97 protein-coding genes, 1 tRNA gene and 3 pseudogenes (1 of these 101 only partly in view) are annotated in these 115343 nt (G+C 67.2%); 40 read left to right on the top strand and 61 right to left on the bottom strand.

Translation table 11 applies throughout. The features are described from left to right. Positions 1 to 187 precede the first annotated feature (187 nt). Positions 188 to 1309, top strand: coding sequence for an alanine racemase (alr, locus tag MBR110_RS17160; protein ID WP_181709433.1), 1122 nt, complete (start codon positions 188 to 190; stop codon positions 1307 to 1309). Positions 1310 to 1462: 153 nt separating this feature from the next. Here alr and MBR110_RS17155 read toward each other — a convergent pair whose 3' ends face one another. The 6 genes from MBR110_RS17155 to MBR110_RS17130 form a co-directional block, all read right to left on the bottom strand. Beyond that, a complete protein-coding gene (locus tag MBR110_RS17155) occupies positions 1463 to 2257 on the bottom strand; it encodes an enoyl-CoA hydratase (protein WP_085954508.1) in 795 nt (264 codons plus the stop codon). 74 nt (positions 2258 to 2331) lie between these two features. Beyond that, the gene (locus tag MBR110_RS17150) at positions 2332 to 2697 is read right to left on the bottom strand and encodes a response regulator (RefSeq protein ID WP_006765703.1); all 366 of its coding nucleotides are present in this window, start codon (positions 2695 to 2697) and stop codon (positions 2332 to 2334) included. A 38-nt stretch (positions 2698 to 2735) separates the two neighbouring features. Next, positions 2736 to 3695, bottom strand: a complete 960-nt coding sequence (locus tag MBR110_RS17145; protein WP_059694853.1) for a chemotaxis protein CheX — start codon at positions 3693 to 3695, stop codon at positions 2736 to 2738. Positions 3696 to 3717: 22 nt separating this feature from the next. Beyond that, on the bottom strand, positions 3718 to 4302 hold the full coding sequence (locus MBR110_RS17140; protein ID WP_011881930.1) for a hypothetical protein: 585 nt from the start codon (positions 4300 to 4302) through the stop codon (positions 3718 to 3720). Further along, a complete protein-coding gene (locus MBR110_RS17135) occupies positions 4299 to 5039 on the bottom strand; it encodes a methyl-accepting chemotaxis protein (protein WP_081053421.1) in 741 nt (246 codons plus the stop codon). Before MBR110_RS17135 ends, MBR110_RS17140 begins: the two co-directional genes overlap by 4 nt. A gap of 2 nt (positions 5040 to 5041) precedes the next feature. Beyond that, entirely contained in the window at positions 5042 to 7432 is a 2391-nt protein-coding gene (locus tag MBR110_RS17130) for an MCP four helix bundle domain-containing protein (RefSeq protein WP_181709432.1), read from the bottom strand. A 274-nt stretch (positions 7433 to 7706) separates the two neighbouring features. Here MBR110_RS17130 and MBR110_RS17125 point away from each other — a divergent pair, with 274 nt between their 5' ends. Next, positions 7707 to 7904: a hypothetical protein gene (locus MBR110_RS17125; protein WP_014725117.1), complete on the top strand. Its 198-nt coding sequence runs from the start codon at positions 7707 to 7709 to the stop codon at positions 7902 to 7904. Between the two features lie 33 nt (positions 7905 to 7937). Beyond that, positions 7938 to 8627: an alpha/beta hydrolase gene (locus tag MBR110_RS17120; RefSeq protein ID WP_059889121.1), complete on the top strand. Its 690-nt coding sequence runs from the start codon at positions 7938 to 7940 to the stop codon at positions 8625 to 8627. 43 nt (positions 8628 to 8670) lie between these two features. Here MBR110_RS17120 and MBR110_RS17115 read toward each other — a convergent pair whose 3' ends face one another. Continuing rightward, the gene (locus MBR110_RS17115; protein WP_011881926.1) at positions 8671 to 10182 is read right to left on the bottom strand and encodes an amino acid permease; all 1512 of its coding nucleotides are present in this window, start codon (positions 10180 to 10182) and stop codon (positions 8671 to 8673) included. 99 nt (positions 10183 to 10281) lie between these two features. Next, a complete protein-coding gene (gene aspA, locus MBR110_RS17110; protein WP_181709431.1) occupies positions 10282 to 11688 on the bottom strand; it encodes an aspartate ammonia-lyase in 1407 nt (468 codons plus the stop codon). Between the two features lie 151 nt (positions 11689 to 11839). On the opposite strand from aspA, the gene MBR110_RS17105 reads away from it, so the two are divergent. Continuing rightward, a complete protein-coding gene (locus tag MBR110_RS17105; protein WP_011881924.1) occupies positions 11840 to 12814 on the top strand; it encodes a LysR family transcriptional regulator in 975 nt (324 codons plus the stop codon). 159 nt (positions 12815 to 12973) lie between these two features. Here the strand turns inward: MBR110_RS17105 and MBR110_RS17100 are convergent, their stop codons facing one another. Beyond that, positions 12974 to 14038 carry an asparaginase gene (locus tag MBR110_RS17100; RefSeq protein WP_059734798.1) on the bottom strand — a complete coding sequence of 355 codons (1065 nt, stop codon included), beginning with the start codon at positions 14036 to 14038 and terminating at the stop codon, positions 12974 to 12976. Positions 14039 to 14363: 325 nt separating this feature from the next. Between MBR110_RS17100 and MBR110_RS17095 the strand changes: the two genes are divergently transcribed. Further along, positions 14364 to 16616: a TonB-dependent receptor gene (locus MBR110_RS17095; protein WP_041494169.1), complete on the top strand. Its 2253-nt coding sequence runs from the start codon at positions 14364 to 14366 to the stop codon at positions 16614 to 16616. Between the two features lie 81 nt (positions 16617 to 16697). On the opposite strand, the gene MBR110_RS17090 is transcribed toward MBR110_RS17095, so the two are convergent. Genes MBR110_RS17090 through MBR110_RS17080 form a run of 3 tightly spaced genes read right to left on the bottom strand, consistent with a single transcriptional unit; the run spans position 16698 to position 19366 of the window. Then, complete coding sequence (locus tag MBR110_RS17090) at positions 16698 to 17720, bottom strand: DUF2891 domain-containing protein (RefSeq protein ID WP_059734795.1); 1023 nt, start codon at positions 17718 to 17720, stop codon at positions 16698 to 16700. A gap of 9 nt (positions 17721 to 17729) precedes the next feature. Then, the gene (locus MBR110_RS17085; protein WP_059622830.1) at positions 17730 to 18680 is read right to left on the bottom strand and encodes a DUF979 domain-containing protein; all 951 of its coding nucleotides are present in this window, start codon (positions 18678 to 18680) and stop codon (positions 17730 to 17732) included. Next, positions 18677 to 19366, bottom strand: a complete 690-nt coding sequence (locus tag MBR110_RS17080) for a DUF969 domain-containing protein (RefSeq protein WP_011881919.1) — start codon at positions 19364 to 19366, stop codon at positions 18677 to 18679. Before MBR110_RS17080 ends, MBR110_RS17085 begins: the two co-directional genes overlap by 4 nt. A gap of 370 nt (positions 19367 to 19736) precedes the next feature. Here MBR110_RS17080 and MBR110_RS17075 point away from each other — a divergent pair, with 370 nt between their 5' ends. Beyond that, positions 19737 to 19961 carry a hypothetical protein gene (locus MBR110_RS17075; protein WP_006399758.1) on the top strand — a complete coding sequence of 75 codons (225 nt, stop codon included), beginning with the start codon at positions 19737 to 19739 and terminating at the stop codon, positions 19959 to 19961. Between the two features lie 282 nt (positions 19962 to 20243). Then, on the top strand, positions 20244 to 21359 hold the full coding sequence (locus MBR110_RS17070) for a diguanylate cyclase domain-containing protein (protein WP_059734793.1): 1116 nt from the start codon (positions 20244 to 20246) through the stop codon (positions 21357 to 21359). On the opposite strand, the gene MBR110_RS17065 is transcribed toward MBR110_RS17070, so the two are convergent. Together MBR110_RS17065 and MBR110_RS17060 are read right to left on the bottom strand one after the other, a co-directional pair. Beyond that, entirely contained in the window at positions 21349 to 23598 is a 2250-nt protein-coding gene (locus MBR110_RS17065) for a putative bifunctional diguanylate cyclase/phosphodiesterase (protein WP_175900202.1), read from the bottom strand. The genes MBR110_RS17070 and MBR110_RS17065 overlap by 11 nt on opposite strands. Before the next feature lie 334 nt (positions 23599 to 23932). Further along, on the bottom strand, positions 23933 to 24892 hold the full coding sequence (locus tag MBR110_RS17060; RefSeq protein WP_059990929.1) for a LysR family transcriptional regulator: 960 nt from the start codon (positions 24890 to 24892) through the stop codon (positions 23933 to 23935). A gap of 164 nt (positions 24893 to 25056) precedes the next feature. On the opposite strand from MBR110_RS17060, the gene MBR110_RS17055 reads away from it, so the two are divergent. From MBR110_RS17055 to mmsB, 3 genes are all read left to right on the top strand, one after another. Further along, positions 25057 to 26382 carry an MFS transporter gene (locus MBR110_RS17055; RefSeq protein ID WP_126220800.1) on the top strand — a complete coding sequence of 442 codons (1326 nt, stop codon included), beginning with the start codon at positions 25057 to 25059 and terminating at the stop codon, positions 26380 to 26382. A 127-nt stretch (positions 26383 to 26509) separates the two neighbouring features. After that, positions 26510 to 28036 (top strand): CoA-acylating methylmalonate-semialdehyde dehydrogenase, encoded by a 1527-nt coding sequence (locus tag MBR110_RS17050; protein WP_011881914.1) that lies wholly within the window; start codon positions 26510 to 26512, stop codon positions 28034 to 28036. A gap of 14 nt (positions 28037 to 28050) precedes the next feature. Further along, the gene (gene mmsB, locus MBR110_RS17045; RefSeq protein WP_059734786.1) at positions 28051 to 28941 is read left to right on the top strand and encodes a 3-hydroxyisobutyrate dehydrogenase; all 891 of its coding nucleotides are present in this window, start codon (positions 28051 to 28053) and stop codon (positions 28939 to 28941) included. Between the two features lie 106 nt (positions 28942 to 29047). Here the strand turns inward: mmsB and MBR110_RS17040 are convergent, their stop codons facing one another. Beyond that, positions 29048 to 29380: a hypothetical protein gene (locus MBR110_RS17040; protein ID WP_034193802.1), complete on the bottom strand. Its 333-nt coding sequence runs from the start codon at positions 29378 to 29380 to the stop codon at positions 29048 to 29050. 871 nt (positions 29381 to 30251) lie between these two features. Here MBR110_RS17040 and MBR110_RS17035 point away from each other — a divergent pair. Continuing rightward, positions 30252 to 31016, top strand: a complete 765-nt coding sequence (locus tag MBR110_RS17035) for a DUF4397 domain-containing protein (RefSeq protein ID WP_011881909.1) — start codon at positions 30252 to 30254, stop codon at positions 31014 to 31016. A 51-nt stretch (positions 31017 to 31067) separates the two neighbouring features. On the opposite strand, the gene MBR110_RS17030 is transcribed toward MBR110_RS17035, so the two are convergent. From MBR110_RS17030 to MBR110_RS32145, 3 genes are all read right to left on the bottom strand, one after another. Then, entirely contained in the window at positions 31068 to 31628 is a 561-nt protein-coding gene (locus tag MBR110_RS17030; RefSeq protein WP_034193801.1) for a DUF3005 domain-containing protein, read from the bottom strand. A gap of 251 nt (positions 31629 to 31879) precedes the next feature. Continuing rightward, a complete protein-coding gene (locus tag MBR110_RS17025; RefSeq protein WP_181709520.1) occupies positions 31880 to 32170 on the bottom strand; it encodes a hypothetical protein in 291 nt (96 codons plus the stop codon). Positions 32171 to 32230: 60 nt separating this feature from the next. Next, complete coding sequence (locus MBR110_RS32145) at positions 32231 to 32728, bottom strand: hypothetical protein (RefSeq protein WP_226097736.1); 498 nt, start codon at positions 32726 to 32728, stop codon at positions 32231 to 32233. Here MBR110_RS32145 and MBR110_RS17010 point away from each other — a divergent pair. Then, a pseudogene (locus tag MBR110_RS17010) lies at positions 32727 to 33892 on the top strand (LysR family transcriptional regulator). The gene MBR110_RS32145 and the pseudogene MBR110_RS17010 sit on opposite strands and share 2 nt — an antisense overlap. Positions 33893 to 34281: 389 nt before the next feature. Here the strand turns inward: MBR110_RS17010 and MBR110_RS17005 are convergent. Beyond that, positions 34282 to 35856 carry an MFS transporter gene (locus tag MBR110_RS17005; protein ID WP_181709430.1) on the bottom strand — a complete coding sequence of 525 codons (1575 nt, stop codon included), beginning with the start codon at positions 35854 to 35856 and terminating at the stop codon, positions 34282 to 34284. Positions 35857 to 35956: 100 nt separating this feature from the next. Here MBR110_RS17005 and MBR110_RS17000 point away from each other — a divergent pair, with 100 nt between their 5' ends. Continuing rightward, positions 35957 to 36835, top strand: a complete 879-nt coding sequence (locus MBR110_RS17000; RefSeq protein ID WP_181709502.1) for a LysR family transcriptional regulator — start codon at positions 35957 to 35959, stop codon at positions 36833 to 36835. 152 nt (positions 36836 to 36987) lie between these two features. Then, a complete protein-coding gene (locus tag MBR110_RS16995) occupies positions 36988 to 37977 on the top strand; it encodes an ABC transporter substrate-binding protein (protein WP_034193799.1) in 990 nt (329 codons plus the stop codon). A gap of 16 nt (positions 37978 to 37993) precedes the next feature. On the opposite strand, the gene MBR110_RS16990 is transcribed toward MBR110_RS16995, so the two are convergent. Continuing rightward, positions 37994 to 38368 (bottom strand): phage protein NinX family protein, encoded by a 375-nt coding sequence (locus MBR110_RS16990; protein WP_046422924.1) that lies wholly within the window; start codon positions 38366 to 38368, stop codon positions 37994 to 37996. Between the two features lie 258 nt (positions 38369 to 38626). Here MBR110_RS16990 and MBR110_RS16985 point away from each other — a divergent pair. Next, positions 38627 to 39706 (top strand): annotated as a pseudogene (locus MBR110_RS16985) (glycosyltransferase family 2 protein). Between the two features lie 37 nt (positions 39707 to 39743). Then, positions 39744 to 40637: pseudogene (locus MBR110_RS16980) on the top strand (glycosyltransferase family 87 protein); the annotation flags it as partial. Positions 40638 to 40873: 236 nt separating this feature from the next. Here the strand turns inward: MBR110_RS16980 and MBR110_RS16975 are convergent. After that, a complete protein-coding gene (locus MBR110_RS16975; protein ID WP_181709429.1) occupies positions 40874 to 41053 on the bottom strand; it encodes a Flp family type IVb pilin in 180 nt (59 codons plus the stop codon). Between the two features lie 634 nt (positions 41054 to 41687). Here MBR110_RS16975 and MBR110_RS16970 point away from each other — a divergent pair. Together MBR110_RS16970 and MBR110_RS16965 are read left to right on the top strand one after the other, a co-directional pair. Beyond that, positions 41688 to 42095, top strand: a complete 408-nt coding sequence (locus MBR110_RS16970) for a DUF427 domain-containing protein (RefSeq protein ID WP_059580936.1) — start codon at positions 41688 to 41690, stop codon at positions 42093 to 42095. A 194-nt stretch (positions 42096 to 42289) separates the two neighbouring features. Next, the gene (locus MBR110_RS16965; RefSeq protein ID WP_014725143.1) at positions 42290 to 43291 is read left to right on the top strand and encodes a sulfonate ABC transporter substrate-binding protein; all 1002 of its coding nucleotides are present in this window, start codon (positions 42290 to 42292) and stop codon (positions 43289 to 43291) included. A gap of 18 nt (positions 43292 to 43309) precedes the next feature. Here MBR110_RS16965 and MBR110_RS16960 read toward each other — a convergent pair whose 3' ends face one another. The 4 genes from MBR110_RS16960 to MBR110_RS16945 form a co-directional block, all read right to left on the bottom strand. Then, complete coding sequence (locus MBR110_RS16960; RefSeq protein ID WP_034193872.1) at positions 43310 to 43897, bottom strand: putative glycolipid-binding domain-containing protein; 588 nt, start codon at positions 43895 to 43897, stop codon at positions 43310 to 43312. A 35-nt stretch (positions 43898 to 43932) separates the two neighbouring features. Then, positions 43933 to 45090 (bottom strand): iron-containing alcohol dehydrogenase, encoded by a 1158-nt coding sequence (locus MBR110_RS16955; protein WP_059559388.1) that lies wholly within the window; start codon positions 45088 to 45090, stop codon positions 43933 to 43935. Beyond that, positions 45087 to 45422 carry a putative quinol monooxygenase gene (locus MBR110_RS16950; RefSeq protein WP_059668708.1) on the bottom strand — a complete coding sequence of 112 codons (336 nt, stop codon included), beginning with the start codon at positions 45420 to 45422 and terminating at the stop codon, positions 45087 to 45089. Before MBR110_RS16950 ends, MBR110_RS16955 begins: the two co-directional genes overlap by 4 nt. A 108-nt stretch (positions 45423 to 45530) precedes the next feature. Then, complete coding sequence (locus MBR110_RS16945) at positions 45531 to 46247, bottom strand: SDR family oxidoreductase (RefSeq protein WP_045578141.1); 717 nt, start codon at positions 46245 to 46247, stop codon at positions 45531 to 45533. A gap of 132 nt (positions 46248 to 46379) precedes the next feature. On the opposite strand from MBR110_RS16945, the gene MBR110_RS16940 reads away from it, so the two are divergent. The 4 genes from MBR110_RS16940 to MBR110_RS16925 all read left to right on the top strand — a co-directional run bounded on the left by MBR110_RS16940 (position 46380) and on the right by MBR110_RS16925 (position 49779). Further along, positions 46380 to 47330: a LysR family transcriptional regulator gene (locus MBR110_RS16940; protein ID WP_059734777.1), complete on the top strand. Its 951-nt coding sequence runs from the start codon at positions 46380 to 46382 to the stop codon at positions 47328 to 47330. A 154-nt stretch (positions 47331 to 47484) separates the two neighbouring features. Next, the gene (locus tag MBR110_RS16935) at positions 47485 to 48873 is read left to right on the top strand and encodes a uracil-xanthine permease family protein (RefSeq protein WP_059734775.1); all 1389 of its coding nucleotides are present in this window, start codon (positions 47485 to 47487) and stop codon (positions 48871 to 48873) included. Positions 48874 to 48970: 97 nt separating this feature from the next. Next, complete coding sequence (locus MBR110_RS16930) at positions 48971 to 49390, top strand: NUDIX hydrolase (protein WP_011881893.1); 420 nt, start codon at positions 48971 to 48973, stop codon at positions 49388 to 49390. Positions 49391 to 49476: 86 nt separating this feature from the next. Further along, positions 49477 to 49779, top strand: a complete 303-nt coding sequence (locus MBR110_RS16925; protein ID WP_059622842.1) for a hypothetical protein — start codon at positions 49477 to 49479, stop codon at positions 49777 to 49779. Between the two features lie 11 nt (positions 49780 to 49790). Here MBR110_RS16925 and MBR110_RS16920 read toward each other — a convergent pair whose 3' ends face one another. Then, on the bottom strand, positions 49791 to 50003 hold the full coding sequence (locus MBR110_RS16920; RefSeq protein WP_059461155.1) for a hypothetical protein: 213 nt from the start codon (positions 50001 to 50003) through the stop codon (positions 49791 to 49793). Between the two features lie 361 nt (positions 50004 to 50364). On the opposite strand from MBR110_RS16920, the gene MBR110_RS16915 reads away from it, so the two are divergent. The 3 genes from MBR110_RS16915 to MBR110_RS16905 all read left to right on the top strand — a co-directional run bounded on the left by MBR110_RS16915 (position 50365) and on the right by MBR110_RS16905 (position 54264). Beyond that, on the top strand, positions 50365 to 51522 hold the full coding sequence (locus tag MBR110_RS16915; protein WP_175994271.1) for a DUF4382 domain-containing protein: 1158 nt from the start codon (positions 50365 to 50367) through the stop codon (positions 51520 to 51522). Between the two features lie 59 nt (positions 51523 to 51581). Then, positions 51582 to 51743, top strand: a complete 162-nt coding sequence (locus MBR110_RS16910; protein WP_011881889.1) for a hypothetical protein — start codon at positions 51582 to 51584, stop codon at positions 51741 to 51743. 571 nt (positions 51744 to 52314) lie between these two features. Next, on the top strand, positions 52315 to 54264 hold the full coding sequence (locus MBR110_RS16905) for a hypothetical protein (protein ID WP_181709428.1): 1950 nt from the start codon (positions 52315 to 52317) through the stop codon (positions 54262 to 54264). A 58-nt stretch (positions 54265 to 54322) separates the two neighbouring features. On the opposite strand, the gene MBR110_RS16900 is transcribed toward MBR110_RS16905, so the two are convergent. The 8 genes from MBR110_RS16900 to MBR110_RS16865 form a co-directional block, all read right to left on the bottom strand. Next, positions 54323 to 55060: a winged helix-turn-helix domain-containing protein gene (locus tag MBR110_RS16900; protein WP_011881887.1), complete on the bottom strand. Its 738-nt coding sequence runs from the start codon at positions 55058 to 55060 to the stop codon at positions 54323 to 54325. A gap of 97 nt (positions 55061 to 55157) precedes the next feature. Beyond that, the gene (locus MBR110_RS16895; protein ID WP_011881886.1) at positions 55158 to 55895 is read right to left on the bottom strand and encodes a TenA family transcriptional regulator; all 738 of its coding nucleotides are present in this window, start codon (positions 55893 to 55895) and stop codon (positions 55158 to 55160) included. A gap of 17 nt (positions 55896 to 55912) precedes the next feature. Continuing rightward, on the bottom strand, positions 55913 to 58312 hold the full coding sequence (locus tag MBR110_RS16890; protein WP_059461513.1) for a putative bifunctional diguanylate cyclase/phosphodiesterase: 2400 nt from the start codon (positions 58310 to 58312) through the stop codon (positions 55913 to 55915). 166 nt (positions 58313 to 58478) lie between these two features. Continuing rightward, the gene (locus tag MBR110_RS16885) at positions 58479 to 59243 is read right to left on the bottom strand and encodes a Crp/Fnr family transcriptional regulator (RefSeq protein ID WP_011881884.1); all 765 of its coding nucleotides are present in this window, start codon (positions 59241 to 59243) and stop codon (positions 58479 to 58481) included. Positions 59244 to 59844: 601 nt separating this feature from the next. Next, positions 59845 to 60666 carry an alpha/beta fold hydrolase gene (locus MBR110_RS16880; RefSeq protein WP_011881883.1) on the bottom strand — a complete coding sequence of 274 codons (822 nt, stop codon included), beginning with the start codon at positions 60664 to 60666 and terminating at the stop codon, positions 59845 to 59847. 103 nt (positions 60667 to 60769) lie between these two features. Beyond that, complete coding sequence (locus MBR110_RS16875) at positions 60770 to 61651, bottom strand: alpha/beta fold hydrolase (RefSeq protein ID WP_014725158.1); 882 nt, start codon at positions 61649 to 61651, stop codon at positions 60770 to 60772. Between the two features lie 51 nt (positions 61652 to 61702). After that, entirely contained in the window at positions 61703 to 62716 is a 1014-nt protein-coding gene (locus MBR110_RS16870; RefSeq protein ID WP_011881881.1) for an MBL fold metallo-hydrolase, read from the bottom strand. Between the two features lie 396 nt (positions 62717 to 63112). Continuing rightward, a complete protein-coding gene (locus MBR110_RS16865) occupies positions 63113 to 64057 on the bottom strand; it encodes a 3-hydroxyacyl-CoA dehydrogenase NAD-binding domain-containing protein (protein ID WP_011881880.1) in 945 nt (314 codons plus the stop codon). A 243-nt stretch (positions 64058 to 64300) separates the two neighbouring features. Here MBR110_RS16865 and MBR110_RS16860 point away from each other — a divergent pair, with 243 nt between their 5' ends. From MBR110_RS16860 to MBR110_RS16845, 4 genes are all read left to right on the top strand, one after another. Next, on the top strand, positions 64301 to 65185 hold the full coding sequence (locus MBR110_RS16860; RefSeq protein ID WP_011881879.1) for a LysR substrate-binding domain-containing protein: 885 nt from the start codon (positions 64301 to 64303) through the stop codon (positions 65183 to 65185). Between the two features lie 333 nt (positions 65186 to 65518). Beyond that, on the top strand, positions 65519 to 66313 hold the full coding sequence (locus tag MBR110_RS16855; RefSeq protein WP_011881878.1) for an acetoacetate decarboxylase: 795 nt from the start codon (positions 65519 to 65521) through the stop codon (positions 66311 to 66313). Between the two features lie 137 nt (positions 66314 to 66450). After that, positions 66451 to 67350 carry a LysR family transcriptional regulator gene (locus tag MBR110_RS16850; RefSeq protein WP_014725162.1) on the top strand — a complete coding sequence of 300 codons (900 nt, stop codon included), beginning with the start codon at positions 66451 to 66453 and terminating at the stop codon, positions 67348 to 67350. Between the two features lie 162 nt (positions 67351 to 67512). After that, positions 67513 to 68451, top strand: a complete 939-nt coding sequence (locus tag MBR110_RS16845; protein WP_059734765.1) for a LysR family transcriptional regulator — start codon at positions 67513 to 67515, stop codon at positions 68449 to 68451. 16 nt (positions 68452 to 68467) lie between these two features. Here MBR110_RS16845 and MBR110_RS16840 read toward each other — a convergent pair whose 3' ends face one another. The 6 genes from MBR110_RS16840 to MBR110_RS16815 all read right to left on the bottom strand — a co-directional run bounded on the left by MBR110_RS16840 (position 68468) and on the right by MBR110_RS16815 (position 76432). After that, a complete protein-coding gene (locus MBR110_RS16840; protein ID WP_014725164.1) occupies positions 68468 to 69610 on the bottom strand; it encodes an AraC family transcriptional regulator in 1143 nt (380 codons plus the stop codon). A 59-nt stretch (positions 69611 to 69669) separates the two neighbouring features. Further along, positions 69670 to 70605, bottom strand: a complete 936-nt coding sequence (locus tag MBR110_RS16835) for an electron transfer flavoprotein subunit alpha/FixB family protein (RefSeq protein ID WP_045579342.1) — start codon at positions 70603 to 70605, stop codon at positions 69670 to 69672. A 16-nt stretch (positions 70606 to 70621) separates the two neighbouring features. After that, positions 70622 to 71371 carry an electron transfer flavoprotein subunit beta/FixA family protein gene (locus MBR110_RS16830; protein WP_069222936.1) on the bottom strand — a complete coding sequence of 250 codons (750 nt, stop codon included), beginning with the start codon at positions 71369 to 71371 and terminating at the stop codon, positions 70622 to 70624. A gap of 190 nt (positions 71372 to 71561) precedes the next feature. Then, positions 71562 to 73259: an electron transfer flavoprotein-ubiquinone oxidoreductase gene (locus MBR110_RS16825; RefSeq protein WP_014725166.1), complete on the bottom strand. Its 1698-nt coding sequence runs from the start codon at positions 73257 to 73259 to the stop codon at positions 71562 to 71564. A 13-nt stretch (positions 73260 to 73272) separates the two neighbouring features. Next, positions 73273 to 75063, bottom strand: a complete 1791-nt coding sequence (locus MBR110_RS16820) for an acyl-CoA dehydrogenase (RefSeq protein ID WP_059623952.1) — start codon at positions 75061 to 75063, stop codon at positions 73273 to 73275. Between the two features lie 124 nt (positions 75064 to 75187). Then, positions 75188 to 76432, bottom strand: a complete 1245-nt coding sequence (locus MBR110_RS16815; RefSeq protein WP_011881870.1) for a CaiB/BaiF CoA transferase family protein — start codon at positions 76430 to 76432, stop codon at positions 75188 to 75190. Positions 76433 to 76786: 354 nt separating this feature from the next. Here MBR110_RS16815 and MBR110_RS16810 point away from each other — a divergent pair, with 354 nt between their 5' ends. After that, positions 76787 to 78043 (top strand): PucR family transcriptional regulator, encoded by a 1257-nt coding sequence (locus tag MBR110_RS16810; RefSeq protein WP_014725167.1) that lies wholly within the window; start codon positions 76787 to 76789, stop codon positions 78041 to 78043. A gap of 377 nt (positions 78044 to 78420) precedes the next feature. After that, positions 78421 to 79206: an enoyl-CoA hydratase-related protein gene (locus MBR110_RS16805; RefSeq protein WP_011881868.1), complete on the top strand. Its 786-nt coding sequence runs from the start codon at positions 78421 to 78423 to the stop codon at positions 79204 to 79206. A gap of 196 nt (positions 79207 to 79402) precedes the next feature. Here MBR110_RS16805 and MBR110_RS16800 read toward each other — a convergent pair. The 7 genes from MBR110_RS16800 to fdnG form a co-directional block, all read right to left on the bottom strand. Beyond that, positions 79403 to 79498 (bottom strand) — tRNA-Sec (locus MBR110_RS16800). Positions 79499 to 79530: 32 nt separating this feature from the next. After that, on the bottom strand, positions 79531 to 81459 hold the full coding sequence (gene selB, locus MBR110_RS16795) for a selenocysteine-specific translation elongation factor (RefSeq protein WP_181709427.1): 1929 nt from the start codon (positions 81457 to 81459) through the stop codon (positions 79531 to 79533). Further along, positions 81456 to 82895 (bottom strand): L-seryl-tRNA(Sec) selenium transferase, encoded by a 1440-nt coding sequence (gene selA / locus MBR110_RS16790; protein WP_011881789.1) that lies wholly within the window; start codon positions 82893 to 82895, stop codon positions 81456 to 81458. The genes selB and selA overlap by 4 nt, the downstream gene beginning before the upstream one ends. A gap of 66 nt (positions 82896 to 82961) precedes the next feature. Then, a complete protein-coding gene (gene fdhE / locus MBR110_RS16785) occupies positions 82962 to 83912 on the bottom strand; it encodes a formate dehydrogenase accessory protein FdhE (protein WP_014725170.1) in 951 nt (316 codons plus the stop codon). Positions 83913 to 84019: 107 nt separating this feature from the next. Further along, positions 84020 to 84646 (bottom strand): formate dehydrogenase subunit gamma, encoded by a 627-nt coding sequence (locus MBR110_RS16780; protein ID WP_011881787.1) that lies wholly within the window; start codon positions 84644 to 84646, stop codon positions 84020 to 84022. Further along, a complete protein-coding gene (gene fdxH, locus MBR110_RS16775) occupies positions 84643 to 85557 on the bottom strand; it encodes a formate dehydrogenase subunit beta (protein WP_059623958.1) in 915 nt (304 codons plus the stop codon). The genes MBR110_RS16780 and fdxH overlap by 4 nt, the downstream gene beginning before the upstream one ends. 10 nt (positions 85558 to 85567) lie before the next feature. After that, positions 85568 to 88639, bottom strand: coding sequence for a formate dehydrogenase-N subunit alpha (fdnG, locus tag MBR110_RS16770; RefSeq protein ID WP_080957658.1), 3072 nt, complete (start codon positions 88637 to 88639; stop codon positions 85568 to 85570). Between the two features lie 152 nt (positions 88640 to 88791). Here fdnG and MBR110_RS16765 point away from each other — a divergent pair, with 152 nt between their 5' ends. The 4 genes from MBR110_RS16765 (at position 88792) to MBR110_RS16750 (ending at position 92118) form a co-directional block, all read left to right on the top strand. Then, positions 88792 to 89724, top strand: a complete 933-nt coding sequence (locus MBR110_RS16765; RefSeq protein WP_034195030.1) for a YihY/virulence factor BrkB family protein — start codon at positions 88792 to 88794, stop codon at positions 89722 to 89724. An 82-nt stretch (positions 89725 to 89806) separates the two neighbouring features. Continuing rightward, on the top strand, positions 89807 to 90061 hold the full coding sequence (locus tag MBR110_RS16760) for a hypothetical protein (protein WP_124260004.1): 255 nt from the start codon (positions 89807 to 89809) through the stop codon (positions 90059 to 90061). A 61-nt stretch (positions 90062 to 90122) separates the two neighbouring features. After that, positions 90123 to 91289, top strand: a complete 1167-nt coding sequence (locus MBR110_RS16755) for a porin (RefSeq protein ID WP_034195029.1) — start codon at positions 90123 to 90125, stop codon at positions 91287 to 91289. A gap of 355 nt (positions 91290 to 91644) precedes the next feature. After that, the gene (locus MBR110_RS16750; protein ID WP_014725175.1) at positions 91645 to 92118 is read left to right on the top strand and encodes a VOC family protein; all 474 of its coding nucleotides are present in this window, start codon (positions 91645 to 91647) and stop codon (positions 92116 to 92118) included. A 231-nt stretch (positions 92119 to 92349) separates the two neighbouring features. Here MBR110_RS16750 and MBR110_RS16745 read toward each other — a convergent pair whose 3' ends face one another. Then, entirely contained in the window at positions 92350 to 92799 is a 450-nt protein-coding gene (locus tag MBR110_RS16745) for an HU family DNA-binding protein (RefSeq protein WP_011881780.1), read from the bottom strand. 280 nt (positions 92800 to 93079) lie between these two features. On the opposite strand from MBR110_RS16745, the gene MBR110_RS16740 reads away from it, so the two are divergent. Next, positions 93080 to 94198 (top strand): acyltransferase family protein, encoded by a 1119-nt coding sequence (locus MBR110_RS16740; RefSeq protein ID WP_181709426.1) that lies wholly within the window; start codon positions 93080 to 93082, stop codon positions 94196 to 94198. 729 nt (positions 94199 to 94927) lie between these two features. On the opposite strand, the gene galU is transcribed toward MBR110_RS16740, so the two are convergent. Together galU and MBR110_RS16730 are read right to left on the bottom strand one after the other, a co-directional pair. Further along, complete coding sequence (gene galU / locus MBR110_RS16735; protein WP_011881778.1) at positions 94928 to 95815, bottom strand: UTP--glucose-1-phosphate uridylyltransferase GalU; 888 nt, start codon at positions 95813 to 95815, stop codon at positions 94928 to 94930. Between the two features lie 227 nt (positions 95816 to 96042). Next, entirely contained in the window at positions 96043 to 96186 is a 144-nt protein-coding gene (locus MBR110_RS16730; protein ID WP_011881777.1) for a hypothetical protein, read from the bottom strand. Between the two features lie 214 nt (positions 96187 to 96400). Here MBR110_RS16730 and MBR110_RS16725 point away from each other — a divergent pair, with 214 nt between their 5' ends. Then, the gene (locus MBR110_RS16725; RefSeq protein ID WP_011881776.1) at positions 96401 to 97576 is read left to right on the top strand and encodes an acyltransferase family protein; all 1176 of its coding nucleotides are present in this window, start codon (positions 96401 to 96403) and stop codon (positions 97574 to 97576) included. A 626-nt stretch (positions 97577 to 98202) separates the two neighbouring features. On the opposite strand, the gene MBR110_RS16720 is transcribed toward MBR110_RS16725, so the two are convergent. The 4 genes from MBR110_RS16720 to MBR110_RS16705 form a co-directional block, all read right to left on the bottom strand. Then, positions 98203 to 100656, bottom strand: coding sequence for a glycosyltransferase family 4 protein (locus MBR110_RS16720; RefSeq protein ID WP_011881775.1), 2454 nt, complete (start codon positions 100654 to 100656; stop codon positions 98203 to 98205). After that, positions 100653 to 102119, bottom strand: coding sequence for a flippase (locus tag MBR110_RS16715; protein ID WP_014725181.1), 1467 nt, complete (start codon positions 102117 to 102119; stop codon positions 100653 to 100655). Before MBR110_RS16715 ends, MBR110_RS16720 begins: the two co-directional genes overlap by 4 nt. A gap of 18 nt (positions 102120 to 102137) precedes the next feature. Continuing rightward, positions 102138 to 104330, bottom strand: a complete 2193-nt coding sequence (locus tag MBR110_RS16710) for a hypothetical protein (protein WP_014725182.1) — start codon at positions 104328 to 104330, stop codon at positions 102138 to 102140. Positions 104331 to 104453: 123 nt separating this feature from the next. Continuing rightward, positions 104454 to 104744: a hypothetical protein gene (locus MBR110_RS16705; RefSeq protein WP_155630318.1), complete on the bottom strand. Its 291-nt coding sequence runs from the start codon at positions 104742 to 104744 to the stop codon at positions 104454 to 104456. A 79-nt stretch (positions 104745 to 104823) separates the two neighbouring features. Between MBR110_RS16705 and MBR110_RS16700 the strand changes: the two genes are divergently transcribed. The 3 genes from MBR110_RS16700 to MBR110_RS16690 are packed head-to-tail and all read left to right on the top strand — an operon-like array spanning position 104824 to position 107925. Continuing rightward, a complete protein-coding gene (locus MBR110_RS16700) occupies positions 104824 to 105888 on the top strand; it encodes an acyltransferase family protein (RefSeq protein ID WP_011881772.1) in 1065 nt (354 codons plus the stop codon). Positions 105889 to 105923: 35 nt separating this feature from the next. Next, positions 105924 to 106970, top strand: a complete 1047-nt coding sequence (gmd, locus tag MBR110_RS16695; protein WP_011881771.1) for a GDP-mannose 4,6-dehydratase — start codon at positions 105924 to 105926, stop codon at positions 106968 to 106970. Continuing rightward, positions 106957 to 107925 carry an NAD-dependent epimerase/dehydratase family protein gene (locus MBR110_RS16690; RefSeq protein ID WP_181709425.1) on the top strand — a complete coding sequence of 323 codons (969 nt, stop codon included), beginning with the start codon at positions 106957 to 106959 and terminating at the stop codon, positions 107923 to 107925. The genes gmd and MBR110_RS16690 overlap by 14 nt, the downstream gene beginning before the upstream one ends. Before the next feature lie 118 nt (positions 107926 to 108043). On the opposite strand, the gene MBR110_RS16685 is transcribed toward MBR110_RS16690, so the two are convergent. From MBR110_RS16685 to trpA, 7 genes are all read right to left on the bottom strand, one after another. Then, complete coding sequence (locus MBR110_RS16685; protein WP_011881769.1) at positions 108044 to 109234, bottom strand: O-succinylhomoserine sulfhydrylase; 1191 nt, start codon at positions 109232 to 109234, stop codon at positions 108044 to 108046. 243 nt (positions 109235 to 109477) lie between these two features. Then, entirely contained in the window at positions 109478 to 111010 is a 1533-nt protein-coding gene (purF, locus tag MBR110_RS16680; protein ID WP_011881768.1) for an amidophosphoribosyltransferase, read from the bottom strand. A gap of 51 nt (positions 111011 to 111061) precedes the next feature. Further along, positions 111062 to 111556, bottom strand: coding sequence for a CvpA family protein (locus tag MBR110_RS16675; RefSeq protein WP_011881767.1), 495 nt, complete (start codon positions 111554 to 111556; stop codon positions 111062 to 111064). Between the two features lie 6 nt (positions 111557 to 111562). Beyond that, a complete protein-coding gene (locus MBR110_RS16670; RefSeq protein WP_034195024.1) occupies positions 111563 to 112420 on the bottom strand; it encodes an SPOR domain-containing protein in 858 nt (285 codons plus the stop codon). Positions 112421 to 112449: 29 nt separating this feature from the next. Beyond that, positions 112450 to 113760, bottom strand: coding sequence for a bifunctional tetrahydrofolate synthase/dihydrofolate synthase (folC, locus tag MBR110_RS16665; protein ID WP_011881765.1), 1311 nt, complete (start codon positions 113758 to 113760; stop codon positions 112450 to 112452). Between the two features lie 100 nt (positions 113761 to 113860). After that, on the bottom strand, positions 113861 to 114733 hold the full coding sequence (accD, locus tag MBR110_RS16660; protein ID WP_011881764.1) for an acetyl-CoA carboxylase, carboxyltransferase subunit beta: 873 nt from the start codon (positions 114731 to 114733) through the stop codon (positions 113861 to 113863). Between the two features lie 63 nt (positions 114734 to 114796). Continuing rightward, positions 114797 to 115343 carry the 3' portion of a tryptophan synthase subunit alpha gene (gene trpA, locus MBR110_RS16655; protein ID WP_011881763.1) on the bottom strand. 272 nt of this gene lie beyond the right edge of the window, so only the last 547 of its 819 coding nucleotides appear in the window; the start codon falls outside the window, past its right edge; its stop codon occupies positions 114797 to 114799.

The following is a 115343-nucleotide window of genomic DNA, read 5'->3' as shown; positions in this document are numbered from 1 at the left end:
CGAAATCGCGACGACCCGCCCGCGAGATCGAACATTCCACCAAATCAACGCTAAATACGTTAATTAAAACTGGTCCAACATACATAAGATAGCGATCGAAACTGGCTTGGCACGTCGCCACGCCACCCTGCCGACCCCGCGCTGCACCGTCGTGCGCGCGCCGAACGACCTTCGATCCGAACCGACCATGCCCCGTCCCATCGTCGCCCATATCCGTCCCGACGCCGTCCGCCACAACCTCGACTTCATCCGCCGCACCGCCGCGCGCTCGCGCGTGTGGGCCGTGATCAAGGCCAATGCATATGGTCACGGGATCGAGCGGATCTATCCGGGCCTCGCGGCCGCCGACGGCATCGCGCTGCTCGATCTCGACGAAGCCGTGCGCGTGCGCGAGCTCGGCTGGGACAAGCCGGTGCTGCTGCTCGAAGGGATCTTCGAGCCGGTCGACGTCGAACTCGCCGACCGCCACCGGCTCACGGTAGCCGTGCACTGCGACGAGCAGCTCGATCTGCTGATCGCCGCGCAGCCGCAACGACCGATCGACATCCAGCTGAAGATGAACTCGGGGATGAACCGGCTCGGCTACCGTCCGCACCTGTTCCGCGCCGCGTGGGAACGCGCGGCGGCTGCACCGTCGATCGGCAACATCACGCTGATGATGCACTTCGCGAACGCCGACGAAGGCGAAGTCGCCTGGCAGCTCAACCAGTTCGATGCAGCCACGGCCGGGATCCCGGGCGAGCGTTCGACGTCGAATTCGGCCGCCGTGCTGTGGCATCCGCAGGCGCATCGCGACTGGGTGCGGCCCGGCACGATCCTGTACGGCGCATCGCCGACCGGCGCGTCGCGGCACATCGCCGATACGCCGCTGATGGCGGCGATGACGCTCACCAGCAAGATCATCGGCGTACAAACGCTCGCGCCGCAGGAAACGGTCGGCTACGGCCGCCGCTTCACGGCCGAGCAGCCGATGCGGATCGGCGTCGTCGCATGCGGCTATGCGGACGGCTATCCGCGCCACGCCCCGACCGGCACGCCGATCGCCGTCGACGGCGTGATGACGCGCGTGATCGGCCGCGTATCGATGGACATGCTGACCGTCGATCTGACGCCGTGCCCGAACGCCGGCATCGGCTCGAGCGTCGAGCTGTGGGGCGATCAGGTGAAGGTGGACGACGTCGCGGAAGCGAGCGGCACGATCGGCTACGAGCTGATGTGCGCACTCGCACGCCGCGTGCCGGTGGTGGTCGTGCCGCCCGGCGCGTCGGCAGCGGAGCCGGCGCTGCACACCGGCAGCTACGGACGTTGACGAGCGCGGCGGCGGCGCGTTGCAGGTGCCGTCAGCGCGCCGCATACGGTTGCGGGCCGCATTGCACGCGGCGCGTGCGCGCAGCCGCCGCGTAGAGGCGCCGCGCATCGGCGAAGGCAACGCTGGCCCCGCACCGCGCCGCTCCCCTGCCCGCTACGAACGCCAGATCGGCTCGCGCTTCTCCAGGAACGCGTCGATTCCCTCGCCCGCATCTTCTTCCATCATGTTGCGGGCCATCACGTCGCCCGCATACGCGTATGCATCGTCGAGCGGCAGCTCGCGCTGCCGGTAGAACATCTGCTTGCCGTAGCGCACCGCCGCCGGGCTCTTCGCGACGATCTCCGCGACCTTGCGCGCGACGGCAGCGTCGAGCGCATCCTCCGGCACGGCCTCGTTGACGAGCCCCCACGCGGCGGCCGTCGCCGCATCGACGAAGCGGCCGGTGACCAGCATGTCGAACGCGCGCTTGGCGCCCACGTTGCGGCTCAGCGCGACGGCCGGCGTCGAACAGAACAGCCCGACGTTGATCCCCGACACCGCGAAACGCGCGGTATCGGCCGCGATCGCGAGATCGCATGCGGCAACCAGCTGGCAGCCGGCCGCCGTCGCGATCCCCTGCACGCGCGCGATCACCGGCACCGGCAACGCGCGCATCGCGAGCATCACGCGGCTGCATTGCGCGAACAGCGCACGGTAGTAATCGAGTTCCGGCTTGCCGCGCATCTGCCGCAGGTCGTGGCCCGCGCAGAATGCGCGGCCTTCGGCGGCGAGCACCACGCAGCGCGCCTGCGGGTCGGCGGCGATCGAATCGAATGCCGCCTGCAGGCTCGCGAGCAGTTCCTCGGACAACGCGTTGAACTGCTGCGGACGGTTCAGCCGCAGCGTGACGACGCCGTCACGCACGTCGTGCAACAGGATGGGTGCTGCCGAAGCGCAATTCGTATCCATGACGTCCCCGGTTGAAATGATGTCGATGCGATCACGCATCAATATAGTCCAACGGGGAAGCCCACGCCGCGCGGTCAGCCCGCGAGTTTCTTCAGCGCGTCGAGCACCGCGTCGCCCTTGAACGGCTTGACGATCCAGCCCTTCACGCCGGCAGCCTTGCCGCGCTCCTTCATCGCCGGGCTGCTTTCGGTCGTCAGCATCACGACGTTGACCGACGTGTTCGCCAGTTCGCCGCGGATTTTCTCGACCATCGTCAGGCCGTCCATGTTCGGCATGTTGACGTCGCTGATCACGAGGCGCACGCCGGGCGTCGCCTTGAGCTTCGCGAGCCCGTCCTTGCCGTCCACCGCCGTCGCGACGTCGAGCCCGTGATTGCGCAGGAAGCCCGCGACTTCGTCGCGCACCGTGCCCGAATCGTCGACCACCAGAATCTTTGCCATGCTTTCTTCCCCTTTTGCGTCGTTGCCGACTTCAATGTTCAAAACAGTTCGAGCTCGCCCGACTCGACCATCGGCCCGACGTCGTGCACCGTTTCGCAGAAATCCTCCGGCGACCAGCTCAAGCTGAACACGAAGCGCTGATCGAGCTGCACCGCGCGGCCCGACGCGCGATCGGTCACGCGATACTTGAAGCAGAGCTGCGGGCAGTCGCCGCCGAACGAGATGAACTTCTGCTTGTGATTGACGACGAGCGGCACCTGCACCGGATGGCGCGCGAGCGCGTCGGCGTCGCCGAGATAGCGGTCCTTGAACGCGCCCCACACGAGATTCGTCAATTCGCCGAGCACGCTGTTGACGTCGCGAAAATCGGGTGCGCGGCCATCGTCGCGCGTGCCGCCGATCATGTCGAGCAGCGGCTGCTCGCTCGTCTGCAGCAGCATGTAGCCGCGGCACCACGCGCTTTCGAGCGCGATCAGGCTGAACACTTCGCCGAAGATGATCTGGTCGCGCACGATGCACGGCGTGTCGCATTCGATCGCCATCCCCGGAAACAGGCCGTCGAGGCGCGCCTCGGTGATCTCCGCGATGCCGCGCACGAGCGCGTTCGGGTAATCGCGGCCGAACAGGTATTCGTCGACGGCGCGCTTGAGCGGCGTCAGGTCATCGGCGACGTAGGCCGCGCACGCGACGCGCGCGAGCGCATCGGGCAGCCCGTCGCGCGACGCATCCGCCGCGCGGCGCAGGATGATCGGCAACTCGGGGCGCAGCGCGTCGATCTGCGTCGCGACGATCGCGCTCTCGGCCGGCGAGCCGCCGTAGTCTTCGGCGAGCAGGATCGCGCCGAGATCGATGTTCGAGCGCAGCACCTGCAACAGGCGGTTGCGGCGCACGGTCAGGCCCACGAGGTTGTGCTCGTCGCAAAAGCGCTTGATCGTCGCGGCATGCGCGCGGCTGTCGTCCAGCACGAGCACCTTGCTGACGGGTTGGTCCACGGTCATCTCGGATAATCCTCGGATTCGGTCAAAACAGTTCGAGCTCGCCGCCCGTGTCCACCGCAGCCGCTTCCGGCACGTGGAAATCCACCGGCGCGTTCGCGCACACGCAGAGCGTCGCGCCGATCCGCACGTCGCCGTCGAGCGTCACGTCGTACGCGGCCGTGTGAGCGGGATGCAGCGCGGCCAGGTAATCGACGCTCTCGCCGCTCAGCAGATAAGGCGTCGACATCCCGAGATCGGGAAATGGCGCGGTGAGCGCCTGGTTGATCGCGCCGCAGCACAGGTTCGCGACTTCCATGAACGCTTCGGCCAGCGGCCGCTGCGTGCTCGCTCCGGGCGTCGTCGCGGCGAAATGACGTTGCGTCGGCGCATCGTCGCGAAAGCGCAGCGCGAGCAGCAGACGGAAATGCAAGGCCGAGATCGTCAGCACGACGACCTGCTCGCGCGCATCGGGCTTGGCGCGCCGCTGGGTGCGCGACGGATCGTCCGGTGCGCGCCCGGCATCGTGCGCGACCGGCCGGATCTCGCATGGGCCGCCGCCCGCGAGCCGCGTGCGCGCCGCATCGAAGAAGATCCGCTCGAAGCCGGCACGCGCCTGCGCACTGATCACGCCGCCGCTCCTTCGAGCCGCGCGTGCAGCTGCGCCGCGAGCGTCTCGACGGTTGCCAGCGCGGCGGTGATCATCTTGCCGCCGGCCTGGATGTCCTGGAACGTCGCGGCCGTCACGAGGTCGTTGCGGTTCAGGCTGTCGCGATAGCTGTTCGACAATTGCTGCGAGCGCGCCGCCAGCCCGCGCACCTCGCTCGCGACGATCGAGAAGCCGCGCCCGGCCGCGCCGGCGCGCGCCGCCTCGATCGACGCGTTCAACGACACGATCGACACGTGCGCGACGATCGCCGACAGCTCCTGGTTCTTCGCGCGCATGTCCTGGTTCTGCGTGGTGAGCGAGATCATCTGCTCGTGCCAGCGCTCGAACGTGCCGGCCAGCCCGCGCAGCCGCGCGGCTTCGTCGGCGAGCTTCGTCGCGTGCTGCGACAGCGCCGCGCGCTCGGCCGCTAGTGCCTGCAGCGCGTCGCGCCGCTCGTCGGCGCCGGCCGTCTCGCGCGCCAGCGCCTGTTCGAGCTCCGCTTCCCGCTGCGTCCAGGCCTGCGCCGCCTGCGCATGCGCGGCGACGGCCGCGTCGGCACGCGCGTCGGCGGCGTTCAGCGCGTCGCGCAATGCGTGCGTTTCGCTCGCGATCGCGGCTGCGGAACGCGCGCGCAACACCCGCGCGACGATGAAGGCGATCGCCGCGGCCGCCACGCCGCCGCTCAGAGCGGCGCCGACCGGAATCATCCACGCCTGCACGTTCACTCCGCTGCGTCGACGTTCGCGATGCCGGCGCGCGCGTGCGCCTCGACGTCCCGGCCGTCGCCCTCGGCCGCGAAACGCGCCGGCAGCGACACGATCGTCTCGAACGCGCGATACGACGCGCCGGCGCGATCGTCGGTGAAGCGCAGCGCGATGTCGCCGCCGTCGCGTTTCAGGAAATTGCGCACCGCGTCCATCCCGACGCCGCGCCCCGACACTTCGGTCACCGCGCGCGCGGTCGAGAAGCCCGGCCGGAAGATCAGCTCGGCCACGGCTTCATCGGTCATCGCCGCGTCGTTGCCGGCGTCGATCCAGCCGCGCTCGCGCGCGATCGCGCGGATGCGGGCGAGCGCAAGACCGCGGCCGTCGTCGCGCAGCACGAAGCGCAGCGCGTCGCCGTCGGCGGCAACCGCGATGTCGATGGTGCCGGCCACCGGCTTGCCGGCCGCGCGCCGCTCGTCGGACGTTTCGATGCCGTGGTCGAGCGCGTTGCGCAGCAGATGCATGAACACGTTCTTCAGCGTCGCGCCGATCTCGCTGCGCACGCGCTGCCCGTTGCTGTCGATATGCACGACCGGCGCGGGCTTGCCGAGCTCGGCCGCGAGCGACGGCAGCGATTCGATCACGCCGCCCAGCACATCGCCGATCCGCTGCGTGCCGAACTGGCTCAGCAGGCGGCGCACCGAATCGCGCGCGGCGAGCCAGTCGCTCGCGTTCGCGGGATCGGCGCCGTCGAGCATGCGCAGGCTCTCGCTGATATGCGCGCGCTCAACCATCAGGTAGTCGGCGCCGTCACGCGGCACCGGCTCGCCGTCGCGGCCGAGCGTCACCGCGTTGATCGTCGCGTAATGGTCGACCGCGTCGCGCACGCGGGCCAGGTCTTCCATCAACGCATCGCGGTTCCATTCGGGGCCGCCGTCCGCGCGGCGCAGCGATTCGTACGCCTGCTCCGCCTCGTGCACGATGTTGGTCAGGTGCTGCAGGCTGTACGTGCGCGCATTGCCCTTGATCGTGTGCATGTTGCGGAACAGCGCGGCGACGATCGAATGATCGGCGCGCTCGTGCTGGCGGATCATCCGCTCGTTTTCGCTGAGGAAGCCCTTCGCGCTGTGCACGAAGTCGTGGAACTTGTCCTGGCTGATCGACAGGATCTCGCCGATCATCTCGAGCCGGCGCTGTTGTTCGCCCGCTTGCGCGGTCAGCTCGCGAATCTCGGTCACGTCGCGCACGCACAGCATCAGCCGCACGACCGTGTCGGTGTCGTCGGTGATCGCCGACCAGCTCAGGTCGAGCCATTTCTCGCGGCCGTCCGGCATCCGCTTCGCGACTTCGTTGACGAGCAGATGCTCGTTGAACGCGAAGTTCATGCTGTCCTCGCCGAGACACGCGTGCACGGCCGCTTCGACCTGCGAGCGCGCGTCGGCGCCGATGCTCGAATCGTCGAACACGAGCGCCATCAGGTCGCGACCCGCGATGTCGTCGGTCTCGAAGATGGTTTCCAGATACGCCGAATACTCGCCGTGCACGCGCGCGCCTTCGACGACGGTCAGGATCCCCTGCTGCATGTTCTGCAGCATCGCCTGGATGTCGGCCGTCTTCTGCTTCAGCTGCGCGGCGTTCTGCTGGATCTTCTCGATCATCCCGTTGAACGCGACGATCGAGTGACCGATCTCGTCCATCCGGCCGACCGGCACGCGCCGCGTGAAGTCCTGGCTCGTCGCGATCTCGCTCATCATGGTCTGCATCCGGCTCAGCGGGCGCGTGATCTGGCGGTACAGCACGAAGCCGAGCGCCGTCAGCAGCACGACGACCGTGCCCGCGACGCCCGCGATCGCGGTCGCCGTGGTCGCCAGCATGCCGTTCAGCGCGCTGATCGCGTCGTCCTTCTGGCGGTTCTTCTCGATGCGCAGCGTGTCGACGATCCCTTCGAGTTCGTCGCGATACTGCGCGACGTTCGCGAACAGGTACGCCTGCGCCATCTCCGCCTTGCCGTCGGCCTTCATCTTGACGGTGTCGTCGATCGCGGCGAAGTAGTTCGCGGCGCTGTCGCGCGCTTGCGCGACGAGCCCTTGCTGCGCCTGGCCGACCGCCGACTTCGCCTGTGCGTCGAGCGCGGCGCGCAGCGCCGCCTGCTTCGCCTTCAGCTCGTCGCGCGCCTGCGAGGCGGTTTGCGGGTCCGGTGCGTACACCAGCGTCATCGTCGCGATCTGGATGTTCTTCACGTCGGCGACGAGATCCGCCGACGCGAGCGCGCTCGGCACGATTCCCTGGGTAACCTGACGGACCTCGGCGGCGCTCTTGCGCGTCTGGTACACGGCGTACGCGCCGATCGAGGACAGCGCGATGAACGTCAGGACGACTAGCAGCGTAATGCGATGACGAATGGTCATGAGTACAGCTCCCCGCAGCGATCCGGCTTCAATCGCCCTCTGGTCTATTGAAAGAATATGAGCGGCGAATTATCGGGGATGGTGTATGACGGTCCGATGACCGGAAATCAATGGATCGTTGATGAAATTGCAATGATTAATTGCGCAGCCGAATTCCTAAAGTTCCGACGGAATCGGCCGTTAATCGTTATCCGGCAAGGGTTCGCCATCTCCTTTCAGCGCGGCGACGGGCGAATTCGGATATTCGCTTTCCATTCGTAATTCGGCAATTCAAATGGTGTCGATTCCGGCAGAACGCCTGCAAATCGTCGAGGTCGGCTGGCTGCCGGCCGGACATTTGGCGGCAGTTTTCCGGTGGCTGATTCGCAATACGCGCGACGCAGCGCCGGCCGCGATGCCGGACGGCATTCATTCCTGTCGGGAAAGGATCAATCACCATCCGGCGGTTCACTCTGCCGGCTGCGCGGCATAGACTGTCGGATCGTTTCGCTACCGGACCCACGCGATGACCGACGTTGCCCAGCTGACCACCGACCCCGAATCGGGCCTCCACTACCGGCTGCGCGCGGCCGTCGGCCGCCCGGCGGGCCGCCTGTTGCTGCTGCACGGCGTCGGCGGCAACGAAACCAATCTGCTGAACCTGGCCGATACGATCGACCCGCGCATCGAAATCGCGTTCCTGCGCGCGCCGCTGGCGTTCGGGCCAGGCCAGCATGCATGGTTTCCGGTGCGCTTCGGCCCGAACGGCCCGGAAATCGACGCGGCCCGCGCCGATGCGAGCCGCCTGAAGCTGATCGCGCTGCTGCGCGCGCTACGCGCCCGCGACGACGCGCAGCAAGCCGCCGCGTTGCCGGTCGCGATCGCCGGCTTCAGCCAGGGCGGCATCATGAGCGCGAGCGTCGCGCTCACGTCGCCGTCCGACGTCGCCGCGTTCGCGGTGCTGTGCGGGCGCATCCTGCCGGAAATCGATCCGCTGATCGCACCGCGCGACGCGTTGAAGCCGCTGCACGCGCTGGTGATGCACGGCCGCTTCGACGACAAGCTGCCGCTCGCATGGGCCGACACGGCCGACGCGAAGCTGACGGCGCTCGGCGTCGCGCACGACACGTGGCGCTACGACGCCGGCCACGAGCTCACCGCGCAGATGGCGGCCGATTTCAGCCAATGGATCGGTGCGCGGTTCGGCTTGAACTGAGCGCGGTGGGCCGGCCGGGCGCCGGCGCGCGCGGCCGGCATCGTCAGACGCTGCCCGCGGGATCGGCGGCGATGGGCGAGGCAGCCTGGGCCGCGGCCGCAGCAGCGGCATCGCGCGCCGCGCCGCGCTTCGCGAGCTTCCAGCCGACCACCAGCGCGAGTACGACGACCGGAATCATCGCGACGGTCCACGTGCCGCCGGGATAGTCGAACGCCATCAGCACCAGCACGCTGACCAGGAATCCGAGCGTGAGCCACGACGTGAACGGCGCGCCGGGCATCCGGAACGACACCGGGCTCAGCTCGCCGCGATCGACCGCGCGGCGGAACAGGATCTGGCACATCACGATGAAGCCCCAGGTCGTGATGATGCCGAGCGACGCCATGTTCAGCACGATCTCGAACGCCTGCGCCGGCACGATGTAGTTCAGCGGCACGCCGAGCGCGTTGACCGCGACCGTGACGAGGATGCCGCCGTACGGCACGCCGCGCGCATTCATCCGCGACACGAAACGCGGCGCCGAGCCGCCCATCGCGAGCGAGCGCAGCACGCGCCCGGTCGAATACAGGCCCGAGTTCAGGCTCGACAGCGCGGCGGTGAGCACGACCACGTTCATCACCGTGCCGACGTACGGCACGCCGAGCTTGCTGAAGAACGTCACGAACGGGCTTTCGTGGGCGCTGTACGCGGTCCACGGCAGCAGCATCGTCAGCAGCACGACGGAGCCGACGTAGAACAGCGCGATGCGCCACATCACGCTGTTGATCGCCTTCGGCAGCACCTTGCGCGCGTCGGCGGTCTCGCCCGCGGCGACGCCGACGAGCTCGATGCTCGCATACGCGAACACGACGCCCTGCACGATCAGCACGGCCGGCAGGATGCCGTGCGGAAAGATCCCGCCGTGATCGGCGACCAGATGCAGGCCCGGCATCTGCCCGGCGACCGGATGGCCGCTCGCGAGAAACACCGCGCCGACCGCGAGGAACAGCGCGAGCGTCCCGACCTTGACGATCGAGAACCAGAATTCCATTTCGCCGAACACCTTCACGCCGATCATGTTCATCACCGACACGATGCCCAGCGCGCCGAGCGCGAACACCCATTGCGGCACGTCGGTGAACACCGCCCAGTACTTCATGTAGATCGCGACGGCGGTGATGTCGACGATGCCGGTGGTCGCCCAGTTCAGGTAGTACATCCAGCCCGCGACGAACGACGCGCGCTCGCCCATGAACTCGCGCGCGTACGACACGAACGAGCCGCTGGTCGGCCGGTGCATCACGAGCTCGCCGAGCGCGCGCATGATCAGGAACGCGAACGCGCCGCACACCAGGTAGACGAGCGCGAGCGCGGGCCCCGCGCTCTGCAGGCGCCCGCCCGCGCCGAGAAAGAGGCCGGTGCCGATCGCACCGCCCATCGCGATCATCTGCACGTGGCGCGGCTTGAGCTTCTGTTCATAGCCGGCCTCGTGCGACGCGAACATCGCGTCGCGCTCGGCATCGCGGGGTTGCGCGCCGCCGGCCTTGGCCGGCGCGCGCTCGCTGACGTGCTTCATGGTGTGTCTCCGTTTCTTGATGTGTCGCGCCGCCGACGCGGCGCCGCGGGAACGGCGCGCGGGCGGCCGGCGGCAGGCGCCGGCGCCGCGTGGCCGAAATCAGTAAGCGCGCGGGCGAATCAGCGCTTCGGGTTGCAGCGCGTCGTCGAGTTGCGCATCGGTCATCAGCCGGTGTTCCAGCACGACCTCGCGAATCGACTTGCCGCTCTCGTGCGCCTCCTTGGCGACGGCGGTGGCGCGCTTGTAGCCGATGTACGGGTTCAGCGCGGTGGCGAGCGCGACCGAGCGCTCCATCGTGTCGCGCAGCCGCTCGGGGTTCGCGGTGATGCCGCTCACGCAGCGATCGGCGAGCGTCGTGCAGGCCGCGCTCAGATGGCCGAAGCTGCGGAACAGCGCGCTGGCGATCACCGGCTCGAACGCGTTGAGCTGCAGCTGGCCGGCCTCGGCGGCGAACGTCACGGTCAGGTCGTTGCCGAACACCTCGAATGCGACCTGGTTCACGACCTCCGGAATCACCGGGTTCACCTTGCCCGGCATGATCGACGAGCCGGCCTGCACCGGCGGCAGATTGATCTCGCCGAAGCCGGCGCGCGGGCCGCTCGACAGCAGCCGCAGGTCGTTGCAGATCTTCGACAGCTTGACGGCGATCCGCTTCAGCACGCCCGACATCTGCACGAACGCGCCGCAATCCTGCGTCGCCTCGATCAGGTTCGGCGCGGTGCTCAGGTCGAGGCCGGTGATGCGCCGCAGTGCGGCCAGCGCCTTCGCCGCATAGTCGGGATGCGCGGTGATGCCGGTGCCGATCGCGGTCGCGCCGAGGTTGATCTCGCGCATCAGCCAGCCGGCCTCCTGCAGGCGCGCGATGTCTTCGCTCACCATCACCGCATAGGTCGAGAACTCCTGGCCGAGCGTCATCGGCACCGCGTCCTGCAACTGCGTGCGGCCGAGCTTGAGCAGATCGGCGAATGCGTCGGCCTTCTGCGCGAACGCGTCGCGCAGGTGCGCCATCGCCTCGAGCAGTTGCTCGACCGCGAAGCAGGTCGCGATGCGGATCGCGGTCGGGTAGACGTCGTTGGTGCTCTGTGCGAGGTTGACGTGCTCGTTCGGATGCAGATGTTCGTACTGGCCGCGTGCATGCCCCATGATTTCGAGCGCGCGGTTGCAGATCACCTCGTTCGCGTTCATGTTGGTCGACGTGCCCGCCTCGCCCTGGATGACGTCGACCACGAACTGGTCGTGCAGGCGGCCGTCGCGGATTTCGGCGCAGGCGGCGGCGATCGCGTCGCGATACGCACGCGGCAGCAGCCCGAGCTCGCAGTTCGCGTCGGCGGCCGCTTCCTTGACCGCCGCCAGCGCGACGACGAGGTACGGCAGCGACGCGATCGTGCGCCCGGAGATGTCGAAGTTCTCCTGCGCGCGCAGCGTATGGACGCCGTAGTACGCCGAGTCGGGCACGTTTCGCTGCCCTAATAGATCCGCTTCGACGCGAAAGCCGCGTTCCGTCATGGTGTCCCTCCTGTTGTCTCGTTGCGCTGCCGAAAACGGCGGCGTGCACCGCTGTCCGACGCGCGGGATCGCATTCTATGCCTTTGCAGAGTGATGCTCGTTTCTGTATTATCGAAAGCGGTTTTGCGTGGAACGCAACAGCAGGAGACGGATGAACACCATGGCGAGAGACACCGGCATCGATCACCTCGGCGCGATGCGCGCGTTCGTGCGGGTCGTCGAAATGGGGAGCTTTTCCGCGGTGGCAAAGGAGATGCGCGTGTCGACGTCGACGGTCGCGCGCAAGATCACCGCGATCGAGGACGCGCTCGGCGTCGCGCTGCTGCATCGTTCGACGCACAGCGTGACGCTGACCGAGGCCGGCCACATCTACCTGGAGCGCGCGGTCACGCTGATCGCCGATCTCGACGACACGCTGCGCGTCGTCGCCGAGCTGAACGCGCAGCCGAGCGGGCCGCTGAAGCTCACCGCGCCGGTCGCGTTCGGCCGCCGCCATCTCGCGCCGCTGATCGCGCCGTTTCTCGCGCGCTACCCGACGATCCAGCTCGACGTGCGGCTCACCGACAACCACAACGATCTGGTCGCCGGCGGCTTCGATCTCGACATCCACGAGGGCGAGAACTATCTGGACAACCTCGTCGTCCACCGGCTGTCGCGCAACGACAGCGTGCTGTGCGCGACGCCCGGCTATCTCGACCGTTGCGGGCGGCCGGCGACGCCGCAGGATCTGCAGCAGCACAATTGCCTGCGCTACGTGCATCCGGACGGCGATCCGCGCTGGGAACTGGTGCGCGGCGACGAGCGGCACAGCGTGCTGCCGGCCGGCAACCTCGTCACCGATCACTCGGAGCTGCTGCTCGACGCGACCTGCGCGGGGCTCGGCATCGCCGAGTTCGAGATCTGGCTGGTGCGCGACCTGCTCGCGAGCGGCCGGCTCGAGGCCGTGCTGCCGCGCTACCGGCTGCACAACAAGCTGACCGGCGACTACATCTACATCGCGTATCTGGCGAACCGGCGCAGCTCGGCGAAGCTGCGCGTGCTGAAGGACTTTCTGGCCGAACATCTCGCGCACATCGGCGAGCTGTCGGAGGTCGAGCTGATGAAGATTCGCGACGCGCTCGCGTAACCGGCGCGGCGGCGGCCGTGCAATCGCATGGCCGGCGTCGCGCCGGGCATGCGCGCGTCAGGGTCAGCGGCAGCGACATCGCCATGGTCCGTTCGGATACCGGGCTCCACGGCGTGTGCAGCGGCCGAGCGCTTTCCGCGCCCGGCGCGGCGGTTCGCGTCAGGCCGGTTGCAGCTCGAACGGGAAGCGCGCGTGCCCGATCTCGACACCCTGCGTGTTCAGCATGCGCGGCCGATGGAACGCGGCGAGCTGCGCGCGCTGCGCGTCGGTGCCGATCCCCAGCCGCTCGAGCAACTCGCTGACGACCATGTACAGCACGTCGATGTTGCCGTCGCCGATCTTGACCGAGATGCCGAGCGCGCCCTGCGCGCCGAGTTCGCGCGTGCGTGCGCAGGCGCGCACGCCGATCCCGTAGCATGCATCGGCGCCGAGCTTGCCGACCACCTGCCCTTCGAACGCGTTCATCAGCACCGTGCAGTAGCGGCCATCTCCGGCGACCAGCTCCGGATGCGCCGTCATCGCCCGATGGATGCGCGCGAGCGCGCGCACGCGATCGGTGGTCGCGACGCTGCCGGCTTCGACCGCATCCGCGCTGTCGGCGAGCGACGCGTAGAGACGCGCGAGCCGGTCGAGCGGGAATGCCGGGGTCGGCAGATTGCAGCCGTCGATCGCCCAGTCGACCTCGTCTTCGCGCAGCCCGCACGCGTCGGCGAGCACCTGCTTGACGCGCAGCTGCATCGGATGCTCGGGCAGATGGTAGTCGGCGATCGCGGCGCCGAGCACGCGCGCGCCGGCCAGCATGCCGACGTGCTTGCCCGAACAGTTGCTGCACACGCCGGTGGGCGTGTAGTCGCGCTTGATCCACGAGCGGTACACCTCATCCGACAGCGGCACATGGCCGCCGCAGCGCAGGTCCGACTCGTGCGCATCGACCTTCGCCAGCATCGCGCGCGTGCGCGCGATGTGCCGCTCCTCGCTGCTGTGCGATGCGCACATGAGCGCGATGTCGGCGTCGTCGAAACCGAAGCGCTCGGGCGCGCCCGTCTCGATCACGGACAACGCCTGCGCCGGCTTCGCCGCCGAACGCGCGAGCGTCACCCGGAACGGATCGCCGAACCGGAACAACAACTTGCCGTGCGCATCCACCACCGCGATATCGGCGACGTGCGTGTTCTCGATCGCATTGCCGCGGTACGTGACGACCGCTGCGCGTTGGGTGTCCATCTTCTACTGTCTCCTTCGTCGGGGCCTGATTCGCCGGGGCCCGTGCAACCGGTACGGCAGTGTATCGACTCGCCGTTCGAGCGCAGCGCCCACCGATGGAAAGCGGCTTTGCGCGATGCGCAAAGCCGTCGCCGCGCGCCGGCCGTGAGTATGACGATTTCGTTGCGGAACAATACGATTGTTTACAGATTTCACACCGCTCCGTACAATCTCAATCGCTAATGCGAATCATACGCATTTGTATTGACGTTTTCCGACACGACGGCCGCGGCCGGCCGTGTCGCGACGACGCGTCCGATTCACGCTACTTTCGCTGCCTCTCGCCATGTCCGTCCCGTTCAAGACGCGGCCTCGTGCCGTCGTGTCCGCACTCGCCTGCTCCGTGTTCCTGACGCCGCTACTCGCGCGCGCGGAAACCGCCGCCGCTTCGGCTCCGTCCACTGCTTCGACCGATTCCTCCGGTTCCGCAGCGCCCGCGCCGTCGGCGACGCTGCCGACCATCGCGGTGCAGTCGTCCGCGCTGTCGGACATGCAGGTGAAGCGTTCGCCGTCGTACAAGTTCACCGCGCCGCTGCTCGACACGCCGCGCTCGGTCACGGTGATTCCCGAGCAGCTGATCAAGGAGAAGAACGTCACCTCGTTCGCGGACGCGCTGCGCTCGGTGCCGGGCATCACGTTCCTCGGCGGCGACGCGGCCGCGAACCCGTCGGCCGACCGTCCGGTGATCCGCGGCTTCGAATCGCGCAACTCGATCTTCGTCGACGGGATGCGTGATTCGGGCGTGCAGAACCGCGAGACGTTCGCGGTCGAGCAGATCAGCGTGATCAAGGGCCCGGACTCCGTGTACGCGGGCCGCGGCTCGGTGGGCGGCAGCATCGACATCGTCACGAAGACGCCGCAGAACGACAACTTCGTCAACGGCAGCATCGGCTTCGGCACCGACGGCTACAAGCGGGCGACGCTCGACGCGAACCGCAAGATCGGCGACACGACGGCCGTGCGGCTGAACGTGATGGGCCACGACGCGAACCAGCCCGGCCGCAACGACGTGTACAACAAGCGCTGGGGCGTCGCGCCGTCGGTCGTGTTCGGGCTGAACACGCCGACCACCGTCACGGTCAGCTACTACCACATGAACTCGTACGACATGCCCGACTTCAGCGTGCCGTTCCGCGCGTCGGGCGGCACGCCGGTGCCGACCGATCGCGGCCGGTTCTTCGGGCTGAACACGCGCGACTACCGCTACGGCCAGACCGACACCGGCGAAGTGCGCGTCGAGCACCGCCTCAACGACGCGTGGAAGCTGAAGAACACGACGATGTTCGGGCGCTCGACGCTCGACTACGTCGCGACGAACCCGCAGATCCTCGCGTCGAATCCGAACCTGATCGCGTTGCAGGCGAAGAGCGGCAAGTACGCGCTGAACAGCATCGCGAACCAGACCGAAGTGACCGGCAGCGCGCAACTGTTCGGGATGAAGCACACGATGACGGCCGGCGTCGAGTTCAGCCATGAGCAGTCGCGCTACGAGGGCTATCTGGTGTCCGATGCCGCCGGCCACAACATCCGCACCGGCGGCCCGTGCTCGGTGGCCGGCAACTGCACGCCGCTCGCGGGCGGCTGGAACCCGAACATGCCGTGGACCGGCAGCATCGTGCTGAACGGCGACAAGGGCTTCCCCGGCGCGACGACCAACACGCGCACCGACACCGTGTCGGCGTACATCTTCGATACGGTCAGGCTGTCCGAGCGCTGGCAGTTCAACACCGGGCTGCGCTTCGACCGCTACGACACGACCGGCAAGCAGGCCGGCGTCGCCGACCTGTCGAATACGTCGAACCTGTTCAGCTACCAGTTCGGCCTCGTGTTCAAGCCGGTGACGAACGTGAGCCTGTACGCGTCGTACGGCACGTCGTCGAACCCGCCGGGCTCGAACGCGGGCCTCGGCGGCGGCTCGGACCAGATCACCGCGACGAACCAGGATCTCGCGCCCGAGCGCTCGCGCAACATCGAGGTCGGCGCGAAGTGGGACGTGCTGCAGGATCAGCTGTCGCTGACGTCGGCGCTGTTTCAGACCGACAAGACCAATGCGCGCGTGAGCGACGGGCTCGGCCATACGGTCAACGCGGGCAGCCAGCGCGTGCGCGGCGTCGAGCTCGGCTTCGCGGGCAACCTGACGCGCAAGTGGCGCGTGTTCGGCGGCTACTCGTACCTGAATGCGATCACGACCGATGCGGGCCCCGGCAGCCCCGGCGCGTCGGGCCTGCCGATGGTGATGGTGCCGAAGCACAACTTCACGCTGTGGACGAGCTACGACGTGCTGCCGCAGCTGACGCTCGGCGCCGGCGCGACGGTGATGAGCAAGACCTACGCCTCGGTATCGTCGACCGTGAAGAAGTGGACGCCCGGCTACGCGCGCTTCGACGCCGCGGCAACGTGGCGCGTGAACAAGACGATGGATGTGCAGCTGAACGTGCAGAACCTGTTCGACAAGCAGTATTACGCGAGCGCGTATCCGATCTACGCGACGTGGGCGCCGGGCCGCTCGGCGATGGTCACGCTCAACTTCTATCAGTAAGCGCGAGCGGCGGGCGATGGCGCGGGGCGGCTTGCGGGCCGATTTGCGTCCCGCCGCGCCCGCCGCTCATCGCCATCGAGATTACGCTTCGACCGCGAGCAACGCGAACGTCGCGAGCCAATGTTCGCCCATGTAGTCACCGGCCACGTGCGCGAGCGCGCTCGACAGATGGCGCTCGGCCGCATCCAGCAGTTTCGCGCGCCGCACGTCATGTTCCGGCAGCGCGTGCGCCAGTGAACGCTGGCACCACGCGCGGCTCAGGTTCAAGCCGTCCAGATGCGCGATCTTGCCGTCGCTGCGATCGCTGACCGTCGCCGGCGTGAACAGCGTCGCCGGTTCGCCGCGCGCGAGATCCGGCAGGAAGCGTGCGAACCAGCCGTCGAAGTCGGCGGCCGGCAGCACGCGCCGCATCAGCTCCGCCTCCATCAGCGCGGGCGACAGGAACTCGTCGCCCGACGGCTCCCACGCCTGGCACGCGACGTCGTTCAGATGCCAGCGCTTCGCGGTATCGGCGATCAGCGCGGCGAGCCCGTCGCGCCGCGTGGCGCGCGCGAAATCATGCGCGAGCGCGAGCGCGAACGCGGTGTTGAAGTGCGTGCCGACGCGCAGCGGATAGGTCGCTTTCGGCAGGAACGTCTCGAAGCGCGACACGAACAAGTCGGCGAGCGGCGCCATCGTCTTCGCCCAGCGCGCCGCCTGCGGCACCGCGCCGGTCAGCGCGAGCCGCTCCAGTTGTCCGGACAGCGCGAGCAGCCACGCCCAACCATAGGGCCGCTCGAAACCGCTGTTGTGCGGCAGCGCGAGATACGCGCGTTCGCCGGCGACGTTGGCGTCGGTGAAATGCGCATCGACGACGGCGACGATCTGCGCGGCCTGCGGCAGCGCCGGATAGCGCTCGAGCACGCGCAGCACGAGCCAGTAGCCGTGCACGCAGGAATGCCAGTCGTAGCTGCCGTAGAAGATCGGGTGCAGCGCACGCGGCCCCTGCACGTCGTGCGGGCCGGCGAGTTCGTGCGTGAGCTTGTTCGGATATTCGCGGGTCAGGTGCGCGAGCGCGAGCGACGCGAATTTCGCGGCCAGCTCGGCAGTCAGTCGGTCGGTCATGGGGTCTCGTCAGTAGCGGAATACGAACGCGTACATCAGCAGCGTATTGACGGCCAGCAGCAGCACGGCGGTCGGCCACTGCGCCTTGATCACGCCGTTCTTGTCCTTCAGTTCCAGCAGCGCGGCCGGCACGATGTTGAAGTTCGCGGCCATCGGCGTCATCAGCGTACCGCAGAAGCCGCTCAGCATCCCGATCGCCCCGAGGATCGCCGGGTTGCCGTGAAACTGATGGACGATCAGCGGCAGGCCGATGCCGGCCGTCATCACCGGGAACGCCGCGAACCCGTTGCCCATGATCATCGTGAACAGCGCCATCCCGACCGTGTATGCGGCAACGACCGCGAACGGCGAATCGACCGGCACCCAGTCGCGCACGAGCCCCGACACCACGCCGCCGACGCCCGCGAGCGCGAACAGCGCGCCGAGCGCCGCGAGCATCTGCGGCAGGATCGCGGCCCAGCCGACGGCGTCCATCGTGTGACGCGCCTCTTTCAGCGCATGAACGGGCGAATCGCGCAGCATCGCGAGCGCGACGGCGAACGCGACGAGCGTGCCGAGCACGAGCGAGATCAGCGTCACGCTCTTCGGTTCGACGAACGGCACGAGCTTGAGCACGAACGTGCCGATCAGCGTGACGACGGGAATCAGCAGCGCGGGCAGGAACAGCCTGTTGCCGAAGCGCAGCGCGTTCGCCGCGCGCCGCGCGGCCGCCGCCTCGCCGGCTTCGTCGGACTTGCCGCGGCCGAGCTTGCCCGAGCCGGCGATCAGCGCCAGCGCGATCGCGAGACAGCCCGTCACGAAGTGCGGTAGCAGCGCGCCGAACAGGAACGTCAGCGCATAGATGGCCCAGAACGCGAAATTGACGACGCGGCGCGGGTTCGTGCGGTCCATCAGGTTGAAGCATGCGAACGCGGCGAACATCGCGCCGGCCACCGTGTACAGCGGTTCGAGGCCGATCATCGCGCGCCCTCCCGCGCGAACGCGCCGAAGCCGCGCGACAGCCGCCGGTCGAGCAGCGCGAGCCGCGCGCAATGGATCAGCAGCGCGGCGAGCGCGGTCGGAATCGCCCACACCGACAGCTGCAGCGGCTCGATCGAGATGCCGTTCTGTTCGAGAAAGCCCTTGATCAGCAGGATCGACTGGATCGCGATGAAGATGTCCTCGCCGAAGAACACGGCGACGTTGTCGGCCGCCGAGGCGTGCGCGCGGATCTGCTGGCGCACCGACTCCGGCAGCTCGCCGTGGCGGCCGACCGCCGCGGCCTCGGCCATCGGCGCGATCAGCGGCCGCACCATCTGCGCGTGGCCGCCGAGCGACGTGAGGCCGAGCGCGGCGCTCACCTGGCGCAGCACGAAGTACAGCATCAGCACGCGCCCGGTCGTCGCCGCGTGCACGCGCGAGATCATCCGCTTCGCCTGCTCCTTCAGTCCGTTGCGCTCGAGCAGCGCGATCACCGGCAGCGTCAGCCAGATGAGGCCCATGTAGCGGTTCTCGGCGAACGCCTTGCCGAACGCGCTCACGATGCCGACGATGTCCATCCCGCCCGCCAGCCCCGTCGCGAGCCCGGCGATCGTGACGACCAGCAGCGCGTTGAAGCGCAGCGCGAAACCGATCACCACGATCGGCACCCCAATCAGCACCAGCATTGCCGCTCCTTCCGTTGGATGCGCGGCGCCGTCCCGGCACGCCGCAGGCCCGGTTTCGAACGGGTTCAGGCGGCAAAATCTAACACGAGAATTTATCGATAAAAAGTCGATGATTTGCGGCTTCGGGTAAACGTTGAAGCGTGCCGGCACGCGGCGGCGGCGCGCCGTCGGCAGGCTGCGGCGGTCGCATGGCGTCGGTGCGCGGCGCGCCGCGCCGGCACGGGCGCACGCCGGGCCGCGTGGCGCGGCACCGGTGCGGCGACCAGGGCATGTTCACGCTGATAACGGGCTTGCGAACGAGCCTTTGCGCCCGCCGGGCAAGGGAACATGCCCTAAACTGGAAAGCATCGCAACGTATGGGAGAGCCGCCATGATCGACGTATTTCAGACCATCGGCAGCCGCGCGTTCTCCGCTCATCTGGCGAAGGACGGGATGGTGACGTTGATGGAGCAGCGCCACGAGGTCGACCGCGTGACGCTCGCCACCGCGTACGCCGCGCTCGTCGAGGCATCCGAGCAGGAGGCCGATCTGCGCGACGCGACCGTCGAAGGGATGATGCGCGCGCTGATCCAGGGGTACGCGCGCAGCCATTGACCCGAGCCGCGCCGCCGAGGCGGCGCGTCGGCCGGCAACCCCGACCCGCGTGCGACATCGCGTCGTGCCTGCGCGGGCATCCGGCACGTTCCCGCATCCGGCGCGATAATGGCGCGCTGCGCGGCCCGCCTGCCGCAGCGTTCGGCGGTCTCGCGCGCAACCGTTGGCGCGCCGCGCCGGCATGCAGGCGCGAGCGCCGGCCGACCGGCCGCGTTCGCGCGGATCCGATCCCGATGAAACGCCGCCACACTCCCTCAGCCATCGCGCAATCCGGCATCGATCATGACCAGTGACTTCACCCGCCCGCCCGGCGGCTCGCATGCGGCGCTCGACACTGCGCGCGGGCCGCGCACGCCGACCGCCGACACCCCGGCGATGGTTCTGCTGGTCGACGACCAGACGATCGTCGCCGAGGCGATCCGGCGCGCACTCGTCGACGAGGAAGGGATCGACTTCCACTACTGCCCGCGCTCGGACGACGCACTGGCCGTCGCGATCGACACGCGCCCGACGGTGATCCTGCAGGATCTCGTGATGCCCGGCGCGGACGGGCTGAGCCTCGTGAGCGCGTACCGCGCGAACCCGGCGACGCGCGACGTGCCGATCATCGTGCTGTCGACCCAGGAAGACCCGGCGATCAAGAGCACGGCGTTCGCGTGCGGCGCGAACGACTACCTCGTCAAACTGCCGGACCGCATCGAGCTGGTCGCGCGGATCCGCTATCACTCGCGCTCGTACATGAACCTGCTGCAGCGCGACGAGGCCTATCGCGCGTTGCGGCAGTCGCAGCAGCAACTGCTCGAGGCCAATCTGGAACTGCGGCGCCTCACGCACTCGGACGGCCTCACCGGGCTGTCGAACCGCCGCTACCTCGACGAATATCTGGCCGCCGAATGGCGCCGCGGCGCGCGCGAGCGCAGCGAGCTGTCGCTGCTGATGATCGACGTCGACAACTTCAAGCTGTACAACGACACGTACGGGCACGTGTCGGGCGACGGCGTGCTCAGGCAGGTAGCCGCGACGATCGAGCGCTGTCTCGCGCAGTCGGGCGATTTCGCCGCGCGTTTCGGCGGCGAGGAGTTCGCGGTCGTGATGCCGGCCACGACGCCGGGCGCCGCGCGGCTGCTCGGCGAGAAGATCCGCCTCGCGGTGGAGGCGTTGCGGCTGGAGCACACGCATTCGTCGACGGGACGCTACGTGACGATCAGCATCGGCGGCGCGAGCATCGTGCCCGCGCCGGGCGTGCCGGCCACCTTGCTGATCGAAGCGGCCGATCGCGCGCTGTATCGCGCGAAGCACGGCGGCAAGAATCGCGTCGACGTGGATGCGCAGCCCACGCCGGCGCCACGGGGGCCATCGGCGCCCGGCAGCGATCCCGACCGCTCGCCTACGCGGTGACGAGGCGGCGCGCGTAGTCGGCCGCTTCGAGCGGCCGGTCGAACAGGTAGCCCTGCTGCATGTCGCAACCGATCTGCTGCAGGAACCGCGACTGCGCTTGCGTCTCGACGCCTTCCGCGGTCACCTTCATGCCGAGCGAGTGCGCCATCGCGACGACGGCCTGCGTGATCGCCACCGAGTCGCGGTGATCGGGCACGCCCGACACGAACGAACGGTCGACCTTCAGGTTGTGCAGCGGGAAGCGCTTCAGGTAAGCGAGCGATGAATAGCCGGTGCCGAAGTCGTCGACGGAGATCCGCACGTTCAGGTCCGCGAGCGCTTCGAGCATCGGCAGCACGGTTTCCGTGTCGTTCATCAGCACGCCCTCGGTGATTTCGAGCTGGAGCGCGCGCGGATCGAGCTTCGTCAGCGCGAGACAGCGGTAAACCGATTCGACGAGGCCCTCGTGGAACTGCCGCGGCGACAGGTTGACGGACAGCATCATGTCGGGCGCGATCGTGCGGCGCCATTCGGCGGCCTGCCGGCAGGCCGTTTCGAGCACCCATTGGCCGATCGCGACGATCAGGCCCGTGTCTTCCGCGACCGGGATGAACTCCGCCGGCGACAGCGGGCCGAGCTCCGGACTGGTCCAGCGCAACAGCGCCTCCGCGCCGACCGTGCGGCCGCTGCGCGCGTCGACGACCGGCTGGTACGCGAGCCGCAGCGCATCCGACGAGATCGCGCGGCGCAGCGACTGCTCGATCGCGAAGCGGCGCTGCAGCCGCAGGTTCAGCTGCGCGGTGAAGAACGTGAAGTGGTTGCGACCGCGCTGCTTCGCGTCGTACATCGCGGAATCGGCGTTGCGCATCAGCGTGGCCGCGTCGTCGCCGTCGCGCGGCGCGACGCTGATGCCGATCGACACGCCGAGCCAGTACTCGTTGTTCGCGATCTCGAACGGCTTCGCGATCGCGTCGATCACCTCGCGCGCGAGCGCGGCCAGCGCGTCGGGATCGTCGCAGTCCTCGACGAGGATCACGAACTCGTCGCCGCCGACGCGCGTGAGCGCATGGCGGCCGCTGCCGCATACGACGAGCCGCGCCGCGACGCTGCGCAGCAGCGCGTCGCCGGCGTCGTGGCCGGCCGTATCGTTGACTTTCTTGAAGCCGTCCAGATCGATGAACAGGACCGCGACGCGCGCGGGCCCGGCAACCGGGTCGCGCTTGCCGAACAGCTCGCGCATCCGCTCGGACAGCCAGCGCCGGTTGTACAGCCCGGTCAGCGCATCGCGCGTCGCCAGATAGCGCAGCTGCTGCTGAGCCTCGCGCACGGGCCCGATGTCGTGGAACGACAACAGCACCGATTCCGGCTGCGTCGCGCCCGGCTTGACGATCGGCACCGCGTTGCCGCGCACCCAGATGATGTCGCCGTCCGCGAGCCCGAAGCCCGCCGCATAGTCGAGCTGCGAGGCGCCCGTGACGAGCGCGCGCCGGCTCGGCCAGTCGTCCGGCGCGATCGACGTGCCGTCCTCGTGCACCTTGTAGAGAATCACCGTCGACAGCCGGCGCCCGACCAGATCGCCCTTCACGCGCATCATCCGGTGCGCGCTCGGATTGCACGCGGTCACCACGCCGTCGCGCGACACGACCAGGATGCCTTCGTTCAAGCTGTTGACCACCAGCCGATGATGTTCCTCGCTGCGCACCAGTTGCCGAGCGATCGAATCCTGGTGCACCGCGAGGCCGACGCTATTGCCGATATCTCGCAGCAGGTCGGTTTCGGTGTCGGTCGGACGCCGCGGCTCGTGATGGTAGACGGCGAACGCGCCGAGCACGGTGCCCGCGTCGTCGAGAAACGGCACCGACCAGCACGCGCGCAGGCCGAACGACAGCGCGAGCGCACGATAGTCGGCCCAGAGCGGATCGGTTTCGATGTCCTCGACGGCGACCATCCGGCGTTCGTGCATCGCCGTGCCGCACGAACCGACGGCCGGCCCGATCGGCAGGCCTTCGATCGCGGCGCTGTACTGTTCAGGCAGCGACGGCGCCGCGCCGACGTGCATGTGGATGCGATCCGCATCGAGCAGCAGGATCGAGCAGGCCGCCCCGTCGCCGAGCAACGCCTCGGCACGCCGGCATACCTCGAGGAGCAACTCGGGCAGCGGCGTGTTGCGCGTGATCAGCCGCAGCACACTCTGCTCGGACGCGAGTACTTCCGCTGCGAGCCCGGCGCTGTAGCGAGAACTTTGCGGTTCGGTATTCAATATGAATGCTGCCGTCAGTTCGACCGGGCTATTGCGCCCGATTCGTTGGTTTTATGTGCACCCTTTATCGCCCCGCGTCGACAGGCCCCGCGGTGCGTCCCCTTTCGTGCCCGCCCCGAGCGCGCACGCCATTACATTTAACACCAATCCATACAAAACAGTACTCTCGCTCGCATCGGGGCTTACGCTCAGTCAATCCGCGCGGCCCCAACAGCGCCCCGATTTATCCGACGATTCACGCGCGCTCAGGCCCGTGGCGCCTGCCGGTGGAACCGTTTCCCGCCGCTGCGCCGTCGCGCGCGGGCCTGCGCCGCGCCGCCCGCCCGGCACCGCGTCACGGCGGATCGCCGACGAAGCGCAACTGCGACGACTCTCCCATCAGCAACGCGCGATTGAGCTCGGCGGCCGCGCGCAGGTAATCCCACAAGGCGGTTACGCGCCGCAGCTTGCGCAGATCTTCGCGACAGGTCAGCCAGAAACAGCGCGTCACCACCACGTCGTGCGGCAACACCGGCACGAGCGCCGGCTGCGTGGCGGCCATGAAGCACGGCAGGATCGCGAGCGCGCCGCCCTGCAGCGCCGCGAACACCTGTGCGATCACGCTCGTGGTGCGCAGCCCGGCCGTCGCGCCCGGCACCGCGCGCTCCAGGTACAGCAATTCGCTGCTGAACGCGAGATCGTCGACGTAGCTGATGAACGCATGCTGCGCGAGGTCGTCGGTGCTCGCGATCGGCGGATGGTTCGCGAGATAGTCGCGCGTCGCATAGAGCCGCAGCTGATAGTCACATAGCTTCGTGACGACGTAAGGGCCGCGCTCCGGCCGCTCGAGTGTGATCGCCAGATCGGCTTCGCGCTTGGGCAGGTTGACGAAGTGCGGAACGGGCAGCAGATCGACCGTCACGTGCGGATGCGCGACGCGGAACTGCGCAAGCTGCGGCGCGAGGAAAAAGCAGCCGAAGCCTTCGGTCGAGCCGATCCGCACATGGCCCGACAGCGCGTGGCCGGTATTGGCGAGCTGATCACAGGCGGATTGCACGGTCGTCTCCATCGCGTCCGCATACGCGACGAGCCGCTGCCCCTCGGCCGTCAGCGTGAAGCCGCCCGAGCGCGACTTGTCGAACAGCAGCGTGCCCATCGCGGTTTCGAGCGCGCGAATGCGGCGCGCCACGGTCGTGTAGTCGACGCCCAGCCGCTTGGCCGCCCCGCTCGCGCGCTGCGTGCGCGCGACTTCGAGGAAAAAGCGCAGGTCGTCCCAGTTCAGGCTGCCGGAAGCCGGCTCGGTGGATGGTCGCATCGGTGCGAAAGGCAGGGAAAGGCGGGTGTCTCCGGGCCGGCCGTCGATATGCAGAAATGCATAACCAACCGGATTTCTTGTCGGTACATCATGGATCTGCGCATAACTATACTCGACCGTGACCTGCGGACCATGAGCCGCGGGCAACAAAATCAGGAGACACCATGCAGACCCGATCCACCCTCGATGAGCACGCGGCCGTCGCGGCGGCGGCGCCGGCGCCCGCCCGCACCGCGAAGCACTATCTGCTGGCCGGTTGGGCCAGCATGGCCGGCACCACGATCGAGTGGTACGACTTCTTCCTGTACGGCACCGCCGCCGCGCTCGTGTTCAACCGCATCTTCTTCCCGTCGCTCGATCCGGTCGTCGGCACGCTCGCCGCATTCGGCACGTTCGCGGTCGGCTTCATCGGCCGGCCGATGGGCGGCATCGTGTTCGGCCACTTCGGCGATCGCATCGGCCGCAAGTCGATGCTGATGATCACGCTGCTGCTGATGGGCGTGCCGAGCATGATCATCGGGCTGATCCCGTCGTACGAGCACATCGGCTACTGGGCCGCCGCGCTGCTGATCGCCATGCGCTTCCTGCAAGGGATGGCCGTCGGCGGCGAATGGGGTGGCGCGGTGCTGATGGCCGTCGAGCACGCACCGAAGGGCCGCAAGGGGCTGTTCGGCAGCCTGCCGCAGACCGGCGTCGGGCTCGGACTGATCCTGTCGTCGGTCGCGATGGCCGCGGTGGCCGCGCTGCCCGAAGCCGACATGCTGTCGTGGGGCTGGCGCGTGCCGTTCCTCGCGAGCATCGCGCTGGTCGGCCTCGGCTGGTTCATCCGTGCGAAGGTGCCGGAGTCGCCCGACTTCGAGAACGTGCGGCGTCAGGGCAAGGCCGAGAAGTCGCCGGTGACGGCCGCGCTGCGCCGCCATCCGCGCGAGGTGCTGACGATAGTCGGCGCGCGTGCCGCCGAAAACACGTGGTTCTACATGGTCGTCACGTTCTCGCTCGCCTATGCGACGCAGCAGCTGCACCTGCCGAAGGCCGAGATGCTGCACGCGATCACGGCAGGCGCCGCGCTGTCGCTCGTCACGATGCCGTTGTGCGGCCATCTCGGCGACCGCATCGGCCAGCGCCGGATGTTCGCGCTCGGCCTCGTGCTGATGTGCGCGTTCGCCGCGCCGTTCTTCATGCTGCTCGGCACGCAGCAGACCTCGTATGCGTGGTGGGCGATCGTGCTCGGCCTCGGCGTCGTGTTCCCGATTCTGTATGCGCCCGAGTCGCTGCTGTTCGCGCAGCAGTTTCCCGCGGAAATCCGCTACAGCGGCATTTCGCTGTCGGTGCAGCTGGCCGGCGTGATCGGCGGCGGCTTCGCGCCGATGATCGCGACGTCGCTGCTCAAGGCCGGCGGCGGCCAGCCGCACTACGTGATCGCGTATCTCGTCGGCTTCGGCGCGTTCGCGCTGCTGTGCACCGCGCTCATGCGTCCGGCCCGGGCGTAAGCCGCGCCGCACAACGCTGCACCGCAATCCCTTTTTCCGTTCGACCTCACGTTCGCCGCCGCTGCATGCGCGGCGGACGCGGGGCGACCATTTTTCCCGCACCCACACCGTTTCTCCGGAGAGTGACATGAACGCAGCAGTTCCCCAGACCACCCTCGCGCTGCCCACCGCCAAGCTGCTGATCGACGGCGCCTTCGTCGAATCGCGCAGCGCCGAATGGGGCGACATCGTGAACCCTGCCACGCAGCAAACGATCGGCCGCGTGCCGTACGCGACGCCCCACGAGGTCGATGCCGCGATCGCCGCCGCGCAGCGCGCGTTTCAGACGTGGAAGACGACGTCGATCGGCACGCGCCTGCGCATCATGCTGAAGTTCCAGGAGCTCGTGCGCCGCAATCTCGAGCGGATCGCGCACACGCTGACCGCCGAGCAGGGCAAGACGCTGCCCGACGCGCAAGGCGACATCTTCCGAGGGCTCGAAGTGGTCGAGCATGCCTGCTCGATCGGCACGCTGCAGCTCGGCGAATTCGCCGAGAACGTCGCGGGCGGCGTCGACACCTACACGCTGCGCCAGCCGATCGGCGTCTGCGCCGGCATCACGCCGTTCAACTTCCCGGCGATGATCCCGCTGTGGATGTTCCCGATGGCGATCGTGTGCGGCAACACGTTCGTGCTGAAGCCGTCCGAACAGGACCCGCTGTCGACGATGGAACTGGTCGAGCTGGCGATCGAGGCCGGCGTGCCGAAGGGCGTGCTCAACGTCGTGCACGGCGGCAAGGACGTGGTCGACCGGCTCTGCACGCATCCCGACATCAAGGCGATTTCGTTCGTCGGCTCGACGCGCGTCGGCACGCACGTGTACAACCTCGGCAGCCAGCACGGCAAACGTGTGCAGTCGATGATGGGCGCGAAGAACCACGCGGTCGTGCTGCCCGATGCGCATCGCGAGCAAACGATCAACGCGCTGGTCGGCGCGGGCTTCGGCGCGGCCGGCCAGCGCTGCATGGCGACGTCGGTGGTCGTGCTGGTCGGCAGCGCGCGCGACTGGCTGCCCGAGCTGGTGGAAAAGGCGAAGACGCTGAAGGTCAACGCGGGCTCGGAGGCAGGCACCGACGTCGGACCGGTGGTGTCGCGCAGCGCGAAGGCGCGCATCCTGTCGCTGATCGACGCGGGCGTCAAGGAAGGCGCGAAGCTCGAGCTCGACGGCCGCGACGTGACGGTGCGCGGCTACGAGCAGGGCAACTTCGTCGGCCCGACGTTGTTCTCGGGCGTAACGACCGACATGACGATCTACCGCGAAGAAATCTTCGGCCCGGTGGTGGTCGTGATGGAAGTCGACACGCTCGACGAAGCCATCGCGCTCGTCAACGCGAACCCGATGGGCAACGGCGTGGGCCTCTTCACGCAAAGCGGCGCGGCCGCGCGCAAGTTCCAGAGCGAGATCGACGTCGGCCAGGTCGGCATCAACATCCCGATCCCGGTGCCGGTGCCCTACTTCAGCTTCACCGGCTCGCGCGGCTCGAAGCTCGGCGATCTCGGCCCGTACGGCAAGCAGGTCGTGCAGTTCTACACGCAGACCAAGACGGTCACCGCGCGCTGGTTCGACGACGACGCGACGGCCGGCGGCGTGAACACCACGATCGCATTGCGCTGAACGGGAGCATGACCATGGATATCGCATTCATCGGGCTCGGCAACATGGGCGGCCCGATGGCCGCCAACCTGCTCGCCGCCGGCCATGCGCTGACGGTGTTCGACCTGGACGCGCACGCGCTCGACGCGGCAGTGCGCGCCGGCGCGACGGTGGCCGGGTCGCCGCGCGACGCGGCCGCGCGCGCGTCGCTGGTCGTCACGATGCTGCCGGCCGCGCAGCATGTGCGCGCCGTCTATCTCGGCGATGACGGCGTGCTGGCCGGCGCTCGCGCCGGCGCGACCTTCGTCGACTGCAGCACGATCGACCCGGACACCGTGCGCGCCATCGCCGACGCGGCCGCGCAGCGCAACTTCGCGTTCGCCGATGCGCCGGTATCGGGCGGCACGGGCGGCGCGCAGGCCGGCACGCTGACCTTCATGGTCGGCGCGGAGGCGGCGCTGTTCGCGCGTATTCGCCCGTTGCTGCTCGACATGGGCAAGAACGTCGTGCATTGCGGCGGCACGGGCACCGGCCAGATCGCGAAGATCTGCAACAACCTGCTGCTCGGAATCTCGATGATGGGCGTGTCGGAAGCGATGGCGCTCGGCGCAGCGCTCGGCATCGATCCGGTCGTGCTGGCCGGCATCATCAACACGTCGACCGGCCGCTGCTGGAGTTCGGAAACCTGCAACCCCTACCCCGGCGTGAACGATGCGGCGCCCGCCGCGCGCGGCTATGCGGGCGGCTTTGCCGCGAACCTGATGCTCAAGGACCTCGGCCTCGCGACCGAAGCCGCGCGCCATGCGCGCCAGCCGGTGTGGATGGGCGCGCTCGCGCAGCAGCTGTATCAGTCGATGAGCCAGCATGGGCTCGGCACGCTCGACTTCTCCGCTTGCGTGAAGCTGTACGACGCGCAGCCGGCGTGACGTGCCAGATGCGCGCGGCACGGCCCGCGCCGCCGGTAGACGGCGGCGCGGGCCGGTAGCGCGGATTGCACGGCGGATCGCCGCAGTCGTGCGGGTGACGCGATGCTCAGCTGCGCGGGTTCGACGCCGTCTCGAAGGTCGGATGGCACTCGAACGCCAGCTCCGAGCGCGCGTCGACGCGGCGGCCGCCGGTCAGCGACTCCTGCTTCAGGCTCGCGCGCATACCGCGCTGCGTGCAGTAGCTGGTCGCTTCGCTGACGGCTTTTTCATGGGCGTCGGCCCACGTCGTCGACACGCCGAGCGTGCGCGTCGTCACGGTGAAGACGTTCGGGTTCGACGTCGTGGTCACGTCGGAGGCGGTCGAGCACGCGGCGAGCAAGCATGCAGCCGCCGCGATGGTCAACCATCGCAGGGATGGAAAAAGTACTGGGATGGACATGAGGGCAAGCGCGCGTCGATTCGACGGCATCGGACAACATGGGCGACAGTATGCCTGCATGATCGCCGAAGATCATGCCCTTTTCAGTGAACAGATTGTTTCGGCTGGTTAAACGATCGCTGGGCGCTCGGCGGGTGGCGCCGCCCGGGACGCGCTGTGTCGTTGCCGTGGCGCGTGGTGTTTGTGCGAGTCGACGGTTGCTTGCGGAGTCGTCGGCGCGCGGCGCATGGCGACCTGAAACTGTGCGCGCTGCTCGATGCACTGCCGATCGCTCGGCAGGACATGCATAGGTTCATGCATGGAGCACGATGCTCCGATGCGCGGGTATTCGGTCGGAGGTGCAGCGCCCCGAGCGTGTTCAGCATGTCGAGCGCCGCTGAGGTCGCCCGCATGTCGCGTGTGCGTCGGCGGATGCGCATCGAACTCCCGTGTCCAGCTGACCGCTCATCATCAATGGTTTGCTCCAATCAGATCGATGCGTACGCAACCAACAAGAAGTAGCCATCGACTACGTCCACGCGCATTGCTCTCATGAATCGAGTTGCGTTTTAAACGCTTTTCCTGCATGTGCGGATTCGGCCGCGATGAGAGCGTCATCTCGTAGGGCGCCGAATCGCTCTTTTTACAAACGTGTGCCGCGAATCGCGCGCTCGCGCATCACGCGCATCACGCGCATCGCGCGTCGTGCGCAACGCTCCCACCGTCGGCGCGATCGCGCGCATCTCGCCGTGCGGGCACGCGCGTTGCGGCATCCATGCGCCGCCGCTCTGGCGGACAGCAATCATTCTTCAATCCAGGCGCTGCGTCCCGCGCGATGCTCCGCGCGGCGACACCGCATCGCCAGCAGGTAACTCCTGAACGAGAGGACGACATGAAATCCATTCGAACGATAGTGGCGCTGTGCTCGGTCATCACCATGCTCACGGCATGCGGTGGAGACGGCAACGACGTCGGCACCGTGCTCGGCATCTCGAAGCCGCAGGCACGCTTCATCAACGCGGTGCCGGCCGGCCCGAACCTCGACTACTACCTGAACGCGAAAGTCGATGCGTCCGGCGTCGCGTACAAGGGCGTGACCCGTTATCACGACATCGACTCGGGCACGCAGAACGCCAGTTACGACATTTCGGGCACCAACGCCACCGTCGCGTCGCAATCGTTCAGCGCGGCCAACGGCCACCACTACACGACCGTCGCGCTGCCCAGCACGTCGTCGCCGATCTCGGTGATCGACGATCCGTATGACAAGGGCCTGCTGTCGGACAAGGCGCGCGTACGCGCCTTCAATGCGTCGCCGAACGCGCAGAACGTCGACGTCTACGTCGTGCCGCCGGGGACGGACATCAACACGCAGAGCCCGACGCTCTCCGGCGCGGCGTACCAGAACGCGGCGCCTGCCACGGGCCAGGACTCGATCTATCTGAACGGAGGCAGCTATCAGGTGATCGTCACGACTGCCGGCAGCAAATCGCCGATCCTGACGACTCCGCCGGTGACGATCAACAACAACGCCGACTGGCTGCTCGTGACGATCCCGTCGGGCGGTATCGGTGACGTAACGCCGAACGACATCCACGTGCTCGTCGCCCAGGGCAACGATGCGGACACGTCGGCGCAGGAACTCGGCCCGCAGTAAATGATGGCGGCGGATCGCCGTTCGGCGATCCGCCGCGTGACGGGCGCGCCGTCAGTTGCTGGTGCGCTCGAAACGAATCACATGCTCGACGCGTGCGCCGGCGCCATGCTCGGTCACGACGTCGACGTCGCCGACGTACGTGACCTGCCAGCCGGGCCGCGCGGCGATCAGCGGCATGTTGCCGCCCGGACGGCTTTCGAAGCCGCCGAGGCCGTCGGCCGGCGTGTTCACCGCGTTGTCGAGCGACGCGTTCGAATAGATCACGTTGTCGTGCCATTCATCGGCGCCGGTGCGCGCCTCCATGCCCTTGCCGTCGACGTCGACCGTGTTGTCGGTGGCCGCCATGTTCGCGTTGTCGATCGTCACGATCCGGCTGGCCGCGCGGCGCACCGGGTCGCCGCTGTCGACCGCATGCGCGTCGACGTCGATGTCCGGCAGGCCGGTCGGCGTTTTGCCCGCGACCGATTCGGGCGTCTGCGGCCGTTTGGCCACTTCGGCAGCCTGGGTCGCCGCATCCGGCATGTCGCCACCGGCCGCGGGCGTCTTCACCGGGCTCTGCTTGATCTGCTCCCGCTGCTGTTGCGGGGTTGGGTTCGATTCCGCGTTCTGCATCGCACCTCCTTGTTCGGGACCTTGCAGCGCGGTCCGAATGGGCCGCCGTCGTCGCCAGCCGGCGGCTGCGATCGGCCGGGCGACGAGCGCCATCGGCGCCGGGAATCGCTACAACGGTCCTTGCAAATCTTTCACACATGCGTAGCGCGGCCGCGCGCCCGAGAGCGCGCGTGCCGCAGGAGTCCGCCATTGCGGCGGCGCAGCGCGGGCGGTGCTGCACGTGCCGCCAGGCGCCGCCCCGCGATCCGCGATCAGCCGCCGCTCGCGCCCGTCGTCCCCGACGCCGCGCCCGGCATGCTGGCCGCCCCGCCCGTGGTGCCGGCCGTGCCGCTGTCGGCGCCCGCCGCGCCGCTGCTCGGCGTGCCCGACGGTACGGTCGATGGCGCGGGCGACATGCCGCCCACGGCGCTCGCGTCCGACGTGGCGCCGGCGCCCGTGTCGGTTTCGCTCTTCTTCTGACAGCCTGCCCCCGCCGCCAGGCCGGCGATCAGGATGCCGGCGAAGACGGCCCGCGATACGTGACGAATGGAATATCGCTGCATGACACCTCCGCTTGATGTCGATGAATGGATGGAACCGACCCATTCGCAATTCGCGTGCCGTCACCGCTGCGCATCATTCGTTTTTTGAATGGCGGCCTGCCGAATATTTAATTTCCCATCGCGGCGACGGCCGCCCATACTCGCGGACGAATGGGACATATGACGTCCACGGCGGTCCGCCCGCGCTGCACGCACGGCGCACGCCGCGGCCATGGAAGGAGACAACGCGTGCGACCGCAAACCCGCGTCGAAGCGATCGAACGCCGCGCCAGGCTTGCGGCGACGCGCGAACATGCGCATGCGGTTTGCCGCGGCGGACCCGCCTCGTGCATGCGCAGAAAAACCGACGCCGACAGCGAACCGGCCGCCGAATGGCCGAACGCAGATGCGGGGCGGATCGCTACTACCACTGCGCGAGCGGCCGTGAATCGCGGCGTGCCGCAGCCACGCATCGATGTCGCGCGGACGGCCTGTCGGCTGCCGGTGCATCTTCGACGGCTGGCGCACCTTCGAACGCCGACGCACCGCGTGAACGGATAGCGACATGGATAGCGACATGCGCAACCCACCGGCAAAGCACGGCGCTATCGCCGACACCCGCGACGCAGGCGGCGCGCTCGACCTGCTCGACGCGCGGCTGATGCGCATCCTGCTCGTGCTGCTCACCGAGCGCACCGTGTCGCGTGCGGCGGTGCGGCTGAACATGTCGCAGCCCGCGACGAGCGCCGCGCTCAAGCGCCTGCGCACGCTGCTCGGCGATCCGCTGCTGGTGCGCAGTCGCTACGGGATGGTGCCGACGGAGTTCGGCGCGCAGCTGATCGATCCGCTGCGCAACGCGCTGCGGGTGATCGACTTCATTCGGAACCAGCAGCCGCGCTTCGCCGCACGCACGTCGGTGCGAACCTATCGGATCGGTTGCCCGGACTACCTGAACGTGCTGTTCGTGCCGAAGCTCGTCGCGCTGTTCCGCGAACGCGCGCCCGACGCGCAGCTCGTGTTCCATCCGCTCGGCGACGGCTTCGATGCGCAGCGCGCACTCGCCGACGGCGCGCTGGACGTCGTGATCGACAACCGCCCGGCGCACCCGTCGCGGCTCCGGCACGACGCGTTGTTCGACGACCGCATCGTCTGCGTGATGCGCGCGACGCATCCGCTCGCGCGCCGCGGCGCGATGACCGCGGAAGAATTCGCGCAAGCGCCGCAGTTGTGTCCGACGCCGTCGTGGCTGGAGGCGTCCGGCGCGATCGATCGTCAGCTGGAACGCGTCGGGCTGCGACGGCGGATCGTCGTCACGCTGCCGCATTTCGAACTCGCCGCCCATGCGCTGGTGCGCTCCGATCTGGTCCTGACCACGACCTACCGGCTCGCGAGCCACTACGCGAAGCTGCTGCCGCTCGGCACCGTTGCGCTGCCGGCTCAACCGCCCGACATCACGTACCGGCTGGCCTGGGACGAAACCGGCGCCTGCGCGGACGCGGTGCGATGGCTGCGCGGGCTGATCGTCGAAGCGACGCGCGCATGGCTCGACGCAGAAGCCGCGCTGCCGGCCGTCACGGCCGTCGCCGCGCGTGTGCCGACGTCCACCGCCGCACCGCTCGCCGGCGCGGCGGCCGAATCCGCGCGGCGCGGTCGACGCCGGCAACCGACGCAGTGCGATGCGACACCGCAGCCGAGCGCCGCACGGCGACGCGCGCCCATCGGATCGCGATGAAGGCGCGCTGAGGCCGGTGTGCCGACGCGCGCGCGTCGCGTCGCGTGCGGCAGCCGTCGAACGCTCGGTAAAGACTGACATCGCCACGAACGCGACTGCGATGTCCGCGCGGCGCGGCGCCATCACCGATGCAAATGCTGCGCCGTACGATGACGGAGGCGTCGTGCATCTGCGCATCGAACGACTTCGCGAGCAGCTTGGTCCAACGCGCCGCAGCCGGGGCCGCTGCACGCACCGCGATGCCACATAGCCACGCGCGGACGCGCGATTTGACCACCTGCGCATCGCCCCATCGAACGACTTCACGAGCAGCCCGCTCGAACATGAAACGCAACCGCGGCTGCCGCACGCACCGTACCGCCACGTCACCCCGCCACATCACCCAGCCAGAACCGCCCCATCACACACCCACATCGCGCATCGGTTGCACGAGCAACCAATAGGCGACCGCAGCGCCAGCCAGCGCGAGCACACCGCTCACCGTCAGTGCCGTCGAAAACCCGGCCGCGAACGCCGCCGGCGCGACGTCGTGCAGCACGCGCGCGGCCGTCGGCGGCAGGCGTGCGAGCGCCTGCGTGAGATCGCCTGCCAGCAGGCTCGACATGAACCGCGCATCGACGAACGCGCGTACGTCCGGCATCGCGGACAGCCGTCGCACGAGCTGCGCGTGCGTACTGCCGGCCAGCACCGCCCCGAGCACGCCCACCGCCGTCACGATCGCCGAGAAGCGCGTGGTCGTGCTGATGCCCGATGCCATGCCCGTGCGGTTCCGCGGCACGCACGCGATGATCGCCTTCTGCGTGTCGCCGTTCATGATGCCCGCGCCGCAGCCCGTCACGCAGATGCCGAGCGCAACGAGCCGGTAGTCGGCGCCGGCCGTCAGCAGCGCAGTCGCGAGATTGCCGACGCCGATCAGCGCGAGGCCGCCCGCCAGCACGCCGCCGGACGACATGCGCGCGGCCAGCTTCGCGCCGAGCGACGGCCCGACGATCATCGCCAGCGCGAACGGCAGCATGCCGAGCCCCGCGTCGATCGCCGACATCCCGAACGCGTTCTGCAGATACAGCGGCAGGAACGTCATCATCACTTGCGCGCACGCCGCATAGCCGAACATCGCGACGACCGCGCCGACGAAGCGCGGCTGCCCGAACAGCGCGAGGTCGACCATCGGCCGCGCGTGGCGGCGCTCGACGGCGACGAACGCGGTCGACAGCGCGGCGGCGAGCCCGAGGCGGCCGAGCGTCGCGCCGGTCAGCCAGCCGTGCGACGGCGCGCCGATCAGCGCCGCGATCGCGCACGCGAGCGCCGCACCGAACAGCAGGCTGCCCGGCGCGTCCACGCGCGTCGCATGCGGATCGCGCGACTCCGCGATCGCCGCGCGCACGCCTGCCGCGAGCAATGCGCACGCGGGCAGGTTCAGCAGGAACACCCAGCGCCAGCCGATCCATTGCGTGATCGCCCCGCCGATGAGCGGCGCGAGCGCCGTCGCGATGCCCATGCACATCCCCCAGATCGCCCACGCTCGCGCGCGTTCGCGTCCGTCCGGGAAACGGTTCGCGATGACCGCCAGTGCAGCGGTCAGCAGCATCGCGGCCCCACCGCCCTTCACGGCGCGCGCGGCGATCAGCCACGCCGCCGACGGGGCGAGGCCGCACCCGAGCGATGCGAGCGCGAACAACGCGAGGCCGGCTGCCAGCATGCGCTTGCGCCCGAAACGATCGGCGAGGCCGCCGGCCGGCAACAGGCACGCGGCGAACGCGGTCATGTAGGCGCTGACGACCCACTCGATCTCGGCGAAGCTCGCATGAAAGCCGCGCGCGATGCTCGGCAGCGATACGGCCACGACGTTCGTGTCGAGCACGATCAGCGAGCACGTCGCGGACGCAACCGCGAGCGTTGCGGCGGCAGGCGCGGCAGCGCCGCCGCCCGAGCGGGAAACGGAGGACATGGGGGAAACGGGGGACGGCTGCGGCATCGAGCGCTCCGAAACGGGATCAACGACGCGTATGCTAGGCTTGCCCCACATTGCCCGTCATTGACACACCGGAGCCATTTGATTGACGAAAATTGCAATCGTGAATCCGCTCGAATTCCGCCATGTCCGCGCGTTCCTCGCCGTCGCGGAGCACCTGCATTTCGCACGCGCGGCCGACGCACTCGACATGGCCCCGCCCGCGCTCACGCGACAGATCCAGGAAGCCGAACGACTGCTCGGCGTGCGGCTGTTCGACCGCTCGCGGCGCGCGGTCACGCTGACGGCGGCCGGCGAGGCGTTCGGCGCCGAGGCGCGCGCCGCGTTCGAGCATCTGCAGCGCGGCCATGAGCTCGCGCTGCGGGCCGAGCGCGGCGAAGTCGGCCGGATCGAGATCGGCTATGTGTCGTCGGCCGTCTATTCGGGCACGCTGCAGCGCACGGTCGGCGCATTCCTCGCGTCGCATCCGCGCATCGACCTGAACCTGCGCGAGGTGCCGATGGACGACGTCGCGAAGCAGCTCGACGCCGGCCGGCTCGACCTCGCATACGTACGCCCGCCATTGCCGCTGCCGGGCGGCGTGCGGACCGTGACGCTGCAACGCGACGTGTTCGTCGCCGCCGTGCCGGCCGACTCGCGCTATGCGTCGATGCCGACGTTGCGCGCGGCCGACCTTGCCGATGCGCGCTTCGCGGTGCCCGAACAGGAGGGCGGCACGCTCGAAGTCGCACGGCGCGGCCGCTTCGCTCCGGTGATCGACGCGCGGCCGGGCGGCTTGCTCGCGGTGCTCGCGTGCGTGTCGGTGAACGGCTGCGTCGCGGTGATCCCGGACGCGCTGGCCGGCTGCGTGGCGCTGCCCGGCGTCGTATACCGGCCGCTCGCCGGCAAGCCGATCACGTCGGAGCTCGCGCTCGCGCATCGCCGCTTCGAGAAGGCGCCCGCGGTCCGCGCGTTCCTGCGCACCGTCGCCGCGGCCGGCTGAGCACGCGCCGCGAGCGGCCGGGCTCGTCACCGCGCACCACCGCTCTCGCGCGAATAAGCATTGCGCGATTCGATGTTTGCCGGCGCGAAACCGATTCCGTAATCTGCCGGTCAGCCGTGCATGCCGCGCGGATTACCGAGGATTGCATACCGATGACTTCGCCCGCCTCCCCGGCCCGTCGCCGCATGCTGCTGCGCGCGAGCGCGCTGGCCGCCGCACCGTTCGCCTGCGCCGCCGCATTCCCCGCGCGCGCGGCCGGCGCCGACCTGTCGAACGTGACGCTGGTGCTCGGCGATCAGGCCGGCGGGCTGCGCGCACTGGCCGAAGCCGCGCGCGTGCTCGACGGCGTGCCGTACCGGTTTCGCTGGGCGAATTTCCAGGGCGCCGCGCCGCTGTTCGAAGCACAGCGCGCGGGTGCGCTCGATCTCGCGCCGGCCGGCGACCTGCCCGTGCTGACGGCCGCGCTCGGCGATCCGGCGCTGCGCATCGTCGCGACGCGCGCCGGCTCGCCGACGTCGCTCGGCATCGTCGTGCAGCCCGATTCGCCGGTGCGAAGCGTCGCCGACCTGAAGGGGCGCACCGTGGTCGTATCGTCGGCGCGCGGCAGCATTTCGCAATACCAGCTGTACGGCGCGCTGCGCGAACACGGCCTCGCGGCGCGCGACGTCGACGTGCGCTTCGTGCTGCCGGTCGACGCGTTCGCCGCGTTCGAAGCGAAGCAGATCGGCATCTGGGCGACCTTCGATCCGTATTACGGGCACGTGGTGCGGCGCGGCGCGCGCGTCGTGCGCGACGGCAGCGGCATCAATTCCGGGCTGGCGTTCCTTACGTCGCCGGTCGACACGCTCGACGACCGGCTCAAGCGCGCGGCGCTGGCCGACGTGCTCGCGCGGTTCGCGCGCGCCGGCCAGTGGGCGCTCGCGCATCCGGCCGATTACGCGAGCGTCTATGCGTCGGTCACGCGGCTGCCGCGCGACGCGGCCATCGACATCGTGCGCCGGGCGCCGCTCGCGCAACGCGACGTGAGCGGCACGGACATCGACGTGCTGCAGCGCGTCGCCGATCGCGCGGCCGCCGATGCGATCCTGCCGAAGCGCATCGACGTCGCGTCGATCGCGGTGCGCAACCTGTCGGCGGCGTAACCGGCTTCTCGTACGTTCAGCGCGGCCTCGACATGTCGAGATCCGGCACGTCGTCGCCGAACGTCGACGCGACCAGCGTGCGCATCGCGGCCACCAGCAGCGTCGGCCCCGACTGGTTGAACGTGCAGCGCTCGCCGGCCGCAGGCACGGCCCGATGCAGTACCGCGCGCCACGCGCCGCGGCCGCCGTCGCGCTCGAACGCGCCGAACGGCAGACGCTCGACCAGCGGCCCGCCGTCCGCCCATGCGGACGACGGCGCATACGGCGCCGGCGCGCCGCCCGGCTCGCGAATCACCATACAGCCCGCAGCATCGACCCGCGGCGCGTCGAGCGCCTGGGCCATCGCCACCCAGAAATCGAGCGCGGCGCCGGTCAGCTCCTGAACCTGCATCGCCACCTCCTTCGGCATCGAAAGTGCCCATCGTAGCGCCGATCGCTCCGCCGTCGGGCAGCGCGAGGCGCCGCATTGCGCCTGCGCCGATACATGTTACGAATCGGCGAATCCTTCCTACAATGAACTCAACACCTGTCGTCCGGTCCGCGGGGGCCGCCGCGCCGCAGCCGAATGCGCGCGCTCGGACCCGTTCGGCAGATATCGATTCGAACCTCACGGTGCAGCGCACCGGCCGGATCTCTGGGGAGCCGCAGCGTGCCGACGCACGCCAGGAAACCGCTGCTCTCGCTCGTCGTGCCGTTTCATGACGAAGAAGAAGCGATCGGCCCGTGCTTTGCCGAAACGCTGCCGATCCTCGCGTCTGGTCGACGGCGTGCAGTTCGAAATCGTCTGCGTCAACGACGGCAGCCGCGATCGCACGCTCGAGCGGCTGCTCGCGATCGCCGCCGCCGACTCGCGCGTGCGGGTCGTCGATCTCACCCGCCGCTTCGGCAAGGAAGCCGCGCTCACCGCGGGCCTCGACGAAGCGGCCGCGGCGCCGCGGTGATCCTGATCGACGCCGACCTGCAGGACCCGCCCGCGCTGATTCCCGCCATGATCGAACGCTGGCGCGACGGCGCCGAAGTCGTCGCCGCGAAGCGCACCAACCGCATGTGCGATCCGTACCTGCGGCGCGCCGCGGCCGCGCTCTACTATCGCGTCCACAACGCGCTGTCCGAGGTCGAGATGCCGGAGAACGTCGGCGATTTCCGGCTGATGGACCGCGAGGTCGTCGCTGCGCTGCGCGCGCTGCCGCAGCGGCGGCGCTTCATGAAGGGGCTGTTCGCGAGGGTCGGCTTTCGCACCGCGATGGTCGAGTACACGCGCGCGCCGCGCAGCGGCGGCCGCTCGAAGTTTTCCGGCTGGCGGCGCTGGAATTTCGCGCTCGAAGGCATCACCAGCTTCAGCACGGTGCCGCTGCGCGTATGGACCTACGTGGGCGTCACGTTCGCGCTGCTGTCGCTGCTGTATGGCGCGTTCATCGTCGTGCGAACGCTGCTGTACGGCAACCCGGTGCACGGCTACCCGTCGCTGATTTCCGTCGTGCTGTTCGTCGGCGGGATTCAGCTGATCGGCATCGGCGTGATCGGCGAATACCTCGGCCGCGTCTATCACGAATCGAAGCAGCGCCCCGTCTATCTCGTGCGGCGACGCTATCGCGCCGAGCGCGAGGCGGCCGCAGCGCCCGCGTCGACGCTGCTGCAATTCCCGCTCAAGCGCACGCACGCGGCGCGCCGCCGCACGCCGATGCCCGCGGGCGGCAACGTCGCGGCGCGCAAGGCGTCGTTCAAGTAGAACGGGGCCGCGCCGCGTGGTCGTGTACAGCATCGTGATGCTGGTGTTCTCCGCGCTGTTCGTCACGATCCGGGCGTGGGTCGCGCATGCGTTCCCCGAGCGCGTGCCGCCGCGCGTCGGCGCCGACTTCTCGGTGTTCTGGACCGCCTCGTACCTGATGCTGCACGGCTCGCCGGCGCAGGCGTACGACTTCTCCGCGCTCTCCCGGCTGTCGGCCACGCTGTTCGACACGCTTCGCCACGGCGCGTTCGCGCCGTGGCTGTATCCGCCGACCTATCTGCTGCTCGTCACGCCGCTCGCGCTGTTGCCGTTCGCGCTCGCCTATCCGCTGTTCGTCGCGCTCGGCGTCGGCGTGCTCGGCTGCGCCGCCTGGCGGGTGGCCGGCCTCGGCGCCGTGGCCGGCGCGTCGCGCGCGGGCGCACTCGCGCTGGTCGCCGCGCCGTGCGTGTTCGTCACCGCGACGCTCGGGCAGAACGCCTTCCTCACCGCGTCGTGCGCGGCGCTCGCCGTCTATTGGGCCGAGCGCCGGCCATTGTGGGCAGGCCTGTGCATCGGGCTGCTGTCGGTGAAGCCGCAGATGGCGCTGCTGTTCCCGTTCGTGCTGATCGCCGCCCGCGCGTGGCGCACCCTCGCGTGGGCCGCGCTCGCCAGCGCCGCGTTCGTCGCGCTCAGCGTGCTGGTGTGCGGCGCGGAATCGCTGCGCCTGTTCGTCGCGAGCGCGGGGCTCGCGCGCTCGATCGTGCTCGAGCACGGCGTGGTGTTCTGGCTCGTGTCGCCGACGCCGTTCGCGGCGCTGCGGCTCGCCGGCGTGCCGTTGAACGCGGCCTATGCGGCCCACGCCGGTGTCGCCGCGATCGCGATCGCCGCCGCGTGCGTCGCCTGGGCCGGCACGCGCGACGTCCGCGTGCGTGCGGCGGTGCTGGCAGTCGCGCGAAGGCGTGCGGCACGAGCGCAGCCGCGATGAAGTAAAGCGCCGCGAACGCCGACACCAGCCAATTCGACAAGCGACGCGCGCGCACGTCCTGCATCGCGAGCGACGCCAGCACGAGCGTCGCCGCCGCTTGCACGAGATAGAGCATCGGAGAACCGTCCGTCGGCGCGCCGCGTCCGGGTCCGCCTTACTGCCGCGGAGCCGTGTATTCGTCGGCGACGCGTGGGTTCAGGAGATCAGATCAGCGACGAGACCTTGTTGATCAGCGTCGTGAAGATCGACGACAGCCCCGAGCTGCCGCTGAGCACCGTGCCGACGGCCGCGAGCGCGACCACGACGATGCCGGCCAGAACCGCGTGTTCGAGCGAGCTGACGCCCCGTTCATCGCGCAACAAGGTCTTGACGTATTGCAGCATGACAACCTCCGTATGACCGGGCCGCTGATCGACTGTTGATATATTGGCGCTGCACTGCTTCGGGTGGCGCACGACATTCGCCCGTTCAAGACTCATGCTGCGGCCGCTGTATCGGGCCGTCGGCGTCCCCCGGAATCCCTTCGATCGCTGCGACGCGCGACGTGCGCGCGTCGATTGCATGAGCGCATTCAGCACGATGCGAATCACGCTATTTCGTCTAGGGCATGGACAATTTTTTCGGCGATTTCAAATCATTCGGTGTCGGAATGGATTTATGGAAAAAACGGTTATCGAAGCGGATCGGCGCGAATTATTTACCGTTATTTAACCGCCGCGATGCCGACAGTTCCGGGCCGGACGTAAGAATATTAACGATGATGCATATTGTTTCCGATACCTGATCGTCGGCGGTAATTCCGCACCTGTTTTCAACGGCATTGCAATTCGCGCCGGTAATTGTGCAGCGCACGGATTTACGCCAAAAAGTTCGGGAACGTCCATTGCCCCAACCGCATCCCGCTGCAGCTTTTGCGCAATGCGCGCATGCTCTCAGTTGGCCGACGCGGCCATCGCCGCGCACATCCTCGCAGCTCGCTTCCACGCGGCGCTCCCACCGTCTCCCGGAGGAACCACGATGTCGATCAGCCCCGATACCCCGTCTCGCCCCGTGAAGTCGCCCGGCCCCGACCATCCGATCACGATCGAACCGCATCCGTCGCGCGTCGTCGTCAAGGCGGGCGGCAAGGTCGTCGCCGATACGCGCCGCGCACTGGCGCTGCGCGAAGCGAGCTATCCGGCCGTGCTCTACATTCCGCGCGACGATGCCGACATGTCGCTGCTGCAGCGCACCGACCATGCGACCTACTGCCCGTACAAGGGCGATTGCGCGTACTACTCGATTCCGGCGGCCGGCGCGCGCGCCGCGAATGCGGTATGGACCTACGAGCATCCGAATCCGGCCGTCGAAGCGATTCGCGGCCATCTCGCGTTCTATCCGGATCGCGTCGATGCGATCGAGGAAAGCGCGGCCGGCAGCGATTGACCGCGACGACGGCCCGCCGCGCCGTCGTGCACGCATCGTCGCGTCGCTGATTTGCATATGCGGATTCGTTGGTTGGCCGGGCGGACAGGCCGCCGTATCGTGCTGAGTCGCGCGCGGGGCAGTGCGCGCCCGGTCTGAACCGGGCCACGTTCCCGCGCAGCCCATGAACTCGCCGCAGCCCGCAGGACGCCTCGATGAACGACCTTCCGCCCGACACCCTCGACACCCTCGACACGCCGCCGCAAAGCACGCGCCGCCGCCGGTGGCTGCAAGGCACCGCCGCCGCGCTCGCCGGCGTCGCGCTCGGGCCGCTCGCCGGCCTGCCCGCCCGCGCACAAGCGGGCGGCACGCGGCTGCGCATCGGCTTCCAGAAATACGGCAACTTCGTCGTGCTGAAAGCGCGCGGCACGCTCGAGAAGCGGCTCGCGAGCCAGGGCGTGACCGTGGAGTGGCTCGAGTTTCCGGCCGGCCCGCAACTGCTCGAAGGATTGAACGCGGGCGCGATCGACGTCGGCACGGTCGGCGAGACGCCGCCGATCTTCGCGCAGGCGGCCGGCGTCGACTTCGTCTACATCGGCAACGAGCCGCCCGCGCCGCGCGGCGAAGCGATCGTCGTGCTGCCCGATTCGCCGATCCGGACGCTCGCGCAGCTGCGCGGCAAGAAGGTCGCGCTCAACAAGGGTTCGAACGTCCACTACCTGCTCGTGAAGGCGCTCGAGCATGCGGGCATTCCATACACCGACATCCAGCCGATTTTCCTGACGCCCGCCGACGCGCGCGCCGCATTCGTGCAGCGCAACGTCGACGCATGGGTGATATGGGATCCGTATCTCGCGGCCGCCGAGCGTCAGCTCGGCGCGCGCGTGGTCGCGAACGGCGAAGGGCTCGTGCGCAACACGCAGTACTATCTCGCCGCGCGCCGGTACGCGCGCGCGCAGCCGCAGATCCTGCGCGCGTTGCTCGACGAAGTCGACGCGGTCGATCGCTGGGGCCGCGATCATGTCGGCGAAGTCGCCGCGCAACTGTCGCCGCTCGTCGGGCTCGACACGGCCACGCTCGAAGTCGCACTGAAGCGCACCGGCTACGGCGTGCAGCCGGTCAGCGACGCAACGCTCGCCTATCAGCAGAACATCGCCGACGCGTTCAGCGCGCTGAAGCTGATTCCCGGCCGCGTGAGCGTCGCCGACGCTCGCTGAGCCGCGGTTGCCGCCGCGCTACGCGCGAGCGCTCGCACCAATGCGCCGCCACTCGTCGTAATCGATGACGAGGCCTGCGTCGTCGACCGCGATGTCGGCCGCATAGGCGCCGCTCTCATAGCGGTACACGCGCTCGGCCGTACGCGTATAGCGTTGCTCGCCGCGCACGAGCTCGAACTCCGGAAAACGCAGCCACGCGGTATGGATGACGGCCGACGCGCCGACCGTCAGTCCGAGCCGCCGGATCGGCAACGTATTGGTCGACGGGCTGAAGCCGAGATCGATGTCGGTCGCACCGTCGAGCGCCGCCGCGTGTGCGCCCTCGATCGTCCACCGCCCCGCTTCGCAGCGGATCTCGAGCCGCTGCGGCGGCGCCGCGCCGTGGCGATGCACGACGCGCACCGAACGCGTGAGCCAGTCGGCGCCGCATTCGATCGCATAGTCGATGCGGAACGGCGTGCCGTCGAGCGCGCCGGCGATCGTACCCGACAGGTCGATGCCCGCGGGCGCGGGCGCGAGCCGGCACCATTCGGCGGCTTGCCAGGTGTGCAGCACCTGCCACGCGACGCATCGGACGGTCGTGGCGGCTTCAGCCCCTTGCCTCATACCGCCGTCTTCACCGGTCACCATCCGCGCCGCCTTCACCATGCCTGCCGATAAATCGCGAGCGCATCGGCTTCGGTCACTTCGCGCGGATTGTTGACGAGCAGACGCGTCTGCAGCATCGCATCGGCCGCCATCCTCGGCAGGTCGGCCTCGCCGACGCCGACTTCGCGCAGCGTGCGCGGAATGCCGGTCGCGACGATCAGCCGGTCGATCTCGTCGATCAGCGCCTGCGTCCTCGCTGCGTCGCTGCCCGTCGCCGACGGCGCGACGATCGCCGCGAGCTCCGCGTACAGCGGCGCGGCAGCCGCCGCGTTGAAGCGCAACACGTGCGGCAGCACGAGCGCGTTCGACAAGCCATGCGGCACGTGGAAAATGCCGCCGATCGGGTAAGCGAGCGCATGCACGGCCGCCACCGGCGCATTCGCGAACGCCTGACCCGCGAACATCGCGCCGACCAGCATCGCTTCGCGCGCCGCGCGATCGTGGCCGTCGTCGCATGCCTTCAGCACATTGCGCGACAGCAACGTCAGCGCGTGCACGGCCAGCATGTCCGACACCGGGTTCTTCAACCGCGCCGACGTAAAGGCTTCGATCGCGTGCACCATCGCGTCGATGCCGGTCGCTGCCGTCGCGGCGCGCGGCAGCCCGAGCGTGAGCTCGGCATCGAGGATCGCGACGTCCGCGAACAGCTGCGGCGACACCACGCCCATCTTGCGCGCTTCGCCGACCGTGACGATCGATACGGCCGTCACTTCCGAGCCGGTGCCGGCCGTGGTCGGCATCTGCACGAGCGGCAGCCGCGGCGTCGCGACCTTGTCGACGCCGTACATGTCGGCCAGCGCCTGGCGGCCCGGCGCGAGCACGGCGATCAGCTTCGCGACGTCCATCGACGAACCGCCGCCGAGGCCGAGCACGATCTCGGCGTCGGCGGCCACCGCGCGCGCGGTCGCTTCGAGCACCACGTGCTCGGGCGGATCGGCGATGACGTCGTCGATCACGCTCACCTGCCAGCCGTGCGCGGCGAGGCTCTCGAGCGCGGGCGCGAGCACGCCGCTGCGATGCAGGAACGCGTCGGTGACGACGCACAGCCGCACGAGCGACGGAAAGCGTTCGCGCAACAGCGGGCCGAGCCGGCGTGCTGCGCCGAATTCGACGATCTGCGTCGCGACGGTACGGAATTGAAACGGGTTCATCGAGCGGCTCCCGGTTGCGTCGCCGTGCCGGTGTCCGGCTGCACCATGTAGCGCGTCACGTCGCGGCGATCGAGCAGCGGAATGATCTCGCCGATGCCGATGCGCTGGAAATGCGGCGTTTCCCGATGTGCGTCGAGGCCGCCGGCGTCGCGGTAGCGCTCGAGGATCACGATGTGGTCGGGATCGACCGGCGACCGGAAGTACGCGTAGTCGAGGTTGCCCGGTTCCGCTCGCGTGGGCGGCGCGAGCTGCGCGAGCAGCTCGATCACGCGCTCGCCGTTGCCGGGTTTCGCAAAGTAATGCGCGATGACCTGCAGGTAGGGGTCGTTCATGCTGCGCTCCGGAGTCGTCGGCTGGTCGGCACGCCGACACGGCGCGCGCACCTCGACGTCGCATTGTATTGAATCGGCGCGACGCGCGCAGAGCGCGACCGTCGCGCGCTACCAGGGCACCGTGCGGCCCTGGTAATCGAGGTATTCGAGCCCCGGGCGGCGGCGCTTGTCGAGCAGGACGTTCACGAGGCCCGGCACGCTTTCGTCGATCGTCAGCCGCGCATCGGGGCCGCCGAGTTCGGTGCGGACCCAGCCGGGCGCCATCAGCACCATCGCGCGCGCCGTACCGGCCTGACGCGCGGCGAAGCTGCGCATGAACTGGTTCAGCGCGGCCTTGCTGCCGCGGTACACCTCGCGCATCCCGTTGACGTTGTTCGACACGCTGCCCTGCCCCGACGACATCGCGCCGATCAGGCCGTCCGCCGTCACGAGATCCTGCAGCGTCTCGATCGTGCGCATCGGCGCGAGCGCATTCGTGATCATCACGCGCACGAACTCGTCGGTCGTGACTTCGCCGATCGTCTCGGCCGGATCGTTGCTCGTGCCCGCGTTGACGAACAGCATGTCGAAGCGCCGCCCCGACAGGCGCGCGCGCAGCGCGGCAAGCTGCGCGGGCTCGCAGATGTCCAGCGTCTCGATGTCGAGCCGCGCGCCGACGCGCTCGGCGAGGTCGTGCAGCTTCGAGCAGCCCGAGCCCGCGCGGACCGTGCCGGTCACATGCCAACCGTGATTCAGGAACTGCTCGGCCATCGCGAGCCCGAGGCCGCGCGATGCGGCGACCAGCAGGATCGAGGGTGTGCCGGCGTGCGAGAGAGTCGGTTGCATCGTATTCACCTTGGAGATCGTTCGTCTCCGGCTACTGTAGGCGCTCGCCATCGGATGCACCAGACGCACCGAACGCAATCCACGATTGCACCGGACGCCATGTCACGCCGCGCCATGCCTTATGCTGTCGGGATGGAAGACCTCGATCTGAACCTCGTCACCGCGCTCGATGCGCTGCTCGGCGAAGCGAGCGTGACCGGCGCCGCGCGCCGGCTGGGCTTAAGCGCGTCCGCGATGAGCCGCACGCTCGCGCGCTTGCGCGCGGCCACCGGCGACCAGCTGCTCGTGCGCGCCGGACGCCGGCTCGTGCCGACGCCGCACGCGACGGCGTTGCGCGAGCGCGTGCACGCGGTCGCACGCGAAGCGCAGGCCGTGCTGCGGCCGGCAGCGGCCGACCTCGACCTCGCGACGCTGTCGGCCACCTTCACGCTGCGCGCGGCGGCGTCGTTCATGGAGATGCTGGGCGGCCCGGTCGTCGCCGCGATCGGCGACGTCGCGCCCGGCGTGCGCGTGCGCTTCGTGCCGCGGCTCGCGCGCGACCCCGGGCCGCTGCGCGACGGCTCGGTCGATCTCGACATCGGCAAGCGCGGCGACGACGCGCCGGAGTTGCACACGCGCGAGCTGTTTCACGACGCGCACGTCGCGGTGGCGCGCAGCGGCCACCCGCTGTTCGCCGCGGCCAGAATCACGCCGGCGCGCTACGCGGCCTGCCGCCACGTGATCGCGGCGCAGCTCGGCGACTTCGGCGGCCCGGCCGACGACGGCGAGCGCACGGCGGTGGCCGCGCACAACGTCCACGTGGTCGTGCCCGGCTATCCGGACGCGATGCGCGTCGCGGCCGGCACCGACCTGATCGCGCTGGTGCCGCGCTCGAGCCTCGGCAACGCGCTCACGCCGGGGCTCGCGGATGCGCTAGGGCTGCGCAGCTTCGCGATCCCGGTCAAGTTGCCCGAGATCCTGATCTCGGCGCTGTGGCACCCGCGCATGCACGGCGACCCGGTGCATCGGCGGCTGCGCGACGTCGTCACCGACGTCTGCAAGCGTGCGTATCCGCAGCGTCGCGCGCCGCGCCGCCCGCGCTGACCGTACACGGGACTGCCGCACCGTCGTTCTCGACTCCGTTCGCGGCCGCCGTTCCGTGGCCGCCAGGCGCCGGCCGTCGCGCCACACCAAGGGGCGGCGCCCGCGGCCGTTCGGCTAAAATGCCGCACTTTCCTCCTGTCCGGCCCGCTCGCCCATGCAACCCGCCTCCTCTGCCCGATCCGCCGCTCACGGCGCCGACGACGCATCTTCCGCGCGCGACCTCGTCTACGGCCCCAACGACCGCCCGGCGCCGACGATCGCGTTCGTCGCCGCCCTGCAGCACCTGCTGGCGATCATCGTGCCGATCGTCACGCCGGGGCTGCTGATCTGCCAGGCGCTCGGCGTCTCGAGCCGCGACACGACGCTGATCGTGTCGATGTCGCTGGTGATCTCAGGCATCGCCACGTTCGTGCAGTGCAAGCGCTTCGGCCCGCTCGGCGCGGGGCTGCTGATCGTGCAGGGCACGAGCTTCAACTTCGTCGGCCCGCTGATCGCGGGCGGCAGCGTGATGGTCAAGCAAGGCACGCCGGTCGAAACGGTGATGGCCGCGATCTTCGGCGTCGTGATCGCCGGCTCGTTCGTCGAGATGGCCGTGTCGCGCATCCTGCCGTTCGTGAAGCGGCTGATCACGCCGCTCGTGACCGGCATCGTCGTGCTGCTGATCGGGCTCACGCTGATCAAGGTCGGCCTCGTCAGCATGGGCGGCGGCTACGGCGCGATGGCCAACGGCACGTTCGCGAGCGCGCAGAACCTGACGCTGTCGTGCGTCGTGCTCGGCACCATCATCGTGCTGAACCGCGTGCCGATCGTCTGGGTGCGCAGCACGGCGCTGGTGATCGCGCTCGCGATCGGCTATGCAGTCGCGGCGGCGCTCGGGCGCCTCGACTTCACCGGCATGCACCATGCCGCGCTGTTTCAGGTGCCGACGCCGCTGCACTTCGGCATCGGCTTCTCGTGGTCGCTGTTCGTGCCGATGCTGATCATCTATCTCGTCACGTCGCTCGAAGCGATCGGCGACGTCACCGCCACCAGCAAGATCTCGAACGAGCCGGTCGAAGGGCCTGTATGGATGCGCCGGATCAAGGGCGGCGTGCTCGTGAACGGCGCGAACTCGCTGCTGGCCGGCGTGTTCAACACGTTTCCGAGCTCGGTGTTCGCGCAGAACAACGGCGTGATCCAGATCACGGGCGTCGCGAGCCGCTACGTCGGCATCTGGATCGCGGCGATGCTGGTCGTGCTCGGGCTGTTCCCGGTGGTGGCCGGCGCGCTGCAGGCGGTGCCCGAGCCGGTGCTCGGCGGCGCGGCGATGGTGATGTTCGGCGCGGTGGCCGCATCGGGCATCAACATCCTGTCCGGCGTCCACCTCGACCGCCGCGCGCTGCTGATCATCGCGGTGTCGCTCGCGCTCGGCCTCGGCGTGTCGCAGGTGCCCGACATCCTGAACAGCCTGCCGCATGCGCTGAAGAACGTGCTGGCCTCGGGTGTCGCGACGGGCGGCATCTGCGCGCTGGTGATGAACTGGTTTCTGCCGGAACGGCAGTAACGCCACCGACGCCGGCACGGCGCGATCTGATCGTCGCGCTCGGCGACGCCGGCCGCCGCTGCTTGGCCCGCCGCCCGGCAGCCGCTAGAATCGCACCATGTCGCCAGCCACCTCCATCGCCCCGCCCGAAATCGCCACCGTCCCGATCAAGGAACGGGCGACCATCGTGTGCTATCGCGCCGAGCAGGTGCTGCTGGTCGCCCGCATGTCGTCGCGCTGGGCGCTGCCGGGCGGCACGATCAAACGCGGCGAAACGCCGCTCGAAGCCGCGCATCGCGAATTGCTCGAGGAAACCGGCATCGTCGGGCAAAGCCTCGTCTATTCGATGCAGTTCAGCGGGCTCGCGAAGGTGCACCACGTGTTCTTCGCGGAAGTCGGCCCCGAACACAAGCCGACCGCCAGCAACGAGATCGACAAGTGCAAGTGGTTCGCGATCGATCGCGTCGCGGCGCTGCGCGCCAGCATCCCGACCAAGCGCATCGTCGAACTGGTCTACCGGCACGAGATCCTCGCCTAGGTAGACGCCCCAGCCCCGCCGGCTCGCACGAGCCGATATCATGCGCCCACGGTCCGTCGTCGCGTTCCCTCTCGAGCGAGCTGCAGATGAACAGTGCGTACACCTACCGCGGATACACGATCGATGTCCGCTGCGAATTCCGGCTCGACCTGCCGCACGCGCGCGCGTCGCTGGCCGATCCGCCCCGGTTCGGGTTCGTCGCCATCGTGCAGGTGCGCGCGGGCGAGCGCGCCCCGCGGCTGCTCGCACCGATCCGGCTCGCCGACGACGGCGGCCGCCTGTTCGACACGACGCGCACCGCGCTGTGCGCGGGCCAGGCCGCTGCCGAGATCATCGTCGACGATTTGCTGGCCGACGCCGGTTGCGCGAACGGGCGCGCCCGCTCGTAACGCGCCGGTGCTCAGTGCATCCGCTTCCTGCGGAATTCGTGCGTCGAGTAGACGGCGAGAAAGATGCCGAGCATCGCGATGCCGGATGCCAGGAAGTCGTGGGCGGCGCCCGTGCCGTTCAGCAATTTCGGAAAGAGGTCGAGGCTCAATCCCGCCGCGGCCAGCAGCACGCCTGCCGCGACACCCCATGCCGGTCCGATGGTCGTTTCTTTCGTGTTTTTCATACAGCACCCGTCTACAGTCGTTGCCAGGCGGTGTGCGCGCATTGCGCCGCGTTCACCGCTCACGTCCGCACTATAACGAGGAAAAAAATACCGCGGGTTCGGTGCTTTTCCCCATCAAGTTTTTGCCTCGCGCGGCCGATCAAAGCCGCGCCGTCCGCTGCTATCACGTTCGGCCGAGCGCGCTCGTTCGTTCGCGGCGCGCCGCACTGCGGCGACGCTGAGGCGGAACATGCGCCGCCAAGCCAGCCCCTTTACGCGTGGACGCAGAATTTACCGTTCGTTGCAAACCTGTCCACACTGTGGGCGCCACGCGCGGCTATGCTTCGGTCCATCCACAATCATGATGGAAGGGGACAAAACAATGAATAATCGATTCTGGAAGGCCGCGTTGTGCGCGGCGATGGTGCCGTTCGCGCTGGCTGCGTGCGGCGGCGGCGACGGCGGCAGCACGCAAACCGGCACGCTGCACGTCGCGATGACCGATGCGCCGTCATGCGGCTTCGATCATGTCTATGTGACGGTGTCGCAGGTCCGCGTCAATGCGAATGCGAATGCTGCCGATAACGATGCAGGGTGGTCCACCGTCGCGCTGACGACGCCGCAGAAAATCGACCTGCTGTCGCTGACCAACGGCGTCCTCGCCGATCTCGGCCAGACCGCGCTGCCCGCCGGCCAATATCAGCAAGTGCGGCTCGTGCTCGCGCAAAACCAGGGCAACAGTCTCGCGAATTCGGTCGTCCCGACCGGCGGCACCGAGCAGGCGCTCGCCACGCCGAGCGCGACGCAAAGCGGCTACAAGATCATCCAGCCGTTTACGGTGCAGCCGAACACGCTCGTCGACCTCGTGCTCGACTTCAACGCGTGCAAGTCGATCGTCCAGCGCGGCAACGGTACCTATGCGCTGAAGCCCGTCGTCACCGCCACGCCGACCGTGGTGAGCGGCGCGATCGCGGGCTACGTCGCCGCGGCGGAAGCCGGCGCGACCGTCTATGCGGAGCAAGGCGGCAAGGTCGTGCGCGGCACGGTGGCCGACAGCACCGGCAAGTTCGTGCTGTCGCCGCTGATCCAGAGCTCGACGCAGGGCAACTACGACGTCGTGATCGTGCAGAACAGCTTCGCGTCGGGCATCGTGCGCTCGGTGCCGGTCGTGGTGAACACCACCACTTCCGTAGCGGCGCAGAGCGCGCCGATCGCGCTGCCGGCATCGACGATGAGTACGGTCAGCGGCACGGTGACGCCGAGCGGCGACGCGCTGGTGCGCGCATTGCAGACCATCGACGCGAACCCGTACGAGATCGCGTCGATCAACGCGAACATGGACACCGGCGCGTATGCGCTGAACCTGCCCGCGGCCGCACCGATCGTCGGCACCTACTCGGGCACGTTGCCGGTCGCGCTCGCCGCGTCGCCGGGCGCCGCCGGTCAATACACGATCGAGGCGGACGCAGCGTCGGGCGCGACGCAAGCGACGAACGTCAACGCAACCACCAGCCAGTCGAACGTCAATTTCACGTTCTGACGCTCGGCAGCAACCACGAAAGGGCCGCACGGCCCTTTCCTCGATAACGGGAGAACGATGTGAAGAAAGGGGTTATTGCGCTGCTCGCGGCAGCGAGCGTGGTGGGCGCACTCAGCGGATGTGTCGCCTACGTGCCGGGCGCGCCGGTCGTCGTCGCGCCGCAGGGCGGGCCGGGCAACGGATTCTGTCCGCCCGGCCAGGCGAAGAAAGGCAATTGCTGATGGTACGAAGCCCGCTTCCCAAGCGGGCTTTTTTTCGTCCGCGGCCAGGCCGGCACGACGGCAGCGCGGCATCGGGACGTGGCGCAATCGGGCCACGTTCCGATGCTCGGCACGCACACGGCGCCATCATTTCGAAACGGAGTCCGGAACAATTCAACGTTCCGACTTTCTCACGCGCAGACACCCTGCCCCAACGCCGCGACCGAACGTCGCACATCGTACGCAGCCTGCGCAGCATTCCATAATTTCAACGGTCCGATGCGCCTTTTCCAGCGGGCCTCTGAGCGCGAAATGCGGATTTGCAGGCCGTCGATTCGATGAAATGGCCGTGACATGCCATGCTTATCCTCATATCAACCGGCGCCGATCGTCCCTACTCTGCCCATTCCGTGCATCGCTTCCGCGACCTGCGTGCGTTCGACGCGACGTCGCATCCGGAAATACCCGCACATCCTGACGGCAGGTGATCGTGAACCCCAATCTTCGCAATGCCGCGCTCGGCGCCGCACTCCTACTTTCTCTTTCTGCATGCGGAGGCGGTACATCGTCATCTACCACCGGCGCCGTTTATATGGGGCCGCTGCGCAACGCGTCGGTCAGCGTCTATGCGGTCGCGGCCGATGGCTCCGCGTCGGACCAGCCGATCGCCCATGCGGTGACCCGCGACGACGGCACGTTCGTGCTCGGCGGCGCCGTGCACTATCCGGTGCTCGTGCGCGCCACGGGCGGCGTGTATGACGAGGAAGCGACCGGTACGCGCACGGCGCTGCAAGGCGACATCGAAGCCGTCTTCACGGCTGCGCCGGCGCGCATGATCGTGTCGGTCTATTCGAACGCGATCGTTCAGGCGGCACGCGCCGCAGGCGGCTTGACCAGCGCGAACCTCGCGGCGGCGATGGTGCAGGTCAACGCGTTCGCCGGCGGGTTCGACGTGCAGCAGACCGCACCGGCGTTCGTCGCGCCCGGTACGGCGCTCGCTGCCGCCGATCTGTCCGACGGCGCAAAAATGGCGCTGGCGCTCGGCGCCGAATCGCAGAGCCGCACCGACACCGGCGCATCGGTTCAGGACAGCACGCAGAACATCGTCGCGCAATCGGCCAACGGCGACACGCTGGCCGAGTGCAATACCGGCGCCGGCAATCCCGCGGCCGATGGGACGCTCGCTGCGCCGCCCGGCGGAAATTGCGCGGTGACGACCGGCGCGGCCGGCTACGCGGTGAACCCGCTCAATCGTTCGGGCATCGCGTCGGTGGCGATGCTCAAGCCGGTCGTCCCCGGCAAGCCGGCGACGATCACGGTCAGCGACGGCGCATGCCGCGATCGCGTCGCGCTCTACAACGAGCAGTTGCCGCTCTTCACGAGCCGCAAGAACGACGTACAGGCGCGGCTCGGACACAACGTGACAGTCGACAACTGGTCGAGCTTCGCCGACGGCGGCTCGTGGGGTCCGCGCGCGGCCGTGTACGGCGCGATCACGACGGCGTCGTGCGCCGGCGACGTCGCGACGTTCCAGCGCGAGCTGTTGCTGGCGACCGAGAACTACTGGGTCGACCAGGAGCTGAACTACTGCCATCACCATATTCCGGGCTGGCTGCCGCCGGCTTCGCGCCCGTCGTTCTTCAACTCGGATACGTCGTCGAAGTCCATGACCTGCGCGCCGCATCGACGCAGCAACGGCGCGCAGACCACCGCGACGCTCGCCAATGCCGACATCAAGTGGCAAGGCGTCGACTGTTCGGACTTCACGTCGTGGGCCTACGATTTTGCCGGCATCACGCACGCAAGCGGCAACCTGCAGACGGGCATCGGCACGCAGGCATGCTCGACCGGTTCGGACCCGCTCGCGGCCGTGACCGACCAGACCGGCGTGCTGCTCGACATCAATCAGGACAACGTCGCGCAATTCGTCGATCATCTGCGCCCCGGCGATCTGCTGTACATCACCGAAACCGCACATCCGCAAGCGGCGCCGCAGAGCATGATGTCGGGCTTCGTCGTGTCGCACGTGGTCACGTGGACGGGCAAGCGCTTCAGCGACCTGCGCAACGGCCCCGAAGGCCAACGCTACGATCCGGCGGTGGCCGGCGCGAGCGGCTCGCGTCTGGGCGGCGATTTCGGCGGCTTCTTCTCGCGTGCGGACGGCGGAACGACCAAGGTGCAGCCGTCCGAAATCGGCACGACCGACATGGACCCGTGGATGATCATCGACAGCCACTATGCGGGGCCGGCGTACCGTCCGTTCATTCTCAAGACGCCGAAGCTGAACGCCGACTGGTACGTGACGAGCCTGTCGCACGTGCGCCGCGTGATCGACCCGGAATCGGCCAGCGCCGATCCCGTGCTCGCACCGCTCATCATCACGAAGGAAGCGACGGGCCAGGGGCAATTCAGCCGCTACGTGGTGCTGAGTTCGCCCGCGGGACGCGCGGCGACGAATGCGCACAAGCTCGTCTATCAACTGTCCGGCGCGAAGGGCGTGCCGACGTGCTACCGCACGCCTGCCGACGCCCCCGCGCAATGACGGCACGACCGATGCCGACCGCGTCGGCTTCGTCGGCTCCGTCGCCAACGGCGACGACCTAAATGCGCGCTGGCGGCGGCGTCTGCAGGTCGTCGTCCGGCAGCACGCCGAGCGGCACGAAGATGTAGCCGCGGCCGCGTACGGTGCGGATATAGCGATAGTCGCCGAGCGCGCCCTCGACCACGTTGCGCAGCCTGAAAACCAACACGCCGAGCCCGCGCTCCGCGCGCCCGGCGACGGCCGGCCCGAGCCGCGCGAGGATCTCCGCGCGCGACAGCACACGCATCGGCTGCGCGATGAACACTTCGAGCAATGCGAATTCGCTCGCGCGCAGCCCGAGATCTTCGCCCGCGCGCGTCGCGCGGCGCGTCACGAAATCCACGTCGATGTCGCCGAACGCATAGCGATCGACGTGGCGCGGCGCGCGCGCCGCATGCCTGCGGATGGCGCAGCGCACGCGCACCACGAACTCCATCGGCTCGAACGGCAAGACGAGATAGTCGTCGGCGCCGGCCTCGAACGCGACGAGCTTGTCCGCCAACTGCGCGCTGCTGCCGAGCACGATCACCGGCAGGTCGCAACCCGCGCACCGCAGCGCGTCGAGCGCCGCGCAGACTGCCGTGCCCGGCGGCTCGAAGCGCAGCACGATCAACGCGGGCGCCACCGCGGCGACGCGCGCGCGCAGCATCGATACGTCGTCGAGCACCGACATGGCGATGTCACAGCCGCGCAGCAACGCACGAATCATGCCGCGCATGCGCGGGTCCGGCTCTGCGACGAGTACTTTTGTCAGCATCGGAAATCGTCCAGCAGGACAGCGGCGTGCGCGTCGTCGCCATCACGCCGACGTGCCGACGACGACGCGCGTACCGGCTTCGGCACGGCGCGACCGCCTAAACATGCAGACAGCAATCGAGGCTCATCAGGAAGTATTCGAAGCTCTTGCGGATCGACGTCCCGACCTCGCGCACGTCGCGCGCGTCCGGCGCGCGGCCGAGCAGCGTCGCGACGATATCGAGCGCCTCCCACGGATGGCGGTCGTCGTACTCGGCATGCAGCCTCAGCCAGCGCATCGCGCGATGCCGCACCGACGCATCGAACTTCTCCTCGTACGGCGACGCGCACAGCAGCGCGCTCCACTCGCCCGTGACGCCTTCGATCGCGTAGTTCGTCGCGGCGATGCTCGGCGCCAGCGCGTCCGCGCTGCCGCTCTTCCAGCACCAGTGGCTCAGCGCGAAGCCGGCGAGCGGCGCGTCGGCGCCGAGCAGCATGTCGCGCGTCACGCCGGACTCGGCGGCCCAGTTGGCCCAGTGATCGACGTGATTCTGCTCGACGCGGATATTGCGGATCAGATAGCGCCGCGCCTTCTCGTCGCCGGGCGACCGGTACGCGGCGGTCTTCACGAGGTTCATCGCCATGTACTCGGGAAACTGGCTGACCACCGCCCAGCCGGTCACGAAGAACGTGCGCAGTTGCGCCGCCGTCAGCGTCCCGTCGATCATCGCCGCGAACACGGGATGCGCGCGGATGCGGGCCTTCAGCTCGTCGGTCGCGCCTACCACGTCGCGCAGCCACGCTGGATAGCTGGCCAGGTCCATGATGTCGCCGCTCAGCTCGAATGGAGCATTCATCTGTTGTCCTCCGTGGTTCAATGGAATCCCCCTTCCTGCCAGGGCACGGGGCGGCCGAAGTAATAGCCCTGGCAGTAGTCGACGCCCAGCGTGCGCAGCATCTCGGCCGTCTCCGGGTCCTCGACGTGCTCGGCGACGGTCCGGTACTGCATCACGTGCGCGATGTCGTTGATCGCGCACGCGATGCCACGCTTGACGTGGTCGGACGTCATGGTCGCGACCAGCCCGCCGTCGATCTTCAGGTAGTCGATCGGCAACTGGTGCAGATACGAGAACGACGACATGCCGGCGCCGAAATCGTCGAGCGCGAACCGGCAGCCGAGATCGCGCAGCTCACACATGAAGCGCGATGCGACTTCCAGGTTGCGGACCGCGCTCGTCTCGGTGATCTCGAAGCACAGCAGCGACGGCTCGAGCCCCGACGCCGACAGCTCGGCCATCACGAACTCGACGAAGCGCTCGTCGGTGATCGAGCGCGCCGACAGGTTCACGTTGTATTCAACGTACTCGCGCCGTTCGAGCCGCGCGAGACGCCGGATCACGTTGCTGACCACCCAGCGGTCGATCATCGTCATGTGGCCGTAGCGCTCGGCGGCCGGCAGGAACACCGGTGCGATCAGCTTGCCGTCGGCGTCCGGGACGCGCAGCAGGATCTCCACGCGCTGCGGCGCGCCGTCGCCCGACTGGATCGGCACGATCGGTTGCGCGTGCAACTGGAACGCATTCGTTTCGAGCGCCGTCTTCACGCGGCGGCTCCATTGCGTGTGATACGCCGGGCGGCCGGCATGCAGGTCGCGCGGATGCGCGACGTGCACGCGATTGCGGCCGCCGTCCTTCGCGACATAGCACGCGAGGTCGGCCATCTGCATCGCCTTCTCGATGCTCGCGGGACGGCACGCGAGATCCAGCAGCCCGATGCTGACGCTGATCTTGAACGGTTCGCCGTCCCACGTGAACGTGAAGGCCTCGAGCTGCGCGCGCATGCGCTCGGCCTTGCCGTCGTCGGGCGCGACGTTGCGGCAGGCCGGCAGCAGGATGCCGAACTCGTCGCCGCCGAGGCGGCCAAACACGTCGCCTTCGTCGAGACAGCCGCTGAATACCGCCGTCGCGTCGCGCAGCAGCACATCGCCGGCCGCGTGGCCGCATACGTCGTTCACTTCCTTGAAGCCGTCGAGGTCGAGCACCATCAGCGCGCCGCCCGCGCCGTCGGCCAGCATCTCGCCGAGGCGCCGCTCGAACCCGGTGCGGTTGATCAGGCCGGTCAGCGCGTCGTGCGACGCCTGCCACGTGAGCCGCTCGATCAGCTGGTGCTCGCGCGTCATGTCGCGCAGGGTCAGCACGTGGCCGACGCAACGGCCGACGGCATTGGTCATCCGCGACAGCGACGCGCGCACGGGCACCGCCGTACCGCATACGCGGATCAGGTTGAGATCGCGCGTGAACGTGTGGTCACCGCCGTTGCAAAGCGTAGCGAGCAGCTTGATCGACATGCCGGTCGACGTGTCGATCAGGTCGAGCACGTCGTTGATCGGCTCGCCGACGCACCGCTGCGCCGTCCTGCCGAGCAGTTGCTCGGCGGCCGGGTTCACGGTCTCGATGCTGCGCGTGAGACCGATCGTGACGATCGCATCGACGACCGAACGAAGCGCGGCGTCGGCAAATGCGAGGCTGCGGTCGAGCTCGGTCTGCATCGACGACTGCTGGCGTTGCGCGCGGCTCGCCCAGCGCACCGACAGCAGGATGATCAACAGCGACGCCACCACGTACGACAGGAGCAGCTGGATCACCGCTGAACGGAATTCGGCGCTGAGTTCGTCGGAGAAGCGTTTCGGCAACGGCTCGATGCGCGAGTTGATGTCCCAGAGGTCGCGGTTCAGGCGGCTCGTGCGCGCGACGTCGCCCGCGTGGACCGACTCGCGCAGCGCACCGGCGAGCCGGCGCAGGTCGAGCAGATGCCGGTCCGCCTCGGCCCAGTACTGCAGCGCGGTGTTCACGTGCGCGAAGGAGTTCAGGACCGGATAGAACCACACGACCGCGGTCGCATCGACCGGGTTGATGCCGGCCGCGATCATCGCGTAGCGGGCCACGTCGTAGTCGGCCGGCACGCCGATCATCGCGCGGTGCGCAACGCTGAACGACACAAGCGTCGCGTCCGCGAGCCGGTAATCGTCGAACAGCTTTTCGTCGCCGGTGTCGGCGTAGCGGCTCAACAGGATGACCTCGTCCTTCTGCGCCTTCGACCAGCTGCTTTCGCCGCCGACGTACACGCGCAGCGACATGATCACGACCAGACTGACGGCCACGAACCCGGCCAGCGTCACGATCACGACGACGACCGGCAGGATGCCGAGCGCCGGGCTCCACGGCCACACGTGAAACGAGCTGCGCTGACTCTGAAACTTCGTACTGTTTTCCATACCTTCACGACTGCTTTCTGGTTCTTCTCGATCCAACCTGCCCGGCGCGTCGCCGGAAATCCCGCGTTCACGCATCCATGCTTCCCCGTGTACTGCGCACCGCCGTTCATGCCGCTGCTGCGCGACGCACAGGTATCGGCTGCGCAGCATCACCTGCAACCGACGGCTAGACCATTCGCGCGCCGAGCGCCGGTAACGCACCGGCGTCGAGTGCGAGGAGGCGCCGCGTTTCGTCGCGGATCGCCCGATGGCAGCCGCAACTCGCTCGTTCGAGGCGCGCGAGATCCGTCAGCACGATGACGCCGCGACGCTGATGAATCAGGTCGAGCGCGTGGATCTGTCGCGTGGTTTCGGTGACGGTCTCGCGGCGCACGCCGAGCATCTGACCAAGCATGCCGTGCGTGACCGGGATTTCGATGCTGCGCGAGCGCTCGTAGCCGATCAGCAGCCAGCGCATCAGTTGATGCCGGATCGTGTGATGGCGGCTGCAGAACATCACCTGCGACGCCTGGGACAGCACCAGACTCATCCGCACGAACACCTGCCGGCGGATCGCGGCCGAGGCGGCACACGCGTCGGCGAAACGGTGCGTACCCAGCCGATACGCGAAGCCGCCGCCATAGACGACGACCCGGCGCTGCATCGCACTGCCGACGATGTCGTCGCAGACGACGCCTTCTCGGCCGATTTCCGTCACGCCGAGCGTGCCCCTGCCCGACCCCGTGAATTGCAGCGACACACCGGCCGTCACCGGAAAATAGACGGCGTCCAGGTTCTCGCCGGCATCACATAAAAGCTCGCCGGTCCGCAGCGTCGTCAGCCGCAGATGCGGCGCCAGTTTCGAACGGCTATTTCCGTCGAGCGATGCCAAGAAATGATTGGCGACGAGTGCATCCGGCAACTCGACGACATTGTTTTCCCGATGTGTCACGGCACGCCTCGTACGTTGGATTCCTGCCCCACGGCAACCGCACCTTTCGGTGTTTCAGCGTGCCGGGCTTAACGGTTTATTCAACGCTTTATGTCGCGGCGACGTTGAGCAAAAAGGTATCACGCAGCCCGGCCAATGGGGACGCGCCGCCCCACTACATGAAGTAATTTGACAGTTCGTACGGCTAATGCCTTCTCATTCGAATGAAGATTGGCCAATCTGATTCGCCGAGGCATCAAAAACGGAATGCGAAGTATTGATTTACGTCAATTCATTAATGAAAATGCATCGCGATGCGTTTGCCTCGGAAATAAATATCGTTTCATGGTCCGAAGTTAATGCGGGAAGTGTGCGTTATCGAGCGGTTTGCCGGTCGCATCTGTGGAAGGCAAGCCGCACGCCGGCGCGCGCGATGTACTCGGAATGAATGTGACGGCGCACGGCGCCCGTCGGGGCGCCCATCGAACTGCGCCATGAGACAAGCCGGTTTCCGCACGCCCACAGCGGGACGGGAAACCGGTGAATGGGAACGATTGGGCACGGCGCCCGGAGCGGTACACCGTGCGCGATTCAAGTCAACGCAATGTTGCCGGCCGCGGCATCAAGCGCGCGCGTAGGCAAGCAGTTCGTCGTTCAAGCGCTGCGCATGCGTCAGATACAGCGCGTGCGGCCCGCGTTCGTACACGCTCAGCGTCGCGTGACGCACGCGCTGCGCCGTGACCGCGCCGGTCAGGCTCAGCGGTGCGGTCTGGTCGTCGTCGCCGTGAATCACGAGCGTCGGAACGTCGAACTTGTCGAGGTCGGGCCTGAAGTCGGTCTCGGAAAAGGCCGCGACGCAATCGAGCGTGCCCTTCAGCCCGCCCTGCAGCGCCATGAACGACGTCCAGTCGAGCGCCGCGCGCGAGATCGTCGAGTCGGGCCGGTTCGAACCGGTAAACAACGGCCAGAAGCTCTCGAAGAATGCGGCGCGGTCGGCCAGGATGCCGGCACGAATGCCGTCGAATATGGCGATATCCGCGCCGTCGGGGTGATCGTCGCGTCGCGCCACCAGCGGCGTCACCGAACCGACCAGCACGGCCTTCGCGACGCGGCCCGTGCCGTGGCGGCCAATGTAGCGAGCCACTTCGCCGCCGCCCATCGAAAAGCCGACGAGTATCACGTCGCGCAGATCGAGCGTCTCGATCAACGTCGCGAGGTCGTCGGACAGCGTGTCGTAGTCGTATCCCGTCCACGGCTGATCGGAGCGGCCGAACCCGCGCCGGTCATACGCGATGCAGCGAAAGCCGTTCGACGCGAGATGATGCATCTGGACGTCCCACATGTCCGCATTCAATGGCCAGCCGTGAATGAATACGACGGGACGGCCGGCGCCCCAGTCCTTGTAGTGAAGCGAAACGCCGTCGCGTGTCGTGAACGTGCTCATGCCGATTCCTCGGTGGTCGAAAGTTGGTGGCTGCCACTGGCCGCCACGGATTCGGGCAGTTGCCCGGTGAGGCTCGCGGCGTGCCGATGGCGGCGCAGCACACTCAACCGCCGGTCCAACCGCTCAGGAACTCGAGCAACAGCGCATTGACGCGCTCCGGTTGCTCCTCCTGCGGGAGATGGCCGCAGCGCGCGATCGGCTCGGCGCGCAGATTGATCGCCATCGACTCCCACACGGCCTTCATATCGAACATGCCGCCGACCGCGTAGAAGTCCTCGCCCCAGATCGCCATCGTCGGACATGCGATGCGGACGTCGGCGTCCGCCTTGTCCTGCGCGACATCCTCGGCGTTCGCCCGATAGTCGGACATCGCGCCGCGCACGGCGCCCGGCCGCTTGTACGCCTTCACGTAGGTGTCGAAGTCCGCGCCTTCGATCGTGTGCGGGTTGTAGCACCAGTCGGAAAAGAAGTGGCGAAGCCACGGCTCCTCGTTGCCCGCGATCAGCGTCTCGGGCAGGTCCGCGACCAGATGGAACAGAAAGAACCAGTACGCCCGCGCCGTTTCGGGGCGCATGTTCTCCGCCACGATGCGCGTCGGCACGTTGTCCATCACGACCAGCCGGTCCACCCGCTCCGGGTGATCCTTCACCAGGCGCGTCGCCACACGCGCGCCTCGATCGTGGCCGACCAGCGCAACCTTGTCGATGCCGAGCCGATCCAGCAGACCGACGATATCGCGCGCCATGTTGCGCTTGTCGTATCCGGATGCGGGTTTGTCGGTTTCACCGTAGCCGCGCAGGTCCGGTGCGATCACGCGATACGTGCGGGCCAGCACCGGCATCTGATGACGCCACGCGAAACTGGTCTCGGGAAAGCCGTGCAGCAACACGACTACCGGCCCGTTGCCGGCGTCGAGATAGTGTTGGCGGATACCGTTCGCGGTGAGCGTGTGATGCGTGACTTCGACATCGTTCGACGTTTCCATCGGTCGTTCCTTCGAAAAAGGCGCATGGAGGAGCGCCGCTGCGCTGCCGCGTCAGCGGCCCGGTGCAGCGCCGGCATCCGGCACCGGCGATGCGTCGTAGTTGACGGGCACCCAGTCGAAGCCGTCGCCATCCGCTCTGACGTGCCCGAGGCCCGGAAAGGAGACATGCGCGGCGCCGACGAGGTAGCGTCGCTCGGCCACCTCGCGCAGGATCTCGCGACGCGATTCGCGCGCCTGCGGCGGATCGCTGTCGTACGCGACGGTGGCTTGCGGATGCCGAAGCTGAATCGCGGCGACGTGCACGACGTCGCCCCACACGAGCAGATGCGCCGTGCCGCTTTCGACGAGATAGGCGATTTGACCGGGCGTATGGCCGGGCAGCGAGATGGCGCGAATGCCCGGTTCGATCACGCCCGCTCCATCGAACGTCTGGAAGCGCCCCGTGGCGCGGTACGGCTCGACCACCGCGGCCGCTGCGTCGAAGAACGGCGCGAGAAGCGGCGATGCGCCCGGCTTGTTGGCCGGATCGAGCCAATAGTCGGCTTCGGTGCGATTCGCCTTGACGATCGCATTGGGAAACACGGCCGCGCCCTTCGACGCGATTCCGCCGATATGGTCTTCGTGCATATGCGTCAACAGCACTTCGTCGACCTGCTCGGGGCGATAGCCGGACGCGCGAAGATTGTCGACGAGCCGCCCGCAGCAATCGCCGTACAGGCTCCCGGCTCCGGCATCGATGAGGATCAGCTTCTTGCCGGTGTTCACGAGGAAGGCATTGATGGAGCCCTGCACCGGCTGCTCGAGGAATGCGCGATGCAGATCGCCGTCGATGGTCGCGTTCGACACGCCCTTGACCACCTTGTCGATCGGGAACGCATGCGTTCCGTCGGAAAGCGCCGTGACTTCGAACTGGCCCACCATCGTCCGGTAGAAGCCCGGCGCCTGCTTGCCGGCAAACGGGGCGGCGGCGAACGCCGCGACGCTCCAGGCTGTCGCGACGACGGCCAATACTGACGCGACGTGCTTGCGTATCCTTCTCGATCGGTTCCCACGATCAGTCGTCATTGCCGTCCTCGGTGCATGCTCAGATAGGACGAGCATAGCGACCGCGCGGCACTGGCGTCCCTAAAGTTCCTGAATCGTTCTGTGCGGTCGGGCTTGACGCGGGGGGCGGGGTCGATCGACACCGCTGGACGACGCCGTGGCCGCTTCAACGGCGCAGGCGCTGCTGGCACGCGACGGGACGTCGGTGAGAGATCGCGAAAGGTGGGGAAAGCGTGTGTGGCGAAAGGCAGCGAACCGCAATCATCGGCCGCTGAAATCCAAAACAGCCGCCGAAACGTTCACTGGCTGCCTGAACTGCCAAGATCCCGCCGGGATCGGTACAACGAAACCGCCCGGCGCCTGCCCGACCGGCTCGGTCAGGCAGGTGCCAAATGATGGCGCCGGGCGGCGTACGGCTTACTGCTTCGACTGTCCAGCAAGACGCGCCTTCAGCAGCGTCAACAGCAGCTGATCCCGCTCGGAAGCGAGCGTCTGGAAGTCACGGCCACCCACTTCCTCACGCAAGCCCGCGATCATCTTTTCGCGCACTTCCTGGGTGAATTCGAAGTCGCCGAGCGGCGTCCACCAGGTGACGAGCGGGCCGGCAAACTGATTGTAGAAATGTTCGATGCCGCCTGCGCCGCCGCCGAGATGATTCAGCATCACCGGCCCCATGACACCCCAGCGCAAGCCCGGCCCCCACGAGCAAGCCGCATCCGCATCGGCCACGCTGACCACGCCTTCGCTGACGAGCGACATGATTTCGCGAACCAGCACACCCTGCAGTCGGTTGGCGACGTGGCCCGGCACTTCCTTGTTGAGCCGGATCGTCTTCTTGCCGAGCGCGGTGTAGAACGCGTCCGCGCGATCGATCGCCTCGGCAGCGGTCCGCTTGCCCGCGACGAGCTCGACCAGCGGAATCAGATGCGGCGGGTTGAACGGGTGGCCGACGATGCAGCGCTCGGGATGCCGTTCGCAACCCTCCTGGATGTCCGTCATGGTCAAACCCGACGAGCTGGTCGCGATAATGACGTCCGGACGCAGCATCGCATCGAGCTGACGATACAGTTCGTGCTTGAACGGCAGACGCTCCGGACCGTTTTCCTGGACGAAGTCGACATCGGCAAGGTCGTTCATATCGGTCGTAAACGTCAGGCGCGCCTGCGAGCCGCCCGGCACGACGGCGCCCAGCGTTTCCATCGCAGGCCACGCCTTTGCGATGTACTCGCGCAAGGATTTTTCCGCGCCCGGCGCGGGATCGGTCGCCACGACGTCGAACCCCTGAGCCAGAAACAACGCACTCCAGCTGGCTCCGATGACCCCGGTACCGACTACCCCGATCTTCCGAATATTCTTGCTCATATGGCGACTCGCAATGACTGATAGAGAAATTGGCGCGACGCCGCAGACCGCCGGCGTGGTCTCACCTACTCTCGTGGACCGTGGACCGCGCAGCATGCTGCATTCGGGGTGGGTCAGCGAGCCGGACGGCAGCCTGCATCGAAACGAGTCGATTGCGTCGCGCCTCAAAGTCTAGTCGAGCAGAACCGCGACGCTCCAATACTTTGTGGCACCGACCCTATGCCTCGGCGCTATACTTTCGCGATGGAAATCCGACACTTTCGATATTTTCTGGCGATCGCCGAGGCGGGGAGTTTTGCGGAAGGGGCCAAGCGACTGTGCATTGCCCAGCCGTCGCTGACGCGGCAAATTCGGGCGTTGGAGGACCAGCTTGGTTGCCCGTTGTTCGTGCGGTCCTGGCAAGGCGTGCAACTGACGGATAGCGGCGAAATCCTGCTCAGGGAAGCCCGGCTCGCCGTCGCCCAGTTCGACCTGGCGCTCAAGCGCACGCGGGAAGGCAAACAACATCCGCGGAAACTCGCTCTCGGCATGATTCCCGGCACGGAAGACGAACTGATGGGGCGCATCTCGGCCGCCCTCGGTCCCGAGTTGCAGGACATCGCGATCGACGTTCACAGCAAGCTGCATCTCGATCTGATTCGCGCGCTGGAAAACGGCCGCATCGACGCGGCATTCGTCCGCCAGGGCGATATCGGTCCGGAATGGACGAGCCGGACGGTCCAGGCCGAAGACCTGATCGCCATCCTGCCTCGCGGGCACGCGTTGCTGAACAAACGCCGCCTGTCGCCGGCCGATCTGTCCAAAGAACGCATCATCGCGGTGGCCGCGGCCGCCGCGCCCGCGCTACGCGCAACCATCGACGCATTCCTCCATCAGGACGGCACCGCGCCCGCAAAGCCGCCTCTCGAGGCCGACGGAATGTTGAGCATTTTCTCGCTGGTCGCCGCGACCGGACTCTGCAGCCTCGTGCCGAGCCATTTCGCGCGCATGCTGCCCAAGGGGATGGCTACGCGACGCCTGACCGCATTTGATAGCAGCCGCCTCAATCTCGTGCTGGCGTATGCCGGCAATCGCGCCTCGCCGATCGTGTCGCGCCTCGCCGCGCAGATGGGCGCAACGGTCAACTGAATCGAGCCTGCCCCGAGCGGACGCAACGTCCCGCATCATGCCGGCGAAAGATCGCGCGGCGCCCCATCCCCGATCACTCGTTGCATCGCACGCAGCCGCAGCGCCATGCGATGACCGAATTTGCATGTCGGGTTGAGCAACGCGGAATTCAATTTCCTCCAGGCATGCAATTCATAAAAAGAATTCAATTTATTTAAGAAAAATCGAAATCTAGACTGTTCACAGCCGGGGTTACCTGATGCCTGTTTCCGGTGCGAGCGACGCGGGCTCAGCGCCCGCAGATCCGGCGCACCACCCTCGCCTCTCGAAAGTTTTGCCGACCAAGGACCCATTGTGAACATCAGCGACGTCAAGCAACGCGCAGTTTCGATTCCCCTCACCAGCCCGACCTATCCGCAAGGCCCGTACAAATTCGTCAATCGCGAATTCCTGATCGTGACGTACCGTACCGATGCGAAGAAACTTCGGGAGCTGGTTCCCGAACCGCTCGAAATCGACATGGACAATCCGCTCGTCAAGTTCGAGTTCATTCGCATGCCGGATTCCAGCGGCGGATTCGGCGACTACACGGAATCGGGGCAGGTCATTCCCGTGACGTACAAGGGCCGCCGCGGCACCTACACGCACGCGATGTTCCTCGACGACCACGCACCGACTGCCGCCGGCCGCGAGCTGTGGGGTTTCCCGAAGAAAATGGCGAAGCCGTCGCTCGAAGTCGACACCGACACGATCGTCGGCGAACTGCGCTACGGCAAGGTGCTGGTGGCGAGCGCGACGATGGGCTACAAATTTCAGGAGCTCGACGCTCAAGCCGCCAAGGCGACCATCGAGGCGCCCGGCTATCTGCTGAAGATCATCCCGCACGTCGACGGTTCGCCGCGCATCCTCGAGCTGGTCGAATACCGCTGCCAGGACGTCACGATCAAGGGCGCCTGGACCGGCCCGGTCGGCCTCGAGCTGTTTTCGCACGCGCTCGCACCGCTGAAAGACCTGCCCGTGCTCGAGATTCTCTCCGGCACGCACATCCTGGCCGACCTTACCCTCGGCCTCGGCCACGTCGTTCACGATTACCTCGCCCATCCGTCCGCGCACCACGCGCACAAGGAGGCCGCCGACGCCCTGGCGTGAATGAGCGAGCGAGGCGCACACTCCCGGGCGTGCGCCTCACTGCCGGCGACATCGTGACCATCGCGCACCGCTGCAATCCGACGCGCATTTGCACTTCGGGCGATAATCCGTCGGTCCAATCATCGCCAAGAAGTGCAATGGACTTGAAGGCATTTCGCTATTTCGACGAGATCGTCAGGCAAGGGAATTTCGGCAAGGCAGCCAAGCGCCTTCCGCTGTCTCAACCGGCACTGAGCAAAGCGATTCGACTGCTGGAAGACGAACTGGGTGTCACGCTGCTCGAACGCGGCAGACGCGGCGTCGCCGTCAAGCTCACGTCTGCCGGCGAAGTCGTTCTGCAACATGCGAGAGCCATCCTGGCAGAGCGCGAGCGGATGCAATTCGATCTCGACGCGCTGCGCGACCTCGATCGCGGCGAACTCCGTCTGGGACTGCCACCGGTCGGTAGCGCAGAGTTGTTTGCCGCTCCTTTGGCGGAATTCCGCGAGCGATATCCAGGCGTGTCGATTCATCTGCACGAACATGGCAGCGCCGAACTGGAGCAAGCCGTGCGAGACGGCGAACTCGAGCTCGCGGCAACGATGCTGCCGGTGCGAACCGATCTGCAAGCGATGTTCATCCGGCGCGAGCCGATGGTGCTCGCGGTACCTCGCGGCCATGCGCTCGAAACGCACGTCCGTGTCCACCTGCATGAGCTGAATGGCGTGCCGTTCATTGCGCTGAATGAAGGATTCGCATTGACGCGCAGGCTGCGCGAAGCGTGCATTGCCCAAGGTTTCACGATCAACGAAGTCGCGCATAGCGCCCAGCCGAATTTCGCACTTGCGCTCGTCGCGGCGGGTTTGGGCGTGACGTGTCTGCCGCGGCTGGTCGCGCGCCGACATGGCAATGCCGGCGTACGCCTGATCGACCTCGATGCACCCGGACTGGAATGGCGTGTCGCGATCGTATGGCGCAAGGGCACGACGCTATCCTGGGCCGCACGTGCGTGGCTCGACCTCATCAAGCCGGACGATGCCGGAGTTCCCCTCGACTAGCGACGCAAGCCGACAATCGCGGCGCGCCACGTCGGCCGACGACCCACCTGCCGGGCCACGCCCTCGCCCGCATCCGGCATTGCGGCCCGCTGCGTCAGCGTCCACGAATCGCTGCGCCGATCATGGTCACCGATATCTCGCACGCTTTCCTTCCAGAGTCACATGAAGATGGATTTTTTCGCTGCAATTGGCATATTCGTACGCGTCGTGGAGTCAGGCAGCTTTACCGCCGCCGCCCGGCAAGTGAACGGCTCGACCGCCCAGGTCTCGCGCGCCGTCGCATTTCTTGAAAGACAGCTCGGGGTCCGCTTGCTCAACCGCACGACGCGTCACATCGGCATGACGGAAAGCGGCGAACGCTACTTCAAGCGCGCGAAATCGATTCTTGCGGACATCGAGCATGCGTCGGCCGAAGCGCGCAACCGGCTCGCAAAGCCGTACGGAAAGCTGCGGGTACACGCGATGCCGAGTCTCGGGTTACGTTACCTGACGTCCGCGATGGTTCAGTACCAGGTGTCGAATCCCGACGTCAAAATCGAACTGACGCTGTCGGAACGATTCCCGAACCTGATCGAGGACGGCATCGACGTCTCGCTGATGGCAACGGCCGACTTGCCGACTTCGAGCTATGTCTCGAAGGCGCTCGGCGGCAACTACAGCGTACTCGTCGCGTCGCCGGACTACGTGCAGAGAAGCGGCATGCCGTCGACGGTCACGGACCTCGCGGCACATAGCTGCCTCACCTTGAACGCGCCGAACTCGGCTCCCGAAAAATGGCGTCTGCACGGCCCGGACGGCGAGCATGCCCATCTGGTTCAGGCCTCGCCGTTTCAGGTCAACATGCCGGATGCCATGCGCTTCGCGCTGCTCGCGGGCGCCGGCATCGGCCCGCTGACGCTGCATTCGGCGATCGACGATCTTCGCCGCGGCACGCTGGTTCGGGTCCTGCCGGAATATCGCGTCAATGCGCTGACGGTGTATGCGCTCTATACGTCGAAGCGCTATCTGGATGCGAAGGTCAGCACCTTCGTTCAGCATCTGCACGGCATCGCCTTGCCCGCGTTCGAACCCCTCGACACGCTCGTCGCGGCGAATCGCTAACGAGAGGCGCCGGCAATCAGCCGGCCTGCCGACGGGCCTTCCACGGCTGCTGGCGGTATGTCGCCGGCGTGCTGCCTGTCCAGTGCCGGAAGGCGCGATAGAACGCCGTCGGATCGTCGAAGCCGACACTATTGGAGACGGCCTCGATCGAATCGTCCGAGCGCGTCAGCCGATAGATCGCAACGTCCCGCCGCACGTCGTCCTTGATCGCTTGAAAACTCGTGCCGTCGTCCGCCAGGCGTCGTGCCAGCGTACGCACCGACACGTGCAATTCCCGCGCGACCGTCTCGATCGTCGGCATGCTCGGCAACGCATTCTCGATCAACCGGCGAACGCGATGACAAGCCATCTGCTCGGCAAATGAAGTGAAGATCCAGTCTTCCGGCGCGCGGCGCAGGAACTCCTCCAGATCCGGCTTTCGTCGGGAAATCGGACGATCGAGGTAACCGGCATCGAAGAAGAGGCAGGTCTTGTCCCTGCCGAACCGCACCGGTCCGGGAAACAGGTACAGCAAGTCCCCCGACTGCGTCGGCCGAAGGAATCTGAATGAAACTTCGCGCAGCGCGATCTTCTGCCCGATCAGCCATGACGCGACGCCATGGACGAGCTTCAGCATCAGCTCGCTGCCCAGCGCGCTGACCGGCCGACCATCCGGATCAGGAATGAATTCGACGCAGGCGAGCGCGCCCTCTCGCCACGACGCGAGGCGAAAATCGTCGAGTATCAGGCGAAAGAACTGACCGATACGGTTCAACGCGACATCGAGCCGGGGTGCATCGATCAGACTGAGGCAAAGATATTTCAACAGCCCGCTTCTTAAGGGACGACTGAAAATGCCCGGCATTTCATCGTCCAGCTCCGTCGCCAGCAGGCGATACAGCGTCGCGAACTGCTGCTGCGTCACGCGCGCGGCCGGCTTCTCCAGCAGGTGGGCCGGGATGCCGGAGCGTTCGGCAAGGCGCACGACGACTTCGCGTTCGGCCCCGGCCAGAAAGCCGTTGACCACCGAGATCGGGACTGTGGCCAGCGGATAGGTCGAAAAGCTGTCTAGCACGGTATCGAATGTTTTCTTGCCACTACGTTCGAAGGCGATGGCGTGCAAGGTGCTGCGGCATGGTCGACAGCCGACGGATGGCGTGTCGACGGCCGGCTCCTCCATCGCGCTACCGCGACAGAGGAGCCGGGGAGCTTGCGCTCACTGGCTACGCAATGCCGTCGTCAGCCCAGCGCGCTTACCAGTTCCGGCACGAGCGTGAACAGATCGCCGACGAGGCCGTAGTCGGCCACGCTGAAGATCGGCGCTTCCGGATCCTTGTTGATCGCGACGATCACCTTCGAATCCTTCATGCCGGCCAAGTGCTGGATCGCACCCGAGATGCCGACCGCGATGTACAGCTGCGGCGCGACGATCTTGCCGGTCTGGCCGACCTGATAGTCGTTCGGCACGTAGCCGGCGTCGACCGCCGCGCGCGAAGCGCCGAGTGCTGCCGACAGCTTGTCCGCCAGCGGCTCCAGCACCTTCGTGTAGTTCTCGCCGCTGCCCAGACCGCGGCCGCCCGACACGATGATCTTCGCGCTGGTGAGCTCCGGACGGTCCAGCTTCGTCACTTCACGGCTCACGAACTGTGACTTGCCGGCGTCTGCCGCCGCGTCGATCTTCTCGACCGCTGCGCTGCCGCCTTCGGCCGCCACCGGGTCGAAACCGGTCGCACGCACCGTGATGACCTTGATCGGATCGCTCGACTGCACCGTCGCGATCGCATTGCCTGCGTAGATCGGACGCTCGAACGTATCGGCCGAATCGACGGCCGTGATGTCCGAGATCTGCGCGACGTCCAGCTTCGCGGCGATACGCGGCGCGACGTTCTTGCCGTACGCGGTCGCCGGCGCCAGGATGTGCGAGTAATCCTTCGCGATGTTCAGCGCGGTGGCTTCGACGTTTTCCGCCAAACCGGCTTCGAGCTGCGGCGCGTCGGCCAGCAGCACCTTCGACACGCCTGCGATCTTCGCTGCTGCGTCCGCCGCGCCCTGCGCGTTGTGGCCCGCAACCAGCACGTGGATGTCACCGCCGATCTTCGCTGCCGCTGCGACCGTGTTCAGCGTCGCGGCCTTGATCGACGCGTTGTCGTGTTCTGCAATCACCAGTATCGTCATTTCTTTCCGCTCCCTCTTACAGCACCTTGGCTTCGGTCTTCAGCTTCTCGACCAGCGTCTTCACGTCCGGCACCTTCACGCCGGCCGCGCGCTTCGGCGGCTCGGCCACCTTCAGCGTCTTCAGACGCGGCGTCACGTCCACGCCGAGGTCTGCCGGCTTGACCGTTTCCAGCGGCTTCTTCTTCGCCTTCATGATGTTCGGCAGCGTCACGTAACGCGGCTCGTTCAGACGCAGGTCGGTCGTGACGACCGCCGGCAGCGTCAGCGACAGCGTTTCCGCACCGCCGTCGACTTCACGTGCGACCGTGGCCTTGCCATCGGCGACCGTGACCTTCGAGGCGAACGTCGCCTGCGGCAGACCTGCCAGCGCGGCCAGCATCTGGCCCGTCTGGTTCGAATCGTCGTCGATCGCCTGCTTGCCGAGGATCACCAGTTGCGGCTGCTCCTTGTCGACCAGCGCCTTCAGGATCTTCGCGACGGCCAGCGGCTCGACGCCGTCGGTCGACTCGACCAGGATCGCGCGGTCCGCGCCGATCGCCAGCGCCGTGCGCAGCGTTTCCTGCGCCTGCGTCACGCCCACCGACACCGCGACCACTTCGGTCGCCACGCCAGCTTCCTTCAGGCGCACCGCCTCTTCAACGGCGATTTCGTCGAACGGGTTCATCGACATCTTCACGTTCGCGATGTCGACGCCCGTGTTGTCCGACTTCACGCCGACCTTCACGTTTGCATCGACGACTCTCTTTACTGCTACAAGGATCTTCAAGCCATTCTCCTGAATTTCAACATTGCCGCATGCCATCCAGCGGCAACTCGTGCCGTCCGGCGCACCGATGCGCCGCCGGCTGTCGCGGATCCGCGCCGATACCGCTCATAAGCGACCGGATATCGACGCAGGCTATCCGCCTAAAAATGGACGTCGCTCGACCCGCAGCGCACTGCCCGCTACGCATCCGTCACATGTTCGGATAGTTCGGCCCGCCACCGCCTTCCGGCGTGACCCACACGATGTTCTGCGTCGGGTCCTTGATGTCGCAGGTCTTGCAGTGCACGCAGTTCTGCGCGTTGATCACGAGGCGGTCGCTGCCGTCGTCGTTCTTCACGAACTCGTATACCGCTGCCGGGCAGAACCGTCCCTCCGGCCCAGCGTAGGTGCGCAGGTTCACGTTCACCGGCACGCTCGCGTCCTTCAGCGTCAGATGCGCCGGCTGGTTCTCCTCGTGGTTCGTGTTCGAGATGAACACCGACGACAACCTGTCGAACGTCAGCTTGCCGTCCGGCTTCGGATACTCGATCGGCGTGCATTGCGACGCGGGCTTCAACATCTCGTGGTCCGCATGCTTGTGGTGCAGCGTCCATGGCACGTTGCCGCCCAACAGCTTTTGCTCGATGCCGACCATCAGCGTGCCGAGGTACAGGCCCTTGGCCATCCACTGCTTGAAGTTGCGCGCGCGGTGCAGCTCCGCATGCAGCCAGGATCGCTTGAATGCGTTCGGATACGCGCTGAGCTCGTCGCCGCGGCGGCCCGTCTGCACCGCATGGAATGCGGCTTCCGCCGCCAGCATGCCGGTCTTGATCGCCGCGTGGCTGCCCTTGATGCGCGACGCGTTCAGGAAGCCTGCGTCGTCGCCGATCAGCGCGCCGCCCGGGAACACCGTCTTCGGCAACGACAGCAGCCCGCCCGCGGTGATCGCGCGCGCGCCGTACGACACGCGCTTGCCACCTTCGAGGAACGTACGGATCGACGGGTGCGTCTTGTAGCGCTGGAACTCCTCGAACGGCGACAGGTACGGGTTCGTGTAGCCGAGGCCCACCACGAAACCGACCATGACCTGGTTCTTGTCCATGTGGTACAGGAACGAGCCGCCGTAGGTGTCGGACTTCAGCGGCCAGCCGGCCGTGTGGATCACGAGGCCCGGCTTGTGCTTGGCCGGATCGATTTCCCACAGCTCCTTGATGCCGATGCCGTACGCCTGCGGATCCGCGTTCGCGTCGAGCTTGAACTTCGAGATCAGCTGGCGGCCGAGATGACCGCGGCAACCCTCGGCGAACAGCGTGTACTTCGCGTGCAGTTCCATGCCGAGCTGGAAGTTCTCGGTCGGCTCGCCGTCCTTGCCCACGCCCATGTTGCCGGTGGCGACGCCCTTCACCGAGCCGTCGTCGTTGTAGAGAATCTCCGCGGCCGGAAAGCCGGGGAAGATCTCGACGCCGAGCCCTTCGGCCTGCGTGCCGAGCCAGCGCGTGACGTTGCCCAGCGAGATCACGTAGTTGCCGTGATTCCTGAAGTTGCTCGGCAGGGCCCAGCTCGGCACGGCCTTGGCGTCGGTCTCGCTCAGGAACAGGAAGCGATCTTCCGTGACCTCGACGTCGAGCGGCGCACCCAGCGCCGCCCAGTCGGGGATCAACTCGCTGATCGCGCCCGGGTCCATCACGGCGCCCGACAGAATGTGCGCGCCGATCTCGGAACCCTTCTCTAGCACGCACACACCGATCTCGGCGCCCTTCTCCTTGGCCAGCTGCTTGAGCCGGATCGCCGCCGACAGCCCTGCCGGGCCGCCGCCGACGATCACGACGTCGTACTCCATCGATTCGCGCGGACCATACTGTTCGACGAGTGCGGCCTGGCGCGCCGAGCGGCAATCTATTTCGTTCATATGCGGGACCCAGTCAGAACTGGTCCTCCGTCAGGGCGAGCACGCCCTCCCCGCCCTTGGCGCCGACGATCGACGCCTCATACGACAACGCACGCGGCAGAATGAACTCTGCATAGAACTGCCCGATGGCGATCTTCGCGCCGTAGAACGCCTGATCCTCCTGCAGCTTCTTCGCCGCGATCAGCATCGCTCGCGCCATTTGCCATCCGCCCAGAACCACGCCCGCCAGTTGCAGATACAACACGCTGCCGATGAAGACCGCATTGGGATCGCGTTTCATGTTCGCGACGACGAATTCCATCGCATGCTCGAACGAGCGTGCGCCTTGCTCGAGATGCTTGCGCATCGACGCGAACGCCGCACCGTCGTGTGCCGACAGTTCCTCGACCGTCTTGGCGATTTCGCCCAGCAGGAACTTCGCTACGACACCGCCATCGCGGAACGTCTTGCGGCCGACGAAATCGTTCGCCTGGATCGCCGTCGTGCCTTCGTAAATGGTCAGAATGCGCGAGTCGCGGTAGAACTGTGCCGCGCCCGTCTCCTCGATGAAACCCATCCCGCCGTGAACCTGCACGCCGAGGCTCGTCACTTCGAGCGACAGTTCGGTGCTCCAGCCCTTGACGATCGGAACCAGGAACTCGTAAATCGCCTGATGATGCGCACGGGTGGCAGCATCCTCGTGCTGATGCGCGATGTCGTTGTGAGCGGCCGCCACGTATGCGATGGCACGCGACGCGTCGGTCAACGCGCGCATCGTCCCGAGCATGCGGCGCACGTCGGGGTGATGGATGATCGTCACCGCCTCCTTCGCCGAGCCATCGACCGGCCGGCTCTGGACACGCTCCTTCGCATATTCGACGGCCTTCTGGTACGCGGCCTCGGAAATGCCCACGCCTTGCAGGCCGACGGCGAAACGCGCGGCGTTCATCATGATGAACATGTATTCGAGGCCGCGGTTCTCCTCGCCGACGAGATAGCCGGTCGCGCCGCCATGATCGCCGAACTGAAGCACGGCGGTCGGGCTGCCCTTGATGCCGAGCTTGTGTTCGATCGACACGCACTGGACGTCGTTGCGCGCGCCGAGCGAGCCGTCTTCGTTGACGAGGAACTTCGGCACGACGAACAGCGAAATGCCCTTCACCCCTTCCGGTGCGCCGGGCGTACGGGCCAACACCAAATGAATGATGTTCTCCGTCATGTCGTGCTCGCCCCAGGTGATGAAGATCTTGGTGCCGAACACCTTGTACGACCCGTCCTGCTGCGGCTCGGCGCGCGAACGCACCATCGACAGATCCGAGCCGGCCTGCGGCTCGGTCAGGTTCATCGTGCCGGTCCATTCGCCGGAGATCATCTTCGGCACGTAACGCGCCTTCTGTTCGTCGCTGCCCGCCGTGAGCAGCGCTTCGATCGCACCGTCGGTGAGCATCGGGCACAACGCGAACGCTACGCTGGCCGCGTTCAGCATTTCGGCGCAGGGCGTCGCGATCAGTTTGGGCAGCCCCTGTCCTTCGTAATCGACCGGATGCTTGACGCCCTGCCAGCCGCCGGCGGCGAACAGCTTGAAGGCGTCCGAGAAACCGGGACACGCGTTCACCACACCGTCCTTCCACGTATTGCCATGCTTGTCGCCGAGCACGTTCAGCGGCGCGACGACCTCGTTGCTGAACTTCGCTGCCTCTTCGATAACCGCCTGTGCAGTCTCGGCCGTGGCGTCCTCACACCCCGGGAGTGCGCTGATTCGATCGAGTTGGGCGAGTTCGTTGACCACGAACAGAATATCTTTTACCGGTGCGACAAAACTCATCGTACTTCTCCATTCAGTTAGATCTACATCTTGCCGAGCCATCGATTGGCCCGACTTGAAGCGACCACGACAGTGACGCCGGACGCCTGTGCGTCGAGCGTCTACCGCCGTGCCGCATGCGGCATCACTTCGATTGCGCGGCCTGATCCAGTTGCGCGACGACCTTGTCGTTGATCAGCCGCTCGATCTCGTTCGCGTCGTAGCCCAGCGTTGCGAGCACGTCCCGGCTGTGCTCGCCGAGATCCGGCGCGCGGCGCGGCTTCACCTTGTCGACACCAGAGATCTGCATCGGGCTATTGACCGTATAGGTCGTCTTCTCGCCGGCTTCGCCCAGCGGGACGAACACCTCGTTCGCGTACATCTGCTCGTCCTTGACGACTTCGTCGGCGACTTGCACGACACCGTAAATGACCCGCGCCTCGTCAAAGGTCTTTTTCCAGTATTCGAGCGAATGGCCGGCGAATGCCTTGTCGAGAATGCCGACGAGTTCGGTGGCGTGCTTGGTGCGGCCCTCGGAGTCCGCGAAGCGCGGGTCTTCGAGCAGCGACGGCAGATCCATTGCCTTGCACAGGCCGGGGAATTCCTTGTTCGCCTGGAGCAACATCAGCAGCAGCCAGCGGTTGTCCGCGGTGCGGTACGGATTGAACAGCGCGTTGAGCGGCGCATTGCGCGTATGCGCGCCGTAGAACTTCGCGCCGTTGAGCGCGCCCTCGGTCCAGAGCGCCGAGGCCCATGCGCCTTCGGCAATGAGCGAGGTGGAGACGCGCGAGCCTTTGCCCGTCTTCTCGCGATGATAAAGGCCCGTCACGATCGCCGAGAACAGCGTGCTGGCCGTCGCGTGATCGCCAATCCCGGGGATGGGAACGGCGGGCGGGCTATCGCCGTCGCGCGTCACTTCCATCAGCCCGGAGCGCGCCCAATAGGTCGTCACGTCGAAGCCGGGACGGTTGGCCTCGGGGCCTTTCAAGCCATAACCGGTGATGTCCGCGTAGATGAGACGGTCGTTCAGCGGCGCGAGCGCTTCGTAGGAGATGCCGAGTTTGTCGCGGACGCTGAGCGGGAAATTGACCACGACGACATCGGCCCATTTGACCAGTTTTTCGACAATGTCTTTTGCTGCGGGAGACTTGAGATCGAGTGCAAGACTCTGCTTGTTGCGGTTGGTGAGCTGCCAGGGATAGTTGGTGTCGCAGACGGGGTTCGGCGCCAGCTTGTAGAGGTTTCGATAGGGGTCGCCGGTGCCGGGCGGCTCTACCTTGATAACCGTCGCACCGAAATCGGACAGTATCGTGGTTGCCGCGGGACCGGCGATATAGCTTGCGAAATCAACGACTTTGACTTCAGAAAAAATGCTGTCGGGGTTCTGCATGATGTCTGTAGCAGGTACTCTGCGTGTTGTATGGGTGACTCGGACTTTTGGTGCTCGCCAACTGCCGATACCTTATCCCGGTGCGCAGACGACCGACATGGGAGATGTCTCCGACCCGCATGTGGTTTGTCACAATCCGCCAACTCGAACGCCGACTTTCGCCGCACGATGCCCTGCGCTTCAGAGAGCAATTTTTCGATCGGTGATAGTCTTCGGCCCGTGAACGCAAAGCTCAGCGCAAACGACACATGCAATGGAATTTGCACGTGGCGTCGCGCAATGCGTATGTGCCATCGAGACCGAGGCACCCGAGAATTTCTGGTCCGGCACCACCCTAGAGAACGATTGGCCACAATGAGAGTGATACATGTTCCGTCGCCGTCTGCGTTATTGCGGCAACAGATCAAGACAATCTCCGACGATCTGTCGACGGTGATCGAGCGCACTTATGCAGCATTAGGCGATATCGACGGCTACGAGGATCTCCCCATCTCCGTGAAGAAAGACATCGTCGACTCCATATCGATTTCGGAGCGCCTGTGGTTCCAATCGATCGTCGATGGCGAGTTTCCCGACAATGAAAGTCTGAAGACGTTTCAGGACTTCGGACGACGAAGAGTTCATCAGGGCATTTCTCTGCAGTCGCTGCTGCGAGCCTTCCGGATGGCGCTTAGAGAGGTTTGGCGCGCATGCGCCGATCTGGGCAGCAAGCACGACATCTTGCGCGACGAACTGCTGTTCGAGATTTCGCCGTACCTGATGGACTACTTCGACCACATGTCGCAACTGATCTCCTCCGCCTATCTGGATGAGCAGTACCGGCAGGCGCGCTGGCAGGAATCGTTGCGATACCAGTTGCACGACGTGGTCTTCAGCAGATCGCGCGACGACGATGCGTTTCGCAAGATCACCAAGGCGCTGGGCCTCGATCATGCCGTGCCGAGAATCGCGGTTGCGTTGGCGTCGTCGGCGCTGGACGGCGAGCCGATTCAGGCCGATCGCGCACTGGATCAGATCGTGCAAGTGACGGCGGGCATCCTCAAGACCTCGCGAGATACGCTGGTCGACGCCCGCCATCACGATCGCCTCGTCATCTGGGTTCCGTCGATACAGCAGGAATCCGCGAGCGCGAGCGACAGACGTGTCGCGGAATACATGGCGACACTGCAGGAACGATTGCCGTCCGTCACGTCGATCGGGATCGGCCTCGCCGGCGTCGGCGCACAAGGCTGGGCCGCATCGGCCGACGAGGCGATACGCGCGCTGGATTTCGGCAATCGCTTCGCGCCGGATCAGAAGGTGCATCGCTACTCGGACATCGTCATCGAGGAATGCATCCGAGGGAACGACAGCGCGCTGAATTACTTTCTTTCGCTGCTGAACGAACTGTCGGTCGAGTCGGGCGCGACCCGCACGATCGAGGCGTTCTTCACCAACAGACGGCGTCGGAAAGTGACGGCGGCCGCGCTCGACATCCATCCGAATACGCTCGACCATCGGCTCGAACGGGTGGAGAGCATTCTCGGCGCGAAGCTGGACGACGCGCGATGGATCGCCAAGCTCGAAATCGCACTGAAGTTGCGCGACGGGGCTTGCGCGTTGCCTGCGTGAGTGCGTCCATGACGCGTTGTCGTTCGCCGCAGTGACGGCCATCGTCCGAGCCGGCGACGACTCCTATCACTCGGAGCAGCCGTGCGATCGTCGCTGCCGGATGTCTGGCTGGGTTACGGCCTGCCGTTTGACCGGTTTTGCCATAGAAACGGCAGGCTTGGACATGAACATATCGACTCCACCGGGTTAGGATGTCTCGACACCTGAATCCGATGGCCTCCCGCTTACGTTCATGAACGCGTCAGGCGCACGTGTCGCACCGACGAGATGGCGGCCGTCACATTCATGCGTTCGCGACGCCTGCATCGCGGACCGCAACGGCCGCATTGCATTGCACGCACACGCATCCTCATACACTCAAGTCGAGCTCTTCGAACATGTCGAATTTCCAGAACATCCAATACGAAAAGAAGTCGGGTATTGCGTACGTCACCGTCGATCGCCCCAAATCGTTGAACGCACTGAATTTCCAGACGCTCACTGAAATCACCGCGGCCTTCGAGGACGCACGCGACGACGATGCCGTTCATGGCGTGATCGTAACGGGCTCGGGAAACAAGGCGTTCGTCGCAGGGGCTGACATCTCCGAGATCGCCGCACTGTCCGCCGTCGCCGCGGAGAAATTTGCAGGGCTCGGGCATTCGACCATGAATCTGATCGAGACGCTCGGCAAGCCGGTCATCGCCGCTGTGAACGGATTCGCGCTGGGCGGCGGCTGCGAGCTGGCCATGGCCTGCACCATGCGCATCGCATCCGAACATGCCAAGTTCGGACAGCCGGAGGTCAAGCTCGGCATCATTCCGGGCTTCGGCGGTACCCAGCGCCTTCCGCGGCTCGTCGGGAAGGGAATCGCGATGCAGCTGATCCTGACCGCGGCGCTCATCGACGCCAACGAAGCGCATCGCATCGGCCTCGTCAACGAGGTGGTGGAAGCGGACAAGTTGATCGCGCGCGCGGAGCAGATTCTGAATCAGATCGCCGCGAATGCTCCCATCGCAACGCGGCTCGCCATCACGGCCGTCAACCAGGGGGTCGAGGCGAGCCTCGAGCAGGCCTTGAGCCTCGAGCGTGCGCTGTTCGCGGTGTGCGCGGCGACGGAGGACAAGGCCGAAGGTACGGCGGCTTTTCTCGACAAGCGCGCACCGACGTTCCAGTCGAAATGACGCTCTGATGATGTCGCCGGCGCGGTGATGGCATATTCGCAAGCTCAGCATCGTGCCGAAAAGTCGACCTCTCAGGGCAGCCTCTACTACCGCGCTCTTCGTAAAACGAAAATGCCGTTCAGTTGCTCAACTGAGCGGCATTAGCGGCCTGAGGCGCATTTACGGAAGTCGCGCGGAATGCGCGACAAGCGTTGACTGGCGGAAGGCAGCCAGAGTCGAACTGACCCGGGAGCGTCTGACACCCCCAACCGGATTTGAAGTCCGGCCGTACCACCGGATACGAATGCCTTCCGTGCGGGAAAAATCAGGAAAACCGACGAGCGCCTACACCTGAATACCGGCCCAACCGCTATCGGGCCGCAGGAAGTGCAGATCGCGGTGGAAGCGAGTATACCCAACCCGGTCGAAGAACTCGAGAATCTGGATCGCACGCTTGCGGCCGAGCCCGGTCGCATCGCGAAACGTCGCCGCATCGAGGCCGCCGCCGTGCATCGGCGCGAGTTCCGCAACGAGCGCAGCCAGCTCGCGCACGACCTCCGCGTGATAGAACAGATCGCGCACGACCTGATGCACGTCGCCGCGCCGCGCGAGCTTGCGCAACAGCGCGCGCACGGCGTCCTCGGCCGTGCCCGTCTCGCGCGCGAGATCGCGCACCCATGGCGGATCGAAACGCCCCGCATGAATCGGCGGCAACAGTTGCTGCGCCAGTGCGTCCTCGCGGGCATCGAAGCTCACCGCATGCGTCGGCAAATGCAGCCACGGCCCGCTGCGCGTCACGTCGCCGCCGTCCACCAGCGCATCGACCAGCGCACGCCACAGCGCATCGCCGACCAGCGGCGCAGCCATGCGCCGCAGCCGCGCCGCATCGAGCCCCTGCTCGTCCGGCACGCGCTCGTGATACGCGCGCAGCGTGTCGATCGCGCGCGCCTGCAACGCCTGCCAGTGCGCACGCGCGATCACGGTGCCGTCGTTCGACGCACCGCGCTCGCGCTGACCGATCGAAAGCACGTCCGTCGGCAACGCCAATGCGTCAGGCGCGAAACCCGTCAGGTGCGTGAGCGTCGCGCGCGCGATCCCGAGCGGCGCCTGTGCGAGCAATGCATCGAGCCGCCCTTCGTCGAGCCACGTCGCGAGCGCATCGAGCCACGCGCGGCGCGCCGGCGTGCGCCGCTTGCGCGCCGGGCCGAACGGATCGAGCACGCGGCCGCCGCCGACCGTGCGCGTCGCCTGCGGGTTGCGAACGATGAAGCGATCGCCCGGCAGCGCGAACACCGGCTCGTCGAACACCAGTTGCACGCGCATCCGCTGCCCGGCCGCGAGCATGTCGCCGTCGAGCAGCGCGACGTGCGCGACGCGATGCAGCGTGCCGAGATGCACGTGCAGCGGCGCCCAGTGCGTCAGCGTCAATCCCGCATCGGCGAGCAGCGTCAATTCGACGTCGAGCCGCGGCGACGTTGCGACCAGCCGCGCATCGGCGACGGTATCGCCGCGCTCGACGTCCGCCTTCTCGACGCCGGCCAGGTTCAGCGCGCAGCGCTCGCCCGCATGGCCGGTGTCCACCGGCCGATTCTGCGCATGGATGCTGCGCACGCGTGCCGCGCGGCCGGTGCGCACGATCGCAAGCGTGTCGCCGGTCGTCACGCGGCCCGCGAACGCGGTTCCCGTCACGACGGTGCCCTGCCCGGCGAGCGTGAACACGCGATCGACGGCGAGCCGGAACAGCCCGTCGTCGCGGCGCGCGCGCCACGCGAACGCCGCGTCGGCGAGGTGACGTTTCAATGCGGCGACGCCTGCGTCGTCCGCGCGCGTCGCGCACGTGTCGAACACCGGCGCGCCGTCGAGCGTCGAACCATGCAGCCACGCGGCGATCTCGTCGCGCACGGCGCCCACGCGCGCGGCGTCGACACGATCGCACTTCGTCAGCGCGACCGCGCCATGCGTGACGCCGAGCAATTGCAGGATCGCGAGATGCTCGCGGGTCTGCGGCATCACGCCGTCGTCGGCGGCGATCACGACGAGCGCGAAATCGATCCCGCACGCGCCGGCCGCCATCGTGTGGATCAGCTTCTCGTGGCCGGGCACGTCGATCAGGCCGAGCACGTCGCCGTTCTCGAGCGGCGTGTACGCATAGCCGAGCTCGATCGAGATGCCGCGCGCCTTCTCCTCCTTCAGCCGGTCGGTGTCGACGCCCGTGAGCGCGCGCACGAGCGTCGTCTTGCCGTGGTCGATATGTCCCGCAGTGCCGACGATCATGCAGCCGGCCCCGCGATCTGCACGCATTGCGCGACGAGGGCCGCTTCGTCGGCGGCTTCGACGCAGCGCAGGTCGAGCCGCAGCGCGTTGTCGGCGATCCGGCCGATCACCGGCCGCGGCCATTCGCGCAGCCGCTTCTCCAGCTGCGCGAGCGCCCGGCCGCCGCGCTTGCCGTCCGGCGTGCGCACGACGAGCCCGGCGCTCGGCAACTGGTCGACCGGCAGCGCACCGCTGCCGATCTGGCTGAACATCGGCTCGACCTGCACGTCGTAGCCGCTGCCGAGCGCCGCCTGCAGCGGCGCGCGCAGGCGCTCGGCAGCGGCGGCGATGTCGCGCTGCGGCCGCGTCAGCAGGCGCAGCGTCGTGAGCCGCTCGCGCAGAAATTCGGGCGCCTGGTAGAGCCGCAGCACCGGTTCGAGCGCGGCGAGCGTCAGCTTGCCGACGCGCAGCGCACGCTTGAGCGGATGCTTCTTGATCTTCGCGATCAGCGCGCGGTCGCCGGCTATCAGGCCGGCCTGCGGACCGCCGAGCAGCTTGTCGCCGCTGAACGTGACGAGGTTCGCGCCGGCCGCGATCGTCTCCTGCACGGTCGTCTCGTGCGGCAAGCCCCATTGCGTCAGATCGGCCAGCGTGCCGCTGCCGAGATCGACCGCGACCGGCAGCCCGTGCTCGCGCGCGAGCGGCGCGAGCTCGGCGAGCGCCACTTCGCGCGTGAAGCCGCTGATCGCGTAGTTGCTGCAATGCACCTTCATCAGCAGCGCGGTGCGAGGGCCGATCGCGTCCGCGTAATCGCGCAGATGCGTGCGGTTGGTCGTGCCGACCTCGCGCAGCTTCGCGCCCGCGCGGCTCATGATGTCGGGAATCCGGAACGCGCCGCCGATCTCGACCAGCTCGCCGCGCGACACGATCACTTCGCGCTTCGGGGCCAGCGCCGACAACGCGAGCAGCACCGCTGCGGCATTGTTGTTGACGACGGTCGCGGCTTCCGCGCCGGTCAGCTCGCACAGCAGCGCGTCGATCAGGTCGTCGCGGTCGCCGCGACGGCCGGTCGCGAGATCGAATTCGAGGTTGACGGGCTGCGTGAGCGCGTCGACCACCGCGCGCACCGCGTCGTCCGGCAACAGCGCGCGCCCGAGGTTCGTGTGCAGCACGGTGCCGGTCAGATTGAATACCGGCCGCACCGCGCTCGCGCTCTGCGCGGCGAGCGTGCGCGCGACGGCGGCGGCGATGCGCGCCTCGTCGAGCGGCTCGGCCGCGGCAGGATCGGTGCGAGCGTCGCTGCGCCAGCGTTCGAGCTCGGCGCGCACCGCGTTCAGCACGCGCGTGCGGCCGTAGTCGGCGAGCAGCGGCTGCAGCGGCGCCGACGACAACACGCGCTCCACCGACGGCACGCGCGCGAGGACGGCATTCAGTTCATTCAAACCGGGTTCGGTCACGTCGAAGTGGCTCCATTTCGATGCGCGGCCCGCAGCCGGCGCGCGGCGGGCTGCGGTGTCACGCGCTCAGTCTGCTCGGTCGGCGTCCGCTTCGCGCGACACGTCGGGCCACAGCAGCGGGTTCGGCGAACTGCGCTGGTAGCCGGCTTCGTTCATCAGAAGGTCGAGCGTGAGGCTCGCGAGATCGTCGGCGAGCGGCTCGAATTCGTAGTCCTTCTCCTGATAGCCGATCTTGCGATAGGTCTTGCATTCGTCGCACGATTCGGCCTTCACCGCTTCGCTGCCGCCTTCGATCCCGTGGTACGCGATGCCCTTGGTCGAATCGCAGTGCGAGCACTTGGTGCGCACCATGTGCCACTCGGTCGTGCACAGCCCGCATTGCAGGAAGCGGTAGCCCTGGAACTGGCCGCCGACGCGCACGACGCTCGCGACCGGATGCGTGCCGCACACCGGGCACAAGCCGGGCTGGTCGAGATACGGCACGTCGGCCGGCGCGACGCGGCTCGCGAGGTCGGTCCACACGACCTGCAGCGCGGCCATCAGGAACGGCGCGGTGGCCGGGTCGACTTCGGCGAAGCGCAACGCGAGGATCGCGTCGGCCTGTGCGTCGAGTTCGGCGGGCGCCGTCAGGCGCAGCCGGTCGAGCAGCTTCGCGAGCGACGGATTGACGAGCCCGGCGCTTTCGACGCGATCGAGCAGCTCGTACAGCACGGCTCGCCACTGCGGATTGCGTTCGCCGTCGAGCGCCGGCACGAGCGGCATCGAATGCTGCTGCGCGCGTGCGATCGCCTCGGGCGACGGCAGCGGCAGGTTCAGCGCCTGCAGCGTCGCGTGCTGCGCGTCGGCCACGGTCGCCATCAGCCGCAGATAGCCGCTGATCGGGTTCAGGTCGGCGAGCTTGCGCAGCCGCGCGGCGCGCGCCGCAAACACGGAGCCGCGCTCCGGCAGACGAAAGCGCGGAATGGCCGAATGATCGAGTGCCGAGATCTCGGTCGGCTCGAGAATGCGTTGTGTCACGAGTATGTCTTCCAAAAAACAAGCGCCGACGAATCGGCGCTTCGGGGGCGATTCCTGCGGTTCGCGCAACGCCACGCCGAAGCCGGCGTGGCGTGCGCGCCGATGCGCTACTTCACGCTCTCACGGAACCACTTCGGGTGATGCTTGCGGGCCCAGCCCAGCGTGACGGTGCCGCGCACCATCGCGCCGATCGAGCCTTTCACCCACAACGCCGCGTAAATGTGCACGATGATGCTCGCAATCAGCACGAACGCCGCCGCCGCATGCACGACGGCCGCCGCGCGGATCACGCCGATCGGGAAGTAGAACGAGAAATAGCGACGCCAGATCACGATCCCGGACAGCAGGAGCAGCAGCAGGCAAGCCACCAGCGTGAAGAATAGCAGCTTCTGTCCGGCGTTATAGCGCCCCACCGGCGGCAGCCGGTCCTCCCGGTTGTTCACCACGTCGCCGATCTGCTTCAGCCATTGCCGATCGTCCGCGTCGAGCACGTTGTGATGCCAGAAGCGCACCACGAGAATCGCGAACGACACGAACATCACGACGCCGACGAACGGATGCAGAATCCGCGTCCACTGGCCGCCGCCGAACAGCGCGGTGAGCCAGAACATCGACGGATGGAACAGCGCGAGCCCGGACAGCGCGAGCAGCACGAACGTGATCGCGGTGATCCAGTGGTTGCTCCGCTCGTTCGGCGTGTAGCGGACGATCAGGTTGGGGTCGTCGTGCTTCATTTCGAGTCCTCCTTGATGCGTCGCGCCTCGTCGCGGGCGGCGGCTTCCTCGTCGTCGCTGACCTCGTTCGGACCGACCCGCGTGTAATGGAAGAACCCGGCCAGCGCGGTGAGCGCGAGCCCGGCGACCGCGAGCGGCTTCGCGATGCCCTTCCAGAGCTTCACCATCGGGCTGATCGACGGATTGTCGGGCAGCCCGTGGTACAGCGACGGCTTGTCCGCGTGGTGCAGCACGTACATCACGTGCGTACCGCCGACGCCCTGCGGGTCGTACAGCCCCGCATGCTCGAAGCCGCGCTCCTTGAGGTCCTCGATGCGCTCGGCCGCGTGCTGCTTCATGTCCTCCTTGGTGCCGAACACGATCGCGCCGGTCGGGCAGGTCTTCACGCACGCCGGCTCCTGGCCGACCGCGACGCGATCGGAACACAGCGTGCACTTGTACGCGCGATGGTCCTTCTTCGAGATCCGCGGAACGTTGAACGGGCAGCCGGTCACGCAATAGCCGCAACCGATGCAGTTCTCCTCGTGGAAATCGACGATCCCGTTGTTGTACTGCACGATCGCGCCCGGCGACGGGCACGCCTTCAGGCAGCCCGGGTCCTCGCAGTGCATGCAGCCGTCCTTGCGGATCAGCCACTCGAGGTCGCCGGCCGGGTTCTCGTATTCGGCGAACCGCATCACCGTCCACGAGTGCTCCGACAGGTCGGCCGGATTGTCGTAGACGCCGACGTTGGTGCCGACCTCGTCGCGCAGGTCGTTCCACTCCATGCACGCCGTCTGGCACGCCTTGCAGCCGATGCACTTCGATACGTCGATCAGCTTCGCGACGCTCCCGGTCACCGGTTCGCGCGCCGTGGGCGGCGGCGTCGTGGTGGCCGAGACGCGCTTGATATCCAGCGATTGCAATGCCATCTCTTTCCCCTTACGCCTTTTCGACCTTCACCAGGAACGACTTGAATTCCGGTGTGTACGAGTTGCCGTCGCCGACGGACGGAGTCAGGGTGTTCGCGAGATAGCCGGGCTTCGCCACTCCCTTGAAGCCCCAGTGCAACGGCACGCCGACCGTCTGGACCTTCTTGCCGTCGATCGTCAGCGGTTTGATCCGCTTCGTGACGAGCGCGACCGCGACGATGTAGCCGCGCTTGGACGACACCTTCACGCGATCGCCGTGCGCGACGCCGACTTCCTTCGCGAGGTCTTCGCCGATCTCGACGAATTGCTCGGGCTGGATGATCGCGTTCAGCCGCGCATGCTTGGTCCAGTAATGGAAATGCTCGGTGAGGCGGTACGTCGTCGCGACGTGCGGGAACTCCGACACCTTGCCGAACGACGCGCGGTCGTCCGCGAACACGCGGGCGGCCGGGTTGTTCAGCGCCTGCGGGTTGTCGGGGTGCAGCGGGTTCGCGGCGAGCGGCGTCTCGAACGGCTCGTAGTGCTCGGGGAACGGGCCTTCGTTCATCGCCGCGCGCGCAAAGAAGCGCGCGACGCCTTCCGGATTCATGATGAACGGCCCCATCCCGTTCTCCGGCGGCTCGTCGGCCTTGAAGTCCGGCACGTCGGCGCCCTTCCACGCGCTGCCGTTCCAGCCGATCAGCTTGCGGGTCGGGTCGAACGGCTTGCCGCTCACGTCGCACGACGCGCGGTTGTACAGGATCCGCCGGTTGGCCGGCCACGCCCACGCCCAGTTCAGCGTCTGGCCGATGCCGGTCGGATCGGCGTTGTCGCGTCGCGCCATCTGGTTGCCGGCCTGCGTCCACGCGCCGCAGAATATCCAGCAGCCGCTCGCGGTCGTGCCGTCGTCCTTCAGCTGCGCGAACGCGGCGAGCTGCTCGCCCTTCTTCACGAGCGTCTTCGTCGGATCCTTCGGGTCGGGCAAGTCGGCGAGCGCACGGCCGTTGAACTCCATCGCCAGTTCTTCGGGCGTCGGGCTCTCCGGGTTCGCGTACGGCCACGTGAGGTTCACGATCGGGTCCGGGTACTTGCCGCCCTCCGCCTGGTACATCTTGCGCATCCGCAGGAACAGCCCCGACATGATCTCGAGATCGCTGCGCGCCTCGCCCGGCGGCTCCGCGCCCTTCCAGTGCCATTGGAGCACGCGGCTCGAACTGACGAGCGAGCCGTTCTCCTCGGCGAAGCACGTGGTCGGCAGCCGGAACACCTCGGTCTGGATCTTCGACGCGTCGACGTCGTTGAAATCGCCGTGCGGCTTCCAGAATTCGGACGTCTCGGTCGCGAGCGGGTCCATCACCACCAGCCACTTCAGCCTGGCGAGCCCGGCGGCCGTCTTCGCCTTCGACGGCGCGGCCGCGAGCGGGTTGAAGCCCTGGCAGATGTAGCCGTTCATCTTGCCCGCACTCATCAGCTCGATTGCCTGCAGCAGGTCGTACTGCTTGTCGAGCTTCGGCAGGTAGTCGTACGCCCAGTTGTTGTCGGCGCTGGCCGCGTCGCCCCACCACGACTTCATGAAACTGACGTGGAACGCCTTGTAGTTCTTCCAGTAGCTGAGCTGGTTCGGCCGCAGCGGCTGCTGCGCGCGCTTCTTGATATAGCCGTCGAAGTCCTGCTCGGCCTGCATCGGGAGCGTCATGTAACCGGGCAGCAGGTTCGACATCAACCCGAGATCCGTCAGCCCCTGGATGTTCGAGTGGCCGCGCAGCGCGTTCATCCCGCCGCCGGCGATGCCGATGTTGCCGAGCAGCAGCTGCACCATCGCGCCGGTGCGGATGATCTGCGCGCCGATCGAATGGTGGGTCCAGCCGAGCGCGTACAGCACCGTGCCGGCGCGGCCGGGCACGGCCGTGGTCGCGAGCATCTCGCACACCTTCAGGAATTTCTCCTTCGGCGTGCCGCACACCTGCTGGACGAGCTCGGCCGTATAGCGCCCGTAGTGCTGCTTCAGCAGGTTGTAGACGCAGCGCGGATGCTGCAGCGTCGGGTCGACCTTCACGAAGCCGTCGTCGCCGCGCTCGTAGTCCCAGCTGGACTTGTCGGGGTACGCGTGCTTCTCGGCGTCGTAGCCGGAATAGATGCCGTCGTTGAACGCGAAATCCTCGCGCACGATGAACGAGAAGTCCGTGTAGTTCTTCACGTACTCATGCTGGATCTTGTCGTTCGTCAGCAGATAGTTGATGACGCCGCCCAGAAAGACGATGTCGGTGCCGGTGCGGATCGGCGCGTAATAGTCGGCGACCGACGCCGTACGCGTAAAGCGCGGGTCGACGACGATCAGTCGCGCCTTGCGGTGCGCCTTCGCCTCCGTCACCCACTTGAAACCGCACGGATGGGCCTCGGCTGCATTGCCGCCCATCACGAGAATCACGTCCGCGTTCTTGATGTCGACCCAATGGTTCGTCATCGCTCCACGGCCAAACGTCGGGGCAAGACCTGCCACCGTCGGGCCATGTCAGACACGCGCCTGATTGTCGAATACGAGCATTCCGAGGCTGCGCACAGCCTTGTGCGTCAGGTAGCCGACTTCGTTGCTGCCCGCCGATGCGGCCAGCATGCCGGTGGTCAGCCAGCGGTTGACCCTGGCGCCGTCGTCGGTCGTCTCGACGAAATTCGCGTCGCGGTCGGCCTTCATCAGCTTCGCGATGCGGTCGAGCGCGTCGCCCCACGAGATGGGCTGCCACGTGTCCGAGCCCGGCGCGCGGTACTCGGGACGCGTCAGGCGGTTCGGGCTGTGGATGAAGTCGATCAGGCTCGCACCCTTCGGGCACAGCGTGCCGCGATTGACCGGATGGTCGGGGTCGCCTTCGATGTGGATGATGCTCGACTGCGCGTTCTTCGCGCCATCGCCGAGGCCGTACATCAGGATGCCGCAACCGACTGAGCAATACGGACAGGTGTTGCGCGTTTCGACTGTGCGCGCCAGCTTGTACTGTCGGACTTCGGCGAGCGCTTGCGTCGGAGAAAAGCCCAGCAGGGCAAGACTCGATCCGGCAAGCGACGTGGCCGTCACCTTCAGGAACTGGCGCCGGGACATTTGTAGCATGGTGGTCTCGGGCGTTTTTGTGGGGTTGGGGTGAAGCTGAAAGGAATTATAGACAGTTCAGGCAACTATGATCGAATCCTCGGATCAATACCGATATGCCCGCCCCACCGACGCCCCGCGTTCACCCGCGTTCATCAACAGACCGAACCGTCATGAAACGACCGATCACGTCCGAAGCCACCCGTCTCGCGCAGCAGCAGGCGAACTGGGCACTCAACGCGTTCAAGCGCTTCTCCTCCGACCGCTGCTCGGCGATGGCCGCCAGCATCGCGTTCTTCTCGGCGTTCTCGCTCGCGCCGACGCTCGTGATGGTGATCGCGGTGGCCGGCTGGTTCTTCGGCGACGACGCCGCGCGCGGCCAGGTGTTCGAGCAGGCGCACCAGCTGATCGGCGACGATGCGGCGGCCAGCATCCAGACGATCGTGCAGAACGCGCATCGCGCGGGCAGCAGCGGCGGCATCGCCACGCTGATTTCGTTCGCGGCGCTCGCGATCGGCGCGTCGGCGACGTTCGCGTCGCTGAACACCGCGCTGAGCGTGATCTGGCCGAGCACCGAAAACCGCTGGTCGAGCATGCTCGGGCTCGTGCGCGTGCGGCTGGTGTCGTTCGGGCTGGTGCTCGGCGTCGCCTTCCTGCTGATCGTGTCGCTGGTGCTCGACACGGCGATCACGTTCGTCGGCACCTGGCTGCTCGGCGATTCGCCATACGTATTCATCACCAACGTGCTGCAGTTCTTCGTCGGCATCGCGGTGCTGGCCGGCGCGTTCGCCGCGTTGATGAAGTTCCTGCCCGACGCGCGCGTCGCGTGGCGCGACGCCATGGTCGGCGGAGTCGTGTCGGCCATCCTGTTCTCTGGCGGCAAGAAGCTGTTCGCGCTGTATCTGGCGCGGGCCGGCACGGCGAGCGCGTTCGGTGCGGCCGGGTCGTTCGCGGTGCTGCTGATGTGGCTGTACTTCTCGGCGGCCGTGCTGCTGCTCGGGGCTGAATTCGCGGCCGCGCGCGGCGATGCGCATCGCCGCGGCGACCCGCTGCCCGCTGCATCGGCGCCGCCGCAGCCTCCCGCCAAGCGCGCGCCCGGCAACTGACGCCGTAGCGGCCGCGTGCCATTACGCGAACGCGCAGCGTTTCGCAAGCCCCGCGCCGTCGCCCCTTTCGTGACGCGTTGAGATGCCGTTTGCATCGCGTGCCGCCGCCATCTGCATCGGCAAACGTTTGCACACTTCGATTTCTGTGCACACAACGGCGAAATACGTGCTGTTGCTGCACGGCGCATCAACTGTTGCAACAATCGCAGCGCACAACTTGTCAACTGTTTCAAAAACAGGAACAGTTGTTGATGTGCTTGATATATATGGATTTTTTCGCTCTGTTACCTTTTGGAGACACTTTATTTTTTGGGCTTTCTTGCCCGTATTGCACTGAGCTATTCTCCAATCCGCAACAAATAACGAATCACGAATCACTTGCGTGGAGATACTCAACGATGAAGAAACTTGCTCTCTCGACCCTGTCGCTGGCCCTGCTGGGCGCAGCCGGCGCCGCTCACGCTCAATCGAGCGTCACGCTGTACGGCGTGATCGACACGTCGATCACCTACATTCACGGTAACGCTGGTCAAGGCAACAATTCGTGGTCGATGGGCAGCGGCAACCTGCAAGGTGCCCGCTGGGGCCTGAAGGGTACCGAAGACCTCGGTGGCGGCCTGAAGGCAATCTTCCAGGTGGAAAACGGCTTCAACTCGACGAACGGCGCACTGGGCCAAGGCCAGCGCATGTTCGGCCGCCAGGCATTCGTCGGCCTGCAGAGCGACCAGTACGGTACGCTGACGCTCGGCCGCCAGTACGACCCGCTGGTCGACCTGGTTCAGGCAGTGACGGCTGACAACTACTTCGGCAGCGTGTTCGCTACGCCGGGCGACGTCGACAACAACGACAACAGCCTGCGCGTCAGCAACGCGATCAAGTACACGTCGCCGGTCTGGGGCGGTCTGCAATTCGAAGGCATGTACGCACTCGGCGGCGTCGCTGGCGCAACCGGCAAGGGCCAGACGTGGGCAGCGGCAGCAGCCTACAACAACGGCCCGCTCGGCGTGGCTGCAGGCTACTTCCACGCAAGCAACTCGGCAGGCCTGGATCCGACCACCGGCAAGCGTGTGGGCTGGGCGGGCACGTCGGACGAGATCTTCGACGGTGATTCGGGCTCGTCGGTCATCAACAACGCATTCCGCTCGGCGTCGTCGATCGGCATCGCTCAGGTTGCCGCGCAGTACGCGTTCGGCCCGGTCACGGTTGGCGCCGGCTACAGCAACGCACAGTACAAGGCAGACGCGAACTCGACGTTCGGCACGAACCAGAAGTACAACACGGGTCGCGCATTCGTCACGTACCAGGCATCGGCACCGCTGCTGCTGGGCCTCGGCTACATCTACACGAAGGGCAACGGCAACAACAACGGCAAGTACCATCAGGTTTCGCTCGGCGCCGACTACTCGCTGTCGAAGCGCACGGACGTCTACCTGGTCGGCGCGTACCAGCACGCCAGCGGCAAGAACTCGGACGGCAGCGATGCGCAAGCGTCGATCGGCTCGTACGGCGTCGCCGGCACGAGCTCGCAGGAAATCGTCGCACTCGGCCTGCGCCACAAGTTCTAAGAAGTACGTTTCCGGTGTGCATGGCGTCTTCGACGCCATGTCGCCGAACTGCAAAACCAGCCCCGGCTTCGGCCGCGGCTGGTTTTTTTTCGTCCCGTGCGTGGCGGCGCGATGTCGGCCGCCCGATGCGCGTCCTGTGACGGACAGTATCGGCGGCGTTCGACAGCGGCGCTCGGGCCGTCTGTCGCGTGCCTGAGCGCATGCCGAACCCGTGCCCGGCACTACGTGTTGCCGGCGTCCGCCCGAACCTGAACCGCGTATGCTGCCAGCTGTCGATTTCGACGTACGTCGTGCGTCGTAACGATGGCGGGAGGCGAATTGCCAGCCTTCCCCGACACCTGACAGGAGACGCTCGATGACGATTCAGAAGATCACGCCGTTCCTCTGGTATACGACCGAAGCCGAAGAGGCCGCGGCGTTCTATGCGGGCATTTTCCCGAACTCGCGGGTCGTGCGCGTCACCGCGGTACAGGGGACCGCCGGCACGCGGATGGTCGAATTCGAACTGTTCGGCCAGCCGTTCATCGCGATGAGCCATCCGCGCACCGAGACGTTCAACCACACGGTTTCGCTGATGGTCAGTTGCGCGGACCAGGCCGAGCTCGACCGCTACTGGAGCGCGCTGCTCGACAACGGCGGCACCGCCGACGGCTGCGGCTGGCTGCGCGACCGGTTCGGCGTGTCGTGGCAGATCGTGCCGGACGCGCTGATCCCGATGATGGCCGATCGCGACACGGTCAAGGCCGGGCGCGTGGCCGCCGCGATGATGCAGATGACGAAGTTCGACGTTGCCGCGTTGCAGGCTGCCTACGCCGGCACGGCGAACTGACGCCAGCCGCCGCGCGCGTGCCGCCGGCTACTGCATACTGCAGCGCGTCGCGTTCGCCACGTGCGCAGCGCGCGCGAGCGCATCGGTCGGCGCGAGCGCATCGCGTCGTGCCGCACACGATCGGCCGCGCGGCCGACGCCATCAATGAAAAATCCCCGCACGCTTTCGCGTACGGGGATCGTCGGACGTTGCAACGGTCGCCGGCGTGGACGCGGCGACCGTCACGCTGCATTACGCAGCAGCGTCCTTCAGCTTCTTCAGCGCACGTGCCTTGACGCGCACGCTGGCCGGCTTCGCCGGGAACCAGCGCTCTTCGCCCGAGAACGGATCCTTGCCGAAGCGCTTCTTCTTCGCCGGCACGACTTGCGCCGTGATCTTCAGCAGACCCGGCAGCGTGAATTCGCCCGCGCCCTTCTTGTGGATCGAGCCCAGCACGACGTTCTCGAGTGCGACGAGCACTGCCTTGACCGCCTTCACTTCGACAGCTGCGCGCTCAGCGATGTGCGTTGCGAGCGATGCCTTCGTGAACTTGTCCTTCAGCGGCGTCGGAGCGGCCGGTGCTGCCTTCGCGGCAGCCTTCTTGGCCACTACTTTCTTCGCGGGCGCAGCCTTTTTGGCAGCCACTTTCTTGGTGGCCGGTGCGGCAGCCTTCTTGGCCACCTTTTTTGCGGAAGTCGCCATGTTTCTCCTACCAGGTGTGGTCGTTGGATACACGAAGCGTGCAACGCGCGCGCTTCAACGCCGGATTCTACAAGCGCGTCGACGCTTCGTGGAGTACTTTTGTGCGTTTTCGCGGGGTTTCCCGCAGGTTTTGTTGCGCTCGACCGACTTCGCCGACGTTCGAGCATCGAAAAACGCCTGCACGTATGCGTCGAACGCAGTGCTCGAACGCAGCCGAACGCGAATTACGTTCGATATTTGCGCACCTATACTGGCCTCGCTCAGTGCCCCGGATGCCTTCATGCGCGAAGTCAGATACGTCAAAGGACTCGACGGCCTGCGAGCCATCGCCGTCATTCTCGTTTTCCTGTCCCACAAGGGCCACGTCCTCGCCGTCGACGTGGGCAAGCTCGGTGTGTGGACGTTCTTCTTCATCAGCGGATTCCTGATCGTCGGCGAACTGCATCGCAACCGTCAGGCGATCGAATGCGGCACGATGACGCGCCGTCATGCGCTCGCGCTGTTCCTCGCGAAGCGCGCGCTGCGGATCTTTCCCGTCTACTACCTGCTGCTCGCCGCGCTCGCGATCGCGCACGCGCTGTTCTACCAGCGCGGCGTCAAACTCGGCCTCGCGTGGCACGCGACGTTCCTGTCCAATTACTGGATCGGCGTCGTCAAGGACGGCTGGCCGGGCTCCACGTCGCACTTCTGGAGCCTCGCGGTCGAGCAGCAGTTCTATCTGATCGCGCCGCTCACGCTGCTCGCGGTGCCGGCCGCGCGCCATGTCGCGCTCGGCATCGCGGCCGTCGCGCTGTGTGCGCTCGCGCATCTCGCGCTGTATGCGGTCGATGCATCGCCGGTGCTGATCTACGCGTTTTCGCCGTGGAATTTCGCGCTGATCGCACTGGGCGGCGTGGGTGCGATGGCGCTCGCGGATCACGGCCGCGGCGTCCTGCGTCGCGTGCCGCCGGGATGGGTCGGCGCGGCGGGCGTCGTGTTCTTCCTCGTGCTGCCCGCGCTCACGCCGCTGCCGGACGTCGTCACGGGGCTCGCGGATCTCGGCCTGTCGGCGTCGCTCGGCTCGCTGATGCTGTGGATCGTCACCGAGCCGGACCATCCGGCCGTCGCGCTGCTCGACTGGGCGCCGCTCGTCTACCTCGGCACGATCAGCTACGGCTTCTACCTGTTCCACAACCTGGTGCCGGCGCGCTTCGGCACGATGCCCGCGCTGTTCGCGCGCGTGCCGATGCCCGCGTTCGTGCGCGACGCGCTGCCCGAGCTGCTGCAGTTCGCGCTCGCCGTGCTGCTCGCTCATCTGTCGTGGCGCTACCTCGAAAAGCGCCTGCTCGACTTCAAGAAGCCGATCGCCGCGATGCTCGCGCGGTACTTCGTGGCGCGGCCGAGCGCGTCTGCGCGCTGACGGAATACCGGGCCGCGGTGGCGGTGCTGCAATCGCGCGGCGCTGTGGGCGGTTGATAGCGAGCCTGCCTAACGTTGCCGCGATGGATTTGTTGCGTACGGGTTCCGTGCCGACGTGCTCGAACCGACATGCGCATCCCGCCGTGCGCGCCGGCGGATGCGGCTCGACGTGCGCGCTTCGATGGGTGCATCGCGAGATGTGCGTCCTGGCATATGCGACCGACCGGTGCGTCCCGATGTGCGTATCCCAACATAGAGGCCCTGACGGGTGCATCCCTACACGCGCCCACGTGCTCGTCCCGATGTGTGTCCCGACACGGCCGACCCGACAGGTGGGTTCCGACATATGCCTCCCGACGCGTGTGTCCCGCCGGGTAGGCTCTGGCGTGCGTGTCCCGACGTGGCCGCCCCGACGTGTGTCTCCCGACATATGCGTCCCGACATGTCCGTGCGGACGTGTGTGCCCCCATGTGCGCGTCCCGACGCGCGCACCCGCCACGCACCCCACCCCGCGGCGCGCAGCCGGTCGCGACACGCAACGCAGCGGCCCGGCAGCCGCACGCGTAGCCCACTCCCCCGGACAGCGGCCGATCGACCGCGCGCATGACGCGCCCACCACCCCACCGTTGCCACCGCATCGCACGTACGCACGCAAAAATGCCCCGGCGCGCGAAGCGGCCGGGGCCAACGGAACAACCACCACCTGAAACAGCGAAAGGAGCGGGGCTACTTATGCGACGGCAGCGAGCGCCGGCAGACAGGTACGCAGATACGCCTCGAATTCGCGGCTCACTTCCGGATGCTGAAGCGCGAACTCGACGGTTGCCTTCAGGTAGCCGAGCTTGCTGCCGCAATCGAAACGCGTGCCGTAGTAGCGGTACGCGAGCACCTGTTCGTTCGCGAGCAGCGACTGCACGGCGTCGGTGAGCTGCAGCTCGCCGCCCGCGCCCGGCTTGATCCGGCGCAGATGATCGAAGATCGTCGGCATGAACACGTAGCGGCCGACCACGCCGAGGTTCGACGGCGCATCTTCCGGCGCCGGCTTCTCGATGATGCCCGCCAGCTTGATGATGTCCTCTTCCCATTCGCGGCCCTCGACGACGCCGTACGAGCGGCTGTCCTCGCGCGCGATCGTCTCGACCCCGATCACCGAGCTGTGGTAGTGGTCGAACACGTCGACGAGCTGCTTGAGCACCGGCTGCTCGCCGTGCAGCAGATCGTCCGCGAGAATCACCGCGAACGGCTCGCCGTGCACGAGCTTTTCCGCGCACAGCACCGCATGGCCGAGCCCGAGCGCTTCCGGCTGACGCACGTAGAAGCAGTCCACGTTGCTCGGCTTGATGCCGCGCACGAGCTCGAGCAGCTTTTCCTTGCCGCGCGCCTCGAGTTCCGCCTCGATTTCGTATGACTTGTCGAAATGATCCTCGATCGCGCGCTTGCTGCGCCCCGTCACGAAGATCATCTCCGTGATACCTGCGTTGATCGCTTCCTCGACCGCGTACTGGATCAGCGGCTTGTCCACGACAGGCAGCATTTCCTTCGGGCTCGCCTTCGTTGCTGGGAGGAACCGCGTGCCGAGACCGGCAACGGGGAACACGGCCTTGGTGACTTTCAACATGTTCGCATCCTGATTGCGTTGAATGCGCCGCGTCGCCCAGCGACCCGGCGCGAATGTTTTGCGGGCGGTTTATCGGGAACCGGCGGCGCGGCCAATTCCAATCCGCATGTTTTCGATATGGACCGATTATCCGGCCATCCGGAAAACCGATAATTCATAATCCGGTCGATATTGCCGCATACGGCATCGCTACGGAAACAAATTACCGATTCTCCGGATACAAATAGTTACGATTCGAATTCCTCGATATACGGGACGCCGCCCCGTTCGACGCCGGGGCGAATCGGCTCGTTCTTCAGCGCCTCGCGGTAGGCCGACAGCACGGCCATGACCAGCAGTACCGCTGCGCTCGCGATCCAATGCATATCCATCTTGCCGCTCCTTTGCATCAATCATCCGGATCTTCAAACTATCAGAAAAAAATCCGCAAATAATTGCACCCCGTCCGAACCCGCTTTCACCCCGATATAAAACCACGATCCGAAATACGGTTATTCGCCGGCGGGATTTTTTTATTGATTCGCTCGAATTCTTGCGCATTACGATCGGACCATCCCCTTCATCCGTCGCAAGGATTCGAATCGCATGCAAGCATTCAGCGGATCGCCTTTGACTGCGCCGCCCGTCGCCGATCACAAGGAACACGTGATCGACGCGATGCGCGGGTTCGCGGCGCTGCTCGTCGCCTATTTTCATTGCCGGCAGGTCGTCTGGGTCGGCATGCAAGGCTTCCATCGCGCTTACGGCCACGCGCTCGACCCGAGCGTGATCGTCGGCTATCTGACGTTCCCGTTCGCGTGGGGGTCGGCCGGCGTGCCGATCTTCTTCGTGATCAGCGGCTACTGCATACACCGCAACGCGGCGCTCAAGCTCGCGGCCAACCCGGCGTACCGGCTCGATGCGCCGAACTTCTGGGCGCGCCGCTTCGCGCGCATCTATCCGGTGCTGCTCGCCGCGCTGCTGTTCACGCTCGCGATGGATGCGATCAGCCTGCAGATCGCGCCGGTCAGCCACAAGATCCGCGACATCGGGCTCAGCGCATTCGTCGTGAACCTGCTGTCGCTGCAGGGCGTCGCGGGCTACACGTACGGCTCGAACGGCGCGCTGTGGACGCTGTCGCTCGAGGTGCAGTTCTATGTGATCTATCCGCTGCTGTTCGCGCTGCGCCGGCGCGTCGGGATGCCGGCGATCGTGGCGGCCGTCGCGCTGGTGAACGTCGCGTCGGCGTGGCTGCTCGAGCGGCACGATCTGCAGTTCTTCACGTCGTACTGGCTGTCGTGGACGGTCGGCGCGTGGATCGCCGACGTGCGCGCCCAGCCCGCGCGCGGCGCGACCGCCGTGCCGTCGCGCTGGTGGTACGGCGCGGCCGCGCTGTTGCTCGCCGCCGGTTGCGGCGCGTTCCACTTCGGCCAGTACGGCGCGTTCCAGCTGTGGGCGGCCGGCTTCGCGTGCTTCCTGTACCGCGCGCTCGCGTGCCCGCCGCGCCCGACGCCGCTGCTGCGGCTGCTCGGCTGGTTCGGCGACTTCAGCTATTCGCTGTATCTGATCCACCTGCCGCTGTTCGTGTGCCTCGGCTCGGTGCTGTTCCACTCGGAATTGCAGCTGTCGATCTGGCCGTCGTTCGGCTTCATGGCCGCCGCGATTCCGGTCGCGTATCTGTTCTACCGGCTGTTCGAACGCCCGGCGATGACGTGGTCGGCGAGCCTCAAGCCCGCGCGTACGGCGCGCGCCGTCGCGCCGACGCCCGAACAGGCTGCCTGAACGCGGCACTCCCGCTCGGCCCGACTTCGGCCGGGCGGCGCCGTTTCAGCGGCAGCGCGGCGATCCGCCCGCCAAGGTGCGTCGCGATGGGGCGGACAGATGGCGCTTGCAGCGTCGGCGAAGCGCTGGGCTTGGATGGCATGCTGTCCTGCGTACGCTTGGATAGCATGCACACGCCGGCGCGCAAGCTCCACGCACGTGCATGCAGGCGCCACGCGGAACCGCCACGACGCCGGCCGGACCGCTGCACGACAGTTGCCGGGGTTGCCGGGGTTGCCGCTGTTGCCCCAGAGGCGGACCGAGCCGGCTCTGCATCAGCGCCGCCTTCCGGCCGCGTCTCGTGCTACCCCGCAAACGACCACTCGCTCCCGCCCACAGCCACGCGTCGGCTGCCCCGACGCGGCACATAGAAACCAAAGCGGAACCAGAAGCAAAACCGCACCCGCCGAGAGAGCACCGATCGACGAGCCGGCGTTGCGCATCTTCGACTACGGCTACGATGACGCCCCGCGCGCCGCATCGTGCGCGCCAAACAACAAGAGGCCCTCATGCAGCGCACCACTGCATGAGGGCCCCTCCTCGCCGCCTCGTGCCGACAAGAATCGACACGCCTCGACGCCTCGCGCCTAGCGCTTCTTCGCCTTCGCCGCCTTCGCCGTATCGGCGAGGATCTTCTCGACCCGCTCGACATAGGTTTCGGTGCCGAACCGGCGCACCGCGGTCGCCCGCCCGCTCGCGACCAGCCGCTCGCGCAGCGCGCCGTCGTGCTTGAGCCTGCCGAGCGCATCGGCCAGCGCGGCCGCGTTGCCGGGCTCGCACAGCAAGCCGTTCTCGCCGTCCTCGATGATCTCGACGACGCCGCCCGCCCGCGCCGCGACCACCGGCCGCCGCGCCAGCATCCCCTCGACGATCACGCGCCCGAACGGCTCCGGCGTGATCGACGTGTGCGCGACCATGTCGACCGCCTTCATGCATGCGGCCACGTCGCGCTGGAACCCGAGGAAGTGCACGCGATCGCCCATCCGGTGCCGCGCGACCGTCTCGTGCAGCTGCGCCGCGTACTCGTCCTCGCCGAACAGCGGCGCGCCGACCAGCACGACGTGCATGTCGGGATGGCGCGTCGCGGCCTCCAGCAGCAGATGCTGCCCCTTCCAGTGCGCGAGCCGGCTGAACGAGCCCACCAGCCACGCGTGCTCCGGCAGCCCGAAGCGCGCGCGCAGCGCGGCCTGGCTGACGTTCTCCAGCGCGTCGAACGGTCCGGCCGAGATGCCGTTGAACACCACGTCGACGTGCTGCGGCGTGAAGCCGGTCAACGCACGGAACGCCTGCGCGGACGCGTCCGAGTTCGCGATCACGCGCGTGATGCCGAACCGCGCGCAATACTTGATCGCTTTCAGCTGCTTGCCGCCGAAATGGTCGCCGCTGACGATGTCGCGCAGATGCCAGACCACCGGCTTGCGCGCGAGCCGCCCGGCCAGCGCCGCGACCACCATCGCGCGCTGCGTGTTCGCGTAGATCACTTCCGCACGGCGCGCGCGCCGCGCCACGTTGCGCACGAGCGCGACGAGCTGCTTCAACGCGCCGGCCGACACGCCGCCCTGCTTGCGCACGCCGGCCAGCGCGCCCTGGTCGAGCACGTCGACGCGCGCGCCGATCTCGCCTAGCGCCGCGCGAAACGGGCCGTCGTCGAACAGCAGCACGTCGGCGTTCGCGCGCATGTGCTTCATGATCTCCAGCAGCGACAGCTCCGCGCCGCCGAGCACGCCGCTCTGGTCCAGCACGAGCGTCGCCGGGCCGCGCGCGACCGGCAGCGGCGCGACGGCCGTGCTGCGCTGCGCGGTCGAGCCCGGCAGCGCCGCCTCGACGTAGTCGAGAAAGCGCTGCCTGAACGTGTCGGCGGAGAAGCGCTCGGCGTTCGCGCGGCACGCACGCGGCGCGAAGCGCTGCGGCGCCCGCTCGAACTCGTCGACCGCCGCGACGATCGCATGCGGCGTCTGTTCGTCGAAGAACAACCCGGTCGGATGCGCGTGCGAGGTCGGCTCGAGCACCGTTTCGAGCGCGCCGCCCTTGCCGTACGCGATGACCGGCGTGCCGCACGCCTGCGCCTCGACCACCGAGATTCCGAAATCCTCCTCGGCCGCGAACACGAACGCCTTCGCGCGCCGCATCCGGTCATGCAGCACCGCGAACGGCTGGTAACCCATGATCTCGACGTTCGGGCCGGCCTTCGCGCGGATCTTCTGCATCTCGGGGCCGTCGCCGATCACGACGAGCTTGCGCTCCGGCGTGCGCGAAAACGCTTCGACGATCAGGTCGATCTTCTTGTACGGCACCATCCGCGACGCGGTCAGGTAGAAGTCGTCCTTCACGTCGTTCAGCGAGAAGCCGTCGACGTCCACCGGCGGAAAGATCACCGCCGCGTCGCGGTGGTACACCTTGCGGATGCGCCGCGCGATGAACGCGGAGTTCGCGATGAAGCCGTCCACCGCGTTCGCGGTGCGCGTGTCCCAGTTGCGGATGTAATGCAGGATCATCCGCGCGAGCAGCGACTTCGGCCCGTGCGTCAGATTCGATTGCTCCAGATACTGATGCTGCAGGTCCCACGCATAGCGGATCGGCGAATGCACGTAGCTGATGTGCAGCTGGTCCGGGCCGGTCAGCACGCCCTTCGCGACCGCATGGCTGCTGGAGATCACGAGGTCGTAGTCGGACACGTCGAGCTGCTCGATCGCGAGCGGCATCAGCGGCAGGTAGCTGCGGTACTTGGTGCGCGCGAACGGCAGCTTCTGGATGAACGAAGTCGTCACGGGCTTGCCGCGCACGAACGCGCGGTCGTCGAGGAAATCGACGAGGCTGAACAGGTCCGCGTCGGGAAAGCACGCGATGATCTGTTCGAGCACGCGCTCGGCGCCCGCATACGTGACGAGCCAGTCGTGGACGATCGCGACGCGCAGCGGACGCGACGCATCGCGTGCGCTCGCGCGAGCGGGCGCTTCGGTGCGGCGCAGTACGGCATCGCCGGCCGCGGCCGCGTCGGCCGTGGCGAAGTTCAAGGCGTGTTCCGCCAGATCGCGATTCATACGGTTTTCCTCGCATTGAGACGGACGAACAGGTCGCGCACGAGCGCGCGCAGCCCAGGAGTCATCGTGAGCGACCACGCCAGGTTCAGCACGAGCACGACGGCGCACAGGCCGATCGACTCGCCGAGCCCCGACCATGCTTGCGCGAGCAGCAGGCTCGCGAGCAGGAAGGCGAGGTGCGCGAGCATGTCGAGCACGATCGCGCGCATCCGGATGGCCGACAGGTAGAGCAGCACGCCGTAGTCGACCAGCGCGCGCACGGCGACGACCACCGCCGCGCCGATCAGCCCGAAGTGATGAATGCCGAACCACAGCGCGCCGACGAAGAACGGCATTTCGACGAGCCCCGCGAACGCGGCGCGTGCCGGATTGACCTGCGACTGGATCAGGATGCGCGTGACGCTCGCCTGCCCGACGAGCCACACGCTGATCACCAGCACGCGCCCGACCGGCGCCGAATGCGCGGCGAGATCGGCGCCGACCCACAGCGTCAGGAACGGCGCGAGCGCGAAGATCGCGACGATGCCGACCGGCGTGAACACGCCGTTCAGGAATTCGAGCGACTGGCGCGCGAGCGTGTCGGCGTGATCGCGGCCGACCGCCGACAGGCGCGGAAACAGCGTGCGCACCAGCGCGTTCGGCAGCATGTTGAGCCGCGTGACGAGGTTCTGCGGCACGGTGTAGTAGGTGACGAACTTCGCGCCCATGCCGGCGCCGAGCATCACGCGGTCGAGCGTGTCGGCGATCATGCTGGCCATGCTCGCGATCAGCATCCAGCCGCCGAAGTTGAACAGCCCTTTCGCGGTGCCCCACTGCGGCGGATCGATGCGGCGGATGCCGAGCACCTTGATGCTCGCGTGGCCGAGCATCACCGCCGCGATCAGCCGCGCGACCACCGCCGCGGCGAGCACCGTCTGCAGGTTCGGCGCGATCCACCACGCGGCGCCGAGCGGCAACAGCTGGAACAGGAACGTGCCGATCGTCTGGTTCGTGTTGAACACGCCGAAGCGTTCCGCGCCGTTGATCGCGCCGGCGAACACCCACGACACGTTCGCGAGCGGAATCGCGAGCGCGAGCCACGGCAGCGCGAGATACACCTCGTGCTGCATCGCCGCCGACACCTTCGTGAAGTACGCGGTATAGACGAACGCGCCGAAGTAGATCAGCAGGCCGCCCGCGATGCCGGTGCCGAGATTGAGCCAGAACGCGCTCCAGAACACGCGCGCGCTTTCGGCCGCATCGCCGCTCGCGAGCGCCTTCGAGATGTGGTTCTGCGCGGCCATGCTCATCCCGAGATCGAGGATCCCGAAATAACCGATCAGCGTCCACACGAGGCTGACGACGCCGTAGCGCTCCACGCCGAGTGCATGGATGTACGCAGGCACCGTGACCAGCGACACGAAGGTCGGCAGGATCAGCCCGATGAAGTTGATCGAAACGTTCTTGAGTATGCCTTTGTCCATGCTCTTGCCTATCGGCCGTTACGGTTTCCAGCGGTACATCAGCACCTTGCCGCGCGCGTCTTCCTCGACGAACACCAGGTATTCGCCGTTCTCGCGCCGGAACGCGCTGATGCCGAACGGCACGTCGACCCAGCCCGACGCGCGGCCGACCTCCGCACCGGGGCTCATCACGCCCACTTCCTTGCCGGTTTCCTTGTCGTACACGTGGATCTTCCCGACCGGCTCGACCGTGAAGAGGTAGCGGCCCTCGACGGTGATCCCGATCAGATCGAAGATCGGCTTCGCGTCGAGCTGCCACGGCAACGCGACCTGGTAGCGCAGCACCGGCGAGCCGCTCGACCATTTGTCGAAGCGCACCAGCACGCGGCCGACCTCCTTGTTGATGCCCGGTTGCGGCGGCGCGTCCGCGGTATAGCCGGTCACGTACAGCGTGTCGGTCTGCGGCTCGTAGAGCGCGCGGCGCAGCTGCGTGAACGGCTGCGGCATCGGATAGGTCGTGACCTTGTCGTACGAATAGATCGGGTTGCCGGCCTTGTCGACGCCGCCGTAAGCGAAGCGATGGATGCCGCGCACGTCGCTCGTGCGCCAGATGTCGCCCTTCGTGTCGACCCACCAGCCCCAGCCGCCCGCCTTCGCCTTGCCGGTCGTGTTGATCGTGAATTCGTCGGCGTCGAGCCGGCCGTTGCCGTTCGCATCGCGCCAGATCCAGTCGCCGCCCGGCGGCTTGTTCGGCACCTTGTCGACCGGCCGCGCGCGGCCCGCGATCAGCCCCGACGGAATCGCGACCTCGCCGTCGCGCTTGGCGTCGAAGCGGTAGATCTTCAGGTGATCGGCGTACATGTCGGTCAGGTACAGGAACGTGCGACCGTCGAGGCGGCGCGCGAACGGCATGCCCGGATACTGGTCCGTGTGGAACACCGGGTCGTCCGGATACTTGAAGCGGTTGGACAGGAACCCGACGTATTTCCAGTCCTGCCCCGGCGGCTTCGACAGGTCGAGCTCGAAGCGCTTGTTGCCCGTGTACACGCTGTTCGGCCGCGCGGGATCGAGCCACGCGCCGTCGACGAACAGCAGCCCCTGCACCTGCCAGCGCAGCTTGCCGTCGGGCGTGTAGCTTTCGAGCACCGCGCCGAGCCCGGCGCCGATCGTGTCGTGGCGCGGCCCGATGCCGTTCATCGACACGTACACGTTGCCGGCGCGATCGACGCCGACACCGGTCAAGCCGTTGAAGCGCTGCGGCCCCGGCCGCCCCGGCACCGGGCCGGCAAAGATGCCGCCGCGCTCGCCGAGCGTGCCGGACGGCGCATAGCCGTGGCCGCCCTTCGAAAAAATCAGCACCTGCTGGCGCGGGCCGTTGTCCGCGATCAGCACGCGCCCTTTCGCATCGACCGCCACGTCCACCGCCGCGGTGCCTTCGGGCAGCGCGGGCGCGTCGTCGAGCTTGCGGCCGTCGGCGCGCACGTGCGCGAGCCGCGCGGGGCCGGTGAGCGTGTCGGTCAGCAGCCACAGCGTGCCGTCGCCGGCCAGCGCGATGCGGCCCGGCTCGTGCGCGCTCCAGGTGGCCTTCTTCTGCATCGTGTCGGCGTCGTACACGTCGACTTCGTCGTGCGTCGGGTTCGTCGCGAACAGCGTCTTGTCGTCCGCGGCGAGGCCGCCCACTTCGGCCTTCGACTCGCCCACCTCCGAGCGCGCCGGCGCCGCCACCTCGTTCATCACCATGAAGCTCGCGGCCATCCGTGCGCGGCCTGCATCGGCGCGCCCGCCGGGCGCGACCTGCGGCGCCGCGCGAAACGGCGCGGGCTGTTTCATGTCGCCGAGCGTGCGCCGTGAAATGCCGAACCACTGCTTGCCCTTGTCCGGCCAGATGCCGGGCGACTGCAGATGGCCGCGCTCGTTGCCGACGCCGATCGCGACGTACGCGTACTTGCCGTTGACCGCGACCGCGCTGCCGCCGAGGTTGCCCCAGCCGTGCGTGCCGCCGGCGAAGCCGAGCATCTTGCCGTCCTGATAGACGCTCGCTTCAGCGCCGCTCTCGTCCCACGGCGCGTTCGTATACACCTTGCCGTCGGGCGTGACCGCGATCGCGCGGATATCGATCTGCGTCCAGCTGCCGTCGCCATAGCCGAACGTATTGCCGATCCACGACGTGGTCGCGGGCAACACGTTTTCGGCCGGGGCGGCGCTCGCCGCGAGCGCCGCGCATACGGCCATGCCAACCAGAATCACACGTCGCAATGCGCTCTCCAGACTCGATGCAAAAGCGACCGGCGGCGCGGCAAAAAGGCCCGTGCAAACGCCCTGTCACTAAATGGGTTTCAAACGTCGCGATGCAGGTTACAAGCAAAAATAATCACAAGAAATTTGGAAATATTTGGGGATGTTTCCGTATGAAATATCTCGCGACGCGCAGCAAAGAAATGGCGGGAATGCGGCAATAACGACCGCGTGTTGGTTCGGCGTCCCGTAGAAAATGCCGCATCGGCCCGCCACATGGGGCTCACGGACTGCAAACCTTTCATGCAGCGCACGAATTGCGCGCAATTCGAATCTTTCCAGGCGAATAAATGAGCTGCGTTTTTTTGCCGATTTCTTTTCCCTAGAATCGATTTCGATTCGATATTTCATTTAAACGCATGGATTACGTTCACGCATCGAATGCGCGGCACGGCGGCGCATTGGCCGCGCGTCGCGAAGGAGCGGCGCGATGACGAACCTGTCGCATCAGGCCGCTGGCGCGCCGCCGCAACACGGCCGCATCGTGCAGCTCGACGGGCTGCGCGCGATCGCGGTCGGCGCCGTGTTCCTGCAGCACGCGCTGAAGGCGCCGCTATGGATGGGGGTCGATCTGTTCTTCGTGTTGAGCGGGCTGCTGATCACCGGCATCCTGCTGGAGCGCAAGGCGCGCGGGCAGTCGTATTTCGGCCACTTCTACGCACGCCGCGTGCGGCGCATCCTGCCGCCGTACGTGTTGCTGCTGGTCGTGTCGACGCTGCTGTTCGGCGCGAGCTGGCTGCCGCACTGGCCCTGGTTCGCGTTCTTCTCGACCAACATCGGGCTGTCGCTCGGCAGCATCGGCCACGACAGCCTGAACGTGCTGTGGTCGCTCGCCGTCGAGGAGCAGTTCTACATCTTCTGGCCGTTCATCGTGCTGTGGTGTTCGGAGCGCGCGCTGCTGTGGGTGGCCGCCGCGCTCGTCGTCGCGGCGCCCGTGCTGCGCGCGATCGCGACGCCGTGGTTCGATTCGTTCTGGCCGATCTACTACCTGACGCCGTTCCGGATGGACCTGCTCGCCGCCGGCGCGCTGCTCGCCATCCTGCTGCGCCGCGACCGTCGCGCGCTCGAGCCGTTCTATCCGCTCGCGATCGTCGGCGCGCTCGTCGCGCTGGCGATCCTCGGCTGGCTGCACCTGTCGTTCCCGCGCTTTCGCGCGGCCAACACGCCGCTGTCGAACGCCGCGCTCTACAGCATCTCGCTGCTGCTCTGCACGTCGATCGTCGTGATCGCACTGCGCGGCCGCGGCATCGTGCAGCGCGTGCTGACGAACCCGTTGCTCGTCTACGTCGGCACCGTCAGCTACACGGTCTACCTGATCCACCTGAGCGTGCTGTACGCGCTGTGGCCGCTGCACCTGAACCGCTTCGTCACGGCCGCGCTCGCGCTCGCGATCACGCTCGCCTACGCGACGCTGAGCTGGTACGGCTTCGAGCGACGCCTGACCCGCGGCCCCGCTCGCAGCGCATTGCCGGCCGCCGCGCGCACGACCGCCTGACTTTCTCAATCCATCGTTTCGACCAGGACATTGCCATGAGCCAAACTCGCAAGAAGGCCATCATCACGGGGATCACCGGGCAGGACGGCGCCTATCTGGCCAAGCTGCTGCTCGACAAGGGCTACGAAGTAACGGGCACCTACCGTCGCACGAGCTCGGTGAACTTCTGGCGCATCGCGGAACTGGGCGTCGCCACGCATCCGAACCTGACGCTCGTCGAACACGATCTGACCGATGCCGGCTCGAGCCTGCGGCTGCTCGAACGCACGCAGCCGGACGAGCTGTACAACCTGGCCGCGCAGAGCTTCGTCGGCGTGTCGTTCGATCAGCCCGCGACGACCGCCGAGGTGACCGGCATCGGCCCGCTGAACCTGCTCGAGGCGATCCGCGTGGTGAGCCCGAAAACGCGCTTCTATCAGGCGTCGACGTCCGAGATGTTCGGCAAGGTGCAGGCGATTCCGCAGACGGAAACGACCGCGTTTTACCCGCGCAGCCCGTACGGCGTCGCGAAGCTGTACGCGCACTGGATGACGGTCAACTATCGCGAGTCGTACGGGCTGTTCGGCTGCAGCGGCATCCTGTTCAATCACGAATCGCCGCTGCGCGGCCGCGAGTTCGTCACGCGCAAGATCACCGACACCGTCGCGAAGATCACGCTCGGCCACGCGAACAAGCTCGAGCTCGGCAACCTCGACGCGAAACGCGACTGGGGCTTTGCGCTCGAATACGTCGAAGGGATGTGGCGGATGCTGCAGGTCGACGAGCCCGACACCTACGTGCTCGCGACCAACCGCACCGAGACCGTGCGCGACTTCGTGCAGATGGCGTTCGCGGCGGCCGGCTACCAGATCGAATGGACCGGCAAGGGCGAGAAGGAGCGCGGGCTCGACGCATCGAACGGCAACGTGCTGGTCGAAGTGAATCCGAAGTTCTACCGCCCCGCCGAGGTCGATCTGCTGATCGGCAGCGCGGACAAGGCGAAGTCCAAGCTCGGCTGGGCGCCGCAGACGACGCTGGAGCAACTCTGCCAGATGATGGTCGAGGCGGACCTGACGCGGAATCGTCAACATGACACGTACTGAGGCCGGCCGCTCGTCGCGCCGTGCGTTCGTCACGGGTGTGACCGGCTTCACCGGCCGCTACATGGCGCAGCGCCTCGCCGCGGCCGGCTACGACGTGTGGGGCACGGTCGCGCCCGGCACGGCGCGCCCGGACGATCCTGCCTTCGCGCATTGCACGCTGCTGCCGGTCGATCTGCTCGACGCCGACGCGATGCGCGCGGCGGTCGCCGATGCGCGCCCCGATACCGTCGTGCACCTCGCGGCCCGCGCGCACGTCGCACGCGACGAGCCGTCGCAGACCTACGCGGTCAACATCGTCGGCACGCGCAACCTGCTGGCCGCGCTCGCGGGGCTCGACCGCCGTCCGTCGGCGGTGCTGCTCGCGAGCAGCGCGAACATCTACGGCAACTCGACGGCCGGCGTGATCGACGAAACGGTCGCGCCCGCACCGGCGAACGACTATGCGGTCAGCAAGCTCGCGATGGAATACGCGGCGAAGCTGTGGGCCGATCGCCTGCCGATCGTGATCGCACGGCCGTTCAACTACACGGGCGTGGGCCAGGACGATGCCTACCTGCTGCCGAAGCTCGTGTCGCACTATGCGAGCCGCGCGCCGCGCATCTCTCTGGGCAATCTCGACGTGAGCCGCGATTTTTCCGACGTGCGCGACGTGACGGCCGCATATCTGAAGCTGCTCGAAGCCGCGCCGGCCGGCGAGACGTTCAACGTGTGCTCGGAGCGCGCGTATTCGCTGAAGGAAGTGCTCGCGATGCTGTCGCGCATCGCCGGCTACGTGATCGACGTGACGATCGATCCGCGCTTCGTGCGGCACAACGAAGTGAAGCGCCTGAGCGGCTCGCGCGACAAGCTGCGGCGCGCGGTTGGCGAATTGCCGGTGACGCCGCTCGACGACACGCTGCGCTGGATGATGGACGCGGTGCGCGACGCGCCGCGGCAGGCCGCGCACGCCGGCTGATTCGCGCGGCGCGTGCGTGCGCGTGCGTCGCCGGCAGAAACACGGCAGGCAAAAAAACGGACCGCTCGATGTCGAGCGGCCCGTTGCATGACCGGCGCAGAACGCCGCGCTGTCGCGCTCAGCCGCCGAGGCCGCGCGCGAGATCGTTGCGCAGATCGCCCGCGTACTCGAGGCCGACCGCGAGGCGGATCAGCCCTTCGGTGATCCCGGCGGCTGCGCGCGCTTCCGGCGTGACGCGCGCGTGCGTGGTCGTCGCCGGATGCGTGATCGTCGTGCGCGTATCGCCGAGGTTGCCCGTGATCGAGATCAGCTGCGTGCCGTCGATCACACGCCATGCGTTCGCGCGCTGCTGCTCGGGCGTGTCGCCCTTCAGCTCGAACGAGACGATCGCACCGCCCGCCTTCTGTTGCCGCTTCGCGAGCTCGTACTGCGGATGCGATTCGAGCCCCGGATAGAACACGCGCGCCACGGCCGGATGCGCGTCGAGCCAGCGCGCGATTTCGAGCGCATTCGCCGACTGCTTCTCGACGCGCAGCGACAGCGTTTCCATCCCCTTCAGCAGCACCCATGCGTTGAACGCCGACAACGTCGGGCCCGCGCTGCGCACGAACGGGAACACCTTGCCCATGATGAATTCCTTCGAGCCGACCAGCGCGCCGCCGAGCACGCGGCCCTGGCCGTCGAGGAACTTGGTCGCCGAGTGCATCACGACGTCGGCGCCGAGTTTCAGCGGCTGCTGCAACACCGGGCTGCAGAAACAGTTGTCGACGACGAACAGCGCGTTCGCGGCCTTCGCGATCTTGCCGATCGCTTCGATGTCGGCGAGCTCGGTCAGCGGGTTCGACGGCGTTTCGAGGAAGAACATCTTCGTCTCGGGCCGCACCGCTTCGCGCCATGCGTTCAGGTCAGTCGGATCGACGAAGGTCGTCGTGATGCCGAACTTGCTGAAGATCTGCGAGAACATCCCGAGCGTCGAACCGAACAGGCTGCGCGAGCTGACGAGGTGATCGCCCGCCTGCAGCGCCGACATCACGACCGACATGATCGCGGCCATCCCGGATGCCGTCGCGATGCACGCCTCGCCGCCTTCGAGCGCCGCGAGACGATCCTGGAACATGGAGACCGTCGGGTTCGTGAAGCGCGAATAGGTGAAATAGTCTTCCGAATTCGCGAAGCGCTCCGCTGCGTCGGCTGCGCTCTTGAAGCAGAAGCTCGACGTGAGGAACAGCGCTTCCGAGTGCTCGTTGTATTCGCTGCGCTGCGTGCCCGCGCGCACGGCGAGCGTGTCGAAGTTGAGGGAGTCGTCCATGTTCCGTTTTCCGTATTCGAGGGCCGCGCATCGCGCGCGCCCAGCCACAAATCAGGCCAAAACAAAAAGCCCGCTATGCGTCGGCATCAGCGGGCTTCGGTGCGGTACGACAGCGGTCGACTCGGGCCGGCTGCCGCCGGCCTTCGCTTTAGCTGTTTTGGGAGATCGCCCCGCGTCCGCAAGCTGAATCAAATCGACGCAAGGCGCCATCCTATCACGCTTCGTCGCAAGCGTGCGCCGGCGTCACTCCACCGACAGTTGCAGGTTCATCTGCGAACGCGCGGTGTCGCTCGCGGTGTCGCGATCGGCCTGCGATGCCGGTGCGAGGCGCGCGCGCTCGATCGCGTCGAGGTACTCGGGCGTCACGGCGCCGGTGATGTAGTTGCCGTCGAAGCACGACGCCTCGAAGCCTTCCAGCTTCGGGTTGATGTCGCGCACCGCGCGGCGCAGGTCGTCGACGTCCTGATAGATCAGGTGGTCGGCGCCGATGATCTTCGCGACCTCCTCATCGGTGCGGCCGTGAGCGACCAGCTCGCCGCGCGTCGGCATGTCGATGCCGTACACGTTCGGGAACTTCACGGGCGGCGCGGCCGACGCGAAGATCACCGACTTCGCGCCCGCATCGCGCGCCATCTGCACGATCTCGTGCGAGGTCGTGCCGCGCACGATCGAATCGTCGACGATCAGCACGTGCTTGTCCTTGAACTCGATGCTCATCGCGTTGAGCTTCTGGCGCACCGACTTCTTGCGCACGGCCTGGCCCGGCATGATGAACGTGCGGCCGACGTAGCGGTTCTTGAAGAAGCCTTCGCGATACTCGACGCCCAGCTTCGCCGCGACCTGCATCGCCGCCGGACGCGACGAATCGGGGATCGGCATCACGACGTCGATCGGCACGTTCGGCAGCTCGCGGCGGATCTTCTCGGCGAGGTAATCGCCCATGCGCAGGCGCACGTTGTAGACGGGCACGCCGTCGAGGCACGAATCCGGACGCGCGAGGTACACGTATTCGAACATGCACGGGTTGAGCGTCGGATTTTCAGCGCACTGCTGGCTGTGGAAGTTGCCGGCCTTGTCGATGAAGATCGCTTCGCCCGGCTCCACGTCGCGCACGAATTCGAAGCCGATGCCTTCGACGGCCACCGACTCCGACGCGACCATCCATTCGGTGCCGTGTTCGGTTTCGAGCTTGCCGATGCAGAGCGGGCGGATGCCGAACGGATCGCGGAACGCGACGAGGCCGTAGCCGGCGATCAGCGACACGATCGCGTACGAGCCCTGCAGACGGCGGTGCACGCCCGCGACTGCCTTGAACAGCGAGGCCGGATCGAGCTCCAGGCCGGTGGTCGACAGTTGCAGCTCGTGCGCGAACACGTTCAGCAACACTTCGCTGTCGGAATTGGTGTTGATGTGCCGGCGGTCGATCCGGAACATCTCGTCCTTCAGCTGTTGCCAGTTCGTCAGGTTGCCGTTGTGCGCGAGGATGATCCCGAACGGCGCGTTCACGTAGAACGGCTGTGCCTCGGCTTCGCTCGACGCCGAACCGGCCGTCGGATAGCGGACCTGGCCGATGCCGAAGGTGCCGGGCAGGCTGCGCATGTTGCGCGTGCGGAACACGTCGCGCACCATGCCGTTCGCCTTGTACATGTGGAAATTGCTGCCGTCCGCCGTCGCGATGCCCGCTGCGTCCTGACCGCGATGCTGCAGCAACAGCAAGCTGTCATAGATCAGCTGGTTGACAGGGGATTGGGAAATAACACCTACGATGCCGCACATGGCATGTCCTTCAAGATGACAAAATCGGTTACGTCCTGCCCGGCCGCGTCGTCACACGCGTACGTACTGGGCCATGCCGTCGGGCAGGAGCTGCTTCAGCTCGTGCACGCCCTGCTCGGCGAAAGGACGCAATAGCGCATTGCGCCAGAAATCCTGTTTGGGCAACTCGGTCAGCCCGGCCGCCGCGACCAGCAGCACCACCAGCACGCAGCCGCGCACGAGGCCGAACATCATGCCCAGCGAGCGATCGACACCGCCGAGGCCCGTCACCTGCGCGATGCGCGACAACAGCGCATTCGCGACGCCGGCGACGAACACGACGCCGATCACGATCAACGCGAACGCCAGCACCCACTGTGTCAGAGCGCCGCCCGGCCAGTTCGCCGGTATGTACGGCTCCACGAGTCCGACATAGCGGGCCGCGATCACGACCGCCGCGATCCAGCCGATCAGCCCGAAAATCTCCGAGACGAAACCGCGCCATGCGCCACGCAGCGCAGACAACGCGATCACCGCCAATACAGCGTAGTCGAAAGCAGTCAGCATCGCACGTTACTGCGTGAGCCCGGCTTCGCGCACTTTCGCGATCGCGGCGGACGCCGCCGCGCGATCCGCGAACGGGCCGGCACGCAGCAGTGTAGCCGTGCTGCCGTCCGCCTGCTTGCGATGCTCGACATATGCGGGCACGCCCGCCGATTTCAACTTCGTCGCCCACGAACGCGCCGTTGCGTCGTCCTTGAACGACCCGAGCTGCACCGCGAAGCGTGCGCCGGCCGGCGAGGCAGGCGAAGAGGCGTCGCCGGCGTCGGCCGCGACGTCGGTATTGGCTGCCGCCACTGCTGCGGGCGCCGGCTTCGGCGCGGGCGCAGCGGGCTTCGCGGCCGGTTTGGCGGCCGGCTTTGCGGCGGCTTTCGGCGGCGTCACGCTGGCCGTGGCCGTCGTGGTATCGGGTTTGGCAGCCGGCTTGGCCGCGTCCTTCGCGTCCTTCGTGTCTTGCGCAGCGGCGGCGACCGCCGCATCGGATGCCGGCGGCTCGTCGTGCGCGACGCCCGCCTGCACGTCGGCCGCGTCGTCGTCGCGCGGCGCGACCGCTTGATGTGCGGGGCGATTCGGAATGTCGATCGCGATGTCGTCCGTCACCGGCTTCGGATGCGAGTCGAGGACCATCGGCAGCACGATCACCGCGGCGACGACGAGCGCGATCGCGCCGACGAGGCGCCGGCGCGCGCGTTGCTTTTCAGGAAGGGTCGGATCGAGGAGCAGCGCGTCCGATTCCGGCCGCTCGGTGCGGCGCGTACGTCGCTCGACGCGCTCCGCGCGCTCGGTGCGCACGTTCCGGGAGGCCCCGGTACGACCGCCGCGCCGCGGGGGCGCGTCGTCGTCTTTCTTGCCGAACGAGAAAATTCCCATGAATGGCTGAGTCCGAAACTGCCCGACAGTCAGTGTTGCTGCGATTTCCGGTAGGCCATCACACCGGCCACCGTATGGAAACTGCCGAAAACCACGATTCTATCATTCTCGGATGCTCTTTTTAGTGCATCGCGAAACGCATCGGCCGGCGACGCGAACCGCGTGACGCTCGAATCGGGGCCGTCCTGCACGCCGGCATGGCGCAGCGCCGCTTCGAGCTGCTCCGCGCTCGCTGCGCGCGGCAGCGGCAGATCGGTGACACACCAGTGGTCGATCTCGCCCTTCAGGTGCCGCAGCACGCCGTCGATGTCCTTGTCGTGCATCGCGCCGAACACCGCGTACGTGTACGGGAAGAAGCCCATGTTGCCGAGGTTCTGCTCGAGCACCGCGGCCGCGTGCGGGTTGTGCGCGACGTCGAGCACGATCGCCGGCTTGCCGGGCAGCACCTGGAAGCGGCCGGGCAGCTCGACGTTCGCGAGCCCGAGGCGGATGTCCTGCGCCGACACCGGCAGCACCGGGCGCAGCGCTTCGAGCGCGGCGAGCGCGGCCGACGCGTTGATCAGCTGATTCGCGCCGCGCAGCGCCGGATAGGCCAGCGCCGGGTAGCGCTTGTCGCGGCCGAGGTAGCTCCATTGCTGGCGCTCCGCGCCCGGCTGCGCCTCGTAGCGGAAATCGCGGCCGACCAGCCAGAGGTCCGCGCCGATCGCAGCGGCGTGGTCGACGAGCGTATGCGGCGCCGCCGGGTCGCCGCAGATCGCCGGCTTGCCCGCGCGGAAGATGCCCGCCTTCTCGAACGCGATCTTTTCGCGCGTGTCGCCGAGGTATTCGGTGTGGTCGATGTCGATGCTGGTGACGACCGCGCAATCGGTGTCGATCACGTTCACCGCATCGAGGCGGCCGCCGAGGCCGACTTCGAGGATCACCGCGTCGAGCCCGCGCGATGCGAACAGATGCAGGATCGCGAGCGTCGTAAACTCGAAGTACGTGAGCGAGACCGGCTCGGGCAGCGACGCGCGGGCGGCTTCGACCGCTTCGAAATGCGGCAGCAGTTCGGCGTCGGCGACCTGCTGCCCGTTCACGCGCGCGCGCTCGGCGAATTCGAGCAGGTGCGGCGACGTGTGGCAGCCGACCTTGTAGCCCGCGTGAACCAGGATCGCCTCGAGGAACGCGCAGGTCGAGCCCTTGCCGTTCGTGCCGCCGACCGTGATGACCGGGCACGCGAATTCGAGCTGCAGCGCGGCCTTGACCTGCGCGATGCGGGTCAGACCCATGTCGATGCCGACCGGGTGCGCGCGCTCGAGATGCGAAAGCCAAGCGTCGAGGGTGGGGAAAGTGCTCATCGGATCAAATCTGAATCGGTACGGCCACTACGCCAAAAAACGAAGCGCGCCGCCCGGCGGATCAGCCGGGCGACGCGCGCAGTTCACAACGTCGCGCCAATCAGGCCAGCGCGTCGGCCGGCTGCCGCTGCAACAGCGCGAGCAATTGCGCGATCTCGTCGCGCAGCTTGCGGCGGTCGACGATCATGTCGATCGCGCCCGTCTTCAGCAGGAATTCCGCACGCTGGAAGCCTTCCGGCAGCTTCTCGCGCACCGTCTGCTCGATCACGCGCGGGCCGGCGAAGCCGATCAGCGCCTTCGGCTCGGCGATCACGACGTCGCCGAGGAACGCGAAGCTCGCGGACACGCCGCCCATCGTCGGATCGGTCAGCACCGAGATGAACGGCAGCTTGGCTTCGGCCAGCTTCGTCAGCATCGCGGTGGTCTTGGCCATCTGCATCAGCGACAGCAGGCTTTCCTGCATGCGCGCGCCGCCCGATGCCGTGAAGCAGATGAACGGCACCTGCTGCTCGAGCGCGTTCTGCGCGCCGCGCGTGAAGCGCTCGCCGACGACCGAGCCCATCGAGCCGCCCATGAACGAGAATTCGAAGCAGGCCGCGACCACCGGCAGCGTGTGGATCGCGCCGCCCATCACCACCATCGCATCGGTCTCGCCCGTGTCGTCCATCGCTTCCTTCAGACGATCGGGGTACTTGCGGCTGTCCTTGAACTTCAGCGAGTCGACCGGCACGATTTCCTGGCCGATCTCATAGCGGCCTTCCGGATCGAGCAGCGCGTCGAGACGCTCGCGCGCGCCGATGCGCATGTGGTGATCGCACTTCGGGCACACGTGGAGGTTCGCGTCCACGTCGTTGCGGTACAGCACGGCCTCGCAGGACGGGCATTTGACCCACAGCCCTTCCGGAATGCCCTTGCGGCTTTTCGGGTCGGTCTGCTTGATCTTCGGCGGCAACAGTTTGTCGAGCCAGCTCATCGTATGGTTTCCTGTTCCGTGGCGGGGCGGGCCTTGCGGCCGTTCCCGCTTCCTGTGTTGTGTTTATCGCGCCGTCTTGCCGGCGCCGTCCAGCGCGGCGCGCAGCTCGGCGATGAACGACTTCAGCGCGGCGGCGGCGCCTTCCGGTGCGGCGCTTTCGAGCAATTGCACCAGACGGCTGCCGATCACGACGGCGTCCGACACTTCGGCCACCGCGCGCGCCGTTTCGGCGTCGCGGATGCCGAAGCCGACGCCCACCGGTACCGGCACGCGCGACTTGATGGCCGGGATTTTACCCGCAATGCTCGAAACATCCAGATTTCCGGCGCCGGTCACGCCCTTCAGCGACACGTAGTACACGTAGCCGCTCGCGATCTTGCCCACGTCCGCGATGCGTTCGTCGGTCGACGTCGGCGCGAGCAGGAAGATCGGATCGATCTGCGCGGCGCGCATTTTCTCGGCGAACACGCCGGCTTCCTCGGGCGGATAGTCGACCACGAGCACGCCGTCGACGCCGGCCGCGTGGGCTTCGGTCGCGAACGCGTCGACACCCATCCGCTCGATCGGGTTCGCATAACCCATGAGCACGACGGGGGTTTTCTGGTCGGTC

Source organism: Burkholderia sp. MBR-1 (assembly GCF_013822785.1).
Taxonomy (GTDB): domain Bacteria; phylum Pseudomonadota; class Gammaproteobacteria; order Burkholderiales; family Burkholderiaceae; genus Burkholderia; species Burkholderia vietnamiensis.
Note: the sequence above shows the minus strand (reverse complement) of the source record. Positions and strands in the feature narration are given on the sequence as shown.

Bases quoted from the DNA above. Each gene is read 5' to 3' on its own strand.
- MBR110_RS16805 (WP_011881868.1), top strand. From the start codon at position 78,421: ATGTCGAATTTCCAGAACATCCAATACGAAAAGAAGTCGGGTATTGCG.
- MBR110_RS16995 (WP_034193799.1), top strand. From the start codon at position 36,988: ATGACTTCGCCCGCCTCCCCGGCCCGTCGCCGCATGCTGCTGCGCGCG.
- MBR110_RS16705 (WP_155630318.1), bottom strand. From the start codon at position 104,744: ATGAAATATCGAATCGAAATCGATTCTAGGGAAAAGAAATCGGCAAAA.
- gmd (WP_011881771.1), top strand. From the start codon at position 105,924: ATGAGCCAAACTCGCAAGAAGGCCATCATCACGGGGATCACCGGGCAG.
- MBR110_RS16825 (WP_014725166.1), bottom strand. From the start codon at position 73,259: ATGAACGAAATAGATTGCCGCTCGGCGCGCCAGGCCGCACTCGTCGAA.
- MBR110_RS16860 (WP_011881879.1), top strand. From the start codon at position 64,301: ATGGAAATCCGACACTTTCGATATTTTCTGGCGATCGCCGAGGCGGGG.
- MBR110_RS17050 (WP_011881914.1), top strand. From the start codon at position 26,510: ATGAACGCAGCAGTTCCCCAGACCACCCTCGCGCTGCCCACCGCCAAG.
- MBR110_RS16945 (WP_045578141.1), bottom strand. From the start codon at position 46,247: ATGCAACCGACTCTCTCGCACGCCGGCACACCCTCGATCCTGCTGGTC.
- MBR110_RS16810 (WP_014725167.1), top strand. From the start codon at position 76,787: ATGAGAGTGATACATGTTCCGTCGCCGTCTGCGTTATTGCGGCAACAG.
- MBR110_RS16725 (WP_011881776.1), top strand. From the start codon at position 96,401: ATGCAAGCATTCAGCGGATCGCCTTTGACTGCGCCGCCCGTCGCCGAT.
- MBR110_RS16720 (WP_011881775.1), bottom strand. From the start codon at position 100,656: ATGAATCGCGATCTGGCGGAACACGCCTTGAACTTCGCCACGGCCGAC.
- MBR110_RS16765 (WP_034195030.1), top strand. From the start codon at position 88,792: ATGAAACGACCGATCACGTCCGAAGCCACCCGTCTCGCGCAGCAGCAG.
- MBR110_RS17095 (WP_041494169.1), top strand. From the start codon at position 14,364: ATGTCCGTCCCGTTCAAGACGCGGCCTCGTGCCGTCGTGTCCGCACTC.
- MBR110_RS17145 (WP_059694853.1), bottom strand. From the start codon at position 3,695: ATGACCGTGGACCAACCCGTCAGCAAGGTGCTCGTGCTGGACGACAGC.
- MBR110_RS16715 (WP_014725181.1), bottom strand. From the start codon at position 102,119: ATGGACAAAGGCATACTCAAGAACGTTTCGATCAACTTCATCGGGCTG.
- MBR110_RS16905 (WP_181709428.1), top strand. From the start codon at position 52,315: ATGGGGCCGCTGCGCAACGCGTCGGTCAGCGTCTATGCGGTCGCGGCC.
- fdxH (WP_059623958.1), bottom strand. From the start codon at position 85,557: ATGGCATTGCAATCGCTGGATATCAAGCGCGTCTCGGCCACCACGACG.
- mmsB (WP_059734786.1), top strand. From the start codon at position 28,051: ATGGATATCGCATTCATCGGGCTCGGCAACATGGGCGGCCCGATGGCC.
- MBR110_RS16940 (WP_059734777.1), top strand. From the start codon at position 46,380: ATGGAAGACCTCGATCTGAACCTCGTCACCGCGCTCGATGCGCTGCTC.
- aspA (WP_181709431.1), bottom strand. From the start codon at position 11,688: ATGACGGAACGCGGCTTTCGCGTCGAAGCGGATCTATTAGGGCAGCGA.
- MBR110_RS16815 (WP_011881870.1), bottom strand. From the start codon at position 76,432: ATGCAGAACCCCGACAGCATTTTTTCTGAAGTCAAAGTCGTTGATTTC.
- MBR110_RS16880 (WP_011881883.1), bottom strand. From the start codon at position 60,666: ATGAGCACGTTCACGACACGCGACGGCGTTTCGCTTCACTACAAGGAC.
- MBR110_RS17130 (WP_181709432.1), bottom strand. From the start codon at position 7,432: ATGACCATTCGTCATCGCATTACGCTGCTAGTCGTCCTGACGTTCATC.
- MBR110_RS17125 (WP_014725117.1), top strand. From the start codon at position 7,707: ATGGTGTCGATTCCGGCAGAACGCCTGCAAATCGTCGAGGTCGGCTGG.
- MBR110_RS17040 (WP_034193802.1), bottom strand. From the start codon at position 29,380: ATGTCCATCCCAGTACTTTTTCCATCCCTGCGATGGTTGACCATCGCG.
- MBR110_RS16845 (WP_059734765.1), top strand. From the start codon at position 67,513: ATGAAGATGGATTTTTTCGCTGCAATTGGCATATTCGTACGCGTCGTG.
- MBR110_RS16870 (WP_011881881.1), bottom strand. From the start codon at position 62,716: ATGACGACTGATCGTGGGAACCGATCGAGAAGGATACGCAAGCACGTC.
- MBR110_RS16750 (WP_014725175.1), top strand. From the start codon at position 91,645: ATGACGATTCAGAAGATCACGCCGTTCCTCTGGTATACGACCGAAGCC.
- MBR110_RS17030 (WP_034193801.1), bottom strand. From the start codon at position 31,628: ATGCAGAACGCGGAATCGAACCCAACCCCGCAACAGCAGCGGGAGCAG.
- MBR110_RS16890 (WP_059461513.1), bottom strand. From the start codon at position 58,312: ATGGAAAACAGTACGAAGTTTCAGAGTCAGCGCAGCTCGTTTCACGTG.
- MBR110_RS16760 (WP_124260004.1), top strand. From the start codon at position 89,807: ATGCCGTTTGCATCGCGTGCCGCCGCCATCTGCATCGGCAAACGTTTG.
- galU (WP_011881778.1), bottom strand. From the start codon at position 95,815: ATGTTGAAAGTCACCAAGGCCGTGTTCCCCGTTGCCGGTCTCGGCACG.
- MBR110_RS16690 (WP_181709425.1), top strand. From the start codon at position 106,957: ATGACACGTACTGAGGCCGGCCGCTCGTCGCGCCGTGCGTTCGTCACG.
- MBR110_RS17120 (WP_059889121.1), top strand. From the start codon at position 7,938: ATGACCGACGTTGCCCAGCTGACCACCGACCCCGAATCGGGCCTCCAC.
- accD (WP_011881764.1), bottom strand. From the start codon at position 114,733: ATGAGCTGGCTCGACAAACTGTTGCCGCCGAAGATCAAGCAGACCGAC.
- MBR110_RS17080 (WP_011881919.1), bottom strand. From the start codon at position 19,366: ATGCTGGTGCTGATTGGGGTGCCGATCGTGGTGATCGGTTTCGCGCTG.
- MBR110_RS16740 (WP_181709426.1), top strand. From the start codon at position 93,080: ATGCGCGAAGTCAGATACGTCAAAGGACTCGACGGCCTGCGAGCCATC.
- MBR110_RS16675 (WP_011881767.1), bottom strand. From the start codon at position 111,556: ATGCTGACTGCTTTCGACTACGCTGTATTGGCGGTGATCGCGTTGTCT.
- MBR110_RS17070 (WP_059734793.1), top strand. From the start codon at position 20,244: ATGACCAGTGACTTCACCCGCCCGCCCGGCGGCTCGCATGCGGCGCTC.
- MBR110_RS16835 (WP_045579342.1), bottom strand. From the start codon at position 70,605: ATGACGATACTGGTGATTGCAGAACACGACAACGCGTCGATCAAGGCC.
- MBR110_RS16865 (WP_011881880.1), bottom strand. From the start codon at position 64,057: ATGAGCAAGAATATTCGGAAGATCGGGGTAGTCGGTACCGGGGTCATC.
- MBR110_RS17115 (WP_011881926.1), bottom strand. From the start codon at position 10,182: ATGAAGCACGTCAGCGAGCGCGCGCCGGCCAAGGCCGGCGGCGCGCAA.
- MBR110_RS16935 (WP_059734775.1), top strand. From the start codon at position 47,485: ATGCAACCCGCCTCCTCTGCCCGATCCGCCGCTCACGGCGCCGACGAC.
- MBR110_RS16710 (WP_014725182.1), bottom strand. From the start codon at position 104,330: ATGGCCGTATGCGCGGCGCTCGCGGCGAGCGCCGCCCCGGCCGAAAAC.
- MBR110_RS16780 (WP_011881787.1), bottom strand. From the start codon at position 84,646: ATGAAGCACGACGACCCCAACCTGATCGTCCGCTACACGCCGAACGAG.
- MBR110_RS16975 (WP_181709429.1), bottom strand. From the start codon at position 41,053: ATGCTGCAATACGTCAAGACCTTGTTGCGCGATGAACGGGGCGTCAGC.
- MBR110_RS16990 (WP_046422924.1), bottom strand. From the start codon at position 38,368: ATGCAGGTTCAGGAGCTGACCGGCGCCGCGCTCGATTTCTGGGTGGCG.
- MBR110_RS16925 (WP_059622842.1), top strand. From the start codon at position 49,477: ATGAACAGTGCGTACACCTACCGCGGATACACGATCGATGTCCGCTGC.
- MBR110_RS17025 (WP_181709520.1), bottom strand. From the start codon at position 32,170: ATGCAGCGATATTCCATTCGTCACGTATCGCGGGCCGTCTTCGCCGGC.
- MBR110_RS17105 (WP_011881924.1), top strand. From the start codon at position 11,840: ATGAACACCATGGCGAGAGACACCGGCATCGATCACCTCGGCGCGATG.
- MBR110_RS16700 (WP_011881772.1), top strand. From the start codon at position 104,824: ATGACGAACCTGTCGCATCAGGCCGCTGGCGCGCCGCCGCAACACGGC.
- MBR110_RS17100 (WP_059734798.1), bottom strand. From the start codon at position 14,038: ATGGACACCCAACGCGCAGCGGTCGTCACGTACCGCGGCAATGCGATC.
- MBR110_RS17075 (WP_006399758.1), top strand. From the start codon at position 19,737: ATGATCGACGTATTTCAGACCATCGGCAGCCGCGCGTTCTCCGCTCAT.
- MBR110_RS16920 (WP_059461155.1), bottom strand. From the start codon at position 50,003: ATGAAAAACACGAAAGAAACGACCATCGGACCGGCATGGGGTGTCGCG.
- MBR110_RS17090 (WP_059734795.1), bottom strand. From the start codon at position 17,720: ATGACCGACCGACTGACTGCCGAGCTGGCCGCGAAATTCGCGTCGCTC.
- alr (WP_181709433.1), top strand. From the start codon at position 188: ATGCCCCGTCCCATCGTCGCCCATATCCGTCCCGACGCCGTCCGCCAC.
- MBR110_RS17005 (WP_181709430.1), bottom strand. From the start codon at position 35,856: ATGCCGCAGCCGTCCCCCGTTTCCCCCATGTCCTCCGTTTCCCGCTCG.
- MBR110_RS16840 (WP_014725164.1), bottom strand. From the start codon at position 69,610: ATGGAGGAGCCGGCCGTCGACACGCCATCCGTCGGCTGTCGACCATGC.
- MBR110_RS16955 (WP_059559388.1), bottom strand. From the start codon at position 45,090: ATGAACCCGTTTCAATTCCGTACCGTCGCGACGCAGATCGTCGAATTC.
- folC (WP_011881765.1), bottom strand. From the start codon at position 113,760: ATGAGCACTTTCCCCACCCTCGACGCTTGGCTTTCGCATCTCGAGCGC.
- MBR110_RS16965 (WP_014725143.1), top strand. From the start codon at position 42,290: ATGAACGACCTTCCGCCCGACACCCTCGACACCCTCGACACGCCGCCG.
- MBR110_RS17155 (WP_085954508.1), bottom strand. From the start codon at position 2,257: ATGGATACGAATTGCGCTTCGGCAGCACCCATCCTGTTGCACGACGTG.
- purF (WP_011881768.1), bottom strand. From the start codon at position 111,010: ATGTGCGGCATCGTAGGTGTTATTTCCCAATCCCCTGTCAACCAGCTG.
- MBR110_RS16670 (WP_034195024.1), bottom strand. From the start codon at position 112,420: ATGGGAATTTTCTCGTTCGGCAAGAAAGACGACGACGCGCCCCCGCGG.
- selB (WP_181709427.1), bottom strand. From the start codon at position 81,459: ATGATCGTCGGCACTGCGGGACATATCGACCACGGCAAGACGACGCTC.
- MBR110_RS17150 (WP_006765703.1), bottom strand. From the start codon at position 2,697: ATGGCAAAGATTCTGGTGGTCGACGATTCGGGCACGGTGCGCGACGAA.
- MBR110_RS16850 (WP_014725162.1), top strand. From the start codon at position 66,451: ATGGACTTGAAGGCATTTCGCTATTTCGACGAGATCGTCAGGCAAGGG.
- MBR110_RS16685 (WP_011881769.1), bottom strand. From the start codon at position 109,234: ATGGACGACTCCCTCAACTTCGACACGCTCGCCGTGCGCGCGGGCACG.
- MBR110_RS16900 (WP_011881887.1), bottom strand. From the start codon at position 55,060: ATGCTGACAAAAGTACTCGTCGCAGAGCCGGACCCGCGCATGCGCGGC.
- MBR110_RS16970 (WP_059580936.1), top strand. From the start codon at position 41,688: ATGTCGATCAGCCCCGATACCCCGTCTCGCCCCGTGAAGTCGCCCGGC.
- MBR110_RS17060 (WP_059990929.1), bottom strand. From the start codon at position 24,892: ATGCGACCATCCACCGAGCCGGCTTCCGGCAGCCTGAACTGGGACGAC.
- MBR110_RS32145 (WP_226097736.1), bottom strand. From the start codon at position 32,728: ATGTCGCTATCCATGTCGCTATCCGTTCACGCGGTGCGTCGGCGTTCG.
- MBR110_RS16820 (WP_059623952.1), bottom strand. From the start codon at position 75,063: ATGAGTTTTGTCGCACCGGTAAAAGATATTCTGTTCGTGGTCAACGAA.
- MBR110_RS16755 (WP_034195029.1), top strand. From the start codon at position 90,123: ATGAAGAAACTTGCTCTCTCGACCCTGTCGCTGGCCCTGCTGGGCGCA.
- MBR110_RS16745 (WP_011881780.1), bottom strand. From the start codon at position 92,799: ATGGCGACTTCCGCAAAAAAGGTGGCCAAGAAGGCTGCCGCACCGGCC.
- MBR110_RS16730 (WP_011881777.1), bottom strand. From the start codon at position 96,186: ATGGATATGCATTGGATCGCGAGCGCAGCGGTACTGCTGGTCATGGCC.
- MBR110_RS16915 (WP_175994271.1), top strand. From the start codon at position 50,365: ATGAATAATCGATTCTGGAAGGCCGCGTTGTGCGCGGCGATGGTGCCG.
- MBR110_RS17085 (WP_059622830.1), bottom strand. From the start codon at position 18,680: ATGATCGGCCTCGAACCGCTGTACACGGTGGCCGGCGCGATGTTCGCC.
- MBR110_RS17055 (WP_126220800.1), top strand. From the start codon at position 25,057: ATGCAGACCCGATCCACCCTCGATGAGCACGCGGCCGTCGCGGCGGCG.
- MBR110_RS16930 (WP_011881893.1), top strand. From the start codon at position 48,971: ATGTCGCCAGCCACCTCCATCGCCCCGCCCGAAATCGCCACCGTCCCG.
- MBR110_RS16950 (WP_059668708.1), bottom strand. From the start codon at position 45,422: ATGAACGACCCCTACCTGCAGGTCATCGCGCATTACTTTGCGAAACCC.
- MBR110_RS16960 (WP_034193872.1), bottom strand. From the start codon at position 43,897: ATGAGGCAAGGGGCTGAAGCCGCCACGACCGTCCGATGCGTCGCGTGG.
- MBR110_RS16875 (WP_014725158.1), bottom strand. From the start codon at position 61,651: ATGGAAACGTCGAACGATGTCGAAGTCACGCATCACACGCTCACCGCG.
- MBR110_RS17035 (WP_011881909.1), top strand. From the start codon at position 30,252: ATGAAATCCATTCGAACGATAGTGGCGCTGTGCTCGGTCATCACCATG.
- MBR110_RS16895 (WP_011881886.1), bottom strand. From the start codon at position 55,895: ATGAATGCTCCATTCGAGCTGAGCGGCGACATCATGGACCTGGCCAGC.